At 36.1% G+C, this 115,343-nt stretch carries 119 protein-coding genes, 5 pseudogenes, 1 CRISPR repeat array, 1 riboswitch and 1 other annotated feature (1 of these 127 cut by a window edge); of the genes and pseudogenes, 26 read left to right on the forward strand and 98 right to left on the reverse strand.

Annotated elements, in window-relative coordinates; translation table 11 throughout:
• Positions 1–260 precede the first annotated feature (260 nt).
• The 5 genes and pseudogenes from JCM15457_RS02320 to JCM15457_RS12290 all read right to left on the reverse strand — a co-directional run.
• The gene (locus tag JCM15457_RS02320; protein WP_034987115.1) at positions 261–857 is read right to left on the reverse strand and encodes a type 1 glutamine amidotransferase family protein; all 597 of its coding nucleotides are present in this window, start codon (positions 855–857) and stop codon (positions 261–263) included.
• Between the two features lie 225 nt (positions 858–1,082).
• A complete protein-coding gene (locus JCM15457_RS02325; protein WP_034987116.1) occupies positions 1,083–1,451 on the reverse strand; it encodes a hypothetical protein in 369 nt (122 codons plus the stop codon).
• Between the two features lie 163 nt (positions 1,452–1,614).
• On the reverse strand, positions 1,615–1,839 hold the full coding sequence (locus JCM15457_RS12115) for a hypothetical protein (protein WP_034987117.1): 225 nt from the start codon (positions 1,837–1,839) through the stop codon (positions 1,615–1,617).
• Between the two features lie 36 nt (positions 1,840–1,875).
• Positions 1,876–2,292, reverse strand: a complete 417-nt coding sequence (locus JCM15457_RS02335; RefSeq protein WP_034987118.1) for a cytidine deaminase family protein — start codon at positions 2,290–2,292, stop codon at positions 1,876–1,878.
• 131 nt (positions 2,293–2,423) lie between these two features.
• A pseudogene (locus JCM15457_RS12290) lies at positions 2,424–2,621 on the reverse strand (TfoX/Sxy family protein); the annotation flags it as partial.
• A 424-nt stretch (positions 2,622–3,045) separates the two neighbouring features.
• On the opposite strand from JCM15457_RS12290, the gene JCM15457_RS02345 reads away from it, so the two are divergent.
• Positions 3,046–3,894 (forward strand): PhzF family phenazine biosynthesis protein, encoded by an 849-nt coding sequence (locus JCM15457_RS02345; RefSeq protein ID WP_034987119.1) that lies wholly within the window; start codon positions 3,046–3,048, stop codon positions 3,892–3,894.
• A 369-nt stretch (positions 3,895–4,263) separates the two neighbouring features.
• Here JCM15457_RS02345 and JCM15457_RS02350 read toward each other — a convergent pair whose 3' ends face one another.
• From JCM15457_RS02350 to JCM15457_RS11845, 4 genes are all read right to left on the reverse strand, one after another.
• Entirely contained in the window at positions 4,264–6,003 is a 1,740-nt protein-coding gene (locus tag JCM15457_RS02350; protein WP_051993229.1) for a methyl-accepting chemotaxis protein, read from the reverse strand.
• Between the two features lie 1,089 nt (positions 6,004–7,092).
• Positions 7,093–8,946, reverse strand: coding sequence for an FAD-dependent oxidoreductase (locus JCM15457_RS02355; protein WP_034987121.1), 1,854 nt, complete (start codon positions 8,944–8,946; stop codon positions 7,093–7,095).
• 460 nt (positions 8,947–9,406) lie between these two features.
• Positions 9,407–10,303, reverse strand: coding sequence for an acyl-CoA thioester hydrolase/BAAT C-terminal domain-containing protein (locus JCM15457_RS02360; RefSeq protein WP_034987122.1), 897 nt, complete (start codon positions 10,301–10,303; stop codon positions 9,407–9,409).
• A 58-nt stretch (positions 10,304–10,361) separates the two neighbouring features.
• Entirely contained in the window at positions 10,362–11,252 is an 891-nt protein-coding gene (locus tag JCM15457_RS11845; protein ID WP_081778160.1) for an Rgg/GadR/MutR family transcriptional regulator, read from the reverse strand.
• Between the two features lie 93 nt (positions 11,253–11,345).
• Between JCM15457_RS11845 and JCM15457_RS02375 the strand changes: the two genes are divergently transcribed.
• The 3 genes from JCM15457_RS02375 (at position 11,346) to JCM15457_RS11565 (ending at position 14,227) form a co-directional block, all read left to right on the forward strand.
• Positions 11,346–11,900 carry a flavodoxin family protein gene (locus JCM15457_RS02375; RefSeq protein WP_051993230.1) on the forward strand — a complete coding sequence of 185 codons (555 nt, stop codon included), beginning with the start codon at positions 11,346–11,348 and terminating at the stop codon, positions 11,898–11,900.
• Entirely contained in the window at positions 11,890–13,107 is a 1,218-nt protein-coding gene (locus JCM15457_RS11850) for an MFS transporter (RefSeq protein WP_081778162.1), read from the forward strand. Before JCM15457_RS02375 ends, JCM15457_RS11850 begins: the two co-directional genes overlap by 11 nt.
• A gap of 151 nt (positions 13,108–13,258) precedes the next feature.
• Positions 13,259–14,227, forward strand: coding sequence for a DUF1307 domain-containing protein (locus tag JCM15457_RS11565; protein ID WP_051993231.1), 969 nt, complete (start codon positions 13,259–13,261; stop codon positions 14,225–14,227).
• A gap of 376 nt (positions 14,228–14,603) precedes the next feature.
• Here JCM15457_RS11565 and thiD read toward each other — a convergent pair whose 3' ends face one another.
• From thiD to JCM15457_RS02430, 10 genes are all read right to left on the reverse strand, one after another.
• Positions 14,604–15,416 carry a bifunctional hydroxymethylpyrimidine kinase/phosphomethylpyrimidine kinase gene (gene thiD / locus JCM15457_RS02390; protein ID WP_034987124.1) on the reverse strand — a complete coding sequence of 271 codons (813 nt, stop codon included), beginning with the start codon at positions 15,414–15,416 and terminating at the stop codon, positions 14,604–14,606.
• Between the two features lie 130 nt (positions 15,417–15,546).
• Entirely contained in the window at positions 15,547–15,870 is a 324-nt protein-coding gene (locus JCM15457_RS02395; protein ID WP_034987126.1) for an AzlD domain-containing protein, read from the reverse strand.
• Complete coding sequence (locus tag JCM15457_RS02400) at positions 15,871–16,608, reverse strand: AzlC family ABC transporter permease (RefSeq protein WP_034987128.1); 738 nt, start codon at positions 16,606–16,608, stop codon at positions 15,871–15,873.
• 53 nt (positions 16,609–16,661) lie between these two features.
• Positions 16,662–17,354 carry an alpha/beta hydrolase gene (locus JCM15457_RS02405; RefSeq protein WP_152537257.1) on the reverse strand — a complete coding sequence of 231 codons (693 nt, stop codon included), beginning with the start codon at positions 17,352–17,354 and terminating at the stop codon, positions 16,662–16,664.
• Positions 17,300–17,599: a hypothetical protein gene (locus tag JCM15457_RS11855; RefSeq protein WP_081778164.1), complete on the reverse strand. Its 300-nt coding sequence runs from the start codon at positions 17,597–17,599 to the stop codon at positions 17,300–17,302. The genes JCM15457_RS02405 and JCM15457_RS11855 overlap by 55 nt, the downstream gene beginning before the upstream one ends.
• Positions 17,600–17,913: 314 nt before the next feature.
• A complete protein-coding gene (locus tag JCM15457_RS02410) occupies positions 17,914–18,294 on the reverse strand; it encodes a VOC family protein (protein ID WP_034987129.1) in 381 nt (126 codons plus the stop codon).
• Between the two features lie 329 nt (positions 18,295–18,623).
• Positions 18,624–19,781 carry an MFS transporter gene (locus JCM15457_RS02415; protein ID WP_034987130.1) on the reverse strand — a complete coding sequence of 386 codons (1,158 nt, stop codon included), beginning with the start codon at positions 19,779–19,781 and terminating at the stop codon, positions 18,624–18,626.
• A 207-nt stretch (positions 19,782–19,988) separates the two neighbouring features.
• Positions 19,989–20,912: an AEC family transporter gene (locus tag JCM15457_RS02420; protein WP_034987132.1), complete on the reverse strand. Its 924-nt coding sequence runs from the start codon at positions 20,910–20,912 to the stop codon at positions 19,989–19,991.
• A 478-nt stretch (positions 20,913–21,390) separates the two neighbouring features.
• Positions 21,391–21,798: a VOC family protein gene (locus JCM15457_RS02425; protein ID WP_201769992.1), complete on the reverse strand. Its 408-nt coding sequence runs from the start codon at positions 21,796–21,798 to the stop codon at positions 21,391–21,393.
• A 77-nt stretch (positions 21,799–21,875) separates the two neighbouring features.
• Positions 21,876–22,760 (reverse strand): LysR family transcriptional regulator, encoded by an 885-nt coding sequence (locus JCM15457_RS02430; protein WP_034987134.1) that lies wholly within the window; start codon positions 22,758–22,760, stop codon positions 21,876–21,878.
• Positions 22,761–22,861: 101 nt separating this feature from the next.
• On the opposite strand from JCM15457_RS02430, the gene JCM15457_RS02435 reads away from it, so the two are divergent.
• Together JCM15457_RS02435 and JCM15457_RS02440 are read left to right on the forward strand one after the other, a co-directional pair.
• On the forward strand, positions 22,862–23,251 hold the full coding sequence (locus JCM15457_RS02435) for a tautomerase family protein (protein WP_034987135.1): 390 nt from the start codon (positions 22,862–22,864) through the stop codon (positions 23,249–23,251).
• Positions 23,252–23,275: 24 nt separating this feature from the next.
• Positions 23,276–23,593 carry a carboxymuconolactone decarboxylase family protein gene (locus JCM15457_RS02440; protein ID WP_034987137.1) on the forward strand — a complete coding sequence of 106 codons (318 nt, stop codon included), beginning with the start codon at positions 23,276–23,278 and terminating at the stop codon, positions 23,591–23,593.
• Positions 23,594–23,798: 205 nt separating this feature from the next.
• Here JCM15457_RS02440 and JCM15457_RS02445 read toward each other — a convergent pair whose 3' ends face one another.
• The 20 genes and pseudogenes from JCM15457_RS02445 to bioB all read right to left on the reverse strand — a co-directional run bounded on the left by JCM15457_RS02445 (position 23,799) and on the right by bioB (position 41,337).
• On the reverse strand, positions 23,799–24,014 hold the full coding sequence (locus JCM15457_RS02445) for a DUF4649 family protein (RefSeq protein WP_034987139.1): 216 nt from the start codon (positions 24,012–24,014) through the stop codon (positions 23,799–23,801).
• A 379-nt stretch (positions 24,015–24,393) separates the two neighbouring features.
• On the reverse strand, positions 24,394–24,999 hold the full coding sequence (locus tag JCM15457_RS02450; protein ID WP_034987141.1) for a transglutaminase-like domain-containing protein: 606 nt from the start codon (positions 24,997–24,999) through the stop codon (positions 24,394–24,396).
• A 174-nt stretch (positions 25,000–25,173) separates the two neighbouring features.
• A CRISPR array of direct repeats spans positions 25,174–27,905; the repeat unit is 30 nt; unit sequence ATTTACATTCCTCTTAAGTTAAATAAATAC.
• Positions 27,906–28,083: 178 nt separating this feature from the next.
• On the reverse strand, positions 28,084–28,365 hold the full coding sequence (gene cas2 / locus JCM15457_RS02455) for a CRISPR-associated endonuclease Cas2 (RefSeq protein ID WP_034987143.1): 282 nt from the start codon (positions 28,363–28,365) through the stop codon (positions 28,084–28,086).
• Positions 28,366–28,371: 6 nt separating this feature from the next.
• Positions 28,372–29,361, reverse strand: a complete 990-nt coding sequence (cas1b, locus tag JCM15457_RS02460) for a type I-B CRISPR-associated endonuclease Cas1b (RefSeq protein ID WP_034987146.1) — start codon at positions 29,359–29,361, stop codon at positions 28,372–28,374.
• 13 nt (positions 29,362–29,374) lie between these two features.
• Positions 29,375–29,866, reverse strand: a complete 492-nt coding sequence (gene cas4 / locus JCM15457_RS02465; protein ID WP_034987517.1) for a CRISPR-associated protein Cas4 — start codon at positions 29,864–29,866, stop codon at positions 29,375–29,377.
• Between the two features lie 13 nt (positions 29,867–29,879).
• Positions 29,880–31,289, reverse strand: a complete 1,410-nt coding sequence (gene cas3, locus JCM15457_RS11570) for a CRISPR-associated helicase Cas3' (RefSeq protein WP_051993232.1) — start codon at positions 31,287–31,289, stop codon at positions 29,880–29,882.
• Positions 31,286–32,173, reverse strand: coding sequence for a CRISPR-associated endonuclease Cas3'' (locus JCM15457_RS11575; RefSeq protein WP_051993233.1), 888 nt, complete (start codon positions 32,171–32,173; stop codon positions 31,286–31,288). The genes cas3 and JCM15457_RS11575 overlap by 4 nt, the downstream gene beginning before the upstream one ends.
• 55 nt (positions 32,174–32,228) lie before the next feature.
• On the reverse strand, positions 32,229–32,999 hold the full coding sequence (gene cas5, locus JCM15457_RS02475) for a CRISPR-associated protein Cas5 (RefSeq protein ID WP_034987148.1): 771 nt from the start codon (positions 32,997–32,999) through the stop codon (positions 32,229–32,231).
• Positions 32,986–33,465: a type I-B CRISPR-associated protein Cas7/Cst2/DevR gene (gene cas7i / locus JCM15457_RS12495; RefSeq protein ID WP_369384601.1), complete on the reverse strand. Its 480-nt coding sequence runs from the start codon at positions 33,463–33,465 to the stop codon at positions 32,986–32,988. Before cas7i (JCM15457_RS12495) ends, cas5 begins: the two co-directional genes overlap by 14 nt.
• Positions 33,432–33,878, reverse strand: a complete 447-nt coding sequence (gene cas7i / locus JCM15457_RS12500; protein WP_268870093.1) for a type I-B CRISPR-associated protein Cas7/Cst2/DevR — start codon at positions 33,876–33,878, stop codon at positions 33,432–33,434. Before cas7i (JCM15457_RS12500) ends, cas7i (JCM15457_RS12495) begins: the two co-directional genes overlap by 34 nt.
• Entirely contained in the window at positions 33,868–34,299 is a 432-nt protein-coding gene (locus JCM15457_RS02485) for a hypothetical protein (RefSeq protein WP_034987150.1), read from the reverse strand. Before JCM15457_RS02485 ends, cas7i (JCM15457_RS12500) begins: the two co-directional genes overlap by 11 nt.
• A gap of 73 nt (positions 34,300–34,372) precedes the next feature.
• On the reverse strand, positions 34,373–35,602 hold the full coding sequence (locus tag JCM15457_RS02490; protein ID WP_034987152.1) for a Cas8a1 family CRISPR/Cas system-associated protein: 1,230 nt from the start codon (positions 35,600–35,602) through the stop codon (positions 34,373–34,375).
• 20 nt (positions 35,603–35,622) lie between these two features.
• Positions 35,623–36,357, reverse strand: a complete 735-nt coding sequence (gene cas6 / locus JCM15457_RS02495; protein WP_034987153.1) for a CRISPR-associated endoribonuclease Cas6 — start codon at positions 36,355–36,357, stop codon at positions 35,623–35,625.
• Positions 36,358–36,762: 405 nt separating this feature from the next.
• The gene (locus JCM15457_RS02500) at positions 36,763–37,110 is read right to left on the reverse strand and encodes a fluoride efflux transporter FluC (RefSeq protein WP_235725543.1); all 348 of its coding nucleotides are present in this window, start codon (positions 37,108–37,110) and stop codon (positions 36,763–36,765) included.
• A gap of 5 nt (positions 37,111–37,115) precedes the next feature.
• Positions 37,116–37,511 (reverse strand): fluoride efflux transporter FluC, encoded by a 396-nt coding sequence (locus JCM15457_RS02505; protein WP_034987156.1) that lies wholly within the window; start codon positions 37,509–37,511, stop codon positions 37,116–37,118.
• A gap of 98 nt (positions 37,512–37,609) precedes the next feature.
• A riboswitch (Fluoride riboswitch) is annotated at positions 37,610–37,670 on the reverse strand.
• A gap of 196 nt (positions 37,671–37,866) precedes the next feature.
• Positions 37,867–38,682: an alpha/beta fold hydrolase gene (locus tag JCM15457_RS02510; RefSeq protein WP_034987157.1), complete on the reverse strand. Its 816-nt coding sequence runs from the start codon at positions 38,680–38,682 to the stop codon at positions 37,867–37,869.
• Between the two features lie 40 nt (positions 38,683–38,722).
• Positions 38,723–39,268 carry a GNAT family N-acetyltransferase gene (locus JCM15457_RS02515; protein ID WP_034987520.1) on the reverse strand — a complete coding sequence of 182 codons (546 nt, stop codon included), beginning with the start codon at positions 39,266–39,268 and terminating at the stop codon, positions 38,723–38,725.
• A 60-nt stretch (positions 39,269–39,328) separates the two neighbouring features.
• Positions 39,329–39,772 (reverse strand): GNAT family N-acetyltransferase, encoded by a 444-nt coding sequence (locus tag JCM15457_RS02520; RefSeq protein ID WP_034987159.1) that lies wholly within the window; start codon positions 39,770–39,772, stop codon positions 39,329–39,331.
• 177 nt (positions 39,773–39,949) lie between these two features.
• Positions 39,950–40,234: a hypothetical protein gene (locus JCM15457_RS02525; RefSeq protein WP_034987160.1), complete on the reverse strand. Its 285-nt coding sequence runs from the start codon at positions 40,232–40,234 to the stop codon at positions 39,950–39,952.
• A 139-nt stretch (positions 40,235–40,373) separates the two neighbouring features.
• Positions 40,374–41,337: pseudogene (bioB, locus tag JCM15457_RS02530) on the reverse strand (biotin synthase BioB).
• Between the two features lie 170 nt (positions 41,338–41,507).
• On the opposite strand from bioB, the gene JCM15457_RS02535 reads away from it, so the two are divergent.
• Positions 41,508–42,050, forward strand: a complete 543-nt coding sequence (locus JCM15457_RS02535; RefSeq protein WP_034987161.1) for a biotin transporter BioY — start codon at positions 41,508–41,510, stop codon at positions 42,048–42,050.
• Positions 42,051–42,436: 386 nt separating this feature from the next.
• On the opposite strand, the gene JCM15457_RS12120 is transcribed toward JCM15457_RS02535, so the two are convergent.
• Together JCM15457_RS12120 and JCM15457_RS12125 are read right to left on the reverse strand one after the other, a co-directional pair.
• Positions 42,437–43,396, reverse strand: coding sequence for an MFS transporter (locus tag JCM15457_RS12120; RefSeq protein WP_235725513.1), 960 nt, complete (start codon positions 43,394–43,396; stop codon positions 42,437–42,439).
• The gene (locus tag JCM15457_RS12125) at positions 43,294–43,680 is read right to left on the reverse strand and encodes an MFS transporter (RefSeq protein ID WP_051993235.1); all 387 of its coding nucleotides are present in this window, start codon (positions 43,678–43,680) and stop codon (positions 43,294–43,296) included. Before JCM15457_RS12125 ends, JCM15457_RS12120 begins: the two co-directional genes overlap by 103 nt.
• 97 nt (positions 43,681–43,777) lie before the next feature.
• Between JCM15457_RS12125 and JCM15457_RS02545 the strand changes: the two genes are divergently transcribed.
• Positions 43,778–44,665 (forward strand): LysR family transcriptional regulator, encoded by an 888-nt coding sequence (locus JCM15457_RS02545; protein WP_051993236.1) that lies wholly within the window; start codon positions 43,778–43,780, stop codon positions 44,663–44,665.
• 395 nt (positions 44,666–45,060) lie between these two features.
• On the opposite strand, the gene JCM15457_RS02550 is transcribed toward JCM15457_RS02545, so the two are convergent.
• Positions 45,061–46,014 carry a zinc-binding dehydrogenase gene (locus tag JCM15457_RS02550; protein ID WP_034987162.1) on the reverse strand — a complete coding sequence of 318 codons (954 nt, stop codon included), beginning with the start codon at positions 46,012–46,014 and terminating at the stop codon, positions 45,061–45,063.
• A gap of 236 nt (positions 46,015–46,250) precedes the next feature.
• On the opposite strand from JCM15457_RS02550, the gene JCM15457_RS02555 reads away from it, so the two are divergent.
• A complete protein-coding gene (locus JCM15457_RS02555; RefSeq protein WP_034987163.1) occupies positions 46,251–46,598 on the forward strand; it encodes an ArsR/SmtB family transcription factor in 348 nt (115 codons plus the stop codon).
• Positions 46,599–46,644: 46 nt separating this feature from the next.
• Positions 46,645–47,210: pseudogene (locus JCM15457_RS02560) on the forward strand (cadmium resistance transporter).
• Positions 47,211–47,691: 481 nt separating this feature from the next.
• On the opposite strand, the gene JCM15457_RS12575 reads toward JCM15457_RS02560, so the two are convergent.
• From JCM15457_RS12575 to JCM15457_RS02585, 6 genes are all read right to left on the reverse strand, one after another.
• Complete coding sequence (locus JCM15457_RS12575) at positions 47,692–47,871, reverse strand: DUF3923 family protein (RefSeq protein WP_081778166.1); 180 nt, start codon at positions 47,869–47,871, stop codon at positions 47,692–47,694.
• Positions 47,872–47,921: 50 nt separating this feature from the next.
• Positions 47,922–48,479: a helix-turn-helix transcriptional regulator gene (locus JCM15457_RS11590; RefSeq protein WP_051993238.1), complete on the reverse strand. Its 558-nt coding sequence runs from the start codon at positions 48,477–48,479 to the stop codon at positions 47,922–47,924.
• 248 nt (positions 48,480–48,727) lie between these two features.
• The gene (locus tag JCM15457_RS02570; protein ID WP_034987166.1) at positions 48,728–50,089 is read right to left on the reverse strand and encodes an aspartate kinase; all 1,362 of its coding nucleotides are present in this window, start codon (positions 50,087–50,089) and stop codon (positions 48,728–48,730) included.
• Positions 50,090–50,213: 124 nt separating this feature from the next.
• The gene (locus JCM15457_RS02575; protein WP_034987526.1) at positions 50,214–50,738 is read right to left on the reverse strand and encodes a GNAT family N-acetyltransferase; all 525 of its coding nucleotides are present in this window, start codon (positions 50,736–50,738) and stop codon (positions 50,214–50,216) included.
• Positions 50,739–50,858: 120 nt separating this feature from the next.
• Positions 50,859–51,176: a MazG nucleotide pyrophosphohydrolase domain-containing protein gene (locus JCM15457_RS02580; protein ID WP_034987168.1), complete on the reverse strand. Its 318-nt coding sequence runs from the start codon at positions 51,174–51,176 to the stop codon at positions 50,859–50,861.
• Between the two features lie 92 nt (positions 51,177–51,268).
• On the reverse strand, positions 51,269–51,841 hold the full coding sequence (locus JCM15457_RS02585) for a nucleotidyltransferase family protein (RefSeq protein ID WP_034987170.1): 573 nt from the start codon (positions 51,839–51,841) through the stop codon (positions 51,269–51,271).
• A gap of 170 nt (positions 51,842–52,011) precedes the next feature.
• Here JCM15457_RS02585 and JCM15457_RS02590 point away from each other — a divergent pair, with 170 nt between their 5' ends.
• On the forward strand, positions 52,012–52,605 hold the full coding sequence (locus JCM15457_RS02590; RefSeq protein WP_051993240.1) for a TetR/AcrR family transcriptional regulator: 594 nt from the start codon (positions 52,012–52,014) through the stop codon (positions 52,603–52,605).
• A gap of 34 nt (positions 52,606–52,639) precedes the next feature.
• Positions 52,640–53,242: an ECF transporter S component gene (locus JCM15457_RS02595; protein ID WP_034987171.1), complete on the forward strand. Its 603-nt coding sequence runs from the start codon at positions 52,640–52,642 to the stop codon at positions 53,240–53,242.
• 534 nt (positions 53,243–53,776) lie between these two features.
• Here the strand turns inward: JCM15457_RS02595 and JCM15457_RS02600 are convergent.
• Together JCM15457_RS02600 and JCM15457_RS02605 are read right to left on the reverse strand one after the other, a co-directional pair.
• On the reverse strand, positions 53,777–54,739 hold the full coding sequence (locus tag JCM15457_RS02600; protein ID WP_034987175.1) for a D-2-hydroxyacid dehydrogenase: 963 nt from the start codon (positions 54,737–54,739) through the stop codon (positions 53,777–53,779).
• Positions 54,740–54,845: 106 nt separating this feature from the next.
• A complete protein-coding gene (locus tag JCM15457_RS02605; RefSeq protein ID WP_268870101.1) occupies positions 54,846–55,280 on the reverse strand; it encodes a 2-thiouracil desulfurase family protein in 435 nt (144 codons plus the stop codon).
• Between the two features lie 203 nt (positions 55,281–55,483).
• Positions 55,484–55,724 (forward strand) — a binding site (T-box leader).
• 76 nt (positions 55,725–55,800) lie between these two features.
• Between JCM15457_RS02605 and JCM15457_RS11595 the strand changes: the two genes are divergently transcribed.
• The 3 genes from JCM15457_RS11595 to JCM15457_RS02620 are packed head-to-tail and all read left to right on the forward strand — an operon-like array spanning position 55,801 to position 58,602.
• Positions 55,801–56,523: an isocitrate lyase/phosphoenolpyruvate mutase family protein gene (locus tag JCM15457_RS11595; protein WP_051993241.1), complete on the forward strand. Its 723-nt coding sequence runs from the start codon at positions 55,801–55,803 to the stop codon at positions 56,521–56,523.
• Positions 56,510–57,442, forward strand: a complete 933-nt coding sequence (locus tag JCM15457_RS02615; protein WP_051993242.1) for an isocitrate lyase/PEP mutase family protein — start codon at positions 56,510–56,512, stop codon at positions 57,440–57,442. Before JCM15457_RS11595 ends, JCM15457_RS02615 begins: the two co-directional genes overlap by 14 nt.
• Positions 57,442–58,602, forward strand: coding sequence for an MFS transporter (locus JCM15457_RS02620; protein ID WP_051993243.1), 1,161 nt, complete (start codon positions 57,442–57,444; stop codon positions 58,600–58,602). The genes JCM15457_RS02615 and JCM15457_RS02620 overlap by 1 nt, the downstream gene beginning before the upstream one ends.
• Before the next feature lie 543 nt (positions 58,603–59,145).
• Here the strand turns inward: JCM15457_RS02620 and JCM15457_RS02625 are convergent.
• The 10 genes from JCM15457_RS02625 to JCM15457_RS02670 form a co-directional block, all read right to left on the reverse strand.
• The gene (locus JCM15457_RS02625) at positions 59,146–60,234 is read right to left on the reverse strand and encodes a S66 family peptidase (protein WP_034987179.1); all 1,089 of its coding nucleotides are present in this window, start codon (positions 60,232–60,234) and stop codon (positions 59,146–59,148) included.
• A 90-nt stretch (positions 60,235–60,324) separates the two neighbouring features.
• The gene (locus JCM15457_RS02630) at positions 60,325–60,843 is read right to left on the reverse strand and encodes a GrpB family protein (protein WP_034987183.1); all 519 of its coding nucleotides are present in this window, start codon (positions 60,841–60,843) and stop codon (positions 60,325–60,327) included.
• Between the two features lie 135 nt (positions 60,844–60,978).
• Positions 60,979–62,166 (reverse strand): tryptophan synthase subunit beta, encoded by a 1,188-nt coding sequence (gene trpB, locus JCM15457_RS02635; protein ID WP_034987185.1) that lies wholly within the window; start codon positions 62,164–62,166, stop codon positions 60,979–60,981.
• 391 nt (positions 62,167–62,557) lie between these two features.
• The gene (locus JCM15457_RS02640; RefSeq protein ID WP_034987187.1) at positions 62,558–63,238 is read right to left on the reverse strand and encodes a magnesium transporter CorA family protein; all 681 of its coding nucleotides are present in this window, start codon (positions 63,236–63,238) and stop codon (positions 62,558–62,560) included.
• Entirely contained in the window at positions 63,235–63,462 is a 228-nt protein-coding gene (locus JCM15457_RS02645; RefSeq protein WP_034987190.1) for a magnesium transporter CorA family protein, read from the reverse strand. The genes JCM15457_RS02640 and JCM15457_RS02645 overlap by 4 nt, the downstream gene beginning before the upstream one ends.
• A gap of 534 nt (positions 63,463–63,996) precedes the next feature.
• Entirely contained in the window at positions 63,997–64,626 is a 630-nt protein-coding gene (locus JCM15457_RS02650; protein ID WP_081778169.1) for an ATP-dependent Clp protease proteolytic subunit, read from the reverse strand.
• Positions 64,627–64,760: 134 nt separating this feature from the next.
• Entirely contained in the window at positions 64,761–65,756 is a 996-nt protein-coding gene (locus JCM15457_RS02655; protein WP_034987192.1) for a HoxN/HupN/NixA family nickel/cobalt transporter, read from the reverse strand.
• Between the two features lie 211 nt (positions 65,757–65,967).
• Positions 65,968–66,810, reverse strand: coding sequence for a D-amino-acid transaminase (gene dat, locus JCM15457_RS02660; protein ID WP_034987194.1), 843 nt, complete (start codon positions 66,808–66,810; stop codon positions 65,968–65,970).
• Between the two features lie 338 nt (positions 66,811–67,148).
• Complete coding sequence (locus JCM15457_RS02665; protein ID WP_051993244.1) at positions 67,149–67,583, reverse strand: MarR family winged helix-turn-helix transcriptional regulator; 435 nt, start codon at positions 67,581–67,583, stop codon at positions 67,149–67,151.
• A gap of 19 nt (positions 67,584–67,602) precedes the next feature.
• On the reverse strand, positions 67,603–68,340 hold the full coding sequence (locus tag JCM15457_RS02670; RefSeq protein ID WP_051993245.1) for an SIR2 family NAD-dependent protein deacylase: 738 nt from the start codon (positions 68,338–68,340) through the stop codon (positions 67,603–67,605).
• A 145-nt stretch (positions 68,341–68,485) separates the two neighbouring features.
• On the opposite strand from JCM15457_RS02670, the gene JCM15457_RS02675 reads away from it, so the two are divergent.
• On the forward strand, positions 68,486–68,893 hold the full coding sequence (locus JCM15457_RS02675) for an iron-sulfur cluster biosynthesis family protein (RefSeq protein ID WP_051993246.1): 408 nt from the start codon (positions 68,486–68,488) through the stop codon (positions 68,891–68,893).
• Positions 68,894–69,073: 180 nt separating this feature from the next.
• Here JCM15457_RS02675 and JCM15457_RS02680 read toward each other — a convergent pair whose 3' ends face one another.
• The 5 genes from JCM15457_RS02680 to JCM15457_RS02700 form a co-directional block, all read right to left on the reverse strand.
• Positions 69,074–70,240 (reverse strand): AI-2E family transporter, encoded by a 1,167-nt coding sequence (locus tag JCM15457_RS02680; RefSeq protein WP_034987197.1) that lies wholly within the window; start codon positions 70,238–70,240, stop codon positions 69,074–69,076.
• Between the two features lie 189 nt (positions 70,241–70,429).
• Positions 70,430–72,358, reverse strand: a complete 1,929-nt coding sequence (locus tag JCM15457_RS02685) for an FtsX-like permease family protein (protein WP_034987201.1) — start codon at positions 72,356–72,358, stop codon at positions 70,430–70,432.
• 2 nt (positions 72,359–72,360) lie between these two features.
• Complete coding sequence (locus JCM15457_RS02690) at positions 72,361–73,116, reverse strand: ABC transporter ATP-binding protein (protein WP_034987204.1); 756 nt, start codon at positions 73,114–73,116, stop codon at positions 72,361–72,363.
• A gap of 106 nt (positions 73,117–73,222) precedes the next feature.
• Positions 73,223–74,218 (reverse strand): sensor histidine kinase, encoded by a 996-nt coding sequence (locus JCM15457_RS02695; protein WP_034987208.1) that lies wholly within the window; start codon positions 74,216–74,218, stop codon positions 73,223–73,225.
• Complete coding sequence (locus tag JCM15457_RS02700; protein ID WP_034987210.1) at positions 74,215–74,895, reverse strand: response regulator transcription factor; 681 nt, start codon at positions 74,893–74,895, stop codon at positions 74,215–74,217. The genes JCM15457_RS02695 and JCM15457_RS02700 overlap by 4 nt, the downstream gene beginning before the upstream one ends.
• Before the next feature lie 169 nt (positions 74,896–75,064).
• On the opposite strand from JCM15457_RS02700, the gene JCM15457_RS02705 reads away from it, so the two are divergent.
• The gene (locus tag JCM15457_RS02705; protein WP_034987212.1) at positions 75,065–75,352 is read left to right on the forward strand and encodes a bacteriocin immunity family protein; all 288 of its coding nucleotides are present in this window, start codon (positions 75,065–75,067) and stop codon (positions 75,350–75,352) included.
• Positions 75,353–75,566: 214 nt separating this feature from the next.
• Here the strand turns inward: JCM15457_RS02705 and JCM15457_RS02710 are convergent, their stop codons facing one another.
• Entirely contained in the window at positions 75,567–76,931 is a 1,365-nt protein-coding gene (locus JCM15457_RS02710; protein WP_034987214.1) for an FAD-dependent oxidoreductase, read from the reverse strand.
• A 273-nt stretch (positions 76,932–77,204) separates the two neighbouring features.
• Between JCM15457_RS02710 and JCM15457_RS02715 the strand changes: the two genes are divergently transcribed.
• Complete coding sequence (locus JCM15457_RS02715; RefSeq protein WP_034987216.1) at positions 77,205–78,407, forward strand: SAM-dependent methyltransferase; 1,203 nt, start codon at positions 77,205–77,207, stop codon at positions 78,405–78,407.
• Between the two features lie 480 nt (positions 78,408–78,887).
• On the opposite strand, the gene JCM15457_RS02720 is transcribed toward JCM15457_RS02715, so the two are convergent.
• From JCM15457_RS02720 to JCM15457_RS02760, 9 genes are all read right to left on the reverse strand, one after another.
• Entirely contained in the window at positions 78,888–79,754 is an 867-nt protein-coding gene (locus JCM15457_RS02720) for a MetQ/NlpA family ABC transporter substrate-binding protein (RefSeq protein ID WP_034987219.1), read from the reverse strand.
• 491 nt (positions 79,755–80,245) lie between these two features.
• Positions 80,246–81,112: a polysaccharide deacetylase family protein gene (locus tag JCM15457_RS02725; protein ID WP_051993247.1), complete on the reverse strand. Its 867-nt coding sequence runs from the start codon at positions 81,110–81,112 to the stop codon at positions 80,246–80,248.
• 152 nt (positions 81,113–81,264) lie between these two features.
• The gene (locus JCM15457_RS02730; protein ID WP_268870095.1) at positions 81,265–82,050 is read right to left on the reverse strand and encodes a DUF4931 domain-containing protein; all 786 of its coding nucleotides are present in this window, start codon (positions 82,048–82,050) and stop codon (positions 81,265–81,267) included.
• A gap of 45 nt (positions 82,051–82,095) precedes the next feature.
• Positions 82,096–82,563 carry a GNAT family N-acetyltransferase gene (locus tag JCM15457_RS02735; protein WP_034987222.1) on the reverse strand — a complete coding sequence of 156 codons (468 nt, stop codon included), beginning with the start codon at positions 82,561–82,563 and terminating at the stop codon, positions 82,096–82,098.
• 140 nt (positions 82,564–82,703) lie between these two features.
• The gene (locus JCM15457_RS02740; protein WP_034987224.1) at positions 82,704–83,204 is read right to left on the reverse strand and encodes a cysteine hydrolase family protein; all 501 of its coding nucleotides are present in this window, start codon (positions 83,202–83,204) and stop codon (positions 82,704–82,706) included.
• Between the two features lie 154 nt (positions 83,205–83,358).
• Positions 83,359–83,964: an HAD family hydrolase gene (locus tag JCM15457_RS02745; protein ID WP_235725517.1), complete on the reverse strand. Its 606-nt coding sequence runs from the start codon at positions 83,962–83,964 to the stop codon at positions 83,359–83,361.
• A gap of 224 nt (positions 83,965–84,188) precedes the next feature.
• Positions 84,189–84,611, reverse strand: a complete 423-nt coding sequence (locus JCM15457_RS02750; protein WP_051993248.1) for a DUF2992 family protein — start codon at positions 84,609–84,611, stop codon at positions 84,189–84,191.
• 162 nt (positions 84,612–84,773) lie between these two features.
• The gene (locus JCM15457_RS02755; protein WP_034987227.1) at positions 84,774–85,226 is read right to left on the reverse strand and encodes a DUF3021 domain-containing protein; all 453 of its coding nucleotides are present in this window, start codon (positions 85,224–85,226) and stop codon (positions 84,774–84,776) included.
• Positions 85,226–85,657, reverse strand: a complete 432-nt coding sequence (locus tag JCM15457_RS02760; protein ID WP_034987229.1) for a LytTR family DNA-binding domain-containing protein — start codon at positions 85,655–85,657, stop codon at positions 85,226–85,228. Before JCM15457_RS02760 ends, JCM15457_RS02755 begins: the two co-directional genes overlap by 1 nt.
• A gap of 286 nt (positions 85,658–85,943) precedes the next feature.
• Here JCM15457_RS02760 and JCM15457_RS02765 point away from each other — a divergent pair, with 286 nt between their 5' ends.
• Entirely contained in the window at positions 85,944–86,768 is an 825-nt protein-coding gene (locus JCM15457_RS02765; protein ID WP_034987560.1) for a glycosyltransferase family 8 protein, read from the forward strand.
• A 426-nt stretch (positions 86,769–87,194) separates the two neighbouring features.
• Here JCM15457_RS02765 and JCM15457_RS02770 read toward each other — a convergent pair whose 3' ends face one another.
• The 7 genes and pseudogenes from JCM15457_RS02770 to JCM15457_RS02795 form a co-directional block, all read right to left on the reverse strand.
• The gene (locus tag JCM15457_RS02770; protein WP_034987232.1) at positions 87,195–87,971 is read right to left on the reverse strand and encodes a DUF2705 family protein; all 777 of its coding nucleotides are present in this window, start codon (positions 87,969–87,971) and stop codon (positions 87,195–87,197) included.
• A gap of 4 nt (positions 87,972–87,975) precedes the next feature.
• Positions 87,976–88,883 (reverse strand): annotated as a pseudogene (locus JCM15457_RS02775) (ABC transporter ATP-binding protein).
• Between the two features lie 880 nt (positions 88,884–89,763).
• Positions 89,764–90,276 carry a ClbS/DfsB family four-helix bundle protein gene (locus JCM15457_RS02780; protein ID WP_034987234.1) on the reverse strand — a complete coding sequence of 171 codons (513 nt, stop codon included), beginning with the start codon at positions 90,274–90,276 and terminating at the stop codon, positions 89,764–89,766.
• 63 nt (positions 90,277–90,339) lie between these two features.
• Positions 90,340–90,732: a TIGR02328 family protein gene (locus tag JCM15457_RS02785; protein WP_034987236.1), complete on the reverse strand. Its 393-nt coding sequence runs from the start codon at positions 90,730–90,732 to the stop codon at positions 90,340–90,342.
• A 446-nt stretch (positions 90,733–91,178) separates the two neighbouring features.
• Positions 91,179–91,409: a S66 peptidase family protein gene (locus tag JCM15457_RS12295; RefSeq protein ID WP_235725519.1), complete on the reverse strand. Its 231-nt coding sequence runs from the start codon at positions 91,407–91,409 to the stop codon at positions 91,179–91,181.
• A complete protein-coding gene (locus JCM15457_RS12300) occupies positions 91,403–91,615 on the reverse strand; it encodes a hypothetical protein (RefSeq protein ID WP_051993249.1) in 213 nt (70 codons plus the stop codon). Before JCM15457_RS12300 ends, JCM15457_RS12295 begins: the two co-directional genes overlap by 7 nt.
• 25 nt (positions 91,616–91,640) lie before the next feature.
• On the reverse strand, positions 91,641–92,123 hold the full coding sequence (locus JCM15457_RS02795; protein WP_034987239.1) for an AAA family ATPase: 483 nt from the start codon (positions 92,121–92,123) through the stop codon (positions 91,641–91,643).
• Between the two features lie 215 nt (positions 92,124–92,338).
• On the opposite strand from JCM15457_RS02795, the gene JCM15457_RS02800 reads away from it, so the two are divergent.
• Both JCM15457_RS02800 and JCM15457_RS02805 read left to right on the forward strand, forming a co-directional pair.
• Positions 92,339–92,911: a TetR/AcrR family transcriptional regulator gene (locus JCM15457_RS02800; protein ID WP_051993250.1), complete on the forward strand. Its 573-nt coding sequence runs from the start codon at positions 92,339–92,341 to the stop codon at positions 92,909–92,911.
• Positions 92,912–92,916: 5 nt separating this feature from the next.
• Positions 92,917–93,492, forward strand: a complete 576-nt coding sequence (locus tag JCM15457_RS02805; RefSeq protein WP_034987242.1) for an NAD(P)H-dependent oxidoreductase — start codon at positions 92,917–92,919, stop codon at positions 93,490–93,492.
• A gap of 134 nt (positions 93,493–93,626) precedes the next feature.
• Here the strand turns inward: JCM15457_RS02805 and JCM15457_RS02810 are convergent, their stop codons facing one another.
• The 3 genes from JCM15457_RS02810 to JCM15457_RS02820 form a co-directional block, all read right to left on the reverse strand.
• Positions 93,627–94,085, reverse strand: coding sequence for an ASCH domain-containing protein (locus JCM15457_RS02810; protein ID WP_034987244.1), 459 nt, complete (start codon positions 94,083–94,085; stop codon positions 93,627–93,629).
• Positions 94,086–94,185: 100 nt separating this feature from the next.
• Complete coding sequence (locus tag JCM15457_RS02815) at positions 94,186–94,644, reverse strand: GNAT family N-acetyltransferase (protein WP_051993251.1); 459 nt, start codon at positions 94,642–94,644, stop codon at positions 94,186–94,188.
• 32 nt (positions 94,645–94,676) lie between these two features.
• Entirely contained in the window at positions 94,677–95,723 is a 1,047-nt protein-coding gene (locus tag JCM15457_RS02820; RefSeq protein WP_338040128.1) for an NADP-dependent oxidoreductase, read from the reverse strand.
• A 109-nt stretch (positions 95,724–95,832) separates the two neighbouring features.
• Here JCM15457_RS02820 and JCM15457_RS02825 point away from each other — a divergent pair, with 109 nt between their 5' ends.
• From JCM15457_RS02825 to JCM15457_RS02840, 4 genes are read left to right on the forward strand one after another with little or no spacing between them, the layout of a single operon-like run.
• Positions 95,833–96,720 carry an ABC transporter ATP-binding protein gene (locus tag JCM15457_RS02825; protein WP_034987249.1) on the forward strand — a complete coding sequence of 296 codons (888 nt, stop codon included), beginning with the start codon at positions 95,833–95,835 and terminating at the stop codon, positions 96,718–96,720.
• Complete coding sequence (locus tag JCM15457_RS02830) at positions 96,720–97,571, forward strand: ABC transporter permease (RefSeq protein ID WP_034987251.1); 852 nt, start codon at positions 96,720–96,722, stop codon at positions 97,569–97,571. Before JCM15457_RS02825 ends, JCM15457_RS02830 begins: the two co-directional genes overlap by 1 nt.
• A 48-nt stretch (positions 97,572–97,619) precedes the next feature.
• Complete coding sequence (locus JCM15457_RS02835) at positions 97,620–98,069, forward strand: LytTR family DNA-binding domain-containing protein (RefSeq protein WP_034987254.1); 450 nt, start codon at positions 97,620–97,622, stop codon at positions 98,067–98,069.
• Between the two features lie 15 nt (positions 98,070–98,084).
• The gene (locus tag JCM15457_RS02840; RefSeq protein WP_034987256.1) at positions 98,085–98,471 is read left to right on the forward strand and encodes a DUF3021 domain-containing protein; all 387 of its coding nucleotides are present in this window, start codon (positions 98,085–98,087) and stop codon (positions 98,469–98,471) included.
• Between the two features lie 335 nt (positions 98,472–98,806).
• On the opposite strand, the gene JCM15457_RS02845 is transcribed toward JCM15457_RS02840, so the two are convergent.
• From JCM15457_RS02845 to JCM15457_RS02890, 9 genes are all read right to left on the reverse strand, one after another.
• Complete coding sequence (locus JCM15457_RS02845) at positions 98,807–99,937, reverse strand: 5-methyltetrahydropteroyltriglutamate--homocysteine S-methyltransferase (RefSeq protein WP_034987260.1); 1,131 nt, start codon at positions 99,935–99,937, stop codon at positions 98,807–98,809.
• Between the two features lie 464 nt (positions 99,938–100,401).
• Positions 100,402–101,262 (reverse strand): alpha/beta hydrolase, encoded by an 861-nt coding sequence (locus JCM15457_RS02850; RefSeq protein WP_034987262.1) that lies wholly within the window; start codon positions 101,260–101,262, stop codon positions 100,402–100,404.
• Complete coding sequence (locus JCM15457_RS11600) at positions 101,252–102,337, reverse strand: PTS sugar transporter subunit IIC (protein WP_051993252.1); 1,086 nt, start codon at positions 102,335–102,337, stop codon at positions 101,252–101,254. Before JCM15457_RS11600 ends, JCM15457_RS02850 begins: the two co-directional genes overlap by 11 nt.
• Before the next feature lie 696 nt (positions 102,338–103,033).
• The gene (locus tag JCM15457_RS02865) at positions 103,034–103,873 is read right to left on the reverse strand and encodes an energy-coupling factor transporter transmembrane component T family protein (protein ID WP_034987267.1); all 840 of its coding nucleotides are present in this window, start codon (positions 103,871–103,873) and stop codon (positions 103,034–103,036) included.
• Positions 103,870–105,576, reverse strand: coding sequence for an ABC transporter ATP-binding protein (locus JCM15457_RS02870; protein ID WP_034987269.1), 1,707 nt, complete (start codon positions 105,574–105,576; stop codon positions 103,870–103,872). Before JCM15457_RS02870 ends, JCM15457_RS02865 begins: the two co-directional genes overlap by 4 nt.
• A gap of 3 nt (positions 105,577–105,579) precedes the next feature.
• Complete coding sequence (locus JCM15457_RS02875; protein WP_034987271.1) at positions 105,580–106,140, reverse strand: ECF-type riboflavin transporter substrate-binding protein; 561 nt, start codon at positions 106,138–106,140, stop codon at positions 105,580–105,582.
• A 389-nt stretch (positions 106,141–106,529) separates the two neighbouring features.
• Positions 106,530–106,826: a MazG-like family protein gene (locus JCM15457_RS12020; RefSeq protein WP_034987273.1), complete on the reverse strand. Its 297-nt coding sequence runs from the start codon at positions 106,824–106,826 to the stop codon at positions 106,530–106,532.
• Positions 106,827–106,835: 9 nt separating this feature from the next.
• Positions 106,836–107,669 carry an HAD-IIB family hydrolase gene (locus JCM15457_RS02885; protein ID WP_034987277.1) on the reverse strand — a complete coding sequence of 278 codons (834 nt, stop codon included), beginning with the start codon at positions 107,667–107,669 and terminating at the stop codon, positions 106,836–106,838.
• Between the two features lie 41 nt (positions 107,670–107,710).
• A complete protein-coding gene (locus JCM15457_RS02890) occupies positions 107,711–108,217 on the reverse strand; it encodes a GNAT family N-acetyltransferase (RefSeq protein ID WP_235725521.1) in 507 nt (168 codons plus the stop codon).
• A gap of 260 nt (positions 108,218–108,477) precedes the next feature.
• Between JCM15457_RS02890 and JCM15457_RS02895 the strand changes: the two genes are divergently transcribed.
• Positions 108,478–111,117 (forward strand): YfhO family protein, encoded by a 2,640-nt coding sequence (locus JCM15457_RS02895; protein ID WP_034987281.1) that lies wholly within the window; start codon positions 108,478–108,480, stop codon positions 111,115–111,117.
• 65 nt (positions 111,118–111,182) lie between these two features.
• Here JCM15457_RS02895 and JCM15457_RS02900 read toward each other — a convergent pair whose 3' ends face one another.
• From JCM15457_RS02900 to JCM15457_RS02915, 4 genes and pseudogenes are all read right to left on the reverse strand, one after another.
• A complete protein-coding gene (locus JCM15457_RS02900) occupies positions 111,183–112,211 on the reverse strand; it encodes a zinc-binding alcohol dehydrogenase family protein (RefSeq protein WP_235725523.1) in 1,029 nt (342 codons plus the stop codon).
• Between the two features lie 199 nt (positions 112,212–112,410).
• Positions 112,411–113,498 (reverse strand): annotated as a pseudogene (locus tag JCM15457_RS02905) (acyltransferase family protein).
• Positions 113,499–113,609: 111 nt separating this feature from the next.
• A complete protein-coding gene (codA, locus tag JCM15457_RS02910; RefSeq protein WP_034987283.1) occupies positions 113,610–114,848 on the reverse strand; it encodes a cytosine deaminase in 1,239 nt (412 codons plus the stop codon).
• Positions 114,838–115,343 carry the final stretch of a cytosine permease gene (locus JCM15457_RS02915; protein WP_051993254.1) on the reverse strand. 868 nt of this gene lie beyond the right edge of the window, so 506 of the gene's 1,374 nt are visible here — the last part of the coding sequence; its start codon lies beyond the right edge, outside the window; the stop codon is at positions 114,838–114,840. Before JCM15457_RS02915 ends, codA begins: the two co-directional genes overlap by 11 nt.

Here is a 115,343-nt window from a genome sequence, read left to right on the forward strand (position 1 = left end):
TGGTTATAGTTCATAAAATGATGCCAGTAATTCAAAAAAATACTGGCATCTGCAGGATAAACAAAATAACACCGTAACCTAAAAGATCATGGTGTTATTTATGAATATGAAAAATTTCTTATTGTTGACAGGTTCCCTTTGAACAACAGTAGCGGAATATGTATAAGTCCTTTTATTTAAAGTACGTGCAAGCTCAGAATTATTGTCTAATTTCCCTTATAATGCTATGAAGTTGATCGAATAACTGCAATGCGATGCTTTTAATTTGCTAAGTAAGGATTACCATACATCTCACAGTATTTATAAAATCCAAGTTCATGCAAGGCCATGGATTTATCAATTTCAGATTCTGGAAGGAAATCAATTAGTTTTAAAATCAATTTGGTGAACTCCAATGAAGCAGTTCCATTGGCAGTTACTAGATTAAGATCTTTAACTGCTTGTTTTTCAATAAAATCATCATGGTTGGTATAATTTGAGTAATTTTTCCAAAGATATTGAGCGTTTCCTGTATGCTTATAGTGAGTTAATAATCCGTTTTGTGCTAAAAAGTCGACAGCTCCACAAATCGCAGCGACTGGTCGTTTACTACGAAGTTGTTTGGCAATTAACTTCCTTAAATGATCATTTTTTATTGACCAGGAGTTTCCTCCAATCAGTACTAATAAATCAATTTTTGCTGGAATTTCTGGGATATGATAATCTACGATAGTTTTAAAACCACCGATTGAAATTACTTCTGAGTTTATTGAAGCAGTCTTAACTTTCCAATCAGAACTTCGATTAAGCTCACTAGCAAGATATGCACCTTCCCAATCAGCGTATTCGTTTAAAATGAAAAAAATAGCAATTTTCAATCCAGCCCCTCCTCTTAGCAAAATATAAACTTTCGTTGGAACATATGATAGCACATACTAAAATCGAACACAAGTTCTATATTTTGGAAAGTTGAGAAAAATAAAAAGCGCTACTTTTCAAGCGCGATTTGTTTATATATTTAAATAGATACACTAAGACTGTCATAAAAGTAGAAAGGAAATCCTTACAATATAATCTTAAATGGAATTTTTGTGACCAACTAATCAGTTCCTGATCAGTTTTAATCCTGTATTTTTTTTAACTTCTGGAGATAAAGAATAATCTGTACTATCCATATCCATAGAATAAGTTCCAATATAAGGACCACTTTTAATTATTAAGTTATCATTTGAATCTACACTATAGTTGTTCTTTATACTCCGATTATTCTTTTTAACAATCATTTTATTTTTAGTAAACCTGACAGAACCCAGAGTACTATTGGATGTTTTAGATTTTAAAGTCCAATTAAATTTTTGTAGAACTTCTTGAGTGCTTAAAGAATGCGGACTATTTATAAACTTATTTCCAATATGAATCCCCAACACAATGATGATAGCAAAAACTACAATGACACTAATAAATTTTTTCATATTTAATTTCCCCAGTTAATTTATTTTACACAACTAACATATCTTGTAAATGCTAACTTATTTACACATAGTTATAAGCATAACTAAATCGTTAGATAGGGTCAATTCAATGAAACAAGTTCTCATCAATTTCCTAAAATACTTAAAAATCTCTGATAAATTTCTAGCTTTTCTGATTAATGTTATCAATAAAAGTTAATAAACATCTGCGTAAGTCTTGGGGCTCTTCTTTAGGAACATAGTGTCCAGATTTAGAAATGGTTTCACCATATACTTTCTCGTAAAACGACGCGAGCTTGTCTGTTAGTTTTCGTGAAAATCCAAGTTCCCCGCCTACTGCGAGGATCAGTATTTTATTTTGTTTAATAATTTTTTTGTGTGTCTTCATTAGTGCATCAAGATTGTTCTGTTACCTGCAGCCCTGTTAGCGAGATAAACCCCACCAATTTGGGATAAGTTGTTCTAAAGTAGTCACCTTTCTTTTTTCGTAATCTACTAGGATTTCGGTGTGTTTATTTTTTATGTCTAACTGCATTAAGAACTCTCGGCATGCACCACAGGGCATACTACTGGTTTCCTTCTCGGTGGGCGCTTTGTCTCTAAAAGTAATTATACGTTTAATTTGTGTTTGCCCACTATTAACAAACATATTTAGCGCTGCGACACGTTCTGCACACAGATTGCAAACACCGCTGCAGCTTTCAATGCAAAAGCCTGTAAATATTTTGCCATCTTCTGCTTCAAGAGCACTAACTACGTTATGAGCATAAATAAAAGGGGTAACATCCCTAGGAGAGTATTCTTTTTGCGCCTTTTTATATAAAGTTGCCCACTTATCCATTAATATTTGTCTCCTTTATTCTTATATAGTTTTTAGTATTTAATTATAAAAATATTAATTAACATATTTTTAAAGGCTAGATGCTGAAGCCGTGTTTGTCCACTGCCACGGTAAGCAATTATATTTAAGCGTAACTTGTATTCCGCATGAGGCATGTATTCTACTGCAGCTTTGATAGGTTTTACAAGTAATCTATCATCATAGACTTCACCAACAATTTTCTTTTTGTAGTAGAGAAGATATTTACCCATCATAGCTCAGTAACTTATATCTTCTAAGTCACATAACTGGCATAGTATAAATTTTAAGTATTCTTTACTTGATGATATTATTCTCAACAATCCTTCTTTTTGAGTTTTATGAATATCTTTTATTTTAATGTATTGTTTATTTTTAATCTTCGTAATGAATTTCATTCCTAAAGCTCTGGCACAAAAATTCTCAATAATTAATGTAACATCAACTAGGATGTTCAACTTAGTGGCAATGTGTCCTTTCTACCCTTTGATATTCATAACTTTTTTCATTAAACCTACTTTATAGAATTATAACATGTGGCTTGAACAACACACTGCGAAAATTTTTAAAACGAGTCCAAAGGAAATTTGTTTTATTGCGGACTTTAGTTCTATCTCCAAAGACGTAAAAAGTCGATGACAGAATGAATTCGCTGATAGTGATTTAAATAATGATATTTATAAGGAATGTTTTCTATGTTACAATCAAGCCTTTAGCAAGAAAGGTAGATGTCTTATGAAAATATCAGTTTATGTTGCAAGCGCATTTAGCAAGTACCATAAAGGTGGCAATAAAGCAGGGATGGTATTACTTGATACCAAATTAACTACTATTCAGAAATTGTCAATAGCTAAGAAACTGGGTTATGCAGAAACAGCATTTATATTAAAATCCAAAATTGCAGATTATAAATTTGAGTATTTTACACCAAAAGAAGAAGTTGATTTATGTGGACATGCTACAATAGGTTCTTTCACTTTGCTGATGCATTTAAATAAACTTTTCAAAAATCAGTATACAATTGAAACTAACAGTGGACTTCTCTCTATTACTATAAAAGATAACGTTATACTTATGGAACAAAACAAGCCAGTATATTATGATGTTGTCCCTCTAAAAGAATTAGCCGGTTGCTTTGATGTTAGAGATATAGATAGTAAATATCCAATTCGGATAGCCTCGACAGGGTTAAAGGATATTTTAATACCTATAAGAAGTGAAGAACAACTGAACACACTACAACCTAATTTCGCAAGGATTAAAGAAGTCAGTAAATATTATGGTGTTGTTGGAATGCATTTGTATGCCTTTAATAACAATAGAATTATATGTAGAAACTTTGCTCCACTGTACGACATCAATGAAGAATCAGCAACTGGTACTTCGAATTGCGCCCTAGCTTGCTATCTTTATGAATGTGGTTATTTACAAAAAAAAACATATGTGTTTGAACAAGGATACGCGTTACACTCACCTTCTGAAATATTAGTTAATTTGTCAACTAATGCTGGTGATGAAATAGAAAAAGTTTATGTTGGTGGCAAGGGATATTACTGTGAAACTAAATGTCTGAACATTGAATGATTAATTATGTTCCAGATTACAAATATTGAATATAAATGAAGAATCTCATTTTTTTGCTTTGTTTTTGATTAGTGTATTCATAATATCTTTCAGCTTTTGATAGCAAACTCTTTGCGTGATCACCATTTATAAAATTCTGGTAAACAAAAGAGAGTGTGACATAAGTCGGGAAAATTTGAGTAATTCGAAGTTAGACGGAGAATTTTGACTTATGGAACACGTTTATACAGAATAAAAAAAGGAGCTGTGCCAAAATTTAACTTTTGGCACAGCTTCTTTTTTATTTGGTAGTGTTAACCTACCATAACTACTAAATATGTGTCTCCAGCTTCGGAAGTTTTCCTTTAGATACTACTTTGATGTTCAACGTTATTCTAATTTATCGTATTTGAATTTATCAATAAGTCCCGTTAATTCGATTGCAATCATTGACAAATTTTCGGATACTGAAACGAAATCTTGCATCATCACATTTTGTTGTTTGCCAGATTGACTAATTTTATCTGTGTTAGCAGCGATATTACTTGCAAATTGTGTGACATGTGTGACCTCATCCACCATACTTGTCATTTTATTTTGAATTTGCAAGATTTCTTTCAGTAATTTATTAAGGTCTTGAGAAGTTTCATTGGACTTGGAAGAGATCAGCGTGAATGAGGAGCTGGTTCTTTCAATCAATGATAAGCCATCCTTGACGATTATTTCTCCCTGAACAATTTTTTTGACAGAATCGTCTGATTCCTTCTGTATGTCAGCAATAACATCGGCAACTTCACGTGTAGCTATACCTGTTTGATCAGCCAATTTTCGAATTTCCTCGGAAACGATAGCAAATCCACGTCCGTGATCTTGTGCACGTTCCGCTTCAATTGATGCGTTCAGGGCTAAAAGATTAGTCTGTTTGGCAATTCCGTTGATGAGAGTCATTACTTTATCAATTTCTTTAGATTTTCCATTAAGACTCACGATAATTTGCTTTATTTCAATGTTATTTTGGCTTATTTTATTCATTTGCTCGGTCATATTTTTCACAACCACATTTCCGTCTTGTGAAAGTGAATTCGTTTTGTCAGCTTTATGCGCGGCAGCATTAATATGACTACTAATTTTCTCAACTCGGTCAGCCATCATTTTAAGTTCGTTATTTGCTTGCTTTGTCAAACAAGACTGTTGTTCAATGCTTTGGTTTGCTTCATCTATCTGGTTGTTAACTTGTTCGGTTGCTAATTTTGCTTTCTTAGATCCGGTAAGCAATTCCTGTGAATTTGCCGAAATTTGCCTACTGGTTTGAGCGACATTGCGAATCAATACCTGCAGTTGAGAAACCATTATATTAAAATCATGGGCTAATTGGCCTAATTCATCAGTTGATTTCACTTTTAATGAATTCAAAGAAAGTTCACCCTTGGAAACTCTTTTAACATGAATACCAATTTTTTTGATTGGTCTTGTTAGTCGCTGTACGAAAACAGCTGTAATAATAGCAGCGAGGATCGGCAGTAAAATACTTAGAAGAATAACAAATTTATTCATTTCCCAAGTTCTAGAACTAACGATTTTCCCGTCAAAGTCAATTGCATTAATTGCAATTATTTTTTCATGTCCAGATGTTTTTCCATGCATACTAGGCATTGAAGTGCTTTGTTGTTTCTCATAAATTGGTGCGTATCCTGTAATTACTTTTCTGCCCCTAAGATTATAAATTCTTGTATAGTATGTTTTACCGCTCTTTATCTTTTTGAGTGCTGCCGTCGGGAGATTAAAGTTATCGCCTCTTTTAAATCCCAAAGCACGAGCGTGTCGATCTGCAGCCAAAAGTTTGCCCTGTGTATCTAAAATATATGCTTCAGAAAATATTTTTTTATGTTCTACGATCCAATCAATTTGATGTTCAAGTTTTTGGCTATTTTTTAAATTTCCTTGCTTGATTTGTAATAAGTACGTTGGTGTTTCAATTCCAGTCGTAATACTGGCGCATCCTGTTAGTTCTATTCCAGCAGATTTTAAGGTTTCTTTGTAGCTAAAAAAGTAATTTGTGGCTCCAAGTATCGCTGTACTGAAAAAAACGATAGCTGATACGATTAGAGTAATTTTTTTTGTAATACTCACTATTTTTTCCTTCCCTTATATGGAGTTAGCAAAGCAGCTATTCTATCAATCGGTTTAAAATGAAATTTATTTAAGATTTTGATTAAAAATAATCTTTGGATTTCAGAATAAAGCCTTACTTGTGGGTTTTATAGTAGATTGGGCTGGAAATATTGCTTCATTTAGAAGTTTATCACCTTAGTGAGGTTTTCAATTGTAAGTATTAAATTTTTACTTGCGTCTAGTAACCTAAGAAATTACTTATTTAATGTACCGACACCTACTAACATTTACTCTTGTAAATATTTACCAGTTGGAGTTACTTCCAGCACAAGCGTTAATTTCATTGTATGTTGAATCTTAAAACCAAGTATACTTTCATAGGCAATTATTTGTTAGCTGGATGGGTTCTTCTGCTGGCTAACTTTGAAATTTAAATATTACTTGAAATAAATATTATAATGCACATGACAGTTCGGGTTAAAAGCACTCTGACAATGTGGGCAACAACCACGTGAATACTCTTGAAAGTTCATTTTGTGCTGGCAATTACCACATATAACAGGTAAAGTATTTTTAGCACAAGGTACAAAATAATGGTCTTTTAACGCATTATGGCACTTATAACAAGCAAAATATTGCTGACAGCGATCACACTTTAGACCAACGATGTCATTTGTTTGATGGTAATGGCGACAACGGCCAACTTTGTCTATATTGATTCCATGAATAGTGGTCATCGATTATGCTCCTTATTGTTCTATAAACTAATTTTTTCACATATCGTGTAACGTTCAATTGAATAAACAATACCGACAAAAGAGTTTTAAGCGGAGCGCCTGCAATAATTCAGAAAACAACTCCTTGTTGCTGAGCTACCCTGTTTCGGTAACTGGTTTTAGGGTAATAATGCTAGCACTACGACATTAAAACGTAAACCTTTGTCAAAAAATTTTCAAGCAAGAACTGTACCAAGTTCTTAATATAAAAATACCACTTCCTAAAAGCTTGATTTTTAGGAAGTGGTTGAAAAGCAAGAACTCTTTATTTTTTTAATTAAGGTATTCAACAATTACGATTTGTCCTAACTTCTGGTAAGTAGATAATGAATCATGAGTTCGTCGTGAAAGTTGCTTCAATATATTTTTTGGCATTCATCGCAGCATGACGACCCGAATTGACATTGTGAGAGCACGCAGAGCCGCCTAAAGTGATTGTATATACATTCCTGTATTGCATTGTGCTATCCATTCCGGCGATATAAAGACCATTAATTCTTTCGAACTTGTCGTTAATTACCTCAAAATTCTGGTTTGAACCCACCCCGCCAATACCGATTAAGTTTGATGGATCAAGACGTGCGATGTAAAATGGGCCCTCTTCAATTGGAACGAGCATCGCAGCATCCTTTGCAAATTCCTCATCTCTTTTATTATGGGCGAATTTGTTGTATTTATACATCGTTTCCGCAAAAGTTTCTTCGGGTAAATTAACTGCTTTAGCAAGGGCTTCAATTGTATCAGCTTTGAATAATGAATTTCCTTCGTTCACTTCAACACCTTCTGCAAGAATCTCTTTAGCATTTGGTACATTTTTGGTAAGTTCATCATAGATTCTTTGATTGAAGATTTGGTATGTTACCTTTGTTGCTCCAATAGCCATTCGTTGATAAAGAAGATTGTATTTTTTTACATTCTCGTTTACGAAACGTTTGCCATTTTGATTTACCCACACAACGGGCCCTCCTGAAGGCAAGGACATAAAACCATTAATTGGATCAAGGTAGAGATGGACACCCTCATGCGGCAGAGCCTGGATGTAATTCATCATAAATTCTGGAGATTCTCTCAACATATCCTTTGCACCCAATGACATGGCTATTTGATAGCCGTCACCGGTGTTACTAGGCATTGAGCAGTAGTGCAGGTTCTTAGTTGACCATCCTTGTTTTTCAATCAAAGCGGCATTGTGACCCACCCCGCCGGTAGCTAGCAGAGTCGCTTTAGCATTGATCTTAAGCATGCCTTCAGGTGTTTGGGCATATACCCCCTTAACCTTATTATCCTCAAAAATAATACTTTTGGCAGAAGTTTCAAGTAAAAACTTGACTCCCAATTTATCTGCACGTTTTTTCATGAACGGAACGTACCCTTTGGAAGCAAACCCTCCTTTAAACCAATGAAAGGTTGGAAACATACAGGTTCCGTGATAATCGTCAACTTTAGTAAGTTGAACTCCTTGTTTGACTAACCAGTCGATGTTTTCAGCAGAATTGTTAACTAGGTCTACCCAAAAAGAACCATCGACACGATATTGCCCCATTTCAGCTTCTTTAGCAATTATTTTCTCTTTTTCAGCATGGATGCCGACTTCTTTTTGCATCTTGGTGTTAATGCCAAAGATTCCTTCAACGCCACCACCATTACCTGCGACAAAACCATTTTTTTCAATAACAAGAGAATCTATTCCTTCAGAGCCTGCCTGGACAGCAGCAGCCAATCCTGAAATACCAGCACCAACGATTAAAAAGTCAACATCAATTTCTTTGAAAACCTCTTCTGGAATTTGCCGCCAGAAATCGTATTCCTTCATGCGAAAACTGACATCTGATTTCAAATTATTACTTTTTTCTTGTTCTTTAGAGATATGGTCAACCGGTTTAGTTTGACGATGGAAATTTTTCGCGCTTCCACCAGCCTGCGTAATAACCTGTTCAATTGCATTCAATAAGCCTCGGCGGGAATGAGAAGCTCCTGAGATAGCATCAACTTCCAGGCTTTGTTCGTCAATAATTTGTTTTGGTAAACGCGTAAAAACAGCTTCTTCCAAACCACCAGGAGTCATCTCCTTCTTAGGAGTGATTCTTACGATCTTGTTATCTTTGATTTCGACTTCAAGAGGAAGTGTTTCTCCTTCGTATTCTTTTGCGATTATATGATATATTCCTGATTGTAATTTTGACATGTTAAAGCACCTCCTGTGAATGAGAAGTTTTAGCTTGTGAGAATTAAGACGACGTCAAAAATATGGTTACGCTTTCAGTATGAAGTTTAACATTTCTAGTAAGCTTTCACAACAATTTTGTGATTTTGATCACAAAATTCCGTTATTCAATTCCGCTCTTTAGCTACACCTCTATAGGCTCAAGTTTCTTTTAGTTGTTTCCCAAATTAAGCCGTCGATCCTGTATTGGTGTTTTGCTAGACAAGATAAGAAATTGAACTTAAGGCTGATCACTTTTTCCGGCAATTTAAGTTTCTTTTAATTAATCGGAAATGAAGGTTGGCGCCTCTTCATCACAGCAGCTTAGATCACGACCAAGCTGTTTTGGGTAAGCATAAGACATGATGTTAAACAATTTGACAACTCAGAAATATCGGCAAGTGGTTTTTTAAATATGAATGATATTAATAACAATTCAGCGTTAATGACTGTAAGCTGGGCCCCAAGATGTTAACCACTCCATACTTTTTTCGAAGGCATCTGATCTACTTTGATTACACTGTACAGGATGTTTTCTTTCAACTTTGTAAATACGTAATTTTGATAGAGTATGTGGATTTGCAATTGGAATAAGTACGTGGCTGGCGTGAGGATAGTTTACATGTTTAACTGGATAAGCGAATTTTTTGGTTTGCAACCGTTTTTTTATTTGCTCGCAACTGTACTGGCTTGGCCAAGTAGCATCTTCGCTCGCACTAAATAATAGGATGGGGCCTTTAATATTTTCAACTTTAATTACAGCGTCATCAGTAGTTGATTTTAGAGCCTTTTTATATATAAAACATGTATTAAGCTGCTGTTGTGTAATAAAACGCCATAATATGCCACCTATTTGTTTTTTACCACGCACAAATGGAAGTGGATTCCCGCGCCACGTAAAACTTGAAACATTAAACAAATCCTTTTTGCCCTTATCGTTGATTCCAAGTCCAGCATAGACGCAATGAGAAGGCGAAAGTGCGATTACGCAAGTTATATCTGGTATCAGTGAGGCGGCTAGTAAAGCTAATTCAGCACCCTTTGATATCCCATATATTGCTATTTTTTCAAAACCTTTGTTTTGCAACCATTTGACCGCAGATTCAATATATTCAACTGGCACCCGAACTAGCTTTTGCGGAAGCCCTGGACGATTCCAGAAGCAAACGCCCAAAGCCGGTATTCCTCTATCGCTTAGTAAAGCCCCGATATTTTTAGGAACAGCAACTGTCCCATCACTGCCGCCTAAAACAATAACTGCTTTTTTCTCGATGGAACTGTCTACAGGAAAATAAAAGCCGGAAAATCCGTGTTGTTTTACATTTAGTTCAATAGACATAGTTCTTCCCCCCTCTGAGATGCTCAGTAGTCAACAGTATATCCTTTTGCCTTGAATATCAATTTTTTCTCTTTACGCAACTATTGTTATACATCTTAAAGAACTTTTCCCAACGGTGGCTATATAGTTTAGCTAGCTGCTTGGAGTCCAGAACATTAAATACATTGATTGCTTCTTTAACTCTTGTTTTTGCAAGTTCATGCTTGCCTTGCAGATAAAATAGCAATCCCTCAATAAAGTGTAATTCAGTTTTTTCATAAAGATATTGTTCATTGTGAATAGCACTTTTTGCCTGGGCTATTAAACGGATTAATTCTGAAACATTGTTTGTATAAGCCATAATTAAAGCTGTATTCAAAATGACATATAAGAAATCAGCCTGATGATTCCAATTCACATCAATAGTTTCTGAGCCGTTTTTAACCATTTGTTGTGTAAGGTAAAAAGACTGCATCGGTGTAAAAAGGCTAATAATACTCATATATAATCTAACTTCATAATGCGTCCAAGTTTCCCTGTTAAAAAGATAATTGAACAGAAAAGTTTTCTCCTTTTCTTCAACTACTGCTAATTGATGCTTTTCCATACTCACTTTTTCCTTAAGAAAATTAACATAGTAAAACTCTTCGTCACTCGTTTGCCATTTTTGATAGTAATAATTGCTAAGGCTTGCTGAGTAGTCGACGGTTTGAGAATCAACATAATCTTTCGTATCTTCATAGTGAAAAGGCTGGTAGCGGCCATGTCTTTGATTGTCTAAGTAAACAAATTCTTCGACTGAAACGTTGATATTCAGAAGGAGCCGATAAAGTTTGTCAAAAACAATGTTGCTTTGTTCTCTTTCAAAGCGTGATAAAAAAGACTTTGAAACTACATTCTTCGCCGCATTCGAAAGGCTGATTCCCTTTGCTTCTCTTAAATTTTTAAAAGTTTGACCATATGTTGTCATAATACCTCCATGAACTATATGCAACGTTTTAAAAAAATTATATCAGTAATGGTATTCTTACGCTACTTGATGAAATTTGGAGGTATCACAATTATGGGTATTTTGGCTATCAACGGAAGCAGTCGAGAAAACAGTAATTCAGATGTTATGCTGACATGTTTACTTAAAGGGATTGAGCATAACGAAATAAAGCTCAAGCATTATGCTATACAACCTATCTGGGACCAACGGCATTCCCAAAAAATATGGAGAGCAGCCGATGATGACTATGATCAGCTGCTTACTAAATTAATTGCAAGCAAAACCATTATTTTTGCTACACCTATTTACTGGTATGGAGTTTCAGGCTTACTGAAGAATTTTATTGATCGTTGGTCAGAAAGCTTGGCAACTGTTCCTAATTTTAGAGAAATCATTAAAAATAAGCGAATATATGTCTTGATCGTTGGTGGGGATGCTCCTCATATTAAAGGTCTGCCAATAATCGAACAATTCAACTATATTTGCGAATTTTTGAACTGGCAGTTTGTGGATTATGTAATTGGCAAGGGAAATATGCCTTCGGATGTATTAAAAGATAAGTTTGCGATGCAAAAACTGCAGCAACTGAATACACAGTTAAATGGGGGAATAAATAATGAGCAATAGTTCAAAATTATTACACCAAAAGGCATTCAGAAATTTCCTTAGCGCTGACGTTATTTCCGGATTGGGGGTTGGGATGACAACGGTTGGTGCTAATTGGTACATGCTGTCGCAAACGCATTCTAACCGGTTGGTAGGATTTTATCTAACTATCAATGTTCTTGCTGGTTTCATCATGTCACCAATTGCGGGTATAATTACAGACAAGTTTTCACGAAAAGTTGTAATTCTGTGGACCTTTGTCGTAAGGGCCATAGCAATAGCAGCAATAGCTGTTTATTTTTATATTGCTGGGTTTGATGTCTGGGCAATGTATCTATTAGCTATAGTCACTGGAGCCGGTTGGATTACATACATGTCAGCCTCCAGAAGCTATGTCCAAGCTGTTCTACCTCAAAATTTATTTGGCAGTGCCAACGCTTTTATAGAGGTTTCCTTACAAGTTGGTATGTTTTTTGCAGGTGCTATTTCCGGAATCATTCTGAATTATACGGGCTTTCTTGTAATTTTAATCATTAATGTTTTGGTATTCATCATTGCGAGTTGTCTGGTTGTGACTATTCAGAGCGATACAATTTCTAAAAAAAATAAAGAACAAACAGAAAAAAAGAGACATTCAGGCATTAGATATCTTGTGCAGCAAAAGTCAATTCTTAATATAGGTTTCCTCTCCATCTTGCCATTGATCGTTACCCAGTTATTTAATGTTTCTTCACCGGATTATGTTTCGACGGTTCTTAAAGCTAATAGTGTAGTTTACGGAATAGCCGATATGAGTTATGGCATTGGTGGCCTTGTGGCAGGAATCTTAACTGGTTTCCTTTTAAATCATTTTCACAGCAAAAAATTGATTATCTTATTTTTTAGTTCAGCCAGCCTAGGCCTAATTTTGCTTTACCTAGGGCGCCTTATCCCACTCATGTATCTGTGCACTTTTGTTTTAGGCTTATCTAACTCCTCATTAAGAGTGATTATTAACACGGTTTTGATGAGCAAAGTTAAGCAGTCCTTTATGGGCAGAGTGACATCCTTATGGAATGGCCTTGCACAGCTAATTGAGGTCTTTGCTTCAACCCTGATAGGAACTCTAAATGATCAGTTAGGAGCTAACTTTGGATTCTTAATCATGTTTTTAATTATGTTTGGTGGAGTATGTTGGAGTTTTGCAGCCATCAGGAGTAATCAAAATAAAAAAAACAGAGCTGCTTAATTGCTGCTTCTGCTAAATTTCTAGTAGCGTAGGTTACCTCTGCCTTACCACTAGTGCTATTATCTTTCCAAAGCCCCTCTTACCAAGTAGAATAAACATATAAAGATGTGTTATTACTTAGTTTCGCAAGTCGAATAAAGGGGGGTTTACAATGAGACGCCATCGTTTTTGGGGAGTTACTCTAATGGTCCTGCTTTTCACGTTTTTATTAGCGGCCTGCAGCCTTTTGCCAGAAAAACAAGTTCACTATCAGCGTTTTAGCGGTGGAACTGATACACGATTAACATACTATGCTCGAAGAGACAAGGTTACTCGGCAAGAAACAAGGAACACGATTCTCTACTCAGCACTAGGCGTTACCGATAAGGAAGGTGCACAGCAAATACTAGGTCCATTATCTAAGCGTCTTCAAGGTGTTGACGGACTGACTGAAAAAATATCATATAAAGAAACCTATGCTCAGGAAAAAATAGTAATAGATTATAGTAAAGTCGATGTAGAAGAAATTAGAAATCTTCCAGGCATGCGTTATTCTTCCAGCGCTAAAAGCAATAATATTAGTTTGAAGAAAAGCGAGGAACTTCTAAAAAGAAACAAGTTTGTCAAAATAACGGACAATAAGTTCAAAAAGTTTACTAAGGAACAACTAACACGTAAACCTTATTCAATTAGGGATTTTAACAAAATCAAGCTCGCCTCTTCCAGCATCGATACGGAGGCTACAACTATTGCTGAATTAAGAAAACAGCTCGGCAGACCAGATCGAACACAGAAGACCCAAAGCTCTGGTGCGGAACGCGGAGCATATCTGTGGTATCTCTCTCAAAATAAAACAGCATATATATCTGTCTACACGATTGGAGAACAGATCAGGACAAAAACTCTTAGCAGATATGGAATCACCGGAAAAAATATTTCGAGTACTGCCTTTGACTCTCTTGAAAATGGAACTGATTATGACACTGTAATTACTGTGCTAGGTGAACCAACAAGAGTGACTGTAACCAGAAGTGGCACTAGTTCCTATACTACGTTGACGTATCGCAACAGAACTACAAACAAAAGCTACAGCTTTTATTTTACTAATGATAAACTTATTTCAAAAAGTGAAAGCAATTGAAACCTTTATAATTTATCTCGGCAATGTTATATGTGTTTGCTTACATCGTAATTTAATTTTCCTTGAATAAAATCGCTTCGCTTTTGGGGCGATTTTTTGTATACCTTATTAAAATAAAACCGTCTTCTAGAAACTTAGGTTTACTTTTGAAGGACAAGCAAAATAAACCTAAGCAACTAGATTGTAAACCTACTACAAATGTAGATTCTAATCGCTTAGGTTAGATTGTGGATCTTTTGTTGTACCTCAAATGCACTTAAAATAGTGATAAGAAAATGTTTATCCAATTCGAATATAACTGATGACATTTGTGCAAAAGCCCCCAAAATATTGTGAGCCCCAAGTTAAATCTTTTAGTATCGAGCTAACCTAAAACTCACTCTAAAGACTGTGCTGCCCAATGGTTGATTGGACCAAATTTGTGTCCTATCTGTAATTCATGTTTGATTGCAGTATTAACATATTTTTTGGCAATTCTGACTGCATTTTCAATATTTGTTCCCTTGGCAAGCTCGGCAGCAATACAAGCAGATAGAGAGTCACCAGTTCCGTTGATGCGTAATGTATTATAATAGGGTTCGCTCAACCAAAAATTTTTCCCATTCTCCAACAAAACGAAATCCCGTACTTCTTTTTGCTCTTTGTCTTGATGATAGCCCTTTATAACAACATTCTTGGCTCCCATCTGTTGTAATTTGGTAGCAGCAAGAACAATAGCGGCATCATCGGTCAACTCGACCTGAGAAAGTTTTTGCGCTTCGTAATAATTAGGAGTAACAACTGTTGCAAGCGGCAACAGTTTAGAACGCATTGTTGCAAAAGCACTTTCCTCAAGTAACATATTGCCATGTTTAGTCATAATAACTGGATCAACTACCAAAGGCCCGAGATCATAACGCTGATAACAAGCAGCTACAGTTTCCAATAAGGCTGAATCTGCTAGCATCCCAGTTTTACACGCACGTATTTTAAAGTCAGCTGCAACATCTTTGAATTGTTGTTTGACAAAAGCAAGTGGTAATGGTTCACTTGCATGAATACCATATGAATTACCTGAAACGCAAGCTGTTATAACAGAAAGGCCATATACTTTTCGAGAAAAAAAGGTATGGAGATCAGCCTGAACCCCTGCGCTGCCATCGCTATCTGAACCAGCAATAGTCAGAACTTGTGGAAAACTGTTTACCATGTAATCGCCCCTTTGCAGAATAGTTTTTACTAAAATTTTATTGCTATGATAAGTTCATAATAGCACAGTTAATCAGCTATTAATCAATTTATTTTTAATGTTTAATATGCAATTTGGCGGGTGATAGCAACTAGAAGAAGAAACGTAATACGCTCATCGATGTAACCCCCACTATTACTACCAAAACAAGTGAGCGCGTCCACCAGCCTAACAAAACTGCGGGGATGCTGGCTAAAAGAGCCAGCAAGTTGATTCCTGGAAGATGGTTAGGATGAACTACGAACAAGTTTTCTGCAAAGAGAGCAGTCATCATTGCTAGAGGTAAAAAACGTAAAAAGTTAAGCAGCCATTCGGGAAACTTAATGAATTTGGCAAAAACAAATGGAAATATCCGCGGAAGCCAAGTTGCAAGTGTACATAAAATGATAACAATATAAAACTTCGGTGAATTCATCTATGCCCTTACCCCTTTCTTTTTAGACAGAAAAGTAATAATAGCACTCGCTACGACTGATGAAACTAATGTTGCGACAGCGGCAGAAGTGAAGCATAACAGGATCCAAAGCAGACCAACTGTTAAAAGAACTGTTCCGGCTGTCAGTGAGTGGGCCTGATTTTTTTGCTTCCACATGGATTCTGTGGTCAGCACCCATAGGCCAGCAAACATTGCGGTTAAAGCAAAATCAAGTCCCCATTTTTCTGGATCAGTAATTATTGCTCCAAGCTTTGATGACAATATACCACTAATCCACCATGCCAGCCAAGAAGCTACATTTAAGCCATGCATCCAACTAATTGATGGTCTTTTACCAGAAACCTGTGCGAGTGTCATGACTCCAAATGATTCGTCAGTCATTAGGCTGCCCATTGCGATTCCCGAAATAAAGGGCTGTTTGGAAAAAAGTTGGGTTGCTGAAAGAGACTGTAGAAACATACGAAAATTCACTAAAAAGACCATCAGCACAATAGAGCTGATAGAAGCTCCCGACAGCAACATACTAACAACGATAAATTGAGCAGATCCAGCATACAACACTGCGGAATATAAAAAAATCTGCCAAGTTGAAAAACCTGCAGAACTTGCTATAACACCAAAAGTGGCACTAATTGTAATATAACCAAGCAAAGTCGGAATTGCCGCATGAACGCCATCCCCAAAGCTTGAGTATGTGACTTTAGTGTGAGTTCCCATCCGAGCCCCTCCCCCTTAATTGTTTGCAGTGATCAATTCTTATATTTTATAAGTTATTTTTTATGTTTGCTTGCAGAGATCTGTTTAAAAAAATTCAACATAGCAAAATTAGTTTCTCGACTTTCGCTCCATTCCCAGTGGGTGACGTTAAATACATGCCCCAAGTGTTTTCCACGTGAGCGCCGCCATAACTTTGTTTGAAAATCAAGTTTGTTTGCTGTTAATGTTCTTAAAAAAAGACGTGTTTGCCACCAAAAACTATCTTCCTCGCTTCCAATGATCATCAGTGGAGGTAACTTGATATTGCGGCATGCCTGTGAAAAACCAGCAGCATTAGCAATTGCGGTGTTTTTCCTAGTCAATAATTTAAGCTGTACCTTTGCAGCTCGACTCATAATGCCATTACCCAGCGCAAGTTTTTGAGGCTCCATAACACCACAAATAATAACTGCGGCATCAAAATCGAAGTCGAGTGCCTCTACACCGTAGAGTAACTGCAGTTTTGGACTTCTTTGAATACACAGTGTTAGTCCAGCCAAGTGCCCGCCCGCTGAATCTCCGACTAATAAAACACGCGTGAGATCAAACCCCTTTTGTGAACCAAATAATTCTAACCAATGCAGACTTGCAAAAACATCTTCTATCATTTCTTTAAGTCCCACTTGTGGAAGCAGGCGATAGCTCATTGCCATTACGGCATAGCTTGAGAAGCTAGAAAAAGGCAATAACTGTCGTTCAGATGACAATCGCCGTACATCCAGCCCCCACCGTGAATGTCAATAATTGTCGGTAGTTTTTCAGTGTTTAAGTTAACATTTTTGGGAAAGTACAAGTTAAGTTTTTGCAGTGGACTAGCTTGAGCGATATAAGGACGATCTGTTTGTACAAGCGCACCAAGCGGTTTGGGCTGTGTGAGTTCTCGTTGACGGTCTCTTTTGGCAACTCTTTGCCAATGCTGAGTAAGCTGCTCTACGAAACGTTCATCTGTCATGCAAACATCTCCCCTCATGAATTAGCAGCGGAATCAAGATGTTAATATTATAACAAAATAATTGTAGAGTTTTCATTTGTTTTGCTATATTTTTTAAAGTGGAACGCTTGCCCCATCCACAAAACTTTAACAAGCTGCATAAGTTTTTTAGTCTAACTTTATATATAGCTACGGTCTTGAGTTATTTCAGTTAGCAGCTCTTGAAAGATCATTATAAGAAGATAATTTAGGTTGCAAATCACAATGAATGTTTTTTGCTGAGCTTATTTATTATATTTTAGGTTGATGTTTACTATGCACGTATCCAATAGAAATCAACGATAATTGGCAAGCTCAATCAAGTTTTTATCTGGATCCCTAAAATATATCGATTCAATAGGGCCCAAAGCTCCATTTTTTGGAACTGGTCCCTGCTCAATTGGAATATTTTTTGTTCTAAGTTCAGTTAGCACATCAGAAATGTGTGTTTTTACAATGAAACAGATATCTGCGGTTCCTGGTGTTGCAATAGCTGCTTTGGGCTCAAATTCATGTTCCACTTGATGTAAATTTATTTTCATGTCCGCAAAACGCAAAGCTTTTCTACCATTGTCAAACGTAATAATCTGCATCCCTAAAATCTGATGATAGAAACGACAGCTTCTCTCAATGTCCTGAACAGTGATTACAAAATGATCTAACCTTTTAATATCCAAAACTTGGTCTACCTCCTAAGGCATATTATATAAGATGAAAAGTTCTAACCTGCAACTATTTGTTGCGCTTTTAGTAATCTGTGAAAACATAAAAGTTTTGTGAACTGACTGTTACTTGTTATATGGAGAATAATTTGGTCAAGTAATCTGTAAGCATCTAAGCATTTGTTTCATAGTCTATGTGAATGAAAAACTGCAGAATTAAAGCCATATTTAACAGTAATTATTTGCTGCTAGGTAAATCACTACTACAGTTTTAATGTTTTATTTTTGTAAATATCTGTATAATCGATTGCCACTTTAATCTAGGAAGATTAACTCCAAACTTGTTAGTGCATTTCCTCATGAGGTCCTCGCAAGAAAAAGCCAACCACTGTTGCTAAAAAGTGCAAGACAAACATTAAAATAAAAGTCATTGCAAAGTTGGTGACAGTTATCATTGCTCCACCTACTAGTGGGCCCACCGCCCTGCCCAGTGAAGCTGCTGTTCCTCCAATCGATTGAATTGAAGCACGATTATAATCTGTGGCAAACCTGTTTAGCAAGGCTGGTGTTGTTGTTAAGGCCAGCATGTCCCCAATCGATAACAGCGTGATTCCAAGGACAAAACGCCAATATGCTTCTGCACCGACTATGCTAAGATAGGAAATTCCGAACAGTAGCACACCTAAAAGCATTCTATACTTTTCATTTGTAAAAGTGTTTTTAAAAAAACGATTAAGCACAGGTTGAAGTGCCACTATTTCAATTGTTGAGATGGTGAAGAGGATACTATATTGCTGCACTGAATTATTTTTAGACAGCATATAAACCGATATGTTGCTATTCCACTGCTCATAACCAATCCAAACAATTATTAAAATTAAACATAGCGTTATTAGATTAAATAAAGAACTGCCGGTTTTTCTATTTGTAACACGTTTCTTCACTTGCTGATTTCTATGCTCTATATGAATATTAGGAATAAAGCCCGCAATTATGAAAAGGGTTAGTAAGAAAAGCAGAAAAGCTCCTAAGAAAACAAGTTTAATGCTGAGTGAGAAAAACATTCCTGACAAGAAGGTTGAGACCCCCATACCGAGATTTGCTAACCAGTAAGCATTTGTGAAAAGATTACGATCGCCTTTTTGCTTATACGCGATGTAGCCATTAATGCTTGAATTAAGAACACCCAACCCAAAGCCATATGAAACAAGTAATAAAACGTAGAGAGGCCATATGGGGAAAAAAGTGAGTAAAAGTAAAGAAGGCAAGATAAAGAGTTCCCCGAGATAACTTGTTAATTTGGGATTCCAGCGATCAAACAACTGAGCTCCTAAGAGATTGCCAATTACCATGAGGATGGAAAAAGCCATTAAAACATAGCTTGAAGTAACAAGGCTTTTTCCAAGATCTTTGTGGATATATAAGGTTGTAATCGGCATTATCAGTCCAATACCCATATTAACGAACATACTGGCAGAAAGAAGCAAGATATTTTTTTTCATTTTATACTCCATGTCGTGGTATTTAATATACTGCAGATGATAGTATATCATATTCCGCTCTAGTAAGCGCATTCTCAAGCTGTGTTCAAAACTACCTTTTAATAGATTCAATCATTTTTTAGCTTAAAGTAAAAGACCGCCCAGAGATAATGACGGGACGGTCCATTTAATTAACTACTGTTTTGGGTTACTTATTTTGTAAAAGGTTTAAATCAGATGGAAAATGATAGGAATTGTGATTAAGCTGAGAATTGTAGAAACACCCATTAAGGTTATGGCTGGCGCGACATCATCATTATTTTGCAAGGTAAACAAAACCACGATTCCCGCAACCGGGCATGCCATCATAATGATGGTAGTATCAAGAGCAACTCCTGTAACACCCAAAAATCTGAAAATTATTAATGCTAAAACTGGAAAAAACAAATTTCTTAGAGCAACAGCTAGCCAGAGCGAAAAGTTCCGTGCTTCCTTTTGCAATTTAATATTTCCCAAGCTATTACCAATAACTATCATAGAAAGAGGCGTGTTGATCATTCCAACATAACTAACTGTTTGACTGATAACATGAGGTAAAGAAATAGATGAAACAAATAAAAGTAAGCCTGCGACTATGGCAATAATATTTGGGTTTAAAAGTGCCATTTTCAGCTTGAATAGTTTATTTTTATGCTTGTTAGCCGAATTAAATAAGGATACACCATATGTCCAATTAAAAATATTAAAACCAGCTAATGAAACAACAGCAAAAAACACACCTATTTTTCCAAAAAGTGCACTAGCTAGTGGAACTCCCATAAAACCTGCGTTCGAAAAGATACAACCATACTTGAGGATTCTTTGAAGGTTCGAATCCTTAATTTTGTGAAAAATAACAGAAGCAATTATTATTTCAAGTAAGTAAAAAAGCAGGACCCCTACCCCAGCAAGTAAAAGCTGTTGAATTCTATCGCTGGAATATGGCTGTTCAAACGCATTTATGATCAAACAAGGTGAAACGATGTTGAGTAGGATATTGGTTAAATCACTTGAGGTCTGCGAATGCATAAACCCGAGTCTGTTGATTAAAGCCCCAAGCAACATCAGCAAAAAAATGATAGCGATTTGGTTATTTAATAATGAAATATTCATTGTGGTATACTCCGTCTGATAAGAATTGATGGCCCTATAAATACCATTATAGAATTATTATACAGTCAAAAAAAGTGATTATTTGATAATAGTCACAGCTTTGCAGCACGACAAGGCTTAATTTTAAGTTTTGCTTGCACTTGTGAGGTAAAACAGACTGTATAAAAATAATATTTTTTCAAAAACACTCAAGTTTTTCTCTGCTGCTATTAGCTTAGCGGTTACTAGAGAAGAACATTCACGCTTGCAAAAAACGAACGAAGAACACTTGCACTTAAATTATGTGTTCTCACAGATAACTCATTGGCTTAATCTTATATTTCAAAGGAAACTATAGACTAACAGAGCCCCTTTGTTGCGCATGTGCTTGAGTTGTGCTTATCAAATTCAACAATTAACGAGTTACCTATATCTAATTAATGCATTACAACATCAGGGGTATTCCTTCTTATAGCTAACACTGCGGCTCCTCTATAAATTAAACGACGAGGACTAATTCCACTTTTATTCTATCTGGATCTTCAAAATAAAGTGCATAATGTTTTTTGCCACCCGCATATGGATAATTTTCCGCATATAATTCTTGATAGTTTAAGTCCTTCAATTCCGCTCTTATCTGTTCAAGCAACTTTTTGTCTGAAATTGAGAAGGCCAAATGATTGAGCCCAACATTTGTTCTGTTATAAGACAGTTGTGTTCGCCTAGGTTCAGCTTGTACGAAGACAATATAACCACCGCCATCTTTAGTGTAACTGATACCCTTGTTCCATTTTTGGTTTACGGTATACCCCAAACGATCGACTAAAAGCCATTGCCAAAATTGTATAGATGTCGAAAGGTTACTTACGTATATTTCAACATGATTGATCATCCCTGTTTTTTCCAAATTACTCCCGCCTTTTTCGTGACTCAGTTAATTGACAAGTGTCAAGCGCTCAATGCTTAGTCCAATCTCTAGCTAATTTAGTTCGCCTGAAGTGCTAGCTCTGTGATTGATTGAATAGTTTTTTCTAAATAGTTATAGTTTCTTTTCTTTTTTATTATGCCGTATGAAAGCTTAACATTCATGTCCTTGATAGCTAAAGGAACAGTTTTTCCTTTTTCTGCAGCTGCAAGAGACTGAGTTGTTATTCCAACTTGATTGCTTGTTAGAATATCTGGAATCAGCAATTGATTAGAACATATATAATGTGTTTTTAATTGGTTTAGCAGGTTTTGCTGCTGTAAAACCTGCATAAATGCTTGGTGACTTAAGCACGTCTTATCTCCATATATTAGCGGATACTTTAAAATATCGTTGAGTGCAACTTCTTTTTGCGTAAGAAGCTCATGGCCTTTTAAAACTATTATTCTAATTTCATCTTTACATATTTTTTTAAATTCTAGTTCTTGTGAAAAAGTGTCGGTTTCACCACAGAAGGCACAGTCTAATTCATCAGTGGCAACTAATTCAGCTAGTCTCCGTGTGTTTCCCATCTCAAAAGTGACATCCATTTTGGGTTTATACATTTCCATCCAATTAATTATGTTCGGTAATAATTTTTTAGCGAGCGGTTCAATTATTCCTATTCGAAGCTCACCTACCTGTTCTGTTTCGATTTCTTGTGAAACTAAACAGACGCTTTTCCAATGATCAATTAGGTCAGCAGCTGCTTTGTAGAACAACTCACCTTCCCTCGTTAAAGTTGCTTTCCATCCCCTTTTAAACAATTCAAAGCCAACAGCTTCTTCTATTTTTTTAATGTGTTTGGTAACATTCGGTTGCGAGTATCCCAGAAAATCCGCGGCGGCAGAAAAACTTTTCTTTTCTACAACTGTTTTGAAAGTTACCAGCTCATTTATATCCATTTTTCTTCATTCCTTATAATAATAATATTTTCCAAAAATATGAATTATCATTGTGTAGAACTCTATTATAAACTAAATACATAAAATGAGGAGGAATTTATATGCCATTCGTTAAAATTTTTCATGGAGATAATTTCAGTAAAGAAATTTGCACAAGGATAAATAAAATTGTCCATCTTTCCTTAGAAGAATGTTTTCACATTCCTGAGGATGATACCTTCCAACTTTTAGTTTCAACTGATTTGAAAATGAATTTTGTTGATAAAGGATATCTTTTAAAAAACACAGAAAGAGATGAAAATTTCATTTATATCGAAATCTTTTGTGGCCCAGGTCGAACAGTCGAACAAAAGAAGTCATTATATAAGATGATAGCTGAAGAAATTGAGCAAAAAACAATTGTAGGGAAACAAAATGTATTTATCTTGCTAAACGAAGTTCCAATTGAAAATTGGTCTTTTGGCGATGGTAAAGCACAAATATTGCACTGATTAACTTGAGAGAGGAAAACACAAATGTCGAATAATCCGATAACAGAAAAACTAAGTTCTGAGGTTCAAAATTTTGCCCCTGATTTATCTAGATACACGAATGACATATTGTTTAAAGAGATCTGGTTAGATGAACACTTGGATTCGAAAACCAGAAGTATTGTGACCCTTACCGTATTAGCCGTATTAGGCAATACTGAACAAATGCCATTTCATTTAAAGACAGCTTACGAGAATGGAGTTACCACGACCGAATTAAGTGCCTTATGTACACACCTAGCTTTTTATATTGGGTGGCCGCAAGCAATGGCTTTATTAAATAAAATAGTTCATACAGATTAACGTTCCAAAAGTGAGCTTTAGATTGTTTAGTCGTATTTTAAAAGTGCTACACTTGATTTGACAATTCGTCAAATCTAAAAAGAGAATTTTGACTTATGGAGCACGTTTATACGGAATAAAAAAGGGAGCTGTACCAAAATTTACCTTTTGGCACAGCTCCTTTGTTATGCAAAAGCAGTTTTTGACCAAGTTAATTAATCTGGGCTTAGGAAAGCTTCTCCAAGAAATAGTTGTACAAGTCTGCAATGGTTTGACCATTGAAGTCATGCAGCCGTTCGTTTGAAACCGTAACTTTATCTATCCTGTAATAGTCCTGCAGTTTAGGAACTTCAAGTTGCTCATCAGCTACAAAGGAAGCAGGACCTTCAAACTCAATACTTGCTTTTGCATTATTCTCAGCTGAGTACGTTATTTTTAACATGTGTCACATCTCCTTTTTTAATTCAAAAGAACTTCTTGAAAAAAAGTTGTTATTCACCATAGTTCTAGAAATGCAACAGCTCCTCCAAAATTGTGCTACTTACCAATCATAAGATGTGTCTTTTTTTATCACAAGTTAAATATAAAACTTCCGTTACTGGAAGTCAAGTTCGACCTTTGAGTGCTGTTAGTGGTATATGGCATTTAGCCATAATTACTATACTAATCTTCTACCTAGTTCTATCTCGTTACATAATACTATTGCTTTAAAAATCATATTAGTATTATTGCCCTGCCCTCGTTTCCTGGGTAAGGATCCCCTTATGTATCGGAGTGTTTATAAAAAGTTTATGCAAAATTATACATTAGAAGTTGTCCAGCTATATTTTTTCTGGGAGGTCATGTGAATACATTTGAATCACATCCGTTGACTCTTGCAAAGTTTTCATTGTTTCACGATTTGGTTTTGCATAGATAGTCGGATAGTTTATTTCACCTACTGTTGGATCAACACTAAAAGCCAGCTTTTCTTTTGGTGGGCAAAACTCAGCATTAACTGTTGCCTTATTTCCCCTGCTATCTATTCGTATCCACCGATCATAGCGACTAACATAAACAGCATTTAGCGCGTGAATACAGTATTGTGGTTGTTTTCTCTTATCAAATAATATAAGACGCTGATAGCAAAAACCTGTCGGAACTTTACCATTTCGTAAAAGCGCGGCGAGTAGATTTGACTTAGCATAGCAAATTCCATGACCGGCTTTGAGAACTTCTATAGCAGTTCGCGTTACCTCGCTTGCCTGTATATCGTGCGAGTGTGCGATGTGGTCGCGTACGAATCTAAAAGCTTTATCAATGATGTTGATTTCATCAGTTGCATTAGCAAATAACTTATCGGAAAGATTCTGAATTTCAACAGAGTTAATTTCTAATTCAGGTAGATCCTGCAGGTACTTGTTCAGATCGTTATATTCTAGATACATGTCTCTTTTCCTCCTTATCAACGCTGTTGACCAGCCCGATTTTACCTCAATCTAACTTTGGAGATTACATTTTTAAATGAATAACTCATTTTGGGTAAAATTTAAGTTCTTTGGAAGGCAGAAATAAAATGTAAGAAAGTGGATGCGGAGATTTTTGGTACATTTGACAACAATATTTACATTCCTCTTAAGTTAAATAAATACTTCTGACTCATTAAATCTAACTTTGTCCTCTTGATAATTTACATTCCTCTTAAGTTAAATAAATACTTCCTCAGTTGTGAAGAGAGCATTGTAGTTAGACTGATTTACATTCCTCTTAAATTAAATAAATACGATGATGGCGTGTCTCAACAAGTTCAAATAAACAGATTTACATTCCTCTTAAGTTAAATAAATACGTTCTGGTTCTTTGAAACCTTTCTGCCTAAGTCGTATTTACATTCCTCTTAAGTTAAATAAATACTGAAGCTTTGGACTTCTTAGGCAAAAAGTATAAGTCATTTACATTCCTCTTAAGTTAAATAAATACCCCTTTGCCGAGAATGTCCTGGAAGTTAATTATCCTATTTACATTCCTCTTAAGTTAAATAAATACTAGGAATGCTAACAAGCTCGATCACATCTTATTTTGCATTTACATTCCTCTTAAGTTAAATAAATACCTCAAGGAATTGATTTGTATTCAATTAGCAAGCGCTTATTTACATTCCTCTTAAGTTAAATAAATACGCATCAACGAACTGATGAGCAATATGCTAATGACTATTTACATTCCTCTTAAGTTAAATAAATACAGTTTGATCTGAATGGAACTTCGAATGGTTATTTGTATTTACATTCCTCTTAAGTTAAATAAATACTCTCTCGCTTCTAAAAGAAACTTCACTTTTTTTCTGATTTACATTCCTCTTAAGTTAAATAAATACACGCCACAAGATGCTACTTCTTGTGAGTCTGATTACATTTACATTCCTCTTAAGTTAAATAAATACGACGGGGGTAATAAATGGTATACCTTAACTACAGAATTTACATTCCTCTTAAGTTAAATAAATACCTCTAGCTCAGTTTCATACTAAAGCTAGTTATGTAATTTACATTCCTCTTAAGTTAAATAAATACATTAATGTTTACAATTATAAACAAGCCACCTATTCATTTACATTCCTCTTAAGTTAAATAAATACCTTATTGCTCCCTCGTTCCAAGTCAGCCTTATAACTATTTACATTCCTCTTAAGTTAAATAAATACGAAAAATAAATGAGCAGAGAAATCGAGTTTAGAGCGATTTACATTCCTCTTAAGTTAAATAAATACTGGTTTATCCGATCACGGCTATTTAGATTTAGCTAAATTTACATTCCTCTTAAGTTAAATAAATACGAGCTACTACCCTCGCTACCTAATCCATCAACAGATATTTACATTCCTCTTAAGTTAAATAAATACTGCAAATAGAGAAAGGCATTTGGTTTTGATGTTTCTATTTACATTCCTCTTAAGTTAAATAAATACTATCAGCAAACTCATCTAAGTCCTTGATGTCATATCTATTTACATTCCTCTTAAGTTAAATAAATACATGACCGAACTGAAAGAAAAAGAACATCACATGCATTTACATTCCTCTTAAGTTAAATAAATACGTCAGCACTGGAAATTTTGACAATCCGCAAAGAGGTATTTACATTCCTCTTAAGTTAAATAAATACATGATCGGCGCTGTGTTGAGCAAGTGGGCATACGAAATTTACATTCCTCTTAAGTTAAATAAATACATCATCACTGTTAAATGTGTAGCTTAAGCTTGTCATATTTACATTCCTCTTAAGTTAAATAAATACTGTTTTGAATACATCGCCGACGTTTATTTTTTTGATATTTACATTCCTCTTAAGTTAAATAAATACGATCTAGTTCATCGGTTACTTCAATTGATTGGTTAAATTTACATTCCTCTTAAGTTAAATAAATACGTATCTGGGCTTGTTCCTTTGAGTATTTTATAGTATGATTTACATTCCTCTTAAGTTAAATAAATACCACACTAGAGGTTAAGGGCAGAGAGTTCTATATAGAATTTACATTCCTCTTAAGTTAAATAAATACAGTACGATTAAGTTCGTGATAAAAGGCCTTAACATCATTTACATTCCTCTTAAGTTAAATAAATACCTGCCATGAGTTATTGGTTGAATTGCGTGTTCCTGTATTTACATTCCTCTTAAGTTAAATAAATACCAAATCATCTTTATAGAAACCTTTTTCTACTAAGAAATTTACATTCCTCTTAAGTTAAATAAATACGTTTACGCCCATTCCTGTTCCGATGTCATTATCAGATTTACATTCCTCTTAAGTTAAATAAATACCAATTTTGCCAGCCGTTGAAGCTCCGCTAGTTACTGATTTACATTCCTCTTAAGTTAAATAAATACGCCATATCTTTTCACCAACGCCTTTTTCGTTAAGCAATTTACATTCCTCTTAAGTTAAATAAATACCATGGCTGATTGGATTGCCAACTGTAGTTGTAGTTAATTTACATTCCTCTTAAGTTAAATAAATACAATTCAGCAGCGGCTACCTGCTCTTTAGTAGCAGCAATTTACATTCCTCTTAAGTTAAATAAATACATTAACTGGGTGCTTGATAAAGTTGGTGCTGATAAGATTTACATTCCTCTTAAGTTAAATAAATACAAGCAACCCATTTGCGGCAATCGCTGCAAAAATTTTATTTACATTCCTCTTAAGTTAAATAAATACTCTTCTTGATTGCTGGTATGCAAAGACCCGATGCTAATTTACATTCCTCTTAAGTTAAATAAATACGAGTGCGCTGGTAGGCTCGTCCAATAAAATATATTTAATTTACATTCCTCTTAAGTTAAATAAATACTCCGCATTCCAGAAACGTTGATATATCAGCTACTTTTGATTGTGTTTCTGTCGAAGTCTAAAAAAAAGATAGGAAAACACAATTGTTAGAATACATTCTAACAATAATCTCAACAAAATACTAGAAAAATCATATTTGTCGATCCTCCCTAATAATTGCGTTATACAATGTCGACAGACTAAAAAATATTAGAAGTATCTTCCGATTTATCCATTCCAATAAATTCTTTTATTAACCAGGTTTTATTTCTGTTTTTAAATAAAATAACCGAATCTCGATCATCCCTAATCCACTGGTTCAATTCAGTTGTTAACTGTTTGAGTTGAGAAACTGATAATTGTCCCTCAAATACAGATTTTTGAACGTGAGTTAAAAATTTTTTACATATTTTGAATACTCTTCTTGATACTCTGGCCCCTCGTTTGTCCGCTGCAATGTCATAAACTAAAATTACGTACATAAAATATCACCACCAAAGCTGGAAAGGTACGTATTCCTTTTCATCCATTAAATCTTTTATTAACTTGTAACATTCAAGTCTAATCATTCTTCGATAAGAGACCTTTCGACCAAGTGATCTATGCGTAACTGTTTTTTGAAGATATTCATCAAAAGCCTGTGTTACTTTTTTCATCGCACTAGATTTCATATAGCAATAATTAGAACCTGTTTCAAAGTCTGTTTCTTTAATAACGTTTCGGTTAATAAGTGAAAAAATAATGCGATCAACTAAAAGAGGTTTAAAAATTTCAGAAATATCTAAACATAATGAGAAGCGTCTTTCCATAGATGTATGTAAATAGCTAATCGTTGGATTTAACTGGCTTACATAAATTTCAGATAGGCACACGCTGTAGGCCATCATATTAAGAAACGATATTAAAGCATTTACCATATTATTAGGTGGTCTCCTAACTCTCTTGTCAAAATCTACATCTTTATTAAATATTTTTTGCCAGGCTCCGTAATAAATTCTATGAATATCACCCTCTATGCCCATTAACTCTGTAACAGATTCAGTTCTTGGTATTATTTTTTTTAAGGTCTCAATCTGATTAATCTCAGCAGTTAGTTTGCGATCCCTTCTTAAATAGTATTTTAGGTTTCGTAGACAATTATAGGTTGCACCTGATACAAATTTTTGAGCTAACCCGAGCCGTCGTTTTGCCTGTTCATATATTAAAACCTGTTTAATCAACAAAGTTCCAGAAACATTCTTTTCTCGAGGATAAAAAGTTCCAGTATAAAAACCATAATAATTAAAAAAATGAACTGGAATTTTTTTCTCAGATAAATAGTTTAAGCATTTTGTATTAGTTTGTACTTCGCCGAACAAAAAGATGTCACGTGCCACTTCGATCTTTATATCTTTGTACGCGCCGTCAGCTCGATTTAACCTGATAACATTATCTTTTCTTTTAAGTTCACCACTTGAAAATAAATAAAAACTTTCCATAAAGCACCTCTCTTTAACTATAACAATATTCAAAGTAAGCACATGATTTACAAATTTTACTATTTATTTTGTGCGGTGTTTGTTTTGCATATATTACAGATTCGATTTTTTTCAGTAAATTACGAATTTTTGTCTCGTCTTCCTTCGTCAATTGAAATTCAAACCGTTCTTTGATTTTGGGGTAATCCAGGATACCTTTCTCAATTTCAATTCCTCTTTGCTTCAAATAATACATGTAATATTTCAACTGCCACTCAGCGGATTTTTCAATTGATTTAGTCTTTTTAATTTCATGAATAACTTTCCAGCTCTCTATCATGTCAATATTTACTACATTATCTAACATGATGTGCTTTTCATTTCGATTATAACTATTTTCATCCAATATTTTTCCCAGACGAACTCGCTCACTTTCATCTTCAAATTTGAGTTCATGGCAAAATAACCAAAGCTTACGTTGGCATACAAAGTAATAATTAACCATATTTCCACTAATTCTAGTCATTAAGCAGATCCTTTCAAAAAAAATTACTACTTTCATCTTTTTTTAAGTCAATTAATTTTAAGTTTAAGCCCTTTTTTTCATCGTATTCAAATGAGTTTGGGAGTATTTTGATCGATTTAAATTTACTTAGCTGTACTTCTGAAATATCTCTATGTTCTTTCGACAAATTAAAAATAATATACCCCGGCACTTGGACAGTTAGGTCATCAATCTGATTAAATAAGTCCAGCCTTCTCATTCTTATTCTAGAATACTGATCTCGATCGTATTTTAAATTCGCTAATTCCTTAAATAACGCTATATTATCTTTGTACACATTCTCCGGAATCATTTCAAAACTGTCAATATCACGAAATCGTGAAATGGTATCTTGTAAAGTATGACCATCATTTTCACTAGCTCTGATATAGTCAATTGATTTTTTTACTTGTGCTAAATAATTACTTTCTTTCAACGTCTCAGTGTTATAACAGTTATCAATCAAATTAAGTTTCTCTTCCTCGGAGATCGGACCATCAAGATTAGCCAATGCATTCTTAGAAAGTTTAAACATGGTGTAATCATAAATGGAGTTATTAGCAAATCCATTTTCTTTTTTGATTCCACTGGGCATTCTAGTTCCACCATCAAAAACAAATATGTTGTATTTGCCATTGAAGTTTCTTTTTCTGTAACAACGTCCCATTCTTTGAAAGAGGCTATTTAATTCTGATAGTTCTGTATATAAAACATCAAAGTCAATATCTAGCGAAGCCTCAACAACTTGAGTTCCAATCCAAATGCCCGATTCAACGTTATTTGTTTTTCCAAAATTTAGAATTTCTGCTTCTATCTTTGCTCTATCCCGTTTGATAAACCTACTGTGAATTAGATGCAGTTTTCCTGTTAATGCTTTATTTTCTTGGAGCAGATCATCGTAAATCTTAATAGCCTGATTAACTGTATTACAGATAACTAACACCTTGTTATTATTGAAACTATCGAGAATAGAAATTTTATTGAGCTCTCCATGACAAATTTTTAATGAATGCCTGTGAGCAAGAGTGTCATCTAGAAAAGGTTTTTCAGGTGATTTAAATTGCAATTTATTTTCCTTGAATAAATCAAGTATGAACGGTGACAAAGTTGCTGTAACAATTGCAAATTTGCCACCAGCTTCTTGAATCATTGACAAGCCAACAATCAAATAAGCTAATAAGTCTGCAGAATACATTTGAATTTCATCTATAACAACTTTGGAATAGCTAAGAGTAGCTAATTTGTACTCATAACCCCGATAACGATACACCATATTAAAAATTTGATCTAAAGTCGTTATGGTCAATGGCAAAGACCATTTCTTTGTTTCGTTAATATAGGTATCAAAATCTTCAAGTCTTAATTTATCTTGATATTCTTGATCGGCAAATAAAACTTTAGTCATATCAGAATGTAGTATCCTACGTGTGACCGATAATCAGCATTTTTAGGAACAATATCTCTCTTGATTCTTTGAAAAATTCCATTAATCGCAGCCTTTAAAGGTAGAGTATAAAACCCCTTATCTTCACCAATCCATTTTAAGCTCGCTTCGGTTTTACCGATACCTGTCTGTGCGACAACAACAACATTTTCTACTGAATTCTTTTCCATCCATTTCTGAACAGCATTCCATTTTGCATTTGGGTCATGCTCTTTCCAGTTGACCATTAAATTGTTATTTAGAGATTCCTTTAGAAAAGGTCCAGCTGGTTCTTCAACTTCATAGTGTCCAGACGCAGCGTAGTCTATTCGGTTAAGCAATCCTTTAATTTTTACATATAATGGGTACCATGTCTTTGAAGTATTAGGTCTATATCCTAATTTGAAATATCTTTTTCTGATTTCTGGTGGAATTACAGGTTTGATATCAAGACCTTTAAAGTTAAACTTTAGTGCTTGTTCTTCAAGTAATTCGACTTCTTGAGGATAGTAATTTTCAAGGTTTTCAAAATTTCTTTCATGATGATATGCAATTGCATAAGAAAGTGCAATAAGCTCATCTTTTGAAAATGATTCTGATAATCTATCTATCGGAAGCAAGCAAACACTTAGTAAAGCATGTGGTATCTCATGATCTTCCATAATATGTCGGTTCTTAGAAACTTTGTCTTGAAATTTTTTATTCATTTTTCCCAAATCATGGTATAAACATGCTAGCAATAATAATTCTGCTTCTTCCTTTTTTAATGAATTAGGATAATACTTCCTCAATTTTTCGAATTGCTTTTTCAAATTTAGAGTATGCTGAATAATCGTTTCTCCATCTGATTTTGCTAAAAAGTCCATTTTGTACCTCTATTCAAAAATTAAAGTTTTCGCTTATTTTTCCTTAAAACCAGAGCTAGACAATAAAAACGAAGTCACCTTCTGAATCTATTAAATACCTTTCATGCTTGAAAAAAGTAAAATTAGTATATAGCACCTCATGTTTTTCCCACTTACGTACTACTTTACCTCTTCCTAAATCGTTTAAAGTATAAACCTTATTTAATCTATATCTCGTACCAGTCTGTAACGATGTTTGGTGTGTATCCTCATGAGAATCTTCTTCAATCTCTCCGATGGGTATATATGCCGCCCAATTTTTTCTAACTGAAATTTTTCCTGGCGTTGCAAATTCTCCACTATTCACATCTTTTTCAAGTTTTTTTTCTAACAACTCAACGATTTCAACATTTTCAAATACTGCCAAGTCCTCACGTCTTCCTAAATTAGGAAACTCACGAGGTGTTTTCAAAGACTTATAAATAAATTCAACCTCATCCTGATTTTCAGGGACTATATGTAAAACTAAATTCACATCTACAAGCAGTTGTACATTGCCAATACCACGGCCTATGCCCATTCCTTCAGCATTAAGTTGGTGTCTACTTGCGTTATATTTCGTGCCATTGTTGAATTCATAACGAGTATATAAATCATTTGTTGTTGAGGCATGAGAGCCTTGGACACTAACTTTCATCGGATGATAGCTATTATAATTGCATAAATAGTGAATCATACCGATTACAGTTGAAAAGGGTGGTAATGGATAACTTTCCCTAAATTCATAACTAATTGGAATTTTATAATTAACGGTTTGTTGATAAACTTTTAACTTAATTGCCCTCATAATAATCAGCTACTTTCGCTTTTAAACCTTCTATAACTTGAGCTACAGGCTGCGCATCCAATTTTTCTTTAATCTCGCTGTCATTTGCAAAATAATCTTCAATATAGCCAACGAACGTTTCTTTTTTTAATGCAGGGGTCAAAGACTTAACAAGCGAATCAACCTTGATAGCATTTTTTTCAACTTTAACGATATTCTCAAACAATGGATTCTTGATATCATATACACCACCGATTATAAAAAGTGGTTTTAAATCTTCTCGACGCCCACGGATATCCCTGTACAAATAAGCAATTGTATCAAGAAGTTTTGTAACACGGCGACTTTTTTCACTATTTTCAAGTTCTGTTCCATCATTTACATCAATTCCAATTTGATCTAAGTCAGCAGTAAGTGTGTAACAATAATAAGATGAGTGAATTTCAGAATTAGCTAAACTATTTTTAATACTATTATCCCTGTTGATTGTCGAATGCGACTAGCCAATCCCATGTTTGTTAGAAAATCGGTATCACCAGCGAAAGGTTCTTGACTAACTGCATTAGACAAGCGTACTTTGGCAGAGCGAATATTAGAATTGTTTCCCTTTTCCGTCTTCATATAGCCGAAAAAGTCAATTTCAGGGTAATCTTTAATGGAGGCTGATTTGCTAAACTGTATTACCTTTTTATCACCAGAACCTTCAGCACTCAATTCTGCCTCTGTTTCTCCAAGTTGCTGAACAATATTGTATCTAAGTGCCTGTCGAGAAATATAAGTATATTGATATCCGTTTCCACGAGTCAGTTTTTTTAACGAAGTTACATTTCCTAAACTTTCTCCATAGTTAGCGCTACTTGCCTCAAAAATAATTGTTACAGTCAATCCCTTACTTTTCATCTTGAACTCCTCTTTCCTCTTCTTTAGAAATTAAGCCAGCTACAAAAGCGTAGCCTAACTGGTTAAATTCTTCTGGTTTTCCCATTTGTTGAACAAACTCAGTTGGTACAATTTTTTGTTGATATAAGTAACAATTGAGCAACTTGTTCATAAATGTTTCCTGGTTTTGAATTTTTAATGCTTGTAAAAGTTGATATGCTAAAGTCTTTGCTTTATTAGGATTTGCTTTATATCCCTTAGCAATTTCCATTCCTTTTCTTCGGATTTTCGATAATAACTTACTATCCAATATCATCACTCCCATCTCATTAAATAACAGCGTGTTTATTTCTACAACGTATAAAATTTGTGTTGCTGTAATGTAAATATCTTGTTTATTTGAAATTTTTAAAAGTAATATATCATTCAATAAACTATTCATATTAGTTTGCTCAAGAGACGCCTAATAATTTCATCATAGATTGAAAAGTACTTTATCCCACGATACCCAGGAATCAAGGCTTTATTGAGGCACTTAATAGAGTTACCTTCCTTTCTCCATTGATTTTTATTTCTTCAGCTTTTTTTAAAACATTAGCAGCAATTTCAGGAATAAGACTAAAATAATAATGTTTATCTTTACGGTTAACTACCTGTGAATTTGCAAGTGTATATTGACTAGATTTGTTGATTTCTTGACTGAATGTATCATAGAAGGCACGCCATGGTGAAACGTTACCTGTCACCTTAAACGCTTCTGTTAAGTTATACAAAATTCCGTTATTTGCATCACGCAAGTTATTAAGTATTTGCCCCGTATAGTTTACAAAGATACCGTGATTACCAGCTAAATTATAGGCAAATCCAGCTGGAACTGCCGAGTACATCAATCGGCATACTGGACACAAAAATTGATCCGACTGGAACTTGTACGCGTTACTATTTTTCTTCCCATAGTCGTAACCCATCCCGTTTAAAAACGAATATCCTGAACCCTCTTTTGATTTCATTTTTCTACCACAAGTCGTACAGCTTAGCTTATCTTTTTCGTGGTTTTCTAATAAGAAATCAATTACTGGTTGTACAAAGTATTCGCGATAGTCTTGATAAAGGTCGACAATTTTGCTTTGACTATTTAGAAAAGAAATACCATCCCAACCCTTATTTACGTAATGGTAGACCAGGTTTTTTGCTAAGAAATAATGCTTACAGGTATCATTAGCAAAATACTGCACAACTTTCTTCAATTCTTCGAAGAGCATTTTGAGTTCTTTTTCCAAATTGTCTTCGTCATTTTTCCAGCGCTTTTTCTTACTAAGCTTCTTGAATAAATTCATTGTATTATCTAGGTAGTCTTCAATCGGAACTTCCGGATGCGCAAGAGCGCGCATTCGCTTATAACTACCAGATTTTACAAAATATTTAACATTATTATTAAACCATTTGACATACACTTCATAATCTTTATAATTGTAATTTTTTAAGCCTACATCTAGTGTCGCTTCAATTTTTGGTAGCCAATTAATTATTTGTTGATAACGTGTGTATCGCCCATATACATTAATAAAAAAATTAAAAAAATTGTTGTCGATTGTCTTAAGTGAACTTGTTTTTATTAATAATTTATCGTTCTTGATGGCATAATCTTCATTATTTAAAATTCTGGTTAAACCAATAATTCCCGCATTTTCCAACCAACTTTCCATATGAAACTCGATTGTTTCAGGTAAGGCTGCTATATTCATTAGAATTCACCTCTTTGATATTAATTAGTAATCATGCCAAAACCAGAGCCGCACTTAGTGCCTAAACCAATTCTTTTTATCAAGTTCAGTAACATAGGATCCCCTCTCAATATGAAGGATCCTTTTGTTGCTTCAACAAATAAGCCAAAATTTCGAGAAACGACCTTTTTAACCTTAACTGGTTCAAATTCGAGCGCATCAACCATTTTTAAAAATGACTTACTATATTCTCCACGTAAACGGCTTTTCATATTTATACGTAATGTTTCATTAAAAATTTCTGCATTATCTTCCCTATAAGATAAAAAAGTCTTTTGATTTTGACGAATAACGATAGGTGATAGCGTTCTAAAATATTCCTCGTTCGTAGTGATAATCGTCTCCTTAATTAATTCAATTTTCTCAAAAATGACTGTATTAGTACCATCGAAATGCAAATTGTCTTGCTGTTTCAGCCATACAAAGGAATTATAGAAATAAATAGCCATCGGTCCATCATCTACGCTGAAATTCAATATACATTTTTGGCCTTCCCCTAATTCAATACGTTCTTTTTTAAAAGATGCACTATCTTTAAAAAAAAGACTGAAAGTAAAGTTTTTAGGGGTATTTTTATTATAGAGCTCTTCAAAAAGTTGAGTATTTATATTCGATAACCCCAATTTAATCAAAGAAAGGATGGCTGGACTGTAATCCATAGCAATAGTTGTATGGTTGTTTCCTGAGTTGAACTTTAATTCTATACTTAATCTCATTTAGTTCACCTCCCTTCATAGCATCGCAGTTTAAAAAGACTAGTTGTTTTAGTAGCTTTTGTTTATTTCATCTTCCATGTGTAGCTATAAATATCTTTGATTAATTACTCTTTATAATTTAGAAATAAATGATTTGAATTTGTTACCGTTATCCTTCACCTTTAGAAATTGGTAAGTTACTTTTTAATTAGTCATTTGATTATCAAAAAATTATACAAATAAAATTGTTCAGTTACTTTTTCTAGATATTCTTTCGAATAGTCCTTAATATTACTTGTCAGCATTGTGATACCCATCAATTTAGCCAGTTCCTATGTATTGCGGTATGTAATCATAAATAATTCCGTTGCAACCTAAAATAAAAATACAGCTTATTTATTTTAAATTAGCATAATGAAATTTTTTTTACAAGTTAGTGCTTGTTATGAAATAACCGAGGACAAAAAAACAAAAACCGCCCATATAACTGAAAACCATATAACTAATTCCTGTATGAGGATGTTTATTGTTAAATTGTCCTACTAATTCGGAGTTTAAAGTTGAAAAGGTTGTAAATCCGCCTATGACACCCGTACCAAGGAAAAGAAAATAGTTTTTCCCAAGACCGGTGCCAAACATAAGACCTAACAAAAATGAACCGCTTAGATTAATTAAAAAAGTCGCTAAAGGCCAGTTGCTTTTAAAAAGTTTTTTTATCTTTAGAGTTATTTTAAATCGAATTAACGAGCCCAGAGCTGCTCCTAAACCTATCACATATATCAATTTGCAGCCCCCATTCTGTTTCCTAGGCGGTTTCCCACAAATGCCCCCAAGAAAGCAAGTGTTAGCCCACCAAAGATGCTTATGCTTAAGTAAAATAACAGATATTTTGCCGTTGCTTCATTAAGCAATAACATTTTAAAAATATCAAGATTAAAACTTGAAAAAGTTGTAAATGATCCAATGAATCCGGTACTTAAGCCAATTGTTAACCATTCAGCAAGGTTTTTGAAAGATATAAAAAAGTATGTCAAAAAAGCTAGCAAAAAAGATCCGCTAAGATTGACCAAGATGGTACCGTTAAAGTTAAACCATGTGCTGCATAAATAACGCAGAATCCCGCCCCAAAATCCAAAAAATAAAACACTTAAATTATTTGCCCAGTCTTTCCTCATTTGTGTTAACTCCCTTTTAGAGAATGTATTTGTGTTCATCGTATTTAGGATAAAAAGAAACGTAATTTTAGTAAAAATAAAGACACCTACCCCCGTTCAAGAAGGTAGGTGTCATCAATCTTACGATAATTATACGCGAACACCATCACGTTTATTACAATGAAATTGTGGCACACAGTTAACAGATTGTCAACAATAGCTGCGGCGAGCACTTAATGTTTTTTGAAAGCCCATCAACTTCTTCTCAACTGGGGTTTGTACATGGTCGGCATTATTTATATTACTTTGCTATCTAAGGCAAGTGGATAATTATGGCAAAATAATGCTATACATAAGTAATGTAGCTGTTTTCATATTAGATAGCCTGTTTAAAAAAATATTTAACACAGGTTGCAAAAAGCTCAGGTTGGTCTAAAGGTAGATTATGACCCGCATCTTCCAAAATCAATAAGTTGCTTGTTTTGAAGTTTTGTGCCAGAGTAGCCTGTTCTTTGTAACCCACAACATGATCATGTTTACCCATGAGAAAGAACACGGGTGTCTCTGAATGCCACTTTTTGATATTTTTTTCGTTTGCTAGTTCGTAATATTTGTAATTATCAGCCTGCAGCTGATTAATAAAATTAAAATCGCATTTCTTCAGTCCAACTACGATCTCAGCGAGATACTTTTTCCATGTCAAATTATTAACAATAACATTCATTTTAATAAAATCCGGTGTATATTTGTTCTCTTTGGCAGCATCGAATTCTTGGTTTTTGATGTTTAAATGTTTTGCAGTTATTCGGTTGATGGGGTTTGCAGTAACAACCGGACAAGATAGAAAGAGGCTGGTTACCTGGGTAGGGCATGCGTGCGCAATGCCTAATGCCAAGTATCCGCCATAGGAGTGTCCGCAAATGCTAAAGTGAACAATTTTTAAGGCCTTAATAAATTTTAACAATAAATTCAATAAGAAATCACTGCTTGGTCGGGGCTCACTAAAAGAACTGCTTTCTCCCATACCGGGTAAATCAATGTAAATTTGTCGATATGCACGCCGATCGAGCAGCTGACTGTAGTTTTTTTTCATGAAATTCAGATCTAAACATAAACCGTGAAGAAAAATAACTGGGTGTCCTTGTCCAATTATCTCATAATGAATTTTCACTCCGTCTATTATTTTTTGCATCAATTATTCCTCTTCTCAAAGACCCAATTTTTACTCAACCTCAATTGGTGCCTGCTTTGGTGTTTTCCCATTCAGCTCGCAAGGTTCCATACTTGACTGAGTCCCAATATTTGTTCTTATAATAGCGTACTTGTCGTACCTCGGCTTCTTTTTTTAAACCGAGTTTTTCAGCTAACCCAATCATACGATAGTTACCGGACCAAGTTGTCAGCCCAATATGTGGAAGGTTCGTGCGCATAAACATTTCATCAATCCACAATGAAAGTGCTCGGAAACCAACATGTTGCTGCCATTTTGTCTGATCATAAAGCACTATTCCAATATCAAGCCATTTTTTTAAGGCACCGTCTTCATAATAGGCCGAAACCATCCCAATCATCTTACCTTCAAGTAAGATGACTTTCTTTAATGGATTGTCTATATAATCCCCCATCGCGCGCCCAGCCAAAAAATCTTTTTTTGTGGGCAGTTTATCATGGAAGTAAGGTCCGTTCCATTTTGTCCATTCTGCATTTTCATCACTAAATGCAAGTTTCCAAAATTCCGCTGCATCTTTGTGTTGTAGCACACGAAGCTCAATACGCATCATGCTGCACACTCCCTTAGTAATTATTAAAGTTAAGTATCAAAAACATTTGACCTAATGCTATAAAATACGATCAAAATAACTAATATCCGTTCGTTTTTGGTATCCACAATGTTCCCAGAAACCAATTCCCAGCTCGTTATTATTCATAACGCAGACAGAGATTTTTCTAATGCCGACTTTATTCAGATTCAAAGAGACTAGATCTAAGAGCTTCTTTGCCACTTGTAACCCACGAAATTCTTCATCTACGGCCAGATGATAAATCTTGCCCCTTCTTCCATCAGTCGCTCCCATAATTGTACCAATGATTTTTTTGTTAGCTTCAGCTATGTAGCAAAGATCATGATTGAACCTTAGCAAGCGACTGATTTCAGCCAGACTATCATCTGCCTCTCTCAAGTGCATTCCAGGAGTTCTCTCCCAAAGTGAATAAGCCTGCTTATAATCATAACTGGTCATCTTACGAATTTTAATCTGTGATGAATTATTTGCTGTTGCCATTAGTAGTGGCCTCCTTTTGTATAAACAAGAAGGTGGACCAAAAAGTTAATTTTGCCCCACCTCGCTAGTACAAACTATGCATCATGTGTGTTACCACTTTTAACACACATTCTTTACTATTAAATTAACTCAGCATGTCTGACAACTATTAGCGCACCTTTAATCATAGACTGTCCACTACTGCTCCAAACAAGACTTAACAACAATGATTTCGCTATCGGTCAATGCTTTCAATTCGTGTTTCTCGTTGGGCTGAAGCCTGACAACAATTCCAGGTTTAATCTCTTCTCTAAAATTTTCGCCTGCAAAAACAACATTTCCCTTAACTGGAACGACAACAACTGTATATGGGACATGATGAGCACGGATTTCCTTACCCTTAGGAATGATTAAATCTGTGATAATTTGTTTGTCTGATTCGAAGATATTGCCGATTTTGTTGTTTCCTTGGTATTTTTTCATCTGACCTTACTCCCATTTAATATTACAATTAGCAACGTAGTCTGAACTTTGTCGCTTAAGGTTGAAAAAAGTAAGCATTTGGCAAAATAATGTGTTCTTTTAACATTCCCCACATCTAACCAGTATTTTAGCATTTTAATCAGCTGTTTTCTATGTCTAAAGCTAAATTTTCAAGAAGGTCTAGATCCACATTTTTGTTCTCTCCTTCTTCTGTCAAATAATCACCCAGAAAAGTTGAGTTTACCAGTAGAAGAGCCATTGGCTGCAAGAAATTAAAATGCTTTTCACGTCCAGCGCTTAGGCGAAGCTCTTTATTAGGGAAAATAAAACGCATCATGGTCATTATTTTTAGACATTTAAGCGGAGTTAATTCATTTTTCCCTTCTAATGGTGTACCTTCAATAGCTAGCAAAAAATTAACGGGGATTGAAAAGGGATTTCTACTCTTTAAATCAAAAGCGAGTTCGACTAGTTCTTCATCTGTTTCACCCATACCGCAAATAAAACCAGAACAAACATCAATCTGATGCTCATTAACTCTTTCAAGAGTTGCACACCTGTCGTCATAGTTGTGCGTAGTTGCAATTTTGCGATAATTCTCTCTAGGCGTATTTAAATTGTGATTTATCCGATCTATTCCGGCGTTTTTGAGCTGTGCTAGCTGTTTGTCATCCACGAAACCGGCAGATAGACAAATCTCAAGTCCAAGCCTGCTTTTAATAGTTGGAATAATCTCACACAGTTGATTAACTTCTCTTTTAGATGGTTTCGTTCCGCTAAGTGCAATACAAAAGACACTTGCATGATTTTTTTTAGCCAGAATTGCCTTTTTTAAAATTACAGCATTTGGCACTAACCCGTATTTTTCGATGTCCTCTTTGCTTCGCCGTGACTGTGCGCAATAACCGCAGTCCTCATTGCAAATACCTTGTTTGGCGCTTAACAAAACATTTAATCTTAGAGAATTTTGCGTCACTTGATTCTTTAGGTAGACAGCTGCTGCAAAAAATTGACCACCAGTCTTCCTTGCTATGTAGAATGTTGAGTGCCTCTTCTTCAGTAATTTCTCTGTTACCAGCTAAAATATCTTGAGCTAATGTCATGTAATTCAATTTTTATGCTCCTTCTGTTAACAATGATTTGTACAGTAGTTAACAATAAAATAATTGCACATAAAGCATAAAAAAACAAGGATTTGTTAACTTGATTTGACATAAAGGTTAACAAAGATGTATTGTTTAACTCGTAATTATTTATATTTAGGAGGTTTGTTATGAAGATAAGGACTATAACTCAAGTTGCTTTAATGACAGCTATTTTAATTATTTTGGGATTAATTCCTGGGATTCCTGTAGGATTTATCCCGGTGCCAATTGTTTTGCAAAACCTAGGTGTTATGCTTGCGGGTGCATTACTAGGCTCTAAGAAAGGAACTTTAGCAGTTTTCTCACTGCTTGTTTTAGTTGCTTTGGGATGCCCTTTCCTACCTGGTGGTCGCGGCGGTATTGCGGTTTTTATTGGCCCTTCCGGCGGATATCTGCTTAGTTATTTACTCTGTCCTTTAATTATGGGCAAGTCATTAAAATTGTTTTCAAGTAGAAAAATGCTGGTTGATTTTGCTATCATTTGGATTGTCGGAGTTGTTTTTATCAATGTATGCGGAGCTATCGGGCTGACCGTATTAACGGGAATGCCTTTGCTAAAAGCTTTATTGTCTGTCCTAGTGTTTATTCCTGGTGACACAATCAAGTCGGTTGCAGCAGTACTTGTGTTCGAAAAATTAAGAGCCAATGCAGCTTTTAGAAGCAGTATCTAACGTTGGTCTCTTATGCGCTATAAAATACTATTTTTACTATGATTAATTCGCATTTAACTGTAAGAAGTGTTAATTATATAAAAAACACAAGATTTAATCCAATGAACTTGGTAAAAAAATGTGTCTTATAAATCTGAAAAAAGTTTTTATCTTTCTAGGTGGTACAAAGTCGGTATTTGATCGGCGCTGTGCCGCCTATTTTTGCTTTAATTTATAATAAGTTTATTCTATCAGCCAAGTATACTAGGAGATCTTTTCCTATATAAAAATCCCTAGTTAGGCAAACTCTAATTATTCACCTGACTAGGGATTCAAATGCTATTTTTGTAAAACTTCATCCTGTTTTTGCTGATAGTTGTGTTATTTTAAATAGTGTTACGTAAACTTTACTTGATATTGCTCTTGGATAATTTAATATCAGCTCTAGTTGGAGTCTTTTGGATGAATATTGAGAATAGCAAGCCAGCAGCCTCTAGTAGAACGATAAACAGAAACATACTGTGATAACCCAACTTGGCAGCAACAATACTGCCAAACATAACACCCAAGACATTGCCTAGGGCCTGAAAAGTCTGGTTATAGCTGAAAATTCTTCCCAGAGCTTGTGGCTTGGTCTCCCTTGTGAGCAAAGATTGAACAGCTGGCAAAAGGGCTGCGATAGAAAAACCAGTCAAAAAGCGCAGTCCAGCAAATAGCCAGATGTGTGTGGCAAACCCTTGGATGAGGTACGTCAACATTCCGAGAGAAAAAGCATATAAAAGCACTTTCTTTTGTCCCCATTCATCCCCTAAATGGCCTAAAGCTGCAGCTGAGATAACAGTTGCTATCCCCGGCAGTGCAGAAATAATACCACTAATTAATGCTAATGAACTATTATTGTGCAGCATGGTACTCAAATAAAGACTCAGCATAGGATTCACAGCATTATTTGTTGCCTGGATCAGCATGGTGATGAAAAAGGCAAGCAACAAATTATGCGGATTCATTTGTTCCAAAATGGTTTGCTTGATTCCAGCGACTTTTTCTGTTTTTTTTAAAGGTTTGAAATTTTCCTGAACAAAATACCAACTTAGTCCAAAAACGATCAACAATAGCAAACTAGCAATTAAAAAAGTAACCCGAAATCCAAAAAAAGTTGCCAAAACTCCGCCTGCGATCGGACCACAGAGCAATCCAGCAGTATCGCCTGTTGCAAGTGTGCCTAAGGCAGCCCCGCTTTGCTGTCGTGGGGCTGCCGCGGCGATTATCGATTCAGAGTTATTGACATATCCGGAAAAAAACCTTGAATTGTCCGTGCAACCAGAATAACCCCCACATTGGGTGCAACCGAAATTAGAAAACAGCAAAATGCTAAGCCGCCGGAGGCACGAAGCAACATAACTTTGTGACCACTCCGATCGGAAATTTTTCCCCACCACGGAGAAGCGATTGCCTTCACTAAGAAAGTAATTGAAAAGGCAGCTCCTGTCAGAAGGTTTATCTGACCGTTTGAATATTGCCCTAGTGTTTTTAGGAAAAGCGGCATAATTGGAACAATTATTGAAATTGCACCTTCTGAAATAAATGTACCAAACCAAAGAACTCTCAGATTGCGATGCCAATCGCGTGATTTTGAATCAATAACCTTCACCTTCTATTAATTTATTTAATAGGTAGATTCTATTATAATAGGAAAATGATAGTCAAATACACAAGTCATATAACTTTTATTAATAGGAGAGATACAGATGAATATCAAAGATTTGAATTACTTTCAGCATTTAATCAAAACTCAAAGCTATACACAGACTGCCAAGTACTTTCATGTTAGTCAGCCTACGATCACACAAGCAATTAAACGCTTAGAGAATAACTTGAATACAAAATTAGTCTTGTTTCATCCACATTCTGCCTCACTAACTTTGACCCCCAGTGGACAACAGCTACTTCTGACTGCGCATAAAATTTTAACTGCATGGGAACAAGGATTAACGACGATTGAGCGGTTGCGTAAAAATACTGCTTATCTTGGAATTGAACCTACGATCAGCAGTCGTTATTTTCCTTCCATTGCGCAAAAACTACTTTCAGCTGGCTTATTAAAACATGTTCATGTGGTAGAAGCAGGTTCTAAACAACTTACGCGCGACGTTCTAAAAGGTAAGCTGGATCTAGCTCTTAGTGGCAGTTCGGCACAGGACATTACCCCTGAACTTTCAATCGAACCATTAAAAAAATTATCATTTCATCTCTTACTGTCCGCTAAGCATCCGCTAGCACATAAAGAACCGTCATTTGCGCAAGCATTAAGATACCCATTTGTTATTCTAAATAATTCTTATTTAAATAATGCTGTTTTTTATGATTTGGTGCAACAAACGAATTTGAAACCAAATATTCTTTTTGAGAGTGCCAGTACATATATGATCAGCCAGTTAGTGAATGACAGTGAAACGATTGGCTTTGCTTCAGAACTAGCTTCGTCTACACTCAATGAGGATTTGAAACTGCTACCGATTACAGGCGTAAACTTACCTAAGTTGCATATTAGTTTGATTCAACCACGGGGACAGCAACAAACAACCCTGCTGAGTTCTGTTATGACAGCTGTCATAGATGCTATTCAAGAAGTGTAGTTTTAATCACAAAAAAATGAACTGCTTAGTTGCCTTTAATTTCAAAGCAGCAAACAGCTCGTTCTTTTACACTGTGACATTTATCTTCAATTTTTGTACTAATATTTTGTTCATTAGTCAGGATAGAAAGTTGCTACTTTTTTAATTATTCCCACCCTACTTTCAGCCCTGTCTTCTTGTTCTGCGTGGTATCAACAAAAACTGTTCATGTTTTAATCTTAGCAGCATGAATAAACGACTCGTTCTTCAAAAATATTCCACTCTACTTACTATTTGACGCTCTTTGAATGGTTAATTGATTAACATGTTTATAGTTTTGAATTTTCCTTATATGTTATATGTGAATTGACAAAAGCTGCTACAGCGGCAAATGAATATTCTCTTATTATCTTTAACTAATCGCATTGCATTAGAATTTTACCATTGCTTTGACCTGATTCAAGTAAGTCGTAGGCCTTTTTTCCTTCTGCTAGGGGAAACACTCGTGGTTTATTGATCTTTATTTTTCCGTCAACAAAGTAAGCAGCTAACCTGTTGAAACGTGTCTGTCGCTCGTCCTGACTGGTAAGGTAGTCCCAAAGGTCTCCGGTCATAATACTTTTAGAATGTGCAAGCAGTTTTACCATATCAACTTTAGCTGGATCACCACCGGCCATTCCAAAAAAAATCACTTTTCCTTTGTGTTTAGTAAGCTTAATACTTTGCTCCAAAGTTTTACCAACACCATCAAAAACCGTTTCGAATTTATTGTTTAACTTGCCAGTACCATTATCCGTACGTAAGTAGACTGCCGTTGCGCCCTGTTCTAAGGCCAATTTTTGTTTCTTTTCAGAAGAAGTTGCACCATATACTTTCACACCATCAGCAACTAGCATTTGAAGAAGAATCTGACCAACACCACCGCTAATTCCTTGAATGAAGACATTATCATTTTTTTTGTTTTTTGCAAGATCATGTGCTAAAAAGTCAGCAGTCAGACCCTGCAGACCGATTGCGGCAGCTGTTTCTTCATTGAGCTTTGTCGGCAGCTTTATTACTTTATCAGTCGGAACAGTCACTAGTTCAGCATTCGCAAAGGGAACATCAACAAAAAGCACTTTATCACCAAGTGCGAGACCACTGCTGCTTTTTCCGAGTTTGACAACTGTTCCAAAGCCTTCATAACCGTTGATATATGGATCATGTTCTTCAATATGATAATTGCCTCTGCGCCTATAAATGTCTGCAAAATTCAATCCAATATATTTTGTTTTTACTAAAATCTCGTTGGCTTTCACCTCTGGATTATCTAAAACACCAAACTGCAGTACAGAGTTATCCCCAAAATGTTCAAAGTACAATGCTTTCATTTAGCATCCTCTTTTCCAAAAATATAGTCAGTAATATCGTAATTGTATCGGTAACTGCAAGGCTAATCAAGCAGATATCATCACTTAGGTGTGTTAGTAAAGAACACAATTATTCATTCTTAGGCATGAGTAACGTCAAAAATATGCTAGTGATGGCAATTTTGGCAGTAATGTTCCTTATATGTTATTATTAACATATGTAAAGAATGACATGTGTTTCGGAAGGAGGTGCCTTTTTGAATAAGTTAAGCTCCGATAACCTCAAACTTGCATTGATTGATAAACTCCATTTAAAAGAATCAGAATTGATATTGAAACTACTAAGTAACCCAACACGTTTACAAATGCTCAATCTTTTAGAACAGCAGGAATTAAACGTCAGTGAGTTAGGTAAGGTGTTGCAGATGGAGCAATCTGTCATTTCACATCATTTAGCCACATTGCGCAAGCATCGGTTAGTTAGTACAAAAAGAATCGGTAAAACAGTTTATTATCGGTTAGATGACCCGCACATTTTAGATGTGATATACAAAGTTCTAGAGCATGCGGACCATGTAATTCGTGGCAAAGCACACGGATATTAAGCTGATTGAGCATATAAACTTTATAATAAAATAAAGAGGTTTTTTTATGAATTATGGAATTTTGACGGTAACTTTTTTGAGTGTTAATTTGGACTTTTTTTTTCATGTTGCTTTTTTTTATTGAAAAAGTACAGATTTATTGATGTGCTTGCTGGATATCTGATAGGAATCTTGCTTCTCCTAGTGATAAGCTACTGCAGTGGAAGAATACTGACCTCTTTTTTACCAGAATGGATTTTAGGCGTGCTGGGTATTTTGCCGATATATCTAGCACTTCATGATGATACCGATGATGATATTGCCAAAAAAAGCCACTCGCCGATACTGAATGTCCTACTAACTTATCTAGCGGTTTGTGCGGGATGTAATCTAGCAATTTTTTTGCCTGTTTTAGTGGGTGTGAGCTACATGCACTTTGGACTAACACTGTTATTTATTGGAGTACTAACTATTCTAGCAGTAATTACAGTTGATCTTATAACTAATATTTCTGCTGTCACGTCCATTATGAGATTGCATGGTGCAAGTCTGATGAAAATTTGTTATATAGGTATTGGTTGCTATGTATTTTGGGATAGTGGGTTAATTGCTCATTTATCTGTTTTATTCTAACGAGAGGAAGCTTTAAAATCTGTAAAAATAGTATTTGTGTTTAAAAGGATATTTTTGATCAAATAGGCGACAATTAATAAAGTCAGGACTTTTGAGTGAGGGCCGCAGAAAAGCTTACTGATTTTTAAAGTGAATTTGATTTGAAGCTAAGTTCATGTACGAGCAAAGCCGATTTTCGTTTCAACGGCACTTTTTTTAGGATAGTCTTGAAGCAACTTCGTGATAATTGTGACCGTACATTCTTTTGAAAATAGCGTGCCATATGACTTCTGCCTAAACCTGCACTGATAATAATCATTTTTTAATTCTGTATAAGCCTCCTTAATGTTTAAGTTAAAGAAACTATTAAGTAAAATTCAAATCCCTGAAAAATTATTTTATTTTCATTCGCAAAACAACAGCATTGACCATGAAAGCTCTGTTTAGCTCATGCTCAATGCTGTTGTTTTGTAAACTATCGATAAAGGCTATACGCGCTTATTTAAGGTTTCTTTGTTCTGATGAACAACCATATTATGAGTTGGATGAGTACAACCGTTAAGAAAAAACAAAGCAAAATAGTCGAGGTTAAAACTCGGATTTTAGAAGTCTGAACTACGCCTGCACCGTCAACTTTTCGTAGTAGAATGAATGCTTCAACTACCAAAAAAATATCAACCAGAACACATTAAAAAAGCGCCATATTTTTAGACTCATAACTCTCCCCTTTGTTTAAATATTTGATTTTATGGATTCAATCAATTTTAGGTAAAGAATGAGTTTAAAGAAAAGCATCACCGCAGAAATAATACATATGAGTCGCAAACTAAAACCTAATGAAAAAGCATCAAACAAGCCCATGCTTAGACTAAAGCATATACACATTAGAAGACCAATCAGTTTAGTTTTTTTAAGAACGGTTTTTCTGTCTAATACTAATAAACCAAAAACACAAAAGATTAAAATATCCATAGCGATGATGGCACTGTTCGTCATCAAAAAGGTCAAGCGCCCGGTTATTAAAATAGTTAGTGCAATAATTGTAAAAACAGACCTAACTGGTTTGCTTTTTCCGTAATTACAATGCTCAGTCCCTAAAAGTTCATCCACAGATGTAGCGTAAAAATTAGCAAGTGCAGAAACCATTTTGATGTCCGGTAGATTTCGCCCAGTTTCCCAGCTGGAAATAGTTTTACGAGACACGTGTATTTTTTTTGCTACATCTTGTTGTGTTAAATGGTGCCGTTTGCGAATTTCCTTTAAGTTCATCCCAAAATTGTTATTGAACATATAAGAATCTCCATTCAGCATAATTTAAACCCGATTTTATGACAAGCTACATATACTAGCATTTTTATAATACTACGTTTAATCTGTTTTTTATCGCAAATAGATCAATTAATTGATTGTTTGCATAATGCATATAACATTTTTAATATGGAGCCACTAGCCACATAGCTAAAAAACTCAGCAATCCATTCGAAAATTGCTGAGATATAAAATAATATATATGTGTTGCTATATTCAAAACTAAGAAATCATTTATTCGCTTTGAAGAATGTTTCGTACAAAGATGTGATAGCCCGCTTTTCATCTGCAGCATCAATACCGAACAGCATACTGATTTCCGAAGAACCTTGATCTATCATTTTCAGGTTGATTCCCGCAGCTGCGAGTGCAGTCATAGCTTTAGCAGCTGTTCCAACAGTTGAAACCATTCCCTCACCAACTATCATTAAAAGTGCAAGTTCTTTTTCATGATAGACTTTGTCAGCTTGGAGTCTTTGCTGCAATTCTTGTAACAAGGACTCTTCATCAGCAGCGCTCTTGAATTGGTCAGCCCGCAGAATCAATGAAATTTCATCAATTCCAGTAGGCACATGCTCAACGCTTAATCCGTGTTCAGACATTATTTTCAGTGCCTTAGCCACAAAACCGATTTCTTCATTCATCAGATACTTTGCGATGGAAATAGACATGAAGCCGCGCGAACTTGCAATCCCAGTAATATGATAGTCATTTGTTGCACGTGTTTTACTTATCAAGGTTCCAGAAAGTTCAGGTTTATTAGTATTTTTTACCCTAATTGGAACATTAGCCATGATAGCAGGACGCAGAGCTTCATGATGTAACACTGAAAAGCCTGCATATGAGAGTTCCCGCATCTCTTGATAGGTCAAATGGTTGATCTTTTGCGGTTGAGCGACAATTTGCGGATTAGCTGCAAAAATGGCGTCGACATCGGTAAAGTTTTCATACAAGTCAGCTTTTAAACCTTTAGCAAGAATTGCTCCGGTAATATCGGACCCACCACGTGAAAAAGTAACACGATGCTTTTCTTTAGAAATCCCGAAAAAGCCTGGGAAAATAATGCGTTCTTGCACATGACAGAGTTTCTCCAAATTAGTATACGCCTCTGGCAGAACGTGTGTATGCCCATTTTGAGCAGAAACATACAGACCAGCCTTCTCAGGGCTTATGTACTTAGATGGGAGACCGTTCTGATTAAAATATGCTGCAACTAGTTGTGCATTATTATCTTCACCGCTTGCTTTGAAGGTGTTCAGAAGCTGATCATAAGATGAATAGGAAGAAGCAACCATTTTCTTTAGATTTTCTTCAATTTGCACCTTAATAGTTTGATCTAATCCCAACTCTGCAATGATATCCATATAACGTTCTTCAATAGCTGCTAAAAGATGGTCAGTATCTTGACCATCACGTACTTGTTCAGCCAGCTTAATTAAATTATCTGTTATCTTTGTATCAGCAGAGAATCGCTTCCCTGGCGCAGAAACCACCACAACTTTCCTGTCTGGATCTGCTTTCACAATAGCAAAGACTTTTTTGATTTGTTTAGCATTGGCGAGTGAACTTCCGCCGAATTTTGTTATTTTCAAGAATTACACATCCTAATAGTCTTTTATTTATTATGTTGATTAGAATATCAAAAGAATTGTTATAAAACAAGGAGCAGTATTTAATATAACAGAGCATTTTTACAGAATTTTGTGTACAACAAGATCAATTCTTATTCCATTCTGAGCGGAGAATATCGAGAAAAAGGATATCGAATTTTTGACCATCCCGTATAACCGCCTCTCTTCTTTTACCACCCAGCTTGAAACCCAGTCTTTCGTAGAGCTTTTGGGCACCGCTGTTGTACTCGACTACTTCGAGTTCAAGACGTTCCAAGTTGAGTTCATTAAATGCATACCTCATTATCAGTGTTAACGCGTCTGTGCCATATCCTAAATGACGATCATCTGCAGACCCGATACCTATCGCGAGGGTTCCACTCCTGTTATTCCACTCAATATTGTAGATTGAAACAAAACCGAGCGGGACATCATTTTCAAGTGGACATATGAGTAATTCGATCATATCATCAACTGGCGCATAAATTTCCTTGATCTCCTCGGTACTCCTCGGCAATGCAATGGCAGTGTCTACATTCCGGAGAAAATATGTATCCTCATACCAACTTTGGATTGTCTCGAAATCCTCTTCCTGTATCGCTTTGAGTCGGATTAAACTTCCCTCGAACATTCTAAAATTCAATTTTTCTTTTTTTAAAATTTTTGTGCCTCATTTCATTGAATTGTTTGTGCAATCGATAAGTATACTGTATTAAATGTGTCTTTTACAAAAACTCAGATATTTTTTGGACTAATTTCTGAAACGGTTAGTAAGCTTTTTTTCACTAAATTCTAATATTTTTTTTGGATCAATACCATACTTTTCACATAGAATCAAAACCTGATCAATTACATCAGCCAACTCTTCCTTTAAATTATCGAATTTTTCCGTGCGTGTTTTCTTTTCCTCACCTGGATGATCACGGCCAATCTCAAAGGTCCTGATGGCCCTAGCCAGTTCACCCACTTCTTCAGTCAAAAAATTCATTCTTATTTCTGGTGAAAAATTGTACCAATTTCTTTTTTTATAAAAATCTACCAGCCATCTCTGATGATCTTCTAACTCCACTAGTAATCCCTCCATAACACATTAATCTACCCTAATTATACAGTATGTGTGGTGTGAATAGAAATTTTCCTGAAAAAGAGGTGGTATTCATGTCAAAGTAATACTTTTAATTGCGGATATCTTGTAAGCCAGTTTTTTCGCTGAACTCTGTTTTTAAAAATACTTATGTGTGCTTGATCTACCATGAACGTCGGCACCGGACGACAAATAAATTTGACTAGATCATCAGTTCCATAGGGTGCAATCAATGCAATATTTTCTTCTTGGTTGAGATAAGCCCCAATACAAGTCGGTGTTTCCACGAAATGTGCAATAGCATCGGTAACTGATGTAAAAGGTGCTTGATCATTGAAATCATAATTATGCATATAAACCTCATTTTTAACCTGCCAATTATATTCTGGATGATTTTTACACAATTGTCGTTCAAGCAATGTGTCGTATTCTTGTGATTTTAAAGGATCAAAAAAGACAAGATCGATGTCAGTTTGCAAGGCCACACCTTGGTTACTAAGAACCTGCCACACTGTATTGCGAATGCTGCCTGCAGTCAGTGTTCCTTGTCGAAGTTCTAAGTTTTTAATGATTTTTAATATACACATTAAATCTTGGTTTGCTTGAACAATATCTTTTACAATTTTTTCACTCGCTGATTTTTCTTTCATCACAATCTCCCTTGCCTATAAAAGTTAGCTTATTCCCTTCAAAACAGATTAGCTTATACAAAAATTAAAATTTTAAAAATTTAAAGACTAAAAAATAGTTGACAAAAGCGAGTATATGAAATAAGATTCGAATAAAGTGTCACACGTGTCATTTATTGAAGGAGATTTGTATGGCTAGAAAAGTGAACAAGCAACTACACGAAAGCAAGCGAGCTGAAATTTTAAAAAACGCTCGCCAGATCCTATTAAAAAAAGGATTTGCCAATACGACGATGAAAGACATTGCAAATGAGATCAATCTCAGCCGCAGCGGCTTATACCTTTATTTTTCATCTACAGAGGAGATAATGCAAGCAATTATTACAGAACGTGAACATAAACGCTTCGATGTTATTAGAGAAGACATCTTACTTAACAAACCCTTTGAGAAGGTTCTGGATAGGTATCTGAAATTACAAAAAGAACGACTTCTTAATATTTCAAAGTCATTACTAATGTCGGGGTATGAATACTATTCAGAAAATTCGCACGAGGCAACTCTGTTCTTGGGCAAAAATTTAGATGAAATGCGCAGAACCATCCTCGGTGTGCTCAATTTAGGAGTTGACCAGCAGCAAATCAACGCGGACCAATTACGTATTATCGGAGATCATTTTATTCTGACTATCGAAGGGTTAAGTGTTTTCTGCTATCTTCACCAAGCCTCAGCAGAATATATAGATAACCAGTTGGAATTATTAAAAAAATTAATAACCTATAAGTAAAACAGGTTACAAAATAATAGAGAAGGAATCTTATATGACAGAAAATAGAAAAAAAATTCGGCGTATCACTATTTCAGGAATAGTAATGGCAATAATAATTGCCCAAAGTCTCTTTCCAATGCTTGGCTATATTCCACTTGGAGTAATCAATTTAACCACTATTCATATTACTGTTATCATTGTTGGGATTCTTTTTGGATCCTTCGAAGGGACTATTGCGGGTACAACTTGGGGAGTTTTTTCTTTTATCAACGCATGGACAAGACCAACAAGCCTTGTTCAAACACTTGTATTCACCAATCCTTTAGTTTCTGTTGTTCCACGCATCATTGTTGGGATTTTAGCTGCGATTATTTTCAAAAGGCTTGCGCACTTCAATCTAGCTGTTCGCGCAGCATTAACTGCCATAATATGTTCGCTTCTTAATACGGTTCTTGTTCTGGGAACTATTTATGTGGGCTACCGTACCCCTGCTGTTGCACATGCATATGGTCTCAAAGACAGTAGTCTACTGGGGAATCTACTTCTTGGTGTTGTGGGAACCAATGGTATTCCAGAAGCACTTCTAGCAGCAGTTGTTGTTCCAATTATTGTTAAAGCTCTCTCGACAGCTTTACACAAAAACAATCTTGATTAAAAAACATGAATTGAAGTGGAGCTAGGTCAAAAGTTAAATTCTGACCTAGCTCCACTTTTTATTCCGTATAAACATGCTCCATGAGTCAAAATATTTTACCTGACCCGCATTACTCATCGCAAAGCACCTGTTATATCCGTGATTTCACGATAGTACTCAAATTCTCCTGACTTCTGTCTCACTACCTATGAAATTAATATTTTAATAGCATTGCAAGTTTAGGGTTTTGAATACTGTTTTTATGATATTTGCATAAGGCAAGTTTTCTGAAAATGTACTTTAATTTTGGTTTAATTTTCAACTTTGATCTTTTTAATTAAGTATAAAACTGTATCAAATAAGGAATTATGGCAAACATTAATTATTGGCCTGTCTTCTTATTAATTATTGCATTATACAATTTTGCTATCAATACATTCAATAGTGGCAATATCTATTTGTGCAGTCACACTACTAATATAGCGTTTATGTTTTTAAATTATGCTTGGCTTAATCAAAAAAATTTTGCGCAGTTGCTAATCCAACAGTATTAATTTAAACGACTACGTTTTTGGGCTTACCATCCAAGAATGCTTTTATGTTATAAAAACATATTTGCAATAAACGCTGTCTTGTTTCGACAGGTGCCCAAGCAATATGAGGTGTGATAAAGCAATTTTTAGCTGAGAGTAAAGGATTATCATTCTTAATTGGTTCGGTCGAAACAACATCTACCCCTGCTGCTGAGATTTCCCCGCTGTTTAAAGCGGCAGCAACGTCTTTTTCATTTAACAGCCCTCCCCGAGCTGTGTTAAGCAAGATAACTCCATTCTTCATTTTGGAGATTTTTTGTTTATCAATGAAATTAGTCGTTTCTTTTGTTTGTGGAATGTGTAAACTGATAATATCAGACTCTGCCAGCAAACTAGCTAATGAAACTTGTTTTGCCCAAGAGTCATTGTGTTCCTTAGGCCGGTGATTATAGAAAATGATTTTCATTCCTAAAGCGTGTGCAATACGTGCAGTTGCCTGAGCAATTCTTCCAAAGCCGATCAAGCCGAATGTTTTGCCAGCTAATTCAAGTAATGGAGCTTTACGAAAAGTAAAGTCGGGCCCCTTCTCCCATTCCCCCTCATGAACTGCGGTATTGTGCAGCCCAACCTGATTAGTTATCTCAAGTAACAAAGCAAAAGCAGCTTGTGCGACTGCCTCTGTTCCATACGCCGGTATGTTAGTAACTATGATATTCTTTTCTTGTGCGGCTTCCGTATCAATCACATTGTACCCAGTTGCTAAAACCCCGATATATTTAAGATTGGGTGCTTTTTCCATGACCTGTCGGTCGATGGGTGTTTTATTGGTGAAAACTATTTCTGCCTCGCCAATTCGTTTTAGAATTTCAGTGGTATCAGAGTAAGATGTCCGGTCATAGACCGTTAAATCACCTAACTTTTCAAATTCCTCCCAGCTTAAGTCACCAGGATTTAACGCATAACCATCCAAAACTACTAATTTCATTATATATCCTTCCTTTCAGATTGTACCTGTTGCGAAAAGCTTCCGAACTCTGCTGCAAATTCAGCTGCAATATCCGGGGAAACAAAAGATTTTATTTTTATATAATCTACTGGTCAGTCTCAGAATAAACTTGGATACCCGCATTTTTTAAAATACATGCAGTAACACCAGTTCCTAACAATAGATGTCCGTCAAAATTACCACTATAAACATTGTTTACACCGCAAGAAGGGCTATTTTCCTTCAAAAAAGCAGCTTGGACCTTATTTTTAAGTGCAATCTTCAGGACCATTCGTGCACCGCTTATATAGCTGGCAGTCACATCTTTACCATTATTTTCCCTGACACGTGCCATCCCATCTAGAACATTCTGTGCGTTGCCGCCAACAATTTCCGCCGCCGGTCTTGGAATAGCAAAACCAGCCATTATTTCCGGACAAACTGTAATGGCCTGTCCATGTGACGCGAGCCAGCTAATCACATCATTTTGTGCACTAGTTCCATTATAACGCACTTTAAAACCAGCTAAACACGAACTCACTAATATCAATTTTCATCGACCTCACTTAAATTAAAGCACACAGACAAGAGAGAGTCCCGCCGCTGCGCAAGCTTTTCAATTACATGACAGTATACCACATATGCTAAAATACCAGCGCTCATTAAAACTAGTCGCAAGAATTTTTTTAAGCCTGTTGACATACTGTTTTAAATTAAGTATACTGCAATAAATTAACAAATGATTATAAAACGTTGAGAGGAAAAGTATATTTACTCATTTTTAAAGAGAGCCTGATGACGGTGTGAACAGGTAAAAATGACTGATTGAAAGTAATCCTTGAGTTATTACTGCGACGATATCAATATTGAAGTGGTGATTGGGTTTGCCCATTACAGCAAGTACGCATGAACACGTGCGTAAGAGATGCGCTCTCAATAATTGAGTTGCAAGTTAAGGTGGTACCGCGTTAAAAACGCCCTTTAGATTATACAAATCTAGAGGGTGTTTTTTATTTATTATAATCATTTTTTAATTTAGACAAGAAAGGATGATGAATTTCATGGAAACAGAGATGATTATTCCAGCAGCAGTTGATGCTATCAAGCTGCAAGAGCTGGAAAAGGTACCAAGTAAGACTGTGTTTATTAGCGCACGTTTGCTAGCTCGTCAATTCTTAGGACAGGACAACGAGGGACTTCTATGCTTGTCGGAGTATGCTAATTTTTTACGGTATTTAAGGTTGACTACTTCATTGAGCCTTCTTGCTGATGGACAGTCTGGTTTTGGAAATGCATTGAATACATACTACACTGCTGGTGAATTAGCACGTTCTGGAGCCGATCAGATGATCTTAAATGATCAAACCTTCCCTGCACATAGTCGTCAAGCACAACCCCCTGTTTCGATATTGGACTTTGTAGGTAAATTGAAAGCGGCACAGGATGGTTTAAAAACAAGCTCAACGGAATTGATCGTGAAACTTGACGGTATTCAATACTACGGCATTGCTGGTATCGAAGAAAGACTAAAAATTGCGGCAAAACTTGAGGCACAAGCAGTTGTGATCGGTCACTTGAGTCCTAATTTATTTTTAAAGTTACAAAATAAAATCTCACTGAAAAATATTGGCTTAGCCCAAGATAACAGTCTTATTCCAAAAACTGAACTTGCGCAAGCTCAGCCGGCATTTGTCATAGCAACAAATGAAGCGATTGAAAATCAAAAAAATGAAGCAATGCGCTTCATTTCATACATGGAGGAAAAGCAAAATGCAAAAATTTGATCAACTCAGAAAAACATTTGACAAAGCTGTCCACACAGACAATCAAATCACTAACATGATAGTTACACCTGATAGCCTCTCTGCCAGAATTGCAGAAAAGTTAGGATTCAAGGCTATTTTTGCTGCTGGATATGCAACAAGCGCGAGTAACTTGGCAATGCCCGATCGCGGGATTGCTGATTTTTCAATTATGTTGAATAAATGTCGTGAAATTGTGAATGCTGTTAATATCCCAGTTTTCGCAGATGCAGATACTGGTTATGGTGACTTGGACAATATTCGGCGCACTGTCCGAAGTTATGAATCAATTGGTGCAGCTGGGCTCTTTCTTGAAGACCAAAAATGGCCTAAACGCTGTGGCCATATGGCCGGCAAGAGCGTCGAATCAACAGAAGTCCTAGTTGAGAAAATAAAAACGGCTGTAAAGTCAAGAAAAAATCAGGATTTCTTAATTATGTCACGCACGGATGCACGTGCTGTTTATGGCTTAAAAGAAGCAATTGAGCGCAGCCAGCAATATTTAAAAGCCGGAGCTGATTTAATTTTTATCGAAGCACCGCAGAGTATAGCTGAATTGAGAGAAATTGCCGCAGCTTTCCCTAAGACACCGTTAATGGCGAACATGATTGAAGGTGGGGCTACTCCAATGCTGACTTCTGGAGAACTGCGTAAACTAGGGTTCAGAATAGTCGTTCATCCGACTGCTTTGACCTATGCACATACATATGCAACTGAGGAGTTACTCTCTACTTTAAAGAAAAAAGGGACAACTGTTACCGAACAAGATAAAATGCTGACTTTTGATCGTTTCAACAATTTTATTGGTCTCGATAAAGTTAATCACAGGGAGCAGCAATACTCAGCAACTAAAATGAACCAAGTTCTTAAAGGCTTGAATATTAAGGAGGAATCCCATTAATGAAGAATGAAGAATCTTATTTGCAAAACAAATTGAACACATCAAAGGAATCGCCGTTGTTTTATAAAGTTTTTGCACTAGTTGTTGCGGGAATGATGATTGACGCTGGTGATGTTTATATGTCCAGTGCAGTGAATGCTGACATGCTTGCACAACATTTTGCAACTCTAAAGCAAAGCTCACTTTTCTTATCTGCTGGTTTTTTAGGTCTATTTATAGGTTCTCTTGCTGCAGGATTCATCGGTGATCTATGGGGACGTAAAAGAGCCTATCAATTGAACTTACTTTTGTTTGGCCTGTTTACTTTTATTGGAGCTTTTGCACCAAATATTTATTTTTTGATTCTTTTTCGCTTTGTTTCAGCTTGTGGCTTAGGAGCTGAAATTGTTACCGGCTATTCCTTGATCAATGAGTTTGCCCCTGTAAAAACACGTGGTCGTTGGTCTGGTGCAACTGCTGTTATTGCTAACTTGGGTGCTCCACTAGCCTTAATTTTAGCAACTTGTTTTATTCCTAGATATTCATGGCGCTCCATGTTTTTGATTATTGGTGCGGCAGCACTTATTCTATGGATCATTCGCCGCAATTTTCCTGAATCTCCGCGCTGGTTGATCGCCAAAGGAAAATATGATGAAGCCAACAAAATAATTTCTGCTTTAAAAATTAACGGTTCATATCCAGAAAGCGAGACAAAAACAACGCAGCAACCGAAAACTCCTGATTTGAAGCGTGGATTATTTATTTCAATCATTGCCGTTTCAGCAGTTATGGTTTCACAATATACATTTACATCTTGGGCCCCGACTTTACTGATTGAAAAAGGTGTCAACATTGTTCATTCTCTAGGGTACTCAATGATCATGATGATCGGTGCACCTGTTGGAGCATTGATTGGTGCAGTACTTGTTGATTGGATAGGTCGAAAGAAAACAATTATTCCAACTTTTATTATTTCTGCTACGTTAGGCTTGCTGTACACCCAACAGAGTTCTCCAGTGATGATAGTTACAATTGGTTTCCTGTTGACGATGACCTTTTATATCTTGATGGCTTCCGTGGTAGGTGTTTACGTATCCGAACTATTTGCCACTGGTTTTCGTTTTCGAGGTGCTGGTATAGCGAATTTTGTGATTTTAAAAGTTGAACAGAGCCAGTTATAAAACTTTTTTAAATAAAAGAAAGACCGTCAACCTTGAATTACACTAACCCTTGTCGACATGCCAAATAATATAATTTTATCCGATTTGGTTAAACGGCTGAACTCCAGTATTCTATTGGAATTTGGCCGTTTTTTGTGTTTTTCGGTCGCAATAATTATAATAATGAATTCCTTGTTCAACCAGTTGTTCAAGTTCCTCCAAATTTTTTTCATGAAATTCCTTAAATCTGCTAGGCCATATTTTAGATATTTCTGACGTCACTCCGAAATTTCATATTTCCTTGATAATGTCACTAACGACGTATCTAAATGTTCCAACTTATCAAGTATTTCCAATTTCTTAAGTACAGTAAATTTAGATCTGGACATACAAAAAACCCTCCATAATCAACGAATGAAATTTATAGTATTTCATCTGTTAATTACAAAGGGATTATCGCAGATTAAATATCCCATCTTGAGGATTCACTACAGTTTGCTGGTTTTTCAATACTAATGATAGAATTAATTTGCAAGAAAATTGTTAACATTCGATAAGTAATTTTTATTTTTTACGTGGACTGATAAAAAAAGATTCATTGATAATAAATCTTTTTTGTTCAAAATTTAGCCGCGCTTCTAAACCATAAGGAACAATGGCGCGTGGATATGCATGACCGAAGTTAACGTTGAATAGGATTGGTGTCTTTGATTCGGCAGTTACGCTGCTTATTATTTTTTTATATTCCGCATAATGTGCTTCATCCTGGGGCTTGCCCACAACAATAGCTTTTACAACCTTAAAAATGCCACGTTTTTTTAATGCCATGAGCATTTTTTGATACAGTGCTGGAGCTGGCTTTTCTTCACTTGTTTCAATAAAAAGTATTTTACCCTTCCATTCATCAAGTGAAGGAAAGAGTTTGTATCTCTCTGCGACGGACTTTTCATCAGAATAACGGTCACCTTCTAAAATATCATAAAGACTATCAAGGCAACCACCTAACAAACGACCTGTAACAGTTCCTTTGCCGCGCAGAACCTCATAGCCGTTTATCTCCTTATGTCTGATGCGCTTTGTTCCGAGCGCTTTCTTTGAAAAATCTTTTCGTTCTTCGCACCAGTAAGGACTTGATTTAATTTCCAAATGGTCCCTTTTTTCAAAGTAACGTAAAAAGTAACTTTTAGTAAAACTCAGCATATTTGTTTCCATTTCAGCAAGATCGTTGATAAAGTTCGGCCCATAAAAAGTAACCATGCCTAGTTTGTAAAACATAAGGTGATTGATTGTTGTGTCCGAAAATCCTGTAAAAATCTTCGGATCTCTTTTTATATCTTTTCTAAACAGCGGGTCATCAACTAAGTATTGCGTTAACCGATAAGTATCATCTCCACCGATAGCACAGATTACACCTCTTATTGACCTGTCATGAAAAGCGTTTTTCAAATCCGCAGCACGAGCTTCAGGGTGATCCTTAAGATACGCAATCCCCTTTAATGCATTAGGCATAAAAATAGGTTCTAATCCCATTTCTAATAATCTCTTTTTGCCTTGTTCCAACTCATGTTCACAAAATGATTCTCCTAAAGTGCCTGCTGATAAACTGACAATCGCTACTTTGTCTCCGCCTTTTAATGCTTGCGGTTTTTTCACTGCACCCTCCTCCTTTTGAAACAATTTATCTCAAACCTATGAATTCTCAGTACTTTTTTAACAGAAAAATAATTTTTTCGTCAAAAAAGCTTAGTTAGAGTTCATTTTTTTATAAATAGAGGCAATAAACTTGCCTTTGAAAGCTATATATTTTTCGATATTATTTGGAAAAAGTTCAGCTCCTCTTTGCTTTATAGCCCCATATTCTGCGCAATCTGCAGGATGCTGCTGTAAATAATTTCGTAAAAAGAGATGCTTATGCAGTTCTTTTGAAAAAACTGGGCAAACATAGAGATGATGCAAATAAAATGGACTTGCAGATGTATCATACTTAAAAGCATGTCGATCTTTAATCCCTAAGTCACCTTCATAGTTGTAACCTAGATTAGAGAGAATATGTTTTAGCTCTTCGAAATTTGAATAGTCACGGATGACAACGTCAAGATCAATAATAGGTTTGGCACTCAATCCTGGAACAGCCGTACTGCCCACATGCTCAATTCTAAGAATCAATGATCCTATCTCCTTATTCAAAAATATTCGAATTCGTTCAAATGCGATAGGCCAATATTCATTGTAAGGCTCTACAACAATATTTCTTGTTTTCATGTTAACACTCTTTCTGAATGTATTATATAGTTCATATTCTCGAAGTTTAACAACGTCTAAAAGGCAATGACTGAGTAACAAATCATGTTATTTTGCAAAGCTCATGCCTGTTTAACATTAATAATAAAACACAAACTATATTTTTTTCATGAATCTAGCAACTTGCTCAACATCTTTGTCGCCACGACCAGAGATGTTGATAATTACAACCTGCTCTTTAGTCATCTTAGGAACCAATTTAATTGCCTCAGCAAGTGCATGAGAACTTTCTAAAGCTGGAATGATACCTTCTGTTTTTGACAAGATTTCAAAGGCCTCAATCGCTTCTTGGTCTGTTATTGGAACATATTCAGCACGGTTAGTGTCTTTCAAGAAAGCATGCTCTGGACCAACTCCGGGATAATCAAGCCCAGCAGAGATTGAATAAGCGGGCAAAACCTTACCTTGGTTGTCTTGTAAAACATAGGTCTTCATTCCATCTGAAATACCAATTTTGCCATTAGTCATTGTTGCTGCATTTTCAGGACTATTTACACCCTTTCCTGCAGCCTCCGCCCCAATTAAACGGACACTTTTGTCATCAATGAATTCGGCAAAAGCTCCTATTGCATTCGAACCTCCACCAATACAAGCAATCACAGCATCCGGCAAATGCCCCTCCTTTTCAAGGATTTGCTTGCGTGCTTCGCGGCTGATGACACTTTGGAAATCTTTAACAATCGTTGGATAAGGGTGTGGTCCGACGGCTGAACCAAGCACATAAAAGGTGTCATCGAGATGTTCGGCGAAGTATCCTAAAGCCGCATCAACAGCATTTTTTAAGGTTGCTGTACCGGCTGTAACTGAGTTTACGGTTGCTCCCATCAGTTCCATCCTAAAAACATTCAACTTCTGTCGTTTAACATCTTCCGCACCCATGAATATTTCACATTCCATACCGAATTTTGCCGCTGCTGCCGCAGTTGCAACACCATGCTGTCCAGCTCCGGTTTCTGCAACGACCTTTTTTTTGCCCATTCTTTTAGCCAACAAAATCTGGCCTAAAACATTGTTTAACTTGTGGGCACCTAAATGATTTAAATCTTCGCGTTTCAGATAAATTTTTGCTCCACCAAGATAATTTGTTAAACTTTCAGCGTAGTAGAGGGGCGTTGCCCGGCCAGAATAATCTCTGAGATAATAAGCAAGCTCGTTTCTAAAAGCTTGATCGTCTTTATATTGAACGTACGTCTTTTCTAATTCATTTAACGCTTTTTTTACATTATCTGGAACATATTGCCCACCAAATTCTCCAAAATATCCCTTTTTTTCTACTCTTTCCATTAGATCAGTCTCCTTTATTTTGAGAGAGTCTACGAACTAATGTAATGCTGACATAAGGACAAAAAAACCGCACAGTCTTTAAACTATGCGGCCTTTGAATGATAATAACCGTGCCCAGGAGATCACACCACCAGCATAGACTCTCTTTAATTTCCTAAAATTAAAGTAAGCCTACACTTTTAGTAAACTTACTCTTAGCTATGCCAGCTATGCCAAATATTTAAAGTAATGTTCATGGTATGATTCTTCCTCTCATTAAAAGTTAACAATATTATCATATAAAAAGGACAGGACGTCAAGTAAAATTTTTCAAAAATTTAGGCAGCATCAATCTTTACTCTTAGTCCGTTATACACAACCGAATTATGCTAGAAAATTGCGGAACAATTAACTAGATTATGCGATGGTGGCGCAAAGCATGGATAATCCAAAAAATAATAGCAATAGTAATACCAATTACAACAATCCATGCAAATGAATTATGCTCAAGTGGTAACTTGACATTCATTCCATAAAAACCGGTTATTATCGTTGGTATCGCGAGGACTACCGACCAAATCGTTAGAATTTTCATGATATCATTCAAATTATTGCTTAAAATCGTATCAAAAGTATTAATTAATTGTGTTACTATTTCAGATTCAGTTTCAACCAGCTGTTCCACCTGATGGGTCTCGATTTTAGCATCAACTAAGGACTCTACCTGATCTTCCAAAAAATTTCGTCCAAAATGTTTATCTGCCAATGACTCTAAAAGCTGCTGGTTATTTCTAGTTGCACTTGAAAAATAAATCAGGCTCTTTCTGAGACTAGCAAGTGCAATCAGATTCTTATTATCAGCTCGAGAACTTAGGAGATCATTTAATTCTTTACGTTGATGACGTATCTCGTGCATTGGTAAAAGATACATATCACTCAAGTGTTTTAATATTTCCAAAATATTTGTTTCCATATTGGAAGTATCGCCATTAAGAATTTCATCAGTAAATATTTTTTTGACAGTTGCATCATCAAAATGATTGAAAGTGATAATCTGGTTAGCAATTAAAAGGATAACAACAGGAACTGTCAAAAACCTTGTTGGGTTTTATATGGTATGTGATAAATAAATAATTGCGATTCCGTTTCCTTGTCATAGTCATAATTAGTTGGCTCATCAATATCTGTCACATATTCGAGAAGTTCTTTTGATAAATTATATTTTTTTCGCAACGTTTGCACGTCTTCAGAAGTTGGTTTATCGACATTTAACCAACTGCTGAACGGTCCTATGCTGATTTTTTCAGATTGAATCATACTTATTGCCTCCGTTGCCTCGATTATAAATAATTTTTCCTAGGAAATTATATTTAAAGCGGAGAAAAAATAAATAATTATTTTTTATTCATCATAATAACGACTATTTCTGCTTAAATATAGTTTTATTAGGATTAAATAACCCTCTTAGTATTTTTAGTTAAGCACACCTGTTCAAAATTAAGACTACGATTCTTGATTCACAACAACACTCTATCATTGCGGGGCGTGCTTCTACACCATATAATTTAGTACGGTCATTAATTCATTATAATTGAGAACTTATATAAGTCAATTGTACTAGAAAATATTTTGTTGTGCTATCTACATAAAAACTGTATGTAGCTTAAAAGATACAGTTTCTATACTGGTAAACTTTAAGTGTTTATACCAAAAATAAGGTAAGGCAAAATAGTGTTCTGCCTTACCTTATTTCTAAAAATCACACTATCGAATTTCAATAGTCCGTTTTGCCGTTTTAGCACAAATATTTATCAGTGCCGCTTGATAAACATTTGAGATTGCTCGTTTTAACTATTTAGAAGAAATTTCGGCAAAAGTTGTAATTTTTTTACCAACTATTCCGTATTCTTTAGCTTCATCAACGGACATCCAAAAATTCCGATCTGTATCTTTTTCAACTTTTTCAAGCGGCTGACCAGTTGCCTCAGAGATCAACTCATTGATACGTTTACGCGTTCTTATAAGCTCTTGTGCTTCAATTTGAATTTCTGTTGATTGACCCTGGACTCCACCTGCAGGTTGATGAATCATGTAACGAGTGTTAGGTAGGCTGTATCTGTTTTCTTTATCAGCCCCCAAGAAAATTGTGATTCCTGCACTTGCAACCCAGCCAGTACCAATGACGCGGACGGTTGGTTTGATGAATTTAATCATATCATGGATTGTATCTCCCGATTCCACATGCCCACCAGGGCTATTAACAAGAATTGTGATCGGATCATCAGATAAAGCGGCAAGCAAAAGAAGTTGTGACGTAATATCCTTGGCTAATTCTTCATTCACTTCACCGTATATTAAAACGATCCTTTGATCGAGCATTTTTTTACGATATACATCTGAAATATCGTTAGTATTTTTCTTTTTTTCATCATTTTGATCCATAAATTGTGCCATAAAAAATTCCTCACTTTCTTTGACCATTGAAGTATAACACAGTTTGTAGAATGATTAAAGAATCACAGCCTAGTGTTTCGCTGCATTTGCTAACCACACGGTAAGTGGTTCCAAACAAAAATTGAATGTAAACATTTGACATTTGTAGCTAAAGAAAAAAACTAGACGTTTTCTTTTTTCTTAAGAAAATAATGCCAGACACAGTAGGCACCACCCCACATGACTGCAAACATAAAGAACAAAATATAGCCTAAATAATTGAAATCAATATTTTGAACCCAGCTTTTGATATTTACTACACTGGTGATGACTTGGATCAACTCGATACCACCAATAACGAATGCAGCAACTGCTGAAACAGTAGTCACAGTTAAATTATAATAAACTTTGCGCACAGGTGTATCAAAAGCCCAGCGATAAGCTCCAGACATCATTACTGAATCAGTTGTATCCATTAGATTCATTCCGGCCGCGAAAAGTATTGGCAACGCAATAATTCCCAAGCCGGAAATACTTGACTGTGCAGCACTCGCAGACAATGCAATCAAAGCGATCTCAGTAGCTGTATCAAAGCCCAAACCAAATAAAAAACCAATTGGATACATTTGCCAGCTATGATCGATACACTTGAAAAGCGGTGATAATAAACGAGCCAAAAATCCACGTGATAACAGTAATTTGTTCAGCTTTACCTCATCGAAGTTTCCTTGTTTCATCTTTTCCAATGATTTAGACATACTGATTAAAACCAAAAAGTTAAACAGAGCAATAACAATCAAAAAGCTTCCAGAAACTAACGACCCAATCCGACCTCCAATAACTTCTAAGAGTGGCAGCTTAACTTTCGCCCATTTAACAGAAATACTAACAACAAAAGCCATCAGGAAAACAACGGTAGAGTGCCCCAGAGAGAAATAAAAACCGACACCGCATGTCTTCTTGTCTTGGTGGACTAACTTTCGAACAGTATTATCGATTGCTGCAATATGATCAGCATCAAAAGCATGCCGCAAGCCTAGTGAATAAGCGAGAAAACTCATTCCCCAGAAGCTGGGCGAGTGAAAACCTGCAATAAGCAATAACAAGATACCAATTATATGTAAACCTGCACACGCCGAATAGTACGGGATTGAACCGCGTAATACTTTATTTTTCATAAATCAACAAACCCCCATTAATTTCTTAATGTAAGTGTACAAACCTGCTGCAAAGTACACATTGCCAAAAATGCAAAACACAAGTTTGTATCATTTGGTAATGGCGTTTGTCGTATATAAAAATCAAATAAAAAGCAAAAATGAGAAACCACTGTCCCCACTTTTGCTTTCAAACATTCGCTTGCATAACCAATTTAATGTTTACAATGCTTTATCTGTTAATCCATTCAATATATTTTTTCTGTAAAAGTGAAGTGATTGCTCCAAGTTTACCATTGTTAACAGGCTTTCCATCAATATTGACAACTGGAACCACTTCCCAAATAGAATTGGAGACAAAACATTCATCAATTTGTCCTAACTTCGAAACAGGAACTGCCTCTTCTTTGACTGTTATCCCTTCACTGCGGGCAATCTCAAGTAAACGCAGCTTTGTTATCCCCGGTAAAACTAGATTGCCATCTTGGTGTGTATATAAAACACCATTAATGACAAACCATAAATTTGAAGCAGAAGCCTCTGTAAAAAAGCCGTCACGCACAAGTAATGCATCGTCATACCCTTTTTGACGTGCTTCATCCAATGACAGAACATTGCCTAAAAGACTCAAAGACTTGATGTTGCAATGAAGCCAGCGCTTATCTTCAACTAAGCAAGCCGTTTCACCCTTTTTTTGCTTATCAACAGGACGCTCATAGGGAATCACGCTTCCTGTTACAACTGGCTTGACTTCGTCAAAAGATGGTATTCGGTGATCACGCGGTGAAAGAGTTCCCCTTGAAAGCTGGAAATATATTTCACCGTCGGTAATTTTTTCAGCAGCAATTAATTTATCAAGATTCTTTTTTAATTCCGGCTTGGTAAACGGCAACTGTAAGCGAATCTCAGCCGCACAACGTTGCAAACGTGCAAAGTGCTCATCAAACATAAACATTTCACGATTATAGATTCGAAGAGCTTCATATAGCCCATCACCAAACTGATAACCACGGTCCTCAATGTCGATTCTGACATCATCACGTTCTACTATTTGATCATTCCATAGTACATGCATATATTCACGTTCCCTTCTGAATGTAACCGAACCAATCTCACTGTTTAAATCTTATTATTAAGCTTCTAATTAATACAAATCTATACTTACCGGTGTTAAAAGTCAATCGGAGCTGGATCAAAAGTTAAATTTTAACTCAGTTCCTTTTTTATTGCATATCAACGTGTTCTATAAGCCAGAATTTTCCGTCTAACGCAAACTATTTTACCAACCTTGTGCTGCCTTGAAAGACTTGGACATACAACTTCAATTTTGTCAGACACCTCAAAAAAAGTGCCACAAACTCTTGATCTTTCGACTGTTTTATAATTTTCTAAGTCTGTTTGTATAACTTCAAATTAATTGCTTTTTTTCGATGCGAATATCGTGTTTTTATCATTAAGCAGTTCAACAAATCTTTCTTTTTCTGTAGAGTCGCCCAAATACGAAGACATTATCGAACTGAGTTGTCTAAAGCATTTGTATACGAGTGGCAACAATTCTCTTCCCTCAACAGTTAATTGTAATTTCAACTCGCGCCAGCCATACTCTTTTTTGACTAAGTTTTTGTTCTCGAGTTTTTTGATAAAACGAGACATTGTTGATGGCGCGATTCCCATTAATCGACTTAATTCCTGCAAATTAATGTTCTTTTCTTCGTTAATGGTCATTAAAATGTAATTATAAGTAGGTGCTAATCCGGTCGGCTTATAAGCCTTATTTGCAATTTTTTCAGTTTCACGAGCTAATCTATTAGTTGCAAAATATGTGCATTGATTGAGTGATAGTCGCATTATAAATTAAATACCCCCTTTAAAATTTTGCATGATACAGTAAAGTCACTAATTGGCTAAACACCTGATCTACAGGAGCGTGGACCACTATATCTGCCTGATTTTCGAGTTCAATTGGCTCCATGTTAATAACTGCGATTTTATGAGGATGACCTTGGATTCCGTGGGCAGCCTTAGTTCCACACACAATAAGCAGATCCGCGGCATCGATTGCTTTTTCTCCATGTATCAGTTCTTTTCTGAGAGCTACCATATTTCTTTCAACAAAAACGGGCAGAATCAGCGATCCATCTTGTGGACAATGTGGAATTTTATGTGTTGCAATAAAGCTCATGTCAAAATAGTGGTGCTGTGCCACACAGTAGTTATCATTTATACTTCCCCAGTATTCAACAACACTTTTTGAACCTGCAAGCGTATGCAGATGGTCCAAATTCATTGTTATTACTCCTGCAAGTAACTTATCTGCTTGCAACATACTGATTATTTTATGCGTTGGACTGGGGGAATTCTTTACGCGAAAATGTGTTTTACGGTAAAGTCGATAGAATTCTTTTGGGTTGTTCCGTGCAAAACGGTTTGTTAGCAATTCTAACAGATCACCATTAAAATACCTATCCCCTCGCGTGATTTTTTGCATACCCTCCAAATCCGGATAGCCACTGGAGGTTGAAACTCCAGCTCCTGTAAAAATAATTGTTTTGTGTGCTTCCAAAATAGCTTTAGCCAACCGAAGTATATTTTCATCTCTTGCCATTTGCAATCACTCTCACCTTAAATTTGACTTTATCATATACACGCCTTATTATGTATGTACATATAATATTATATACAATCCTAAATCAAAAATCAACAAACAGTGCTGAGGTTAGCCTGTTTATTAGCAAAGAGGGGAAAATATTATGTTTTTAACGGTTTCATCACAAGCACAAAAAATACTTCGGAAGTATACTAACAATCAAAAATTGCGAGTTTTACTGAGTTTCGATGATGGAGTGGGTATATATTCTAAATTACAAGCGACCTGCGGTTTGGAAACAAATTTTGATATTATTATTGTTAATGATACTGCTGATTTAACGGACTATAACACTAGTATCGATACATCAATGGGTCCTTTTTTAGTGAAAGGTTATTCACTTGAATTTTTGGATAAAGATAGCTATTTGTATACCGACCGTTTCAGTCTTTTGATTCTGTCTGGTAAGTATACTGGTGTAATAGATAATAATGTTTCCATAAAGGACCTATCAAAATGTAGACAACGAACATCTACCCATACCCTTTTGGAGAAAACTGATTTAATTTAAGTACCTTTTAAATTTATTTAGGCCTGTTAAAACAAAAAAGAAGCTGGATCAAAAACTCAGTTCCTTTTTTATTGCATATCAACGTGTTCTATAAGCCAGAATTTCCCGTCTAACGCAAACTATTTTACCAACCTTGTGCTGCCTTCTTTTACCAAAATATCTGTGCATCAAGTGCATACCCTATTTTAAGTAATCATCTTTAGAAAACTTGGTATCTTCATACTTGCCTTGTTTACCATAAAACCGATTATAGCGTCGTTTAAATTTTCGGAAAAGATAGATTACAAGAACTTTGATCAGACAATATATAGGTATTCCGAAGATAACACCAACCAAACCCATTAAATCTCCCATCACTAGCAACACTAGGAGAACGGTAATTGGATGAAGTTGAACTTTATCCCCCATTACACGGGGAACAACGAATTCTCCATGAAGAAATTGAACAACAAACCATACAATGACGAATTTGACAGCCATCATGAATGACGATTGAAAAGCAACTATCAGCCCTGGAATAAAGACAGCGAATGGTCCAATGTATGGAATGATGCACAAAATACCAGCAGCCAACGCGATCGCACCAGAATAGTTAAGCCCAATAAGGAGAAAAGCTGGCCAGTATATAATTCCAAGAATAATTGAGGCTACAATCTGTCCTTTGAGGTAGCCACCAATCTGTTGATCAATGATTTTGAATAGCTCATTGAAATCATTACGAAAAAGTGGCGGAACTATTTTTTTGACAAAACTATAGAATTTCTCTTTATCTTTCAATAAGAAAAAAGCAACGATCGGTCCGGTTAAAATCGTTAGAAAGGTTGTTGTCACCGCCGAGAAGACTCCGCCAAAGCCCTTTAGCCCATCTGAAAAGTACTTGCCAACGAAGTCATTGACCTTGGAACCATCCAAATTCGCAGAATCAAGCAACTGATTAATTTCATTTGCAAATGGAAGATTTTTAGTTGCGGCATCGAAATTGCGTTGAAAACCTTTCAGTATATCGGGAAAACTTTTGAATAACTCAACTGCCTGATCCTTAACTAAAAACAATAACTGAATACCGCCAATAGCCAGTAAGACAAGAATTAAGACATATATAACAGTTATAACCCAAGTTCGCGATAACCTTTTTTCGAGCAGTTTAACTAATGGATTCAGTAAATAATAAATAACAACTCCAAAGATAAGCGGCGGCAAGATTGTCCCTGCGATAATTCCAAGCGGTTTAAAAATAAATGCTATTTTATCAAACAAGAAAATGACAGTTGCCGCCAATCCTAAGATAATTAGTGTAAAAATCAAGCTATTTCCGCCTAAGAAACGGATCCATTTGCTTTTTTCCATCTTATTGCTCCTTCAGTGCATCTCAGTAACCTTGTTCAGTTACCACTGCTTTTTTTGTTTTCCATCCCCATTATAACAAACTTAGTCCTAGCTAATAGTTTTTTACATCTTTAACTATTAGCTAGGACTTAAAAAGTTGTCTCTGTATTCAATACTTTTTAAATTCACTTACTTTGTAACATTGAAATGTTAAAGTCGCGGATCTTTTTTATTTACCAGCTGCTGGTAAACATTTGTTGTTAGCAGATATATGCAAAGGTAACCACCTGCTAGAACAACGAGGGTCGCACTGCTCACTCCTGCCAAAACCTTAGTGCTATACATCGAAAAGAGTGAAAGAATGCTTTTAAGGAGTGGGATACAAAATACAAAGTGGATAATGGCACCAACTATTGGCAGCATAAATACTAAAGAAACCTGACTGCGAATAGCATTTTTAGTTTCTTCCTGACTAAGGCCTACTTGTTGCATAGTTTGAAACCTTTGTCGATCAGCATACCCTTCTGAGAGTTGCTTGTAGTAGATTATCAAGGCCGTTGCAAAGATCAAAGTCATACTTACCAAGGAACCGATAAAAAGCAATGAACCGAAAAGTGACTGGAACAAACTTTTAGAAATTGGAGCAGCAGTATATGATTCATTATCAAGCTTCATCTTTTTTTGCAGCGAATTTGCAAATTTTAGCTGGTTAGTTTCAGAACCAGTTAAATTGAAGCCTGAAATTTCTAATTTAGGCTGCGGATTGATTTTTTTACTTATTGCCTCATTTGCTACGACAATAAAAGCCGCTTGAAACACTGAGTGCTGATAATTGAAGGCTATTTTAAAACTATTTATTTTCTTGACATGGTAACGCTGTCCGCGGATAAAAATGCTCTTCCTATTAAACTTCGAGGAAGCAGTATAAAGCAGAACCTGGTCCTTCTTCAAATCTGTTTTTGTTCCTTGAATGCGATTATAATCAGCTAACGTTAATGTTGATAATTGGTGTGTTGCATGCATAATATTATTTTCTTCGAATTTGTCATCAGCTATTGAACCTGGACTTGGAGTTGTTACGGTCAAGTGCTGTTTAGGACCTAAAGAAATGTGATACTTAGCAGCAGTTTTATCAATAGTTCGTATTTGTTCAGCCGTAAGTCGTTTTTGTGTGGTGAACATAATATCAAGCGGATTCCAAGATTTGATCAGTTTATTCTCACCAACATACAAACTTAGAGTTCCAACCATTGTGACCAATATCGATGTACATAATAAACAGATCGATGCTAATCCAGCGCCATTTTGTTTCATTCGAAAAAGCATGCCTGAAATTGAGATAAAATGATTTGGTTTGTAATAAATTTTGTTTTGTTTTTTCAATATTTTTAAAAAGCTTATGCTGCCCACGATAAAAAGCAGGTAAGTTCCAATAAGAACCAAAATAACAGCAAAAACAAAACTGACAAAAGCTCCCGTAGTGGGCTTAGTTTTAACCGATATCCAGTACCCCAAACCAAGGACTATAACACCTAAGATAGCTAGTACTTTTTTAGCTTGAGGTTCTTTCTCGCCTTGGAACGATTGGTTCCAAAGATGGATAGGGTTGACTGTGTGAACGCGATAAAAGTTGTAAAATAACAACATTAAAAAAATCAATGCAAATATTATGATTGTCATTACTACTGCACATGGTTCAAATTGATCAAGCGACACTTTAAGTCTTAGCAGCCTTTGTAGAATCAAAAAGGCGAGTTTAAGAAAAATAAAACCAGAAATTATTCCAGCGACTAAACTGACAATGTACAACAGTATAGTTTCTATGGTTAAAATCCAGCGCAAATCTCCGTTACCAAGGCCAATCATATTATAAAGTCCGAGCTCTTCACCACGTTGCTTAATTAAAAAACTATTTGCGTAGAAAATTAAAAATAAGGATACCAGAGAAATAAAAACAATTGCTATGTTTGTTATTTCGACTGTAGCATTTCCTAAAGCCATCCCTTTTAATGTTTTGTTCATCGAAATATTCCAAAAAATAAAATTAATTGCGATGAGCACAACGCTTGCTAAAAGGAAAGGTCCATATTCTTTTTTGTGATGTGTGATCCCATGCCACGCTAATTTCAAATGGATCATTCCTACTCCTCCTTACTCGATAATGCCGTTAAACTTGTCATTATTTTTTTAAGATACGTTGATCTTGAATAATCACCTTTGAATATTTCGTGATAAATCTGACCATCCTTAATAAAAAGGGTCCTCTTAGAATGACTTGCAGCCGCTGCACTATGGGTTACCATCAAGATCGTCTGCCCTTGTACGTTGACCTTTTCAAATAATTGCAACAGCTTTTCTGTATTATGTGAGTCAAGCGCTCCGGTTGGTTCATCAGCTAATACTAGATCAGGTTTGGTAATTAATGCTCGTGCAGCAGCGACACGCTGTTTTTGTCCACCCGAAATCTCATAAGGATAGCGATTCAATAAGTCTGTGATTTCTAGCTGTTCAGCTAAGGGGCGTAGCCGCTGTTCCATCTCAGCATATTTTTTCTTTGCAAGGACCAATGGCAAAAAAATATTATCACGATTATTGAACGTATCTAGCAAATTGAAATTTTGAAAGACAAAGCCTAAGTGTTCGCGTCTGAACTTAGCAGTTTGCTTTTCTGGCAATTTATTTAAGTCAATATTATTTAAAGTGATACTGCCGCTAGTTGCTTTGTCTAGTGTTGCGATAATATTAAGTAAAGTTGTTTTACCAGCTCCCGATTCTCCCATAATTGCCACATATTCGCCGGTGTCTACACTAAGTGATACATCTTTTAGCGCTGTAACTTTGTTTTTATTGTCATCCGCGAAAACCCTGCGAATGTGGTTTAAATCTAATACATTCATTTTAGTAACACTCCTTCATTTATCTAGTAACATTATAAAAGGCTTCTAACGTCATTTTGTAGTTACAATAACGTTAGAAACCTTACAATCTGTTATTCTTTCAGTGTTAGTGCTTAATATTTTTTTGTGGAAATATAAGCAGTGTACTTGTTCCAACTCCTAGTTGTGATTTAATGTCTAACTTTAAATTCAAGGCCTCGCTGATTTGGTAGGCAACATAAAGTCCCATTCCGGTCGCAGAGTTTTGGCGGCGGCCGTTCTCACCCGTGAATCCGGGTTCAAAAACACGCGGGAGATCACTAGCATTAATTCCGATTCCCTTATCATTGACTTCAAGTCTATTACTCAGCCATTTGATCTCAATAAAAGTATCTTCATGTGAATACTTTAAAGCGTTCATTAGCAGCTGTGTAAGAATGAATGATACCCATTTAGCATCTGTTAAAACTTGAACGGGTGGAATTTTTATATGTGGGGTAATTTGTTTTTTGATGAAAAATACTGCACATTTTTTTATGACCATTTCAACTATTTCCTTCATGGAATACCACTTAAATACTAGGTCTTGGTTAAAATCAGCCAATCGTTCATAGGTAAGAATCATATCTAGTTGATGGTATGCTAAAGCAATTTGTTGCTGTACGTCAATACTAGCAACCTCATTTTCATTTTCAGCCAATAGTTTTAGTGCTGTCAGAGGTGTTTTTACTTCATGACTCCACATTACTAGATAATCACGATTTTTTTTGAATTTTTCCTCATTCTCTCTTTCATACTGGATTCTCTGTTGTTGCAGCCGATTGAAGAATTCAATGAAGGCTTTTTCCGTTAGCCCATGTGGTTTTATGGTGAGCATTTGTCCCTGAGAGTGCGCCTTGTTAAGGCTACGCAGAAGCTTCTCTTCATGATAAACCCGATAGGCTAAAAATAAAAAGAAAGGGATCAAGGTAAACCTTATTAAATCTACAATCAGCATGATTTTTATATTATAAAGTATGCATAAGAAAAACAAAAAGGCCATTAAACCGGCATACAAAATAAGGATAGGCCATTTTGCTAATATGCTATTTACTATCATTTTGCTTGTATTTTTTCCATTCATTGAAACACCAGTCGATAACCGTGGCCTCGTTCAGTCACTAGTTTTTCTTTGAGATTTACTGGGGCTAACTTACTGCGCAAACGACTAATATTAACATTTAGTGCGTTTTGGCTAATAAATAAGCCTCCTTGCCAGATACTTTGCATCAGACGTTCCTTTGAGATGGTTTGATTCACATTTAGAAAGAAAAGCTGCATAATTATCCCCTCAGTTGGGGTCAGTTTTATACTCTGCTCGGCATAGTTTAGGCAATTATTTAAAGCGTTAAGCTGATATTTACCAAGCGTTATTTTTTTATTTTCTATATCGTGTTTCTTCGAGACTCGCCGAAGTACCGCCTGAATTTTTGATATAAGGACTGCGAGCGAGAAAGGTTTGGTGATATAGTCATCTGCTCCTGTTGCAATCGCTCTAACAGCATTTGGATCCATCTCCGCCGCAGAAACAAAAATAACAGGAATATCAGAGACATCTCTTATTTTTGAAGTCCAATAAAAACCATCATATGTTGGCAATGTGATGTCCATTATGACTAAATCAGCTTTGAAAGCTAAAATTTCTGGGATAATCTTTTGCCAATTATGAACCTTTTGAACTTCGTACTGCCATTTTGCTAATCCCTTCTCGACAGAATCCAAAATCGATTCATCATCTTCTATAACAAATATTTTCGGCATAACTCTTAGTTTCCCCCTTCTAGGCAATAAGCATACACAGTCAATCTATAATAAACCATGGATCAACTTTAATAGCAAGGCTGTTTTATCTAATTACACTCAGCTTTAAAAACATAAATTTGATTTTGAATATTGTGCTATAATATTTTACATAAAGGAGATGGCTAATTTGAATAAAGCTGCACAAACTGCTTATAAAATCCTTGAACAGATGTCACAAGAACTAAAAGAACAAGATACCTTGCTTCAGGAAATTATTACGCAGGCTCAAACAGATTTGAAATCTAGAGATAAAGCAGTACCCTTGGTGGTTCAAAAAGTTCATAGTGCAATTTCTAACTGCCTTTTAGAAAATAGTTTAACCTTATCTAAAAAGAATCGTGAACTACTAACCGAGTTAATGCAAGTGGCAACTAAAAATGGCTATAAAATTGGTAGACCAGGGTCTATTATCTAAATAATAAAAAGAGAACTGATCAAATGTGAAGCCTTGACCAATTCCTTTTTTAACGTCATATGATAATATTAGTGGTATTTTTTAATAGCTGCTCTTTTGTTGCTTAAGCACAATTTGAGCTTAGTTGAATTCTGACACACCCAAGAGTAACAAGTTAATGCTTAAGTTCTGGCAGCTTACTGCTAGAGACCTGTTTGAGAACGATGTTTTTTCATCAAACTAATGTTTTGTTAGCTTCTGCTTCTGCTGCTTGTGCTTGAGCTGCTTGACCAAGTAAATTCAAATAATTAAATGGCCGATCAAAGGTTGGCTGGAATAGCATATCCACCATTGCTAGATCATCAATTGTATTCTTATTTTGAATGCAGAGCGATAAAAGATTAGCTGACTGCGAAATATCATATTCACTCATTAATGCGCCACCTAGAATTCGCTTGGAGTCTGCATCGTAGACTAATGACATCAAAATCGGTGTTGTTGACGGCATAAACTCCGGTCGATAATTATCTTCAAAAATAACCTGACGGGCATTTATTCCTTGCATTTTTGCCGCTTCGGCAGTTAAACCAGTTGCACAAATTGCTGTACCATAAAGGGAAAGTCCAGAAGTCGATTGCGTTCCCATGTAGCGCACTGTTGGTTTCTTTAAATTCTTTCCGACAAGTATTCCTTGGCGTACTGCGTTGGTTGCTAAAGGAATATATGCATTTTGACCAGTTGGATTATAATGAACGGCTGCGCTATCCCCCGCTGCTAGAATGTCAGGATCTGAGCTGCGCATATAATCATCAGTGATAATTGCCCCATTAGGTGTCATATCAACTTTACCAGCTAGTAAATCTGTATTGGGTCTGAACCCGATACAAAGTATTGCTAAATCAGCAGTAATTGCTTTTTTATCCGTTTTAATCTCTAATGCGCCGTTTTTTTCTGTGAAACGCTGAACTGATTGTCCTAGCTGCAGGCTAACCCCATTTTTCACAAAAGTTGCTTCGATTCTATCTGTGAATGCGTGATCGAAATATTTAGGCATGACGCGGTTCTGAGCATCAATTAAACTAACCTCGTGTCCTTTAAGTGAATATGCTTCTACCAACTCTGCTCCAATATAGCCTGCTCCTATCACAGCAATTTTTTTAACTTCAGGAACACGGTTAAATAACTCTTGGGCATGTGACCAGTTCTTGCAAAGCAATACTTTTTTACTTTTTATTCCCGGAATGTTGGGGATTATCGGCCAAGAGCCAGTAGTCATAATAAGCTTGTCATAGTATTCAGTTGTTACTTTTTTCGTTAACAGATCTTCGACTTCTAATGTGTGCTTTTCCGGATTGATACTCTGGACATTATGTTGTGTCTTAATGGTAGCACCCATTTCTTTTAATTCCTCAGGACTTGAGTAAAATAATCCTTGCGGGTCTTTTACTTGCCCCCCTAAGTACAATGCGATTCCGCATGATAGGAATGATATTTCAGCATTACGTTCAAAGACAGTAACTTCAGCATCTTTGTAATCGCTTAAAATTTGTTTAACGGCAAATGTCCCTGCATGTGTGCACCCAACAACTGCAACTTTCATTAATAATCAGCCTCCCATGTGATGATGCTTAAAATTATGCTCATAAGTGAGCATATCAATAATTTAATTGTACACAATCTTAATCACTTAAACAAGTTTTTTGCATTTTTCTTCGTTCATAAACACATTTTTATTGAAGGCCACTTTTTCAGCATTATTTCAACCTTTATCATTTTGAAAAATAGCGTTATATTATGTGAGAACAGGTGCTTAGTAGAAATACCAAGTAATTAATCACATATTTTTGCAAAAGTTCGAAAAGAGGTTATTACATTGTTAGAAAAAACTTTTTATAAGACACTATTGAAACATGCTTTCAACATTCCTGTTGAAGTAACCTTTTGGGATGGATCTGTAGAACATTTTGGCCCGGCTGGACAGCCGCAAAACAAAATTGTCATTAACAAACCTCTTCCACCACAGAGTGTTCTAGAACATGCTACGCTTACGCTTGCTGAAGCATATATGGAAAAGGACATTGAAGTTGAAGGCAGTATTCAAAATTTGATCACTTCTATTTTTATGACACCGCATAGCTTTATAAATAGTTCCAAATTCAAAAAATTCCTGCCTAAACAAAATCATTCTAAAAAACAAAGTATGAATGACATTCAAAGTCATTACGATCTTGGTAATGATTTTTACAAATTATGGCTTGATAAGACTATGACCTATTCTTGCGCTTATTTTAAAACGAAAGATGATTCACTTGAACAAGCACAGCTTAATAAGGTCTATCATATTTTGAACAAGTTAGACTTGAAACACAATAAGACACTCTTAGATATTGGGTGCGGCTGGGGTACGCTCTTGTTTGCAGCAGCTAAAGATTTTGGTGTTCAAGCTACTGGTATTACCTTAAGTGAAGAGCAGTTTAATTATGTTAGTAAAAAAATAAAAAAAGAAAACCTTGAAGGCATGGTTGCTGTTAAGCTCATGGATTATCGCGAACTAAATCAGAGCTTTGACTACATTACTAGTGTTGGAATGTTCGAACATGTCGGCAAGGAAAATCTAGGAATGTATTTTAAGAAAATAGCTGAGCTTCTAAAGCCTGAAGGACGAGCTTTAATCCATGGTATTACTGGGCAGCATATGGGGATCGGTTCTGATCCGTTTATCAATAAGTATATCTTCCCAGGAGGCTATATCCCTCACCTAAGTGAAATAATGGAACATATCATGCTGAGTAATTTGCAGCTTAAGGACTTAGAAACACTTAGAAGGCACTATCAGAAAACACTAGAAATCTGGACACAAAATATTTTCAAACACAAAACGGAAATCACAAACTTGTTTGATGATAAATTTTTCCGAATGTGGAATTTGTATTTGCAAGCTTGTGCGGCATCTTTTGAGGCAGGAAATATTGATGTTGCGCAGTACCTGTTAACCAAAGGACCCAGCGGTGTTCACCTCCCGCTGACCCGTGATTATATCACTGAAAGTGACAAGACTATTCCGACCTTTAAATAGAATTAATACATTTTTTGAAAAAATGTGACATAAGCCGGTAAGATTCAAGATGGACGGAATAAGTAAACAATGGGCTAGATCAAGTTAAATTTAACTTTTGATCTAGCCCATTTTCTACGTTTAGTCAAGCACAATTTGTGAATAAAATTCGCCGCTTTGCCTAGGTGGTTGTACCATAGTGGGCACGACTTTGAAGCTACTGATGAAAAGCATGTCTCCAAGTGTGCGGCGTTTGGTTGCTGGTAAAAGACACTGCCCAAATACTACTGGCCTCTCTAGAATCGTTCTCACGGCTAAACGAATGTAAAATGAGATAATATCTCCTGTTGATTGAAACTGAAAATATCAACGTAAGGCTGCTATAATCTGATCAAGTCTATCAAACCTTGAGCCCGTGGTACAAAGTAAGCATCCGATTGGTTAGCTTCCACCAGAGCTATGCAATATTTAAAATACACCAACTGCTCCAAGCTTTAAACATTAGTTTTCAAAATAAGAGAGCGGTTTTTGAACATCAATTTTCGTGCCACCAAATTCTTTTTTAATATATTTTTGAACACTGTCGCTATGATATATTTTTACCAATTTTTTTAAATTCTGATCATTTTTATTCTTACTAGCTGTTGCTAAAATATTTATATTTTCTTTAGTTGATTGATTAACCTGTTCGTGAAAGATCGAATCTTTTAAAACGTTTAATTTTCCTTCAAGCGCGATTGTGTTTCCAATCAAAACAGCCGCAATTGAATTATCTTTCATAATTCTTGGCCCAGTTGTATCATCAATCTCCTTGAATTTGAAATGATGGGGATTGTCCGCGATTGCGCTCGTTCCCGAAAGACTCCCAAAATCAGCTTTTAATTTAATTAGTCCAGCCCTTTCAAGCAGTTTAAGTCCGCGAGCAGTATTGGCTGGATTGTCTGCGAGTGCAATTGTTGAACCGTTGGGAATTTCGTGCACTTTTTTGTACCTATTTGAGTAAATCCCCATTGGTTCCAGATACGTTGTACCAAGAGCTGTTATCTTACCCACCTTGCTGCTTTTATTGAAGGCTACATAGTAAGCATAAGACTGAAAAGCATTAACATCGATCTTGCCTTCGGCTGTTGCAGTGTTTAAAGAAATACCATCCGTAAACGACTTTACTTTGATATTCAAATGCTCTTTTTTTGTTTCAGGCAAGTCAGCTATATGTTTCCAGATCTGCACATCAGAGCCAATTGATCCGATTGTGATTGTATTCGAACTGTTTCTTTTGTTGCTGCTATTGCGCACAGTAAGTGTAATAATTCCTACTACAACAATGACTATTCCAACTAGTGTCAGTATGATTCTATTCTTTTTCAATTTTAACCATTCCCTCCGTTTTATATTCCGTGAAAAGCATTCAATCGATCCTTCCCTTTAGCGCACTACCAAGTTTTTTGGCAAAAAAAACCCACAGCCACCAGAAAAGGACTGCGGGACGAATTGTCGTGTTACCACCCGATAATTTTGCCGACCGTTACCAATCAGCACTCAATGGGTATCTTCTATTCAGAAATAAGTTTATTTGCATCAGAGCAAACATTGAATAATAATACCCTACGCTTTAACAGGCGCACCTGGAAAAAACTTACACAACTCTGCTCGTTTTCTCTGTATACATGGGACCATATTCCATAGTGACTCTTCGCTGAATTACAGCTAACTTCAGCTCTCTTGAGAAGAATCAAAATGTACTCATCACATAACAGCATCAAATATAACAACAATCCATTATTTTGTCAAACACACTGAGTGTTACTGCGATTTTATCTTCTCCGCTAATTAGATGATTACTTACAGTTAGGCAAGTTTTAATAACCATTTTGTAACAGTTGCATGAACGTCTGACGGTCAATCCCTGGTGCGATGCGAACACGTGCCAAAGAATACCATCCTTGATCAACACATGCCAGACCTTCATTTGTAGTTAGGCCAATCTTATACCCGAGGTGGTTAGCTAATCTTATTGTTGTTTGGTTATAACGCCCCGCTGGATAACAGATCATGCGTGTGTTCTGCTTCAAGTTATCATCAAGGTATTTTTTAGAATTTGCTAACTCCTGCTTTTGCACATCAGTTGAAAGAGCATTTAAATCCAAATGCTGCACCGTATGACTTTGAAAATCTACTAGGCCACTGTGTTGCATCGTTTTTGCCTCACTGAGCGTAAGATGATTAGGTTTTTGGCTAAAGCTGGTTATGTAGTTAATAGTAGCATGTAAATGATATTTTTTTAGTATCGGGAAAGCAGCTGTATAATTGTCCTTATAAGCATCATCTAATGTTATCCATACGACCTTTTTTTGCGGCAAAGAATTTGTTTCAAAAGCCTTGATTGCCTCATCAGTCGATAATGTATAATACTGATTTGCTTTCAAATACGCCATCTCTTCTTCAAATTGTTTTGGCGGAACGCGTAATGCATTTCCCGCCGAAATACTGTGATACATTAAAATAGGAATGCGACATTTTTCTTTGTAGTGAATCCACTTTAGATGGCTGTCTTTTTTTACTTTAACCTTGTCAACATTGAGTTTCTTTGACTTTAAACTTTCACGTGCTTTAACACCCTCATTCTTGGGCTCTTCCTTATTGCGGGATGAACATCCAGTCAGCAGTAAAAGACTTACTAACACAATAAGTTGTGTGATTACAAAACCAAGCTTACTTGACTTCAAATAATTCAACTCCTCGATATCTATACTCAGTTCATTCTACCAGTAAAACTTTTAAAAAATACATAAGTTAAATTAATCTAATTTGTTTAAACCTACAAAAAAACTTTTCAACAACAGCTCAAAGCAATGTGTCGAAAAAGTTTTTAAAGTTATTAATTATTTATTTCATGGCGCAGTTTAATTGCCAATTCTTTTCCAATTTGTGTGTTACGCTCATGATCATTAACTTGTGGAATCTTGTATCCCATAAAGTAAGGTGAAACAACAAATCTTGGAACAAGCTTAGCAACTATTTGGTTATTAACATGATAAAAGAAAAGGTTATATGACGTACATTTCCCACCGAAATACTCGTTTAGGACGTAACTAGCAACTATTTGAACTGCATCAGCAAATGAATCAATTTTTTCAATGTCATTTAAAAGAATATTGAATTCCGTGAAGCCAACAATCGGATAATCTGAAATATTTACCTTTAAGCCATTTTTTACATAAAACGCTGTTCCTGAAAAGCTTTCTGCAGGAATGCTCTCATAAGCATCTATTTTATCTAACCCCACGATCTGCATGTGCGGGTGACGCAGACTTCCACCTGAGTACGGGCCAAAGTTTTTATACATTAAAACACTTTTATATTTTCCTGTATTAATAGTTTGTCTCCAAGCCCGCAAAGCAAATCTAAAGACAGCTCTGTTTTTCTGGCGTGTGTATATCGAAATATCACCATCATGCTCTGCTGCTTCAATAACAACAGTTTGATATGTGTCCTCTAGTGTTCTGTACTTATTTACCAACCAGACCCGATCCGCTTCTTCAGCGAGAATACCGGTCAATTGCTTTCTTTCGCAGAAAGGACAGTCGTTACCAGTATGTACCATGTTTTCGGGTTTTTTCGATGCTACTTGAGGGTGAAATATAAGTTGGCAATTTCGTGACAAGTAAATTTACCTCCTCCGTAATAATATTATAAATTTAGTTTTACTTTAAAGATACAGCCGCAGCCGCAGCCGCAGCATATCTTTTAATCTTAGTTTATTTTCAAAAATCGGTTCAGTATAATGCCTTTCAAAGAAGCCAATGTCTACACCGTAAATTCTAAAACCATTCTTCTGGTAGAGGTATAACTGGCCAAAGCTGGTACTGCCAGTGCCAATCTCAAGCACTGCGTATCGTCTCGCTTTTGCCCATTCTTGCGCGTACTGCAACAATTCTTGTCCTATGCCTTGACGGCGTTTTTTTCGTACGACCGCAATATTCACAATTTCAATTGTTTCGGGTCTTGTCGGCAACAATAGAATTATCCCTACTAATTCCCCATTTTTCTCAGCTATAAGACAAGTACTTCTATCCACATAAGATTCAATTATCTTACGTGAAGGATCAGCGTCTAACAATAGTTGATAATGTTTTTCAGTTAAGTGGTTGATTTGTTTGAAATGAAGTTCATTCACGTTTGCGTACTCCCCCTCAACAACTTTAGATAAATAACTGGGTCAAATGTCCTAACTCTTCTATTTATTCCGTATAAACGTGTTCCATAAGCCAGAATTCTTCGCCCACCTCGACACTTACCGATCTTGTACTGCCTTACTTAATCAATAAAGCTGACAAAGCGAGTCTTCCATATATTTTCATAAAAATCAATTGTTTGCTGTGCATTCATGAACTGATTATCCCATGTTGTTGTTAAACCATGTGACATCAATAATTTATATCCCAAACCATGAGCGAATTTTGTTGTCGCATCAACACAGTATTCGGTCTGAGCTCCGCAGAGTTCCAATTGACTGATCTTCAGTTTTATTAGCAAGTCGTTTAGGTTGGTATGAAAAAAACCGTTAGCGTGCTTTTTATTTGTGAAATAAACTTTATCAGGCAGCTCCAGCTCCGGAACGAGCTGCCATGCAATTGAGCCCTTCACCAGATCTTCGTCTTCGTGCTGCACAATGACAACCGGCTTACCTTGTGCAGCGTATCTTTTAATCCTTGCTGCTACTTTTGCAATTATATTAGCAAAATTATAAATATCCTCGTTATTTTTGTGACATACACCATTCTGCAAATCTATGACGACTAAAGCTTCCCCAAGCATTTTTTAACTTCCCCCTATCTCTTTGCATAATATCAACTCATTCGTGATAGACCTTCTAGCAGTATCAGCCCTTTGAATGTATGTGGTCTTTCATTCATAGATTAGTCGACGACGACAGTCAGCTATATCCGCAATAGCTCCGCGGCCTTATTGACTAGGAAGCTAGGCTGCTCTTTTTTGAGTAATGAGCTAGCATGTGCCCCCAAGTTACGCCGCAAGTTGACACTCCGGCTGCTCTTCCCATCTGTAAATCATATATTGCATCACCGATCATAATCGTTTCATTTTTTTGCAAATTATAACGTTCTAAAATATGTAATACCCCGTCAGGAGCTGGTTTATAGCTTTTTACCTGATCTGAACCACAAACTGCCTGAAAGTACTGTAGAATATTTAATTGTTTCAAATTACGATTCAGTGCTGCGGAATGCTTGCTTGAAAGAATGAACAGTTTTTTGTTTGTAGAAAATAATTTTTGCAGCACATATTCTATTTTCGGGAACATAATCAGATTATCTGTTTCAAATGCTTTATAATGCATTCGAAAAGAACTGATCAGTGCGGTGAATTGTTCTTCTGTAAATTCCCCAGCTCCCATTTTTTTAAACGAAACTTCGATTGGAACGCCCATATAATATCGGACATCCTCATCTGCTGGAAGTGATAGTGCAAAATCTTTAAATGCTGCCTGTGTTGCTAAAATTGCTGCCTTACCGGAATTCGCTAATGTTCCATCAAAATCAAAAATGTAATTCTTCATCGTTTCACTCCCAATAATTTCAAAAAGGATTGCGGCTTAAGTTTGTTTTGCCGACAATCCTTCGCTACTTATGGATTTAAGTTAGAGTTCAGAAAAAGAGTTTGGCCTAATCGCGTGTTATGCACTAGCATGTTTTATCGTCTCGGTACACTTACCTACAATACAAGCAAGGTCAGACTATGTCTACACACCACTTGGCACAATCTAATTTAAGCTTACTAATTTCAGTGACCTTTATGTTTTTGCAGCCTCTTAGCCTTTTTCTTTTTATACTGAAGCAGTTCGTTATTTTTGTTTATAACGGCAAGCTGTTTCTTACTTCTTTTCTTACGATTTTGCTGCTGTCGTTGAAGTGCTTGCTGTGCTTTTGTACCCTTGAAGTCAGTTTTTACACTTTTCCGTGCTAAGCGCTGTAGCCTTTTAGGATTTTTATGTTGCAAAATAAAACCGATGTTTTGCCGCTGCTCATAAAACACTAAGTCTGCATAGTGCTCTGTCACATACAGATAAATAAGCCTTGTTTTTGGTAAAGCAGTTCCAAAATTAATCTGCGCGACCCGATAAGAATACTGTGTCTCTTCCTCAAAAATTCCTTTATAGAATGGCGGATCATAAACAACTGTCAAACTTCCCTTTATGATTATCATAAAAAGTTGTCCCTCCTTTTTAATTGAAGACAGAAGGACAACCAAGGAGGCAGGTTACTGACTGGTCTTTAGAAATCCAACCAGCGTCTGGACTACCAACCAGACAGTGTTTTTACTATCTTGTCTCAGTATATCATACAGGTTTAGCAAGTTGTTCAAGAATCACCTCTTTTTAAGCTTGTTGTTGATTTTCTTAATATCGTTGCGAGCGCTTATCATACTGACTAACCACATTGTCATATAAACGACAAGAAAAATAATCGTGAAAAAAATGAACATTTCCCATTTAAGCGGAAACCATCCACACAAAACTGCTAAAGGCGTAAACCCAAAAAAAGTGACAAAAAAATGAGTTAGCGTTCGACGTGTGATACTCCACTTTTCTTTCTCAAAAATCATGGACGACTGCGAAAATAAAATTCCCATCAATGCCCACAATATGATTGAAGCTAATAACGCATTTAACGGTTTTTTAAACATCTCTGTAAATCGTGGGGCAGAGGGTGCGTAATTCTCAAGTCCATAGATATATGAAAAAGCAAGCGAAATAAACAAACCGATTGTGATACTAACTGAAATTCCAAACAACATATTTTTTAAAACCTTTGCCTTCATTATAGCTTTAACCTCCTTTTTAAACCTTTTATGAAGCGTCGTGAAACCAATGCAGTTTCTTGGTTAACTAAACGTATTAAAATTGTTCCCGTTACATTCATTTCAAGGTGATCCACATAGTTGAAGTTGACTATTTCACTACTAGAAACTTGAATGAATTGTTCAGGCAATTCTTTAACCAATTGATAAATCCGCTCCTTAACCTTGAAATTGCCTTGATCAGAACTACAATAGACATGCTTATTCTCTGTGTAAAAATGAATTATTCTTTTTAAGCTTAAGGGTGCCGCCATTTTTTCTTTGTAGCCCCATATAAATGTTACTTCCTGTTGCAAGTTAATAGCTACTTCCTGATGCCAAGGTTCAATTCTTTTCAAGAAAAAATCAACATGTTCTTCATGCTTTGGATCAATGTAAAAATTCACGCGCATTTGTTCATCCCTCCTCCCGTACTTAGTTCACTATTAAGTATACAGATTTATTTTGTTTTTTATTGCTGAAGTGCTAATTGGTTTCAATTTAAGGATAAGTAGTCAAAAAATTGGTTAACAAACTACTTTTTTGTGCTCATTCACATAAAATCACGTATGTCTACCAACTATCTCACCTATTATGCTAGAATAATCGAGAGGGAATATTTTTCCTTGTTTCGCCTAATCATAATATATATCAGCACTTACTATTTAACTTAAGAAGGAAGAGTACTTTTTGGAAACGATCAACCTGTTATTTTCAATTGATAATAATTTTTTTGAACAATTAAAAACAACATTATTCTCAATCAGAGTTAACACACCCCACACCTTTTTTCGTGTTTTTGTACTGCAAAAACAGAAGTTTGATTGGGATAATGCCTTTAGAAAGTTTTGCGCTACCTTAAATATGCGCTATGAACCGCTTATTATTGGCTCTAACGGGTTTAAACATGCCCCTATTAGTAAGCGCTACCCAGAAACGATTTATTATAGACTTTTAGCCCAAGACTATCTTCCAGAAGATGTTCAAAAAATTCTATATTTAGATGCAGACATATTATGCATTAACGATATTTCACCGCTCTATGCCTTAGAAATCAAACATTACTTATATGCGGCTGCGAGCCATTCTCAATTAACAAATCTAACAACCGTTGTCAATAAAGTACGGCTGCAAAACTATGAGGTGGAGCAGTATTATAATTCCGGTGTTCTGTTAATTAATGTAGCTCGTACCCGAAAACAGATTAAACGCAGAGACATTTATAGATTCATTTACAAGAAACGAAGTACCCTTCTTCTGCCTGATCAGGACATTTTAAACTCTCTATATGGTAGTCAGATTTATCCAATTCCCGATCAAATTTACAATTTTGACGCTCGTAAAAGTTTAACTTACGAGATGCTCAGTAATGGGACATGGGATCTTAATTGGATAATAAAAAACACTGTTTTTCTCCACTTTTGTGGGAAAGAAAAACCTTGGGAAGAAAACAACAAAGGAAAATTTACTGCCTTGTATAAACACTATGCCCATTTAGCATCGCGGAACAGCACTACTGATTAAGGGTACAAAACTCTCAGGAAAAAATTCTAATAATAGACTTTGAGCATTGACTGTAAGTTGTCAAGTGCCTTCAAATATTTAACCCCAGCATTGTCATCTTCTCAGCATCTGTGTGTTGCTAAGTGCTGGCTACCTATTTCTGATAACAGTTTGGTAGTTATAAGTCTATCTCTTTATTTTTTGATTAAGCTCCGTTTTAAGTAAATGAGCGCAAAGAACATCCTGTTTATTAACTTGATAATGCGCAAAAAGAGGGATTAGATTAAGATTTAATTCTTAATCCAATTCCTCTTTTTATTTCGTAAGTCAAAATGTTTTGCATAACTTCAAATTACTCACAGAAAAGTCTGCACTCCGTTTGTCATTTCATGTTGGCGCGCAAGTATACTGTCCGACGGTAAGGATCCACATCCGAACATTTTTCACTTAAACATTACGTTTGCGGAAAACTAGGTATCCTAGGAATAGGAATATAGCTGTGTAAATCAGGTTACCCCAAACCAGCTCAGTGTTTGACAAACGTGTCAAAGTCCCAATTACTGTTGAGTTGCCCAATTGACTTGAGAGATTCAGCATGTTCAGTGGATTCCATTTAAGCCACTCCCACTTGTGAATTAACATAAACATCAAACTTGAAACAATGTTGGTTGCAAAATAGCCAACAATCCCAACTGAAATTGCAGCTGCTGAACTTTTGAAAATATTTGCCAGCAACAAAACTAAACTTAACAAGAGCCATAAACCGATAAAGTTACCTACATAGGTCACCAAGGTTACATGCATCACAGATTCACCATTTGTATAAACATCAGTGAAACTGAATTTCGAGTTAAAAAAGATAACTTTCAAAATAACGGAAAAAACAAATGACAGTACATAGAAGTACAATGAGTAGAGAAACATTGTGATCCACTTGCTTGCCAACACTTGACCGCGATAGTACTTGCGGTAAAGCAGTTCCTTAACTGTTCCATATTGAAATTCCATTGCTATAATTGTGCTGCAAGCGGCAATCATGAAAAATACAACCCATGAGATACCACCATATGCAGCAATAAAATTACCCTCAGGGTCCGAGAAACTAGGTTGCATCCTGCTGAAGACAGCGAAAATTGTCATTAATACTAGCAGTGCAATTGTCCCGATAAGAGTACTTTTTTTGTGTGTAAGTTTAAATATTTCTTGTCTTATTAATGTTACCATTTTTCTACTCCTTTACCTGATCGTTATCCAAAAGATCCAACAATGATGTTTCTAAATCATTGTGTTCATGCTGAACATCAACAATATCGATCTGATGACTGCTCAACAGTTGAATAAGACCTGTCAACTGATTATCACTAGTTTTTCTGATTTTTATCTGATCAGCCTTTTCTAATTTGATTCCTTCAGTTGCAAACACTTTACGTGCTTTTTCATCATCGGAAGTAGTTAAGACTAAATAATTGCCATTTGAATCGCTCAGGGCTTCCATGCTGGTTTGCTTAACTATTTTTCCATTATCGATAACAACAATTTCATCAACCAGCTTCTCCAACTCACTGAGAATATGACTTGAGATTAAAAAAGTAGTTCCTTCTTTGGCTAATTCAAGAATTAGGTTTCGAAGTTCTTTCGTCGCCTTAGGGTCAAGACCATTCATGGGTTCGTCAAGAATCACAAATTTCGGTTTGTTCAAAAGTGCCAAAGCTATGCCCAGTTTTTGCTTCATTCCCAATGAGTATGCCTTAGCCTTGCGGTTAATGTATGATCCAATATTTAATTTCTCTATGATATTTTGAATATCTTCTTTTCTGGTAGTTTCATTATCAGCAAATAGTTCCAAATGCTGCATTCCTGTTAAAAAAGGATAAATCCCTGGATATTCGATAAGGCCCCCACCTCGCTTAAAGCTTGATGGTTGACGCTCGAAACTTCTCTGCCGTTAATTACAATCTTTCCACTTTGAAATTCAAACAAACCCAAAATTGCTTTCATGATAGTTGTCTTACCAGCGCCGTTAGGCCCTACCAAACCCACAATTTTTCCTGCTTGAACGTTAAAAGAAACATCTTTTAACACTTTTTTTTTGCCAAAAGACTTATTAAGTTTTTCAACAGTTAAAATGTCACTCATAATCTACTTCTCCTTTATAATATCTGCCCCTAGATAAATAATTTATTTACCCATTATTCGGCATATTGATTAGTGACCAAATGTCTCTACAAAAAGCCCGCAATTATTGATTGCTTCCAACTTTTTATAAATTAATTCACTTTAATCTTTTTTCATGTTATTGAAAAAAGAGATTAAAGTCAAGTTGATTATTTATGCTAAAACTCTTTTGCTGCGCAAGTTTAAGCCTATTCGTTTACACTCTAGTAATTCACAATTTTAAGATGCAGTAGCGACAACAGAACCGACCAATCCTTGGTTGTAAGGAAACCAAAGTATTTTAGAGCGACATGTTTACGCTACATTTTGCTATGCAAAAGTGTAATCAGCAATAAGCAAAATAGTTCATTTAAATCCCTTCCAGGCCTACATCGCACTGCATCAAGAAACTTCGCCAGCTCATCAAGTAACAGAAGATTATTATAGACTATCAGAACAACTGGCAATTGCACTTTGACTTCTCCCGTCGCTCAGATAACTAATTAAACGGTTAATGATAATTCTAAAAAGCATAAAACGCCATACGAAATGTATATCTTCAGCTATCTTTTTCTTACACTATTTCTGCCATTTTTTTGGTTAGACAGATTCATTAAGTTTTGTTTAAAAAATTCTCTTTTGGCGTTTTTTAGAAAAAATCGCTTTCTTTTCAGTTGAAATAGGAGACTACACGATTATAAAAAAGTGCCCCCAATAAAGATAGAGGACACCAAAAAAACAATTATTCAAAATTGCTTTATGCTTTAAGAATCAATTAGTTACAACTGCTATATCATTAAAATACCCTGTTTTTTTTAAAATGAATGACATAAGCTTATGTGTCTCGAATTCTTAGAGCAAACTACTGTAAAACATTCTTTTTCCACTTACGAATCTTGGGTCTGAAATTCGTAAAAGGTGCGACTGAATTAATATGAACCCATTTCCAAACCGGCCACATTGCTTTTGTCGTCGCCCACTTTTTTTGCCCTGGCTCAAATAACACTTGGTTATCTAAACCTTCAATCCAAGCGCAGAATTGCGTAACTAACCCATTTAATTTTGTAATTTGTTCTTTTAATGTCAAATGCTCATACTGGCGGTAAAAGTCTTGGTAAAGTTTTCCCAACTCATTCCATTTATATTCTGGTGTTGGTGTCTGCACATCAAGTCCGGCACGTTCTTTTTCATCCCAAGATAACACGAGACTAACCCACCCGATTTGATAAGACAGCATTTCCGCTGGGGTCTTATCTACAGAATCTATCCGCTTATCTTTCAGACTTTCTGGAATCTCTGTGAATTCCTGAATGAATTTGTTATAGCTTTGATTAATAGCTGTAAGTAATTCTTCTTTAGAATCGTAGTTTCTCATTTCTTCCTCCTAATACAATCGTCTGATACTTAAATTTGACTAGTGTTACTTCAATAATGGTCATTAACTATTATCACTTTGCAGAACGCTATTTGCAAACACGACTCCCTTAGTTTTTAAATTCTGCAGACATTCACGCAGATATGCAGCATCATGTTCTGGATAAATAGGATTGCTCAACTCAATTGCGGCTATTTCCGTGTAAGGTGCGCAATGCAAGCCGCGATAAGTCGGAGACCTCCAGTTGGCAGCAGGATGATATCCCCGTTTTTCCATTTCTTCTAACACAAGCAAATGAAATTGAAATAGTTTGTAAGGTGAATGCCTAAAAACATAGTTGACCGTTGCATGCGGCCGGCCCCAACCATTACCACGCAACGCAGCTATTTCGCGATGCTGACCAAGAAGTTGCTGTCTTGGAAGCAATGGGATGAGTTGTTGATGCCATAAACGCATATTTTAATCTTCCTTCAAAAATTATTTTTTTTACAAAAAAAAGCAAAAACAATTGCAGTAGTAAAATAATTATAAAGATAATACTGAGTGCAATAAAAGACATTAACCTAAAGTCTGCAGCTGTTCCCAGTAGAACAACAAAAACCGTTGCAAGCACAAAGAATAGCAACCATATGATGCTGATAGTCCACCACGTTGTTAACTTCATATATTCAGTCCCTTCGATTAAAGTAAATACTAATTACTTGATTATAATTTATTTGAATCACTTAATTCGCTCTTGTTAGAATTTAGTTCCATTCTTAAGCATATTGTAATCATTTTAAGTGCTATTTGTCGAAGAATGTCCCTTATTTTAATTATATGTATAGCATGTCTATTTTTGATCGGCTACTTGCTATCAACCGCTAAATTAAAGGCACTGATTTACTCAATAATCAGAAAAATTAACCGTTTGAGAGACAAGGTCGAATTCCGCCTGAGCACCTAAAAGGTGTTGTTAGCATAGGAACGGTGTGACAGCAGTCATAATTATAAACGATGGGTAGATCTTGACCATTCAATATTTCAGATAAGATCTCCAAAGGTGTTCGAGTGCTACCACAATCATCAAAAAGCGCATGCTTACCCAAAATGATTCCCTTAACGATATCAAAAACCCCTGCATTTTTCAACATAGCAAATTTTTTTCAACGGTAGCAGCATCTTTTTCTGCTGCTCGATCTAAAATTGAACCTGAACGATAAAAATCCTGTTTGCCCATCAGACAACCTGCAAGTAGTTGGATGCCCTTTTTTTCTAAATAACTTGTGGCACGTTTAAATCTAAGCGGTGAAATTGCCGTAATTGGTGTCGAGGCTGAATAATATCCAATGTGTAACATTTTAATTTTTCTCCATAAATTTAATTTATTCTAAATGTTTTTTAATTATTACCAAACGCTGCTCCAATTTTTCTTGATCCGTGAATACATAATCTTCATTTCCTAATAAATCTTTGTCTTGCCACCATTGCAGCAATGCTTCTTCTGAAAAAGGAGCGTCTTTCAGTTGATTTCTTCTAAGAGTCTCGTTAAAAGAGATGTTAAAATAAAAAATAAGCATCTCATGGGTATATCTCCTCTTAAATGTCATTAATAAACTGCGATAGACACTTTTTTTGAGTATCCCCTCAAGAATGATATAGTCCACATTGCTTATGCCCCATTCAATATTGCTTTTTATTAAGGAAATGGATTTGTTTTCTTTGCAGTCGGGTTCAGAAAGCATTTGTTTTCTTAAAACATCCTGACTCACTAAAAAAGCATTAGGTGAAAGCAACTCTTTTATAGCTTTTGCGGTTGTTGTTTTACCTGATCCAGAATTCCCACGCAACAAAATAAGCTTTTTCATAAGTGTCCCCCTTATCAACATATAATTACTTCAGATTGAATTAACTTGCACTACTTGAAAGTGAAGTACAAATTTCGTGTTACCGCGGCATGTGCCAATAATACTTTTTGATAACAGCGAATTATACTACTAACGTTTTAGTATAGCATTATTCTATGTTGGTCCTTGATAAATTATGATAACACTGTTATCATGTGTGGAAAGGAGCGTTTATTTTGTCTGAAAAACAGCAAACCAAACTAAAAATTATAGATACGGCACTTGAAGAGATTGAGCAACAAGGTTTTGAAAATTTGTCTTTGCGTAAACTTGCAAGCAATTGTGGTCTTACCACCGGTGCCTTTTATCGACACTTTGCTAATAAGAATGATTTATTTATGGTATTAATGCTAAAACTATCAGCAACTCTCACTTCGGGGGTTGGACAAAAAAACATTCACTCAATCTCACCGCGCAAGGAGCTTTTATTTCTGGGTGAAAATATTTTTACTCTTTTTAGCGAAAAAAAGAATCTTGTCGATTTTTTGTTTTTTAATCCAGTTGCTCAATCAATTTACGCCAAAAATGAAAAAATACAAGATACATTTCCACTTTTAAAAACTGTTCACCAATTGATAATCGAAATAATCGATCGTGAAACACTCGATTTAGACCCTACCACAACGTTTATCCAAGTTTGGTCATTTTTGCAAGGTTACATGCTATTAGTCCGCAACGGTGTAACCCAATTCGATACAGAACTTTTAGCAGACACATTAAATAGCCTTCTACTCAAGAAAGGAATGTAGCAACCATGGAACAAACACTTGTCATATATTGTCATCCTTATGATGGAAGCTTCAATCACGCCATTTTGAATGCCGTTATAACTGGATTACAAAGAAAAAATGTTGCTTTTCAGATAATTGATCTGTACGCAGAAAACTTCATACCTGTCTATACGTCGGCTGAACTCGCTCTTTTCAATACAGGAAAAACACTTGATCCACTTGTTTCACGTTATCAGAAAATGCTAAAAAAAGCGGACCGTCTTATCTTTATAACACCGGTTTGGTGGAATGATCTGCCGGGGATGCTGAAAGGATTCATTGATAAAACAATGAAAAAAAATTTCGCTTATTCCCCCACCAGAACTGGTATTTCAGGGCAGTTGACAAATATAAAAACTGCAAAAGTCTTGACTACCTCTACTTCGCCCACATGGTATCTACGACTCTTTTGCGGGAATGCTGTCAGCAGATCTTTCGTTAAAACAACACTTAAACAACTCGGAATTAAAAACACTTCTTGGCAAAATTTTGGACGTATTGGTTCAAAATCAGTAAAACAACGCACAGATTATCTAAGCGCTCTTGCAAAACAGATATGAACACCCTCAGTAATAGCTGTGTCCATTGTTTGCCCAAAAATATTGACCCTCAGAAGTTAGCTCACTGGTCTAACTTTTGAGGGTCAATTTAAAAGTAGTTTCTAAGCGCTATCTCGTCTTTAACCCAAAATTAATTATTCTGGTATATCGACAACTTCAAAGACTTCGCAAACACAGGGAATTTTTTCAGTAAACAGCTTGCCAGCTGTGGCGTATTCTCGTTTAAAAAAGTCGACATGTGCTTCGCGCCAGTATTGAAGACTGCGATCTCCTTCTCCTTCATGATAAGCATGCTCTTGAGAGACTAAGTCAAATTTAATGATCTCCACAACCTTTGTTTGCGTTATGCAACATGGCTCACCATGACCATTCAAAATTATATTGTATTCTCCTACCTGTGGAAGTTCTTCACCTTTATTATATAATTCGTAAGCTGATGTAGTTGCAGTTTTTTTGCCCTTGGCAACAAGTGCTGCTAGCTCATCTGCCTCTTTTTCATTATAACCAAAACTCCAAGCCGAATAGGCAGAACTTGTTAAGTTGTGAGCCGTAGCAAATTTTTTCCAATAGCTCTCAGTGTTTGTATAGTGCATATTTTCTCCTTGAATATATAAATTTAAATAAAATAGTCAGTTTATTAATTCCGATTTTACTCATAATATTGCTGATCCAAATCCACTTGTCTTTTAGCGCTTATAATTCACGACGCATAGTGAGATCAGTTGTGATAAAACCCAGCTTATGATAAACATGAACCGCCCGTTGATTACTGCCAAAAACGTGCAGACTTAAATTTTTAAAGCCTAAACGATGGGCTTCTATAAAAATCTTACCCATTGCTTGAGTCCCAAATCCCTTATTTTGAAATTCTGGATCAATTGCGAAATCATAGATAAAGGCATCCTCTGCTTGAGATTTACTTTTAGCAAACCACAGGTAGCCAATCGTCTTGCCTTCATTATTAAAAGTATAAAAATAGTTTTCTTTTGTTTCCAAGCCAAATGGCAGTAAGCGTTGGTATTCTTCTTCCGCTAATTGTAACGCATCTTTAGCATTCCAAGCCCCAGCCTGTTCTTTTTCTAATGCATATTCTTTAATGGTGCCGACAATGTATTTTTCATAATCCGCAGCAGACATTTTTTCAAGCTTCATAATATATTCCCCCCTATCATATCTAACATTGACTAAAACATATCATTTTTTTCTTCAAAATTTAAAATCAGTTTGCCGACAACATGTTTAGCTTGATGAAATTTGCGTAGATTAATAACATTGAACGGAGCGGTTTCGGCAATTTTTACATAAAAATTGCCGGTAGCTACTTGTTTGAGTACTGCTTCTAGTTTCTTACCGTTTGACTTTAAAAAAAAGAACTTCACCCGTGGATCAGTATTATCGGAAACCGTTGAGATCAAATTCCCATCTTTTTTTAAGACACTAAGCGATTTTTTCAAACTTTCTCCACCGACTGTATCAATAATTTTGTCCATTTTTGGCACAGACTTACTAAAATCTTCCCTGCGATAATCGATTACATGTAATTGATTATCGAAATTCCTTAGAAAATCTGCCCCTAAACCACTAGCCGTCGTATAAATATCTGCTACTTTATGTTGACGAACGAATTGAATGGCTGCAAATCCAACGCTGCCAGCGCCGCCGTGAATCAACACACGATCGGATTCCACCAACTTCAAGCTATCGTAAACAATCTGATACGCTGTTTGAACCCCCAAAGCACATGCAGCTGCTTGTTGGTAAGTGACATTTTGCGGTATCAATGCTAATTGAGATTGTCCAACTGCAACATACTCTGCATAGGTTCTGAGATGAGGACTTGCTGCCACACGTTGACCTAATTGAAATTCAGTAACTTTTGATCCTAACTTTACAATTTCCCCCGCGGCAGAAGAACCCGCAATTAATGGCGGTTCTTTTTCGCGTCCCTTTATTCCTGCACGAAGACCCACATCATAAGGGTCAATTGCAACTGCGCGTTGCTTGATCAAAACCTGCTTTGGTTTCAGTTCTGGAAGAGGAACTTGTGCGTCAACAAGCACATCAACATCTCCATAGTTTTTCATCTGTATGGCGTACATTTTGCTATCCGCCCCTTTTAATTTGAAAGTTTTTCGGTAGATTCCTTCCTTGGTCCCGATTGTATCATAGATTATCTGCAATTTTAGAGAATTTTGATTGAATAAAGTGAGAATATATTTCTGTTTAGTCACAAAAACGGACCACTCATGTAAAAAAATCAACCACTTATTTTTCTAGTAACCTCATACTTAAAAATTTCACCTAAAATAGAACTGTCAAAATAAAAAGGCAGGTTAAAAAATGACAATACTTAAAACAACAGGACTGACTAAAAGTTATCAAGATAGTATTGCAGTCGATCACATTGACCTTGATATAAAGGCTGGAACTCTGGTCGCTTTTTTAGGGCCAAATGGTGCAGGTAAGTCAACAACAATCAAAATGTTGACAACTGTTTTAGAACCGTCCTCTGGAACAATCACAATCAATAATACTAGTGATAAACATAGAATGCGTGAAAGTATTGGAATAGTTTTTCAGGAAAGTGTGCTTGATAATGAACTGACAGTGAGGGAAAATCTAGATTCTCGGGCACAGATGTACAACCATATTTCAATTGAGCGCGTTAATGAGGTTATAGCTAGTGTTCATGCTCAAAACTTTTCACAAAAACCATATGGTGCACTGTCTGGAGGTCAGAAAAGACGTGTTGATATCGCACGTGCCTTACTAAACAAACCACGTCTTTTATTTCTTGACGAGCCGACAACTGGGCTTGATATTCAAACACGTGAACTGATTTGGGAGCTTCTTACTCAGATACAGCATGATGAAAAAATGACCATCTTTTTAACAACACATTATCTCGAAGAAGCTGAACAGGCGGATGATGTTTACATTATTGACCATGGTCGTATTATCGCTAACGGCACAGCTGCAAAATTAAAAGAAGAGCACACTCAGAATGTGTTATTGATCACTTCTGGGGATTTTGAGGCTATTATAAATGGCCTGACTAAAAATATTGCTTATCATTTTACTCCTAAAGGCCTACTCTTTAATATCTCAAGTGTTCGTGAAGGAATCACTTTTTTGAACAGAAACATTGAAAAAATCAATTTGTTTGAATTCAGGCAAGGATCAATGAATGATGTCTTTATAAAGCTAACTGGAAAGGAGATCAGATAATGCAGGCGCTCACAAAACGTAACCTTAAACTCTACTTTCGTGATCATAGCGGCATGTTTTTCTCTCTCCTAAGTGCTTTAATTGTTCTGGGACTATATATTCTTTTCTTAAAAAATGGAATGGTTAAAAACTGGCAAAATATACCTGATAACAAAAAACTACTTGATCCGTGGCTAATGGGCGGCATGCTCTCTGTAACAGCGACAACAACCACCCTGACAGGAGCCGCGCAACTGGTCAAGGATAAAGAGCACCAGCGTATTGATGATTTTTTGATTACACCTGTCAGTTCTTTTTTGATTCATCTTGGATATTTTTTTAGTGCTGTTCTGATAGGTTTAATTATGCAGTCTGTTGTTTTATGTGTTACATGGATCTATTTTGCATCCAGTGATAACGTAACACTCAATCTTGGTATCTTACCACAACTGTTGGGGATGCTACTGCTCAATTCTTTATGTGCTTCTTCCTTAAACCTGCTGATCGTAGTCTTCACTAAAAGAGTAACTACACTGGGAACAATTTCTTCCATCGTTGGAACAGCAAGTGGTTTTTTTGCAGGAGTCTATATACCAATAGGCTCACTCCCACATATGGCACAGACACTAATCAAGCTTTACCCAGGCACATATTCAGCTTCACTTTACAGACGTATTCTAATGCACGATCAGCTTATATCTTCATTTCGAAATTTGCCCGCAAAAGAATTAAGTTCTTTTAAGAAAATGCTTGGAATCGGTCTTGAATGGCGTGGTATCACTACTGCGTCGCAAGAAATAACACTTATTCTTGCAGTTACTCTATTGGCACTATTGCTTGTATGTGTTAAAGTAACTAAACTTAGAAAGTAGAGAGCGGCAAAAAAGATGCGCTAGTTCTAAGTGATGGGGGTGAAAAATGTGAAGATTTATTTTTCGACAGATAAAAATATGCCAGCTGATGAAATCCAAGTAAACGTCAGCGCCCAACAATACTCGGATGAAGTTGCGCACTTGTTAGCTTATCTAGATCATTATACTCCGAAGGATCCCGTCCTTGCTGTCAGCACTGCAGAGACTATTCATGTTATTCATCAAGACAAAATTATTTCTTTGGAAGTTTATGGGGCTGAGATTCACCTAGTTACTAGAGATCAACTTCTGCTGACACGTGGCCGTTTATATAAATTTCTCGAAAAACTCAGTCATCAGTTTATTCAAGTTTCGCGTTATTCGATCATTAACTTAGATTATTTGCAAAAATTGGAGACTGGTTTTTCCGGTAATATGACCGCTGTTATGGTTAACAATGCCAAGATCAATGTCAGTCGAAAGTACCTAAGCAACTTGAAAAAACAACTTGGCATTTAAAAAGGGAGTTTTTTTATGCAAAGAATAATTAAATATATATTAATTGGAATTTCTTTCGGCTCAAACATTTATCTGTTGATGTGTGCATTGAATGCTAGAGTCACGCTTTCGCGTTTCGAAATTATCAGTGTACTGCTCATGGGCGCTTTAATTGGGATGACTTCACTTATTTTCGAAACTGAACGTATTAGTTTTTTACTGCAATTAGTGATGCATTTACTTTTAACAGCTTTTGTAGTTTGGGGTTGTGGTTACTTAAATAATTGGCCGATTGCCAGTTGGGGCTTCTGGTTTTTATTTGGTGGTATTTATCTTGCAGTCTGGCTAGTAGTTATCATTCAACTTAATCACGATGTCGAAAAAATCAACAAAGTTCTTTTTAAAAAAGAGAAAAAAGAATAACGATTTAATTGAAAACCAAAGATTGTGTGCAAATAGCTGTTAGGCTTTGAGCGTTAACTGCAATTACGAACATAATCTGCTTTTAATTATGGTAAACACATGGTTAAGTAGAAAACGGGTATTGAAACACATTATTTCTTATATTTCAGCCTAAGGCAAAGGATGAGCTAGGTCAAAAGTTACATTTTAACCTAGCTCATCTTTTTGTTTTGTATAAATATGTCCTATAAGTCAAAATTCTTTGTCTAACTTGAATTTTATCGACTTATGTCATACTTCCTTCACTTTAAATTTTCCATTATATGAATTAACATATTTCAATAATAAAACTTTTGTTAATCCCAAACCTTCTGTGCTGTTTCAATTACGAGTTTGATTTTTGCCCACTGTTGATCTTCATTTAACTTATTGCCTTCTTCGGTTGAAGCAAAACCACACTGCGTACTCAAAGATAAGTTTTCTAAAGAAATAAATTGTGCTGCTTCCTTAATACGTTTCAGTAATACAGCTTGATCTTCTAGTTCTGGGTTTTTGCTCGTAACCAATCCCAAAACAACTTCTTTTTCAGCAGGAACTGATGCTAGTGGTGCGAAGTCCCCTGAACGATCATCATCAAATTCTAAATAGAAGGCAGACACATTTTCCTTAGCAAACAACTGTTCAGCAACAGGCGCATAACCACCTGAGGCAGCCCAAGTGGAATGGTAATTACCCCGACAGACATGTGTGCTTATCCGAAGATCAGCTGGAAGATCTTGAAGTGCTGCATTATTGAGCTTTAGATATAACTGCTGTAATTGCAAACGATCAAAGTCTCCATTTGCCATTTCCTTCCAGAAACCTTCATCTACAACCATTCCCCATGTACAATCATCCAGTTTAACGTCTCGACAGCCCAAGTCATAGAGTGCGATTATTAAGTCATGATACGCTTGTCCGATATCCTTAATTAAATCATTTGTGTCAGGATAATATTTTCTTGCAGCAGCTTCATTTTCTTCACCTCTAACAAGTTCAGCGTAAAATTGTGCCGGAGATGGGATACTCTGACGTGCGATAACATCATCCTCTCCCGCTATTAAATCATGAAGAAATTTGTATGCTTTTACATCTGGGTGGTCTGGAGTAAATGAAATTTTCCCTTTGATTTTAGCGGAATCAGCACGTGTCTCTTCATCATGAAAAAAATATCCATGTTCAGGAACAGTATGTTCGATGCCTTCGAATCCCCAAAAGGTATCTAAATGCCAGTAGCTGCGGCGAAACTCTCCATCCGTCACAACCTTTAACCCCACTTCTTTTTCTTTTTTAACCAGGTCTTTAATCGCATTATTCTCGACTTTTGTTAGCTCCTCCTGCTTTATTTTTCCTGCATTGAAATCTGCACGTGCTTTTTTGAGCACTTGCGGGCGCAAGAAGCTTCCGACAATATCATAATGAAACGTAGTTGCTGTTGTACTAGTCATACTTAATCAATTCCCCTCTTTTTTGGCTTAGCTAACAGTTCTAGTTCTGGGAGGATTCACGTTCAAGTTGAAATATATCTTTTATTACGCAAAAAGTCCCTAGGTGCCAGTCTTTAAAAGACCTACACCTAGGGACGCACATTCATCTAGTCACGTGTTACCACCCTAATTCGACAGCACCTTACAATGCTATCCTCATGAGCATGCAAATACCCAACCATGCTCTGACACTATAACGTGTATCAAACGTAAACGGCTTATCTCAAATCAACTATCTAGACTCACCCTTTAAACCCTACGTTAAAGACCATCTTCACCGTTTAGAACTATGCCGCTTTTCAGCTCTTGCGACTCTCTGTCAATAGTTCAGCAACACGGCTACTCATCTTTGTAACAAAAGCTAATTCTTGATTACTAATCATATTACGTGAGTTTTTAATTGTCAAGCAGCATATACTTAAAAACTAAGGAACAGCCGCTGTATCCTGAGGACCGGGGACAGATTGTAAAATATATTCATTTATTAGCTGGATAATTTCCTTGTTTTGGGGTAAATCGGAGTGCTGTGAATCTTTTCCTGTTACAGTAATCTTTGTATATTGTCCCACTTGATTTTGGAAAACATATTTTCCTGCACTGACACTTGTAGACGGAACAATTCCGTCAGTTGTATAGTTTGTTGTCCCATCAATCGAATAAACAGTTAGGTTGCGCGGTAATTTTTCTTTTTTTGAAATCAATTCTTGTAGGATGTTAGTCCGCTGATTCATATTTGTCTCAGAAAAGTTATATGGCGTGCCAATTGTCATTAAGCGGTCCAACAGCAGCTGATTTTGATCCATATATTTTTCTAAAAAGAGTGTGTATACTAGTCCTCCATTAGAGTGCCCAATACCTGAAAAATGATTAAATTGGTATTTTTCAGTTAAGTAGTTCATCGCGACTGACATCCATCTTGCTTGCTTTTGAATGTTGCGATAACCGTCTTTATTGTTCTCAAATGCGATCACAATAAACGGCCTTCTATCCCGCGGAAAGATTCTGCCGCGAATGCGCAGCTGATTATTTTCTTTGACAGTAATTTTCAACAGACTCGTTTTCTTATTCCCAGTATTTAACTTATCAATCAAACCATCGAAACGGTTCTCTGTTGCACTTGAACCGGGAACCAAGACTATCGGATATAGTCTGGAGCGATTTTGAACACGTTCCTTTGTGACATGTGACTTCGTCCAAAAATAAGCAGGCAGTCCAATAAATATCGTGAGCAGCAACACAAACAATATTAAAAGCTTTACTGAATTCGACAATAATCTATTTTTCATTTTTGGTTCCCCTTTTCTGCTCAAGATAGGCGGTCGGGGTGTCTAGAGCTTTAAAAAATGGATAGTATAACGCCATACTGATAAGCAAGATTATTATTGTAAAAATAAGAGCACTCCAATGTCCATTTGTTCCCATAAAAGCATTCAAAAATGTCGGTGTATTCAAAGGAACCTGATAAACTGATGGTGGAATGAGTCCAAAATCTATTGCAAATGCACCCAATAAAATGCTTATAACTGGTACGAAAACGAACGGGATCAGCAAGACAACATTGAAAAACACGGGAATTTCTGCCAGAAAACCGCTGTTAATATTCAAGAAGACCGGCACCAAATTTCGCCATGCTCTGCGCCGCCATCTGCGCCGACTTGAAAACAGCAAGAATAACAGAATCAGTGCTAACAACTGTCCGTAACCGCCTAAAACTGCAAAGGAATCACTTAAACTGTAAATATTTAGAGGATGCGGTAAACCTTCTAAATTATCCTTTATCAACGCGGCGGAAAGATTTGCTCGACTCAAGTCACTGTCAGTATGTGCTATCAAAACCTGATCAGGACTAATGAAACCACACCATATAAATAAATTTCGCCCAATTTCTCTCATTATGATTGTTACAACTTGATGCTGGTCATCTCCCAGCAAGCTGCTGATCTCTGCAAAGGCAGTTCCTGAAAAATTCGAAAAAAGGCCTAAGTTTAATAAATGTCTGGCGCCCTTTAGCACAACCCCCAGGAAAACAGTGGCTGTCGCCAAGGACCAAATTGACTTTAACCGCAAATAATTTTTTATCCAATGATAAAAGTATGCACTAATCAATCCAATAACCAGTACTTCAATAAAGGGAATACGTCCGCTTAAAATAATCTGTCCAGTTCCGTCCGCCGGTACTCGCCTTACACGGAAATTTATCAGAAAAAGTAAAAAAAGCGCCGTCACCATGCTGGGAATCGACTCTCTTTTAGCGAATAAGTGCCCGCGATACCACGCAACAGCGACACAAAGGAGCAATAATGTCATGCTGAAAACAATACAACTTAAAGAGTGTACAATCATGTTGCTTCTGAGAGCCATTTTTGGTCCTCCAAATGGTATATCACATTAAAGAAACCATGTGGTTGAAAAAAAGAAAGTGCGAGGCATTGTAACAAAATCCCGATCAACAGGAGAGGAGCAGTCTTTCTGAGACCAAAGTAACAGCTTCTGAGCCATGGCCACTTTTGCTGTCTACGTTGTATTTTGCATAGATACACAGTTAGTTTATTCATCATCATTGATCCATCCCTCTCCGCCTCTCAACTGAGTTGATTGTACCACGCTAAATATATTCCGTCGCTGTCGTTTTTTATTTTAATGGAATTTTTTTACTGATTTTAAGTAATTATACTAAAAGAGTTCACAATTAAAAGAAGACCTACCCCATACAGCCTTGCTTACACTCGTTTAAACGTGAAGAATCCTGTCAAAGAGGCTCAGTAATGTCGTTTAACATGGAAACATTGTTTTTCGTGACTTCAAGTAGCTGCTACTGCACTATTTCCAGCCTCTTTATGGTCACAGCATTCTTCACAATCTGTCCTTAACTAAACGTATAAAAGGGAGTATGGTATAGGTCGGTAAAATTTTAATATTAATAATGAAAAATTATTGATAGCGAGTTCTTTGCTACGAGTAAATCGGACGAAGCCTTACACTTATGGAACGTATTTATACGGAATAAATAAAAGGAACTGAGGTATAAATCCCAGTTCCTTCTATTACCAGCAAACATCAGCGTGTGAAGGGATTCCAAAATCGACCTCCATTTAGGCCAAAGAGTGCAATGCCCGTTAAAACAATCAGAGAGACAATAGTCAGGGCCAGGTAATCATTTTTTCCAAAAGGCTTTTCCATGTACCAAGTTCTTTTTTTGCCGCACCCAAAGCGTCGCAGCTCCATTGCTTGACTGATAACTTCAATGCGTTCAAGACTGGTAAAGATAAGCGGCAAAATAATTTGTGCGTTTCCGATAATACGCGGCCAAAGCTTAGCCTTTTGTGAAATCTCATATCCTCTTGCTTGCTGTGCCAGACTGATTGTCCTAAAATCACGTTGAACATTTGGAATATAGCGTAAGGCAATTTCCACGGCATAACTGATTTTATACGATATTCCCACTTTACTTAAGCTAGCTGCGAATTCACTAGGATTGGTAGTTATTAAAAAAATCAAAGCTAATGGAACTGCAAAAGTGTATTTCAAAAAAAGATTAAAAATGTAGAAAAGTTCTTCCCATGATAGGTTGAAATAATTTTCAGATTTTCCTAAAATCATATGCTGTGTACCATAGATTGACATTCCATAACCTGGCGCGAAAACATAAACCATTATCAGATTCAATGCTGCGAAAGCGATAATCACCTTTAAAACAAGTGCCACTTCACTAAATGTAATCTTGGAAATTTTAAATAAAACTAGTGAAAAAGCAAATATCCCAATTAGAAAACGCGTATCATAAGTCACCATTCCGATAATTGAAAGTGCCACAAAACCTATCAGTTTGGTACTTCCGCTTAAGTGATGCAGCAATGTATTCTTAGCATTATACCCGATTAAGAGTTGACTGTTCATGCTCTTTCCTCTCTCTCACTTTGGATAAACTTTGCCACAAAATCCGTTGCCGAGGGCAAACTATAGCGTTCTGCTAAGTCAAAAAGGCTAGTACGTGCAAGACATGCTTTTTTGATAGTTGCATCATTAGTTAGGACTGTAGCTGGAGATGCGTCAAGCAATATATTTCCTTGATCAAGAACTATTGTCCTTTGTGTATACTCTAGCATCAAGTGCATATCGTGTGTTATCAGAACTATTGTCAATCCTTTTTCACGCTGAATCTTTTCAAGAAAAGTCATAATCTCTGTGTAGTGCTTCAGATCCTGACCTGCCGTAGGTTCATCTAAAATCAGCATTTCCGGCTCAAGCACAAGGATTGCTGCGATCGTTACCCGCTTTTTCTGTCCAAAACTCAGCGCTGAGATAGGCCAGTTGCGCATTTCGTATAGGCCACAGATATGCAAGATGTTCTCAACGCGTTCTTGGATCTCATTTTCTGTGAGTCCACGCAAACGAAGTCCAACAGCCACTTCGTCGTAAATCATCGTTTTAGAAATCATTTGATTAGGATCTTGTAAAATGTAGCCGATATGCTGAGCACGCTCTTTGACTGACATCGCCAGAAGATTTAATCCCTTAAATTTAATTGAACCGCTTGAAGGTGAAAGAAAACCTGTTATCAAGTTACTGAACGTAGATTTTCCAGCACCATTGCGCCCAACCAAGCTTATTGTTTCGCCCTTTTTAACTTCAAGTGAAAGGTCGCTGATTATCTGCTGGTCTTCGCTATATCCAAATGACAACTTGTTTATCTCCAAAAGTTTAGTTATCTTTTTGGATTTCTCCCCCAGCTTTGTGCGTGCGGTCCAAGTTTTTAACTTATTGCCTATCTGGGGTTCATCAATCCGTGACACTTGGTCAACATTCTGGCAGTCCTTTAAATCAATCCCTGTTCGTTTTAGTGCACTAAGATACAATGGTTCACGCAAACCGAGTTTCTCCAATAAAGATTGCTTTAAGATCTTCTCAGGACGATCATTAGCTACGATTGCTCCGTTTTGCATGACGACCAAACGGTCGATTCCGCCTCTTAAAACTTCTTCAATACGGTGTTCAATGATAACTACAGTTAGATTTTGCCGCTGGGCTAACTGCCCGATTAAATCTATTGAGGCCGCACCTGAAGCTGGGTCTAAACTGGCTAGTGGTTCATCAAAAAGCAGAATTTTACTCTCATCAATCAAAACACCGCCCATAGCGACACGTTGCTTTTGTCCACCGGATAGATCCTGAGGGGCGTGTAGCAACAGATCGTCCAAATTCAACTTCCGAGACCATTTTTGTACAGCTTGATGCATCTCTGTTTGCGGACGTTGATCATTTTCAAGTGAAAAAGCCATATCCTCAACAACAGACAAACCTACAAACTGACTGTCAGGATCTTGAAGAACAGTTCCAACATCAAAAGAAAGATCAAAAACCGAACTGTCGGACAATTGCTTTCCATTTATAATACAATTACCAGTTATCTTTCCAGGATAAGCCTGAGGAATCAAACCGTTCAGACAGCGCCCCAAAGTCGATTTACCTGATCCTGAAGCGCCTGCAATCATTACTTTTTCGCCGGGAAATATATCCAGATTAATTTGTTCCAATGTTTTTTCTGATTGAGTTTCGTACTGAAATGAAAAATTTTTAAAACTAATAATTGGTTCAACCATTTGTTACCTTTCCTTTTTTAAACTGCCGCGTTTTGTCCTCGTTTTTGCGTAAAGCACAAGCAAGATAGTACCAATGATGGCAACTGACAAACTATTAATTATCCACGTGGTGATTCCTTGCAAGAACACTTTTTTAGCAGGTTCATGATAAATAATAATATCTCCAGTTGGGGCAAGCAGAACCCAAGCAACAAAATTAACAATTATTTGATAAATGTTAAACCAGATTAGTTTCCCTTTGCCTAAAACACCGCTTTGAATATCAAGCTTATTTTTGGCCAAACCAAAAGCAACACCTACTAAGCCATCTGTAATAACCCATGTCCACCACGGAGAACCATATGTGACAAAATCGTTAAGAGTATGACCGATAAATATCGCTAGTCCTGCGGCAATTGGCCCATATATTGCACCGAGTAACGGTAAAAATCCTTCAGCAACATTCAACTGTGTGTTAGGGATCCCTGTCGGAATTGCAACGAACTTCATTAGCACAAAAATAATGGCTGCCCCAATTCCAGTTGCAACAACGACCTTAATTGAATTATTCCCTTTGTTCGACATTCTAACCACTCCTTTAATATAAATAAAATTATTTTTAAATATTTTGCCACCACATTTATTGTTGAGAAAAACAAAAAAGCACCCTTCCAAATTAATGAAAGGACGCTTACACGTGTTACCACCTATCTTCAAACCATATTATGGTTCCTCTAATCAAGATAACGGCTTGCTGCCGGCAGAAACTTATCCGTAATCCAGACTTGTAACTGCTTGTTCTTCTCAGGAACCATCTTCACTTTGTCTCATCATCAACTTCCAGCATGCGTGACTCTCTTAGCATGAGATTGAAGCTACTCATTCCCTCACAAGTGCATATTCATAATTACTTTTAACAAGTCTACAACATTATTTTAAAAAATGCAATCTAGTTTAGGGATGCCTAGTCTTATTCAATTATTTTGCTTATTGAGCCATTTATTTATTTTCTTTTTCAACAGCTCATTGAGCTCATCTTGCGAAATGTCCAACTTAATCAGAATAGCATATGTCACTAGCAATACATCTACCAATTCTTCTTTAGTATCATTGATGTCCAAATCTTTGTAACGGTTCCCAGATGCTTTCTGAGCTGATAGATATGCCTGAGCAGCTTCGCCGACTTCTTCCATCAGCTTTAAAAATTGCTGTTGGACATTTTTGGGTTCTTGCTGAGCAGCTTTTTTAATATCAGATAAAATATTTGTCAAGATATCGCCTCATCCCATCAAAATTTTTTCCAAAGTATCAAGGACCCCTGCATGATTATTATCATATACTGTAGTGTTTTTGGCAGCTTTCTTAATCCTCGCTGTAGCATTATTCATTGCAAAACTATAAGGAGTAAGTGAGAGCATCCCGATATCATTTTCATTATCACCAAAAGTCATGATTTCATCATCTCTGATTTGATACTTTTCTTGCAAATATCTGATACCTGTTTTTTTATCAACACTTGCTGGACCAATAAGATGAGTATTAAAACCAGAATCTAAACTGGCTAAGCTTTTCGGTAATAGGCTGCGCAATTTTGCACTAGCTGTTTCAAAGTCGATGTCTGGTGCAAAAGTCACTCCCACCTTTATCAATTGATCTTCATTATTCTCCAACGCAGCTAGATGCTCTAAAGAACTGACACTTTTAATAGCACTATAGTAACGTTTTAGTCTGTCGATATATGGAGCAGACAAATTTTTTTCAGCATAGATATATTCAAGGCCCGCAGTTATTTTCATAACAAGATCTTTACTAGAAAAATTTTTTTTGAGCTCTTTCAAAAGATCCACGTAATCAGTAACTTGAAGTGGATTACTGATTTCTAACTGTGATCCGCAATGTACGAGTGAACCATTTTGCGAGATATAATCAATCTCATTTGCAAAGGGAGCGAATTGTCCCTGTAGCCGTTGAAACTGTGAACCACTTGCAGCTACGAAATGTATTCCACGCTGTTTTAAATATTCAAAAATTTTTTCAAATCGTTTCCAATCATACGTGTTATTATCGTTTAAAAAAGTGCCGTCCATATCAACAGCTATCATCTTAATATTCATCACACTGTCCCCTTATTTGCTGTCTTTCCTTTTGCCCTTGGTCAATCAAGTAGCAGGAGCATATTATGCCATTTTTCATTTGCATGCTGTGAATCCGACAATCCTTCATCCTGATATCCGTTTTTTTCATAAAATGAAATTTTATCTTCAAGGCAAGTCAGAGTTATCGCTTTTCGCCTTGCTTGTTTAGCAAGTTGAGCAAAAGCCGTTAGCAATTCTGTGCCTATTCCATAGTGTTGAACCAAGGGATGCACTGCCAAACTTAATACACTTTGATATTTTGCAGCATTCTCATTGGGCACAACTTCATCATAGGATTTATCTTTCAAATAACGATCTTTTATTGCAGGACCAACTATAAAACCGACAACATCATTGCTATCCTTGGAACGTGCCACCAAAAATGTATCATTGATTATTCTTAATCGGGCGCGCATTGCATTCAAATTTGCAGCTTCCTCTTTTGAAAAGCCATTTCTTTCAATTTCCATTATTTGAAAAATGTCTTGCTCTGCAGGATGCATTATTTCCACATCGATTTTTAACACACCTTCCTATACTTCATTAACAGTGCCTTATTAATAAATATTAGCATAACTTTCTTAAATAAACATATAATCATACTTCTATATGCTCATCCATTTAAAAATCGGATACTTAGTATGCTTCTTTTTGCAATCAAGGCCATTATTTTTTTACAAAGCTAATGCGTAGTGTGTATAATTTGCACCCTGCTTTTATCATTGTTAAGCTGAAAACGTAGTAAGCGTTTCTTTAAAGACTAAGAATAAAAAAGCTGGTGCCCAATATGCTTAAAAGCAAACGATATTTAATTTATTTTTTCCCCTTAATGTCTGCTGTCATTTCACTAACACTGGGAATAATGATAATGGCGATCTCTCAAATAACTCCCTTTGGCAACAATAACTTGTTGATCAGTGATATGGGAAGTCAGTACATTGCGTTTTTTAGTTCTCTGCATCATGCTCTTTTTACGCATTCATTTGGATTCTATTCTTTTTCACAGTCGCTTGGTGCTAATTTTTTCCCAACTATCGCATATTATCTGATAAGCCCCTTTAATCTTCTTCTTTTGTTTTTTCCAAGTGCTGCCGCAATTCCAAAGGCTGTGACACTCATTATTATTTTAAAAAGTGCGGCATCTGCATTTACGATGAACTACTTCTTGGAGAAGCACTTCAAGCAGCAAAATATTATGCTTGCTATTTTAAGCACGATCTTTAGTTTGAATGGTTTTGTTGCACTCAATTATTTTAATATTATGTGGTTGGATTCCTTAATCTGGCTTCCATTGGTCGTAAATGGGATTGATATCTTGGTTTCAACTGGCAGATCAAGAAACTTTTTTGGATGGCTATTCATTAGTATTTTAACTAATTTTTATTTAGGTTACATGACCTGTTTATTTTCATGTTTCTATCTTTGTTATATTTTAGCTGAAAGCAAATTACCTATGCAGCATTTCTGGAAAAGCAATTCTGAAACTTTCATTAGATTTATCAGCAGCGAACTGCTATGTGCTTTAAGTACAGCCTTTTTACTCCTACCCACCGCCTTAGGAATGCTGCAAACAGCTAAGGGGAGCAGTTGGAAAGACTTCACCATTGCACCTCAATTTGGCTTTGAAGTTCTGAGCCAGCTTGGAGTTGGTGCATCAAATTACTCCTCACGTTTAGCTCATGCACCTAGTATTTTTTGTACTTCCTTTGTGATTTTGCTAGCTTTTTGTTTTTTTATTCACCCGCAAATTAAGCATTCAAGTAAAAAACATTCTGCTTACTTATTGCTTGCACTTCTGGTTAGCATGCTGCTCAAACTAAGCAACACTATTTGGCATCTTGGACAACAGCCTGCTGGTTTTCCATTCAGAAATTCGTTCTTCGTCATATTTATATTACTTATTTTTGCTTACCAAGCGTGGCAAAAAGCCCCACATAAAATTAGTTTCTTTTGGAAATTGATGATTCCTTGTATGACGGCAGGCGCGATAGTTTGCGGTTATTTGGGAAGTCACTTGACTTTGTGGTTCATACATAAATTTTTTTCAAATCAATTAATTACCCAGCAATTACCACATACAACCCCATTAATCTCTGCAGCTTTAAGCATCATATTTATAGCATTGACATCTTTTTTTATTTTTCCACAAAAAAGTTTTCACAGAAAAAGCTGGCTGGTGCTCATTATCTTTTTTGAAATTACTTGCAACTTTTATTTAGCAATGAAAGGAACCCCTTTTGGCAATCAGACTATCTACCAGAAAAGTTTCACGCGTGAATTGCGCCAAACACAACGCATTACTCGCTCATCTAATGAACTCTTTAGAATAAGCAACACCAATTCTTTGATCAATAAAGCTTATCGTGAGGAATACTACAACTACAATGATCCCATGCTATTCAATTTTTTTGGCATCAATTTTTACAGTTCAACCTTAAGTGAAGCAACACGTGAATCACTTCATTCACTTGGCTTTTTCAGTAAAAATGTGCGGCGCATAAGTTCGCTTGGCTTAACCCCAGTGACGGAATTTTTATTTGGGATAAAGTACTCATTTGAATTAAACAATAAACTGCAAGATATCAAACCTAATTATAGCTTTGCTGGCATTGGTTTTACTGTGCCAACGTCTTTTAAAAACTTAACATTGGATACTCGTAAGAATGCTGATCCGCTTTTGAATCTAGAAACGATCTTACAGTCTCTAACTAAGAACAAGGGGCCTTATTTCAAGGAAACTACATTGCTTTCTACCCAAAAAAGTTACAAACAGACATATTCAGGTACAAGCGGATATACCAAATATACTTTAACCATGCAAAACAAGAATGCCGGCCCGCTTTACTTTGACTATTTAACGAGAAACAGTAGTTATGGTACGATATACGTCAATGGCAACAAGCTCCCGTTAAGCAAAGAAACCAATCAACATAGGTATCTGCGGTATTTGGGAACATTTCCTAAAAACAGTAGCATAAAAGTTAGCTTTACAGCTAGTGGAGACACTGCAGTGAAACGTTTGCATTTTTACAGCTTAGATGAAGCAAAATTTAGAACGATCGTAGCCCAGGCCAGGAAAAACAATTTCACTCCTGCCATCAGCAATCATTGGGGTCAAACTAAAGTGAACGGTTCAATAAATGTCACAAAACATCAATCTAAGAACCTTTATCTCTCCATTCCTTATGATAAAGGGTGGTCAGTCTTAAGAAATGGACACCGAGTGGCACCTAAACGTGTACTCAAAAGCATGATGATGATCAAACTCACACATGGTCACAATAAAATTAGTCTAACCTACCATGTTCCAGGCCTTAAATTAGGATCTGTGCTTTCTCTCATCTCTGTGGTACTGTACTGTTTTATGGAGTTCTACCCTAGAAGTAAAAAAATCCCAGAAAAAAAGCAAAGAATATCATCAAAGTGAAATTAAACTTCATCTTTGGCGATACTCTTTACCTGTGCAATAATATTCAGCCTCTCGTTCCTATCCTATTTGCATAAGACAATTTTGCCGATGGAACTGTTAGTTTCAATTAAAGCATGCGCAGCCTTCAAGGTTTCTGCGTTAATCCCATCGATAATCTGATTAGCAGTACTTTTTATACGGCCTTGTTCCAACAGTGCTGCTATTTTCTCTAAAATTTCATGTTGAGTAATCATTTCTGGTAGTTGATAATATGATTTTGTATACATCCATTCCCACATGAATTCAGCACTTTTTGATTTTAAGAGTCCTAAATCGAGTGGCTGCTCATTTCTTGTGATGGAAACAATACGGCCATTTGGCTTAATCATCTCTGCTATTTCTTTCCAGTGACCATCAATATCATTTAGCCCAAGTATATAATCAACATTCTCATAACCTAGTTCATGCAGTTGCTTAGGCATTGAGCGCCGATGATTTATTGTTTGATCCGCACCGTGTCCTTTTGTCCAAGCAATTGTTTCTGGGCGTGAAGCCGTTGCGATAACATGCAGCCCTGCTAAATGTGCCAATTGTGTTGCAATTGAGCCCACACCACCAGCTCCATTAATAATTAAAATAGTTTTATCTTGATTGAGCGATGGCTCTTCTAATTCAAGCCTCATCTTTTCAAACAAAGATTCCCAAGCAGTTAAAGATGTAAGCGGCATTGCCGCGATTTCCGCAATATCTATGCCATGAGGAGCGTGTCCTACAAGACGCTCATCGACCAATTGATATTCAGCGTTGCTTCCAGGTCTATCAAAAGCACCTGCGTAAAAAACCAAATCATCTTCCTCAAACAAGGAAACTTCAGACCCAGCTGCAACAACAATCCCACAGGCGTCCCATCCAAGCACTTTAGGAGTTTCATATGTTTCAGTTCCATTTAACCTGACACTCACATCAATTGGATTAACCGCAATAGCCTCAATTTTAATCAATAGATCATGGCCCGTGGCTTCTGGAATAGCCTGTTCAAAATTAAAAAGGCTTTCTTCTTCCTCAAGCATTAAATGTTTTTTAAACCCGACTGCTTTCATTCTGGAAGGCATACATATCACTCCTCGTATATTTTTATGTGCTGTTAAAATACGGAGATACTTACCACCGTTCTTATAAATTAGCAAAAAGCGAGTGTTTGATCCTAATTAATGAAACTCATCAATTTTTAACTATTGTCGCTCATTTTTTACCACAGTGCAACAATCCTGCAGGTAAGGGTTATTATTCGTGTCATTTTTTATATCACACTTAAAGTGGCTTTTTTCTGATAGTTGTTATCTTGCGTTCAAACAGTGGGAAACGACGATTAAGATAAAACGATCTAAAAACAGGAATGTAAGGAATAATCAAAACTGCCACTATAGTAAAAGCAACTCGGTAAAAGACAACTGCTAACACTGCTACTATCGGGCCCAATTGACCTGATGCGGTATTATATATCATGCTACTAATTTGAATCAACGTAATATCAATTAAATGAAAACACATCACTATTAGTGAGAGCCGCCCATATGTTTTGACCAAGCTAAAATTCCATTTTAAAGAAGTCAATTTTTGCGCTAACTTCATCAGTACAAAGCTACCGCCAAGTCCTCCCAAAACTGCAATGATCGGCATATCTGCAAAAGCTGTATTTAGATAGAAAAAGCCGCTTAGTGCAGACAACCCCCACAAAATACCCCCTGCATAAACACAAGGCACTGCCTTTTTATCCATCAACTTCAACTTTTTGATAAGAAATCCTCCACAGTAAAACGCTTGACTTACCAAAGCTGCATTTAAGGACCAAGGGAACGGGAAAAAATGGGCACTAAAGAAACCCAGAAAACATTCCAATAAAGAAATAAGAATGACGACCAAAGTTTCATTCTTCAAATAAGCACCTGCTTTAAGAGAAGCATTGAACAAGAAGTTTCCACAATACATAGCGACTAAAAACCAAATAACTCCAATTGAAGGCACCTGTATTCCACCAAAAAAATTTAATTTCCCCAGTGTGCCAATTCCGTAAAGGCTTGCAAAAATAACATTTCTCGTAAGGCACATTGTCCCGAAAAGATGCTGACTAGGAAAATGAAAGCCGATCCACGATAGTATTATGAGAATTGAACAAGTTGTAGCGTAAGGAAGCAGTAAGTTTAAATTGTTCTTATGAAACATCTTTCCCCAATCTTTTTGTTTAAATAAATATCCAGAAAGAACAAAAAAAATGGCACATGAACTGCAAATAACACCCTTGCAAAAAAAGAGAAGGTGTAGCCATACAGTGAATGACCTACCACAATCATTAACATAGCCAATCCCCTTGTTAAATCTATCCATTCAATCCTCTTCATCCTAGTTTTCCCCCTAATAAGCCCTCAAGAAGCATTTAATCACAGTGCATCTCTTCCCTATTGTACATCTTTTAAGCTTAATTAGTACAACTTAATTTACTGTTATAGATTTTAATCTACAAAAAGCTCACTTGCAGCAGGAACGGTCTTAGCAATTACCTTCCCAGCACGGATATTGTACAAAACCTCAGCATGTTTATTCAAAACACTGTAAAAGTCTTTTCCATTCAAAAGAATACAATTTGCAGGCAATCCAACTTCTATTCCATAATGATCACTGACATGCAATGTCTGTGCGGCATTATAAGTCACATAATTGAAAGAATTTTGCAGTTGGTTATATCCCATTAATTGAGCAGCATACACACCCATTTGTAAGGGATCTAACATATTTCCATTACCTAGTGGATTCCACGGATCCTTGATATCATCTTCACCAAAGGATACATTGATCCCAGCTTCAGTCAGCTCTTTGACACGTGTCAAACCTCTTCGCTTGGGATATGTATCAAAACGACCACCCAAATGCATATTAACCAGTGGATTTGAAACAAAATTAATATGTGACATTTTTAAAAGACGGAACAATTTGTACGTATAAGCATCGTTATACGCCCCCATTGCAGTTGTATGACTGGCAGTTACGCGATCCTTTAAGCCAGTTTCATATGCCAATGTCGCTAAAACTTCAAGATTACGTGTTGCCGGGTCATCAATTTCATCACAATGGACATCGATTAATGTATTATACTTTTCGGCTAAGGTTACTACGTATTTTAAAGAATCAGCACCGTAGAAATGGTTGAATTCATAATGCGGGATACCGCCGACAACATCTGCACCTTCTTTTAACGCCTGTTCCAATAGTTCCTTTCCCTTTGGAAAAGATAAGATTCCTTCTTGGGGAAACGCGACCAGTTGGAGTTCAACAACATTTTCAAGTTCTTTCTTTAACTCCAGCAATGCCTGTAATGCAATTAAATGTGGATCTGTTGTATCAACATGGCTACGAACGAACTGAATACCGTACTTTAATTGTTGGTAAATTGTTTTTCTAGCCCTAGTTTTTACATCATTAATTGAAAGTTGCTTTTTTCTTTCCGACCAGATCCGTATTCCATCAAAAAGAGTCCCTGTTTGATTCCATTCCGGTTCTCCAGCAGTCAAAGTTGCATCAAGATGAATGTGTGAATCAATAAATGGTGGCAGTAACACATTATTTTGTCCATCAATAACTTGTTCGCCCTTTTTAGGGACTAGCACATCTGCAATTGCACTGAATTTACCACCTGCAATTCTAACGGTCTGCAGTTTATCACTATTATTAATGTGTACATTTTTAATTAACATTCTTTTTTACACTCCTCTGATTCAGCTTCATCAAGTAATAATATAGGACCCCGCTTATTATCATTGTGATAAAGGTTGCGCCAATAGTCCGCTCTAAAAACTCGTTACGCTGTAGTACAAAGAAAATCACGACCCCACTTATCCAAGTCAAAACTGCGAGCCAATTAATTCCATTTTTGTACCAATAAGCTCCATGTTGTTTTGACAACTCTTTTAAATGATAATGGCCATGACTGCGCACATAAAAGTCTACAATAATGACACTGATAATTGGTCCTAAAACCATACCGACATAGTCTAGAAAAACAATAAATGCACTTAAAAAACTGCCTAGAATCATTGGAACAAATGTAACCAAGGTTGCTAAGATTGCGACAATCCACAGTGACACTTTGAGTTTTAAACGCGGAAAAATATTTGAAAGGGCTGACCCGGCAGCCATGAGATTAACAGCATTTGCGGTCATACTCGTTAAAATAATAACTATTAAAGCCA

This window comes from Liquorilactobacillus sucicola DSM 21376 = JCM 15457 (assembly GCF_000612445.1).
Taxonomy (GTDB): Bacteria; Bacillota; Bacilli; order Lactobacillales; family Lactobacillaceae; genus Liquorilactobacillus; species Liquorilactobacillus sucicola.

Excerpts from the sequence above, each read along its gene's own strand:
- JCM15457_RS02325 (WP_034987116.1), bottom strand. The coding sequence starts at position 1,451 with ATGAAAAAATTTATTAGTGTCATTGTAGTTTTTGCTATCATCATTGTG.
- JCM15457_RS12115 (WP_034987117.1), bottom strand. The coding sequence starts at position 1,839 with ATGAAGACACACAAAAAAATTATTAAACAAAATAAAATACTGATCCTC.
- JCM15457_RS02335 (WP_034987118.1), bottom strand. The coding sequence starts at position 2,292 with ATGGATAAGTGGGCAACTTTATATAAAAAGGCGCAAAAAGAATACTCT.
- JCM15457_RS02345 (WP_034987119.1), top strand. The coding sequence starts at position 3,046 with ATGAAAATATCAGTTTATGTTGCAAGCGCATTTAGCAAGTACCATAAA.
- JCM15457_RS02355 (WP_034987121.1), bottom strand. The coding sequence starts at position 8,946 with ATGTCAAAATTACAATCAGGAATATATCATATAATCGCAAAAGAATAC.
- JCM15457_RS02360 (WP_034987122.1), bottom strand. The coding sequence starts at position 10,303 with ATGTCTATTGAACTAAATGTAAAACAACACGGATTTTCCGGCTTTTAT.
- JCM15457_RS11845 (WP_081778160.1), bottom strand. The coding sequence starts at position 11,252 with ATGACAACATATGGTCAAACTTTTAAAAATTTAAGAGAAGCAAAGGGA.
- JCM15457_RS02375 (WP_051993230.1), top strand. The coding sequence starts at position 11,346 with ATGGGTATTTTGGCTATCAACGGAAGCAGTCGAGAAAACAGTAATTCA.
- JCM15457_RS11850 (WP_081778162.1), top strand. The coding sequence starts at position 11,890 with ATGAGCAATAGTTCAAAATTATTACACCAAAAGGCATTCAGAAATTTC.
- JCM15457_RS11565 (WP_051993231.1), top strand. The coding sequence starts at position 13,259 with ATGAGACGCCATCGTTTTTGGGGAGTTACTCTAATGGTCCTGCTTTTC.
- thiD (WP_034987124.1), bottom strand. The coding sequence starts at position 15,416 with ATGGTAAACAGTTTTCCACAAGTTCTGACTATTGCTGGTTCAGATAGC.
- JCM15457_RS02395 (WP_034987126.1), bottom strand. The coding sequence starts at position 15,870 with ATGAATTCACCGAAGTTTTATATTGTTATCATTTTATGTACACTTGCA.
- JCM15457_RS02400 (WP_034987128.1), bottom strand. The coding sequence starts at position 16,608 with ATGGGAACTCACACTAAAGTCACATACTCAAGCTTTGGGGATGGCGTT.
- JCM15457_RS11855 (WP_081778164.1), bottom strand. The coding sequence starts at position 17,599 with ATGACAGATGAACGTTTCGTAGAGCAGCTTACTCAGCATTGGCAAAGA.
- JCM15457_RS02415 (WP_034987130.1), bottom strand. The coding sequence starts at position 19,781 with ATGAAAAAAAATATCTTGCTTCTTTCTGCCAGTATGTTCGTTAATATG.
- JCM15457_RS02420 (WP_034987132.1), bottom strand. The coding sequence starts at position 20,912 with ATGAATATTTCATTATTAAATAACCAAATCGCTATCATTTTTTTGCTG.
- JCM15457_RS02430 (WP_034987134.1), bottom strand. The coding sequence starts at position 22,760 with ATGGATATAAATGAGCTGGTAACTTTCAAAACAGTTGTAGAAAAGAAA.
- JCM15457_RS02435 (WP_034987135.1), top strand. The coding sequence starts at position 22,862 with ATGCCATTCGTTAAAATTTTTCATGGAGATAATTTCAGTAAAGAAATT.
- JCM15457_RS02440 (WP_034987137.1), top strand. The coding sequence starts at position 23,276 with ATGTCGAATAATCCGATAACAGAAAAACTAAGTTCTGAGGTTCAAAAT.
- JCM15457_RS02445 (WP_034987139.1), bottom strand. The coding sequence starts at position 24,014 with ATGTTAAAAATAACGTACTCAGCTGAGAATAATGCAAAAGCAAGTATT.
- JCM15457_RS02450 (WP_034987141.1), bottom strand. The coding sequence starts at position 24,999 with ATGTATCTAGAATATAACGATCTGAACAAGTACCTGCAGGATCTACCT.
- cas2 (WP_034987143.1), bottom strand. The coding sequence starts at position 28,365 with ATGTACGTAATTTTAGTTTATGACATTGCAGCGGACAAACGAGGGGCC.
- cas1b (WP_034987146.1), bottom strand. The coding sequence starts at position 29,361 with ATGGAAAGTTTTTATTTATTTTCAAGTGGTGAACTTAAAAGAAAAGAT.
- cas4 (WP_034987517.1), bottom strand. The coding sequence starts at position 29,866 with ATGACTAGAATTAGTGGAAATATGGTTAATTATTACTTTGTATGCCAA.
- cas3 (WP_051993232.1), bottom strand. The coding sequence starts at position 31,289 with ATGACTAAAGTTTTATTTGCCGATCAAGAATATCAAGATAAATTAAGA.
- JCM15457_RS11575 (WP_051993233.1), bottom strand. The coding sequence starts at position 32,173 with ATGGACTTTTTAGCAAAATCAGATGGAGAAACGATTATTCAGCATACT.
- cas5 (WP_034987148.1), bottom strand. The coding sequence starts at position 32,999 with ATGAGGGCAATTAAGTTAAAAGTTTATCAACAAACCGTTAATTATAAA.
- cas7i (WP_268870093.1), bottom strand. The coding sequence starts at position 33,878 with ATGAAAAGTAAGGGATTGACTGTAACAATTATTTTTGAGGCAAGTAGC.
- JCM15457_RS02485 (WP_034987150.1), bottom strand. The coding sequence starts at position 34,299 with ATGAATAGTTTATTGAATGATATATTACTTTTAAAAATTTCAAATAAA.
- JCM15457_RS02490 (WP_034987152.1), bottom strand. The coding sequence starts at position 35,602 with ATGAATATAGCAGCCTTACCTGAAACAATCGAGTTTCATATGGAAAGT.
- cas6 (WP_034987153.1), bottom strand. The coding sequence starts at position 36,357 with ATGAGATTAAGTATAGAATTAAAGTTCAACTCAGGAAACAACCATACA.
- JCM15457_RS02505 (WP_034987156.1), bottom strand. The coding sequence starts at position 37,511 with ATGAGGAAAGACTGGGCAAATAATTTAAGTGTTTTATTTTTTGGATTT.
- JCM15457_RS02510 (WP_034987157.1), bottom strand. The coding sequence starts at position 38,682 with ATGCAAAAAATAATAGACGGAGTGAAAATTCATTATGAGATAATTGGA.
- JCM15457_RS02515 (WP_034987520.1), bottom strand. The coding sequence starts at position 39,268 with ATGCGTATTGAGCTTCGTGTGCTACAACACAAAGATGCAGCGGAATTT.
- JCM15457_RS02520 (WP_034987159.1), bottom strand. The coding sequence starts at position 39,772 with ATGGCAACAGCAAATAATTCATCACAGATTAAAATTCGTAAGATGACC.
- JCM15457_RS02525 (WP_034987160.1), bottom strand. The coding sequence starts at position 40,234 with ATGAAAAAATACCAAGGAAACAACAAAATCGGCAATATCTTCGAATCA.
- JCM15457_RS02535 (WP_034987161.1), top strand. The coding sequence starts at position 41,508 with ATGAAGATAAGGACTATAACTCAAGTTGCTTTAATGACAGCTATTTTA.
- JCM15457_RS02545 (WP_051993236.1), top strand. The coding sequence starts at position 43,778 with ATGAATATCAAAGATTTGAATTACTTTCAGCATTTAATCAAAACTCAA.
- JCM15457_RS02550 (WP_034987162.1), bottom strand. The coding sequence starts at position 46,014 with ATGAAAGCATTGTACTTTGAACATTTTGGGGATAACTCTGTACTGCAG.
- JCM15457_RS11590 (WP_051993238.1), bottom strand. The coding sequence starts at position 48,479 with ATGTTCAATAACAATTTTGGGATGAACTTAAAGGAAATTCGCAAACGG.
- JCM15457_RS02575 (WP_034987526.1), bottom strand. The coding sequence starts at position 50,738 with ATGTTCGAGGGAAGTTTAATCCGACTCAAAGCGATACAGGAAGAGGAT.
- JCM15457_RS02585 (WP_034987170.1), bottom strand. The coding sequence starts at position 51,841 with ATGAAAGAAAAATCAGCGAGTGAAAAAATTGTAAAAGATATTGTTCAA.
- JCM15457_RS02590 (WP_051993240.1), top strand. The coding sequence starts at position 52,012 with ATGGCTAGAAAAGTGAACAAGCAACTACACGAAAGCAAGCGAGCTGAA.
- JCM15457_RS02595 (WP_034987171.1), top strand. The coding sequence starts at position 52,640 with ATGACAGAAAATAGAAAAAAAATTCGGCGTATCACTATTTCAGGAATA.
- JCM15457_RS02600 (WP_034987175.1), bottom strand. The coding sequence starts at position 54,739 with ATGAAATTAGTAGTTTTGGATGGTTATGCGTTAAATCCTGGTGACTTA.
- JCM15457_RS11595 (WP_051993241.1), top strand. The coding sequence starts at position 55,801 with ATGGAAACAGAGATGATTATTCCAGCAGCAGTTGATGCTATCAAGCTG.
- JCM15457_RS02615 (WP_051993242.1), top strand. The coding sequence starts at position 56,510 with ATGCAAAAATTTGATCAACTCAGAAAAACATTTGACAAAGCTGTCCAC.
- JCM15457_RS02620 (WP_051993243.1), top strand. The coding sequence starts at position 57,442 with ATGAAGAATGAAGAATCTTATTTGCAAAACAAATTGAACACATCAAAG.
- JCM15457_RS02630 (WP_034987183.1), bottom strand. The coding sequence starts at position 60,843 with ATGAAAACAAGAAATATTGTTGTAGAGCCTTACAATGAATATTGGCCT.
- trpB (WP_034987185.1), bottom strand. The coding sequence starts at position 62,166 with ATGGAAAGAGTAGAAAAAAAGGGATATTTTGGAGAATTTGGTGGGCAA.
- JCM15457_RS02645 (WP_034987190.1), bottom strand. The coding sequence starts at position 63,462 with ATGATTCAATCTGAAAAAATCAGCATAGGACCGTTCAGCAGTTGGTTA.
- JCM15457_RS02650 (WP_081778169.1), bottom strand. The coding sequence starts at position 64,626 with ATGGTCAAAGAAAGTGAGGAATTTTTTATGGCACAATTTATGGATCAA.
- JCM15457_RS02655 (WP_034987192.1), bottom strand. The coding sequence starts at position 65,756 with ATGAAAAATAAAGTATTACGCGGTTCAATCCCGTACTATTCGGCGTGT.
- dat (WP_034987194.1), bottom strand. The coding sequence starts at position 66,810 with ATGCATGTACTATGGAATGATCAAATAGTAGAACGTGATGATGTCAGA.
- JCM15457_RS02665 (WP_051993244.1), bottom strand. The coding sequence starts at position 67,583 with ATGCGACTATCACTCAATCAATGCACATATTTTGCAACTAATAGATTA.
- JCM15457_RS02670 (WP_051993245.1), bottom strand. The coding sequence starts at position 68,340 with ATGGCAAGAGATGAAAATATACTTCGGTTGGCTAAAGCTATTTTGGAA.
- JCM15457_RS02675 (WP_051993246.1), top strand. The coding sequence starts at position 68,486 with ATGTTTTTAACGGTTTCATCACAAGCACAAAAAATACTTCGGAAGTAT.
- JCM15457_RS02680 (WP_034987197.1), bottom strand. The coding sequence starts at position 70,240 with ATGGAAAAAAGCAAATGGATCCGTTTCTTAGGCGGAAATAGCTTGATT.
- JCM15457_RS02685 (WP_034987201.1), bottom strand. The coding sequence starts at position 72,358 with ATGATCCATTTGAAATTAGCGTGGCATGGGATCACACATCACAAAAAA.
- JCM15457_RS02690 (WP_034987204.1), bottom strand. The coding sequence starts at position 73,116 with ATGAATGTATTAGATTTAAACCACATTCGCAGGGTTTTCGCGGATGAC.
- JCM15457_RS02695 (WP_034987208.1), bottom strand. The coding sequence starts at position 74,218 with ATGAATGGAAAAAATACAAGCAAAATGATAGTAAATAGCATATTAGCA.
- JCM15457_RS02700 (WP_034987210.1), bottom strand. The coding sequence starts at position 74,895 with ATGCCGAAAATATTTGTTATAGAAGATGATGAATCGATTTTGGATTCT.
- JCM15457_RS02710 (WP_034987214.1), bottom strand. The coding sequence starts at position 76,931 with ATGAAAGTTGCAGTTGTTGGGTGCACACATGCAGGGACATTTGCCGTT.
- JCM15457_RS02740 (WP_034987224.1), bottom strand. The coding sequence starts at position 83,204 with ATGCTTGGGGAAGCTTTAGTCGTCATAGATTTGCAGAATGGTGTATGT.
- JCM15457_RS02745 (WP_235725517.1), bottom strand. The coding sequence starts at position 83,964 with ATGAAGAATTACATTTTTGATTTTGATGGAACATTAGCGAATTCCGGT.
- JCM15457_RS02750 (WP_051993248.1), bottom strand. The coding sequence starts at position 84,611 with ATGATAATCATAAAGGGAAGTTTGACAGTTGTTTATGATCCGCCATTC.
- JCM15457_RS02755 (WP_034987227.1), bottom strand. The coding sequence starts at position 85,226 with ATGAAGGCAAAGGTTTTAAAAAATATGTTGTTTGGAATTTCAGTTAGT.
- JCM15457_RS02760 (WP_034987229.1), bottom strand. The coding sequence starts at position 85,657 with ATGCGCGTGAATTTTTACATTGATCCAAAGCATGAAGAACATGTTGAT.
- JCM15457_RS02770 (WP_034987232.1), bottom strand. The coding sequence starts at position 87,971 with ATGGTAACATTAATAAGACAAGAAATATTTAAACTTACACACAAAAAA.
- JCM15457_RS02780 (WP_034987234.1), bottom strand. The coding sequence starts at position 90,276 with ATGAGAAACTACGATTCTAAAGAAGAATTACTTACAGCTATTAATCAA.
- JCM15457_RS02785 (WP_034987236.1), bottom strand. The coding sequence starts at position 90,732 with ATGCGTTTATGGCATCAACAACTCATCCCATTGCTTCCAAGACAGCAA.
- JCM15457_RS12295 (WP_235725519.1), bottom strand. The coding sequence starts at position 91,409 with ATGTTGAAAAATGCAGGGGTTTTTGATATCGTTAAGGGAATCATTTTG.
- JCM15457_RS12300 (WP_051993249.1), bottom strand. The coding sequence starts at position 91,615 with ATGTTACACATTGGATATTATTCAGCCTCGACACCAATTACGGCAATT.
- JCM15457_RS02795 (WP_034987239.1), bottom strand. The coding sequence starts at position 92,123 with ATGAAAAAGCTTATTTTGTTGCGTGGGAATTCTGGATCAGGTAAAACA.
- JCM15457_RS02805 (WP_034987242.1), top strand. The coding sequence starts at position 92,917 with ATGGAACAAACACTTGTCATATATTGTCATCCTTATGATGGAAGCTTC.
- JCM15457_RS02810 (WP_034987244.1), bottom strand. The coding sequence starts at position 94,085 with ATGCACTATACAAACACTGAGAGCTATTGGAAAAAATTTGCTACGGCT.
- JCM15457_RS02815 (WP_051993251.1), bottom strand. The coding sequence starts at position 94,644 with ATGAAGCTTGAAAAAATGTCTGCTGCGGATTATGAAAAATACATTGTC.
- JCM15457_RS02825 (WP_034987249.1), top strand. The coding sequence starts at position 95,833 with ATGACAATACTTAAAACAACAGGACTGACTAAAAGTTATCAAGATAGT.
- JCM15457_RS02830 (WP_034987251.1), top strand. The coding sequence starts at position 96,720 with ATGCAGGCGCTCACAAAACGTAACCTTAAACTCTACTTTCGTGATCAT.
- JCM15457_RS02840 (WP_034987256.1), top strand. The coding sequence starts at position 98,085 with ATGCAAAGAATAATTAAATATATATTAATTGGAATTTCTTTCGGCTCA.
- JCM15457_RS02845 (WP_034987260.1), bottom strand. The coding sequence starts at position 99,937 with ATGACTAGTACAACAGCAACTACGTTTCATTATGATATTGTCGGAAGC.
- JCM15457_RS02850 (WP_034987262.1), bottom strand. The coding sequence starts at position 101,262 with ATGAAAAATAGATTATTGTCGAATTCAGTAAAGCTTTTAATATTGTTT.
- JCM15457_RS11600 (WP_051993252.1), bottom strand. The coding sequence starts at position 102,337 with ATGGCTCTCAGAAGCAACATGATTGTACACTCTTTAAGTTGTATTGTT.
- JCM15457_RS02865 (WP_034987267.1), bottom strand. The coding sequence starts at position 103,873 with ATGAACAGTCAACTCTTAATCGGGTATAATGCTAAGAATACATTGCTG.
- JCM15457_RS02870 (WP_034987269.1), bottom strand. The coding sequence starts at position 105,576 with ATGGTTGAACCAATTATTAGTTTTAAAAATTTTTCATTTCAGTACGAA.
- JCM15457_RS02875 (WP_034987271.1), bottom strand. The coding sequence starts at position 106,140 with ATGTCGAACAAAGGGAATAATTCAATTAAGGTCGTTGTTGCAACTGGA.
- JCM15457_RS02885 (WP_034987277.1), bottom strand. The coding sequence starts at position 107,669 with ATGAATATTAAGATGATAGCTGTTGATATGGACGGCACTTTTTTAAAC.
- JCM15457_RS02895 (WP_034987281.1), top strand. The coding sequence starts at position 108,478 with ATGCTTAAAAGCAAACGATATTTAATTTATTTTTTCCCCTTAATGTCT.
- JCM15457_RS02900 (WP_235725523.1), bottom strand. The coding sequence starts at position 112,211 with ATGCCTTCCAGAATGAAAGCAGTCGGGTTTAAAAAACATTTAATGCTT.
- codA (WP_034987283.1), bottom strand. The coding sequence starts at position 114,848 with ATGTTAATTAAAAATGTACACATTAATAATAGTGATAAACTGCAGACC.